104 protein-coding genes, 3 tRNA genes and 3 pseudogenes (1 of these 110 running past the window's edge) are annotated in these 115343 nt (G+C 65.2%); 42 read left to right on the top strand and 68 right to left on the bottom strand.

Annotated elements, in window-relative coordinates; all coding sequences use genetic code 11:
- From ATJ78_RS00005 to ATJ78_RS00020, 4 genes and pseudogenes are all read left to right on the top strand, one after another.
- Positions 1 to 563 (top strand): annotated as a pseudogene (locus tag ATJ78_RS00005) (spermidine synthase); the annotation flags it as partial.
- Between the two features lie 146 nt (positions 564 to 709).
- Positions 710 to 1569: pseudogene (locus ATJ78_RS00010) on the top strand (PQQ-dependent sugar dehydrogenase).
- 146 nt (positions 1570 to 1715) lie between these two features.
- Positions 1716 to 2216 carry a tetratricopeptide repeat protein gene (locus ATJ78_RS00015; protein WP_245836141.1) on the top strand — a complete coding sequence of 167 codons (501 nt, stop codon included), beginning with the start codon at positions 1716 to 1718 and terminating at the stop codon, positions 2214 to 2216.
- Between the two features lie 61 nt (positions 2217 to 2277).
- Positions 2278 to 2769 carry a SprT-like domain-containing protein gene (locus ATJ78_RS00020; protein WP_098405744.1) on the top strand — a complete coding sequence of 164 codons (492 nt, stop codon included), beginning with the start codon at positions 2278 to 2280 and terminating at the stop codon, positions 2767 to 2769.
- A gap of 5 nt (positions 2770 to 2774) precedes the next feature.
- Here ATJ78_RS00020 and ATJ78_RS00025 read toward each other — a convergent pair whose 3' ends face one another.
- The 4 genes from ATJ78_RS00025 to chvE form a co-directional block, all read right to left on the bottom strand.
- Positions 2775 to 3995, bottom strand: a complete 1221-nt coding sequence (locus tag ATJ78_RS00025) for an ROK family protein (RefSeq protein ID WP_098405745.1) — start codon at positions 3993 to 3995, stop codon at positions 2775 to 2777.
- A gap of 48 nt (positions 3996 to 4043) precedes the next feature.
- Entirely contained in the window at positions 4044 to 5264 is a 1221-nt protein-coding gene (mmsB, locus tag ATJ78_RS00030; RefSeq protein WP_098405746.1) for a multiple monosaccharide ABC transporter permease, read from the bottom strand.
- Positions 5265 to 5268: 4 nt separating this feature from the next.
- Complete coding sequence (gene mmsA, locus ATJ78_RS00035; RefSeq protein ID WP_098405747.1) at positions 5269 to 6801, bottom strand: multiple monosaccharide ABC transporter ATP-binding protein; 1533 nt, start codon at positions 6799 to 6801, stop codon at positions 5269 to 5271.
- A 70-nt stretch (positions 6802 to 6871) separates the two neighbouring features.
- Complete coding sequence (gene chvE / locus ATJ78_RS00040) at positions 6872 to 7987, bottom strand: multiple monosaccharide ABC transporter substrate-binding protein (protein WP_098405748.1); 1116 nt, start codon at positions 7985 to 7987, stop codon at positions 6872 to 6874.
- 444 nt (positions 7988 to 8431) lie between these two features.
- On the opposite strand from chvE, the gene xylA reads away from it, so the two are divergent.
- The 6 genes from xylA to ATJ78_RS00070 all read left to right on the top strand — a co-directional run bounded on the left by xylA (position 8432) and on the right by ATJ78_RS00070 (position 15512).
- The gene (gene xylA / locus ATJ78_RS00045; protein WP_098409095.1) at positions 8432 to 9625 is read left to right on the top strand and encodes a xylose isomerase; all 1194 of its coding nucleotides are present in this window, start codon (positions 8432 to 8434) and stop codon (positions 9623 to 9625) included.
- An 88-nt stretch (positions 9626 to 9713) separates the two neighbouring features.
- Positions 9714 to 11108 (top strand): xylulokinase, encoded by a 1395-nt coding sequence (xylB, locus tag ATJ78_RS00050; RefSeq protein WP_098405749.1) that lies wholly within the window; start codon positions 9714 to 9716, stop codon positions 11106 to 11108.
- Positions 11109 to 11167: 59 nt separating this feature from the next.
- On the top strand, positions 11168 to 12205 hold the full coding sequence (locus ATJ78_RS00055; RefSeq protein WP_098405750.1) for a LacI family DNA-binding transcriptional regulator: 1038 nt from the start codon (positions 11168 to 11170) through the stop codon (positions 12203 to 12205).
- Between the two features lie 141 nt (positions 12206 to 12346).
- The gene (locus ATJ78_RS00060) at positions 12347 to 13624 is read left to right on the top strand and encodes an ABC transporter substrate-binding protein (RefSeq protein WP_098405751.1); all 1278 of its coding nucleotides are present in this window, start codon (positions 12347 to 12349) and stop codon (positions 13622 to 13624) included.
- Between the two features lie 68 nt (positions 13625 to 13692).
- Positions 13693 to 14583: a carbohydrate ABC transporter permease gene (locus tag ATJ78_RS00065; RefSeq protein ID WP_098405752.1), complete on the top strand. Its 891-nt coding sequence runs from the start codon at positions 13693 to 13695 to the stop codon at positions 14581 to 14583.
- Positions 14580 to 15512, top strand: a complete 933-nt coding sequence (locus ATJ78_RS00070) for a carbohydrate ABC transporter permease (protein ID WP_098405753.1) — start codon at positions 14580 to 14582, stop codon at positions 15510 to 15512. The genes ATJ78_RS00065 and ATJ78_RS00070 overlap by 4 nt, the downstream gene beginning before the upstream one ends.
- Before the next feature lie 72 nt (positions 15513 to 15584).
- Here ATJ78_RS00070 and ATJ78_RS00075 read toward each other — a convergent pair whose 3' ends face one another.
- The 5 genes from ATJ78_RS00075 to ATJ78_RS00095 all read right to left on the bottom strand — a co-directional run bounded on the left by ATJ78_RS00075 (position 15585) and on the right by ATJ78_RS00095 (position 20699).
- Positions 15585 to 16376, bottom strand: a complete 792-nt coding sequence (locus tag ATJ78_RS00075) for a carbohydrate ABC transporter permease (protein ID WP_245836359.1) — start codon at positions 16374 to 16376, stop codon at positions 15585 to 15587.
- A gap of 113 nt (positions 16377 to 16489) precedes the next feature.
- Positions 16490 to 17389: a carbohydrate ABC transporter permease gene (locus ATJ78_RS00080; protein ID WP_098409096.1), complete on the bottom strand. Its 900-nt coding sequence runs from the start codon at positions 17387 to 17389 to the stop codon at positions 16490 to 16492.
- Positions 17390 to 17502: 113 nt separating this feature from the next.
- Positions 17503 to 18915: an N-acetylglucosamine/diacetylchitobiose ABC transporter substrate-binding protein gene (ngcE, locus tag ATJ78_RS00085; protein WP_098405755.1), complete on the bottom strand. Its 1413-nt coding sequence runs from the start codon at positions 18913 to 18915 to the stop codon at positions 17503 to 17505.
- Between the two features lie 81 nt (positions 18916 to 18996).
- Positions 18997 to 19752 (bottom strand): sugar isomerase domain-containing protein, encoded by a 756-nt coding sequence (locus tag ATJ78_RS00090; RefSeq protein ID WP_098405756.1) that lies wholly within the window; start codon positions 19750 to 19752, stop codon positions 18997 to 18999.
- Positions 19749 to 20699, bottom strand: a complete 951-nt coding sequence (locus ATJ78_RS00095; RefSeq protein WP_098409097.1) for a MurR/RpiR family transcriptional regulator — start codon at positions 20697 to 20699, stop codon at positions 19749 to 19751. The genes ATJ78_RS00090 and ATJ78_RS00095 overlap by 4 nt, the downstream gene beginning before the upstream one ends.
- Positions 20700 to 20801: 102 nt before the next feature.
- Between ATJ78_RS00095 and ATJ78_RS00100 the strand changes: the two genes are divergently transcribed.
- The 6 genes from ATJ78_RS00100 (at position 20802) to ATJ78_RS00125 (ending at position 27208) form a co-directional block, all read left to right on the top strand.
- Positions 20802 to 21776 carry an N-acetylglucosamine kinase gene (locus ATJ78_RS00100; protein WP_098405757.1) on the top strand — a complete coding sequence of 325 codons (975 nt, stop codon included), beginning with the start codon at positions 20802 to 20804 and terminating at the stop codon, positions 21774 to 21776.
- 230 nt (positions 21777 to 22006) lie between these two features.
- Positions 22007 to 23029, top strand: coding sequence for a LacI family DNA-binding transcriptional regulator (locus tag ATJ78_RS00105; RefSeq protein ID WP_098405758.1), 1023 nt, complete (start codon positions 22007 to 22009; stop codon positions 23027 to 23029).
- A gap of 217 nt (positions 23030 to 23246) precedes the next feature.
- Positions 23247 to 24392: a Gfo/Idh/MocA family protein gene (locus ATJ78_RS00110; protein ID WP_098409098.1), complete on the top strand. Its 1146-nt coding sequence runs from the start codon at positions 23247 to 23249 to the stop codon at positions 24390 to 24392.
- Between the two features lie 7 nt (positions 24393 to 24399).
- Complete coding sequence (locus tag ATJ78_RS00115; RefSeq protein ID WP_098405759.1) at positions 24400 to 25560, top strand: dihydrodipicolinate synthase family protein; 1161 nt, start codon at positions 24400 to 24402, stop codon at positions 25558 to 25560.
- On the top strand, positions 25557 to 26444 hold the full coding sequence (locus ATJ78_RS00120; RefSeq protein ID WP_098405760.1) for a sugar phosphate isomerase/epimerase family protein: 888 nt from the start codon (positions 25557 to 25559) through the stop codon (positions 26442 to 26444). The genes ATJ78_RS00115 and ATJ78_RS00120 overlap by 4 nt, the downstream gene beginning before the upstream one ends.
- Positions 26441 to 27208: a sugar phosphate isomerase/epimerase family protein gene (locus ATJ78_RS00125; RefSeq protein ID WP_245836142.1), complete on the top strand. Its 768-nt coding sequence runs from the start codon at positions 26441 to 26443 to the stop codon at positions 27206 to 27208. Before ATJ78_RS00120 ends, ATJ78_RS00125 begins: the two co-directional genes overlap by 4 nt.
- Here ATJ78_RS00125 and metE read toward each other — a convergent pair.
- Positions 27205 to 29556, bottom strand: a complete 2352-nt coding sequence (gene metE, locus ATJ78_RS00130) for a 5-methyltetrahydropteroyltriglutamate--homocysteine S-methyltransferase (RefSeq protein WP_098405761.1) — start codon at positions 29554 to 29556, stop codon at positions 27205 to 27207. The two genes, ATJ78_RS00125 and metE, sit on opposite strands and share 4 nt — an antisense overlap.
- A 250-nt stretch (positions 29557 to 29806) precedes the next feature.
- Between metE and ATJ78_RS00135 the strand changes: the two genes are divergently transcribed.
- Positions 29807 to 31219 carry a L,D-transpeptidase family protein gene (locus ATJ78_RS00135; RefSeq protein ID WP_098405762.1) on the top strand — a complete coding sequence of 471 codons (1413 nt, stop codon included), beginning with the start codon at positions 29807 to 29809 and terminating at the stop codon, positions 31217 to 31219.
- A 10-nt stretch (positions 31220 to 31229) separates the two neighbouring features.
- Here the strand turns inward: ATJ78_RS00135 and ATJ78_RS00140 are convergent, their stop codons facing one another.
- The 7 genes from ATJ78_RS00140 to ATJ78_RS00170 all read right to left on the bottom strand — a co-directional run bounded on the left by ATJ78_RS00140 (position 31230) and on the right by ATJ78_RS00170 (position 39556).
- A complete protein-coding gene (locus ATJ78_RS00140; protein ID WP_211288399.1) occupies positions 31230 to 32216 on the bottom strand; it encodes a LacI family DNA-binding transcriptional regulator in 987 nt (328 codons plus the stop codon).
- 168 nt (positions 32217 to 32384) lie between these two features.
- Positions 32385 to 33416 (bottom strand): galactofuranose ABC transporter, permease protein YjfF, encoded by a 1032-nt coding sequence (gene yjfF / locus ATJ78_RS00145; RefSeq protein WP_098405764.1) that lies wholly within the window; start codon positions 33414 to 33416, stop codon positions 32385 to 32387.
- Positions 33413 to 34450: an ABC transporter permease gene (locus ATJ78_RS00150; RefSeq protein WP_245836143.1), complete on the bottom strand. Its 1038-nt coding sequence runs from the start codon at positions 34448 to 34450 to the stop codon at positions 33413 to 33415. Before ATJ78_RS00150 ends, yjfF begins: the two co-directional genes overlap by 4 nt.
- The gene (locus ATJ78_RS00155; RefSeq protein ID WP_098405765.1) at positions 34447 to 35988 is read right to left on the bottom strand and encodes a sugar ABC transporter ATP-binding protein; all 1542 of its coding nucleotides are present in this window, start codon (positions 35986 to 35988) and stop codon (positions 34447 to 34449) included. Before ATJ78_RS00155 ends, ATJ78_RS00150 begins: the two co-directional genes overlap by 4 nt.
- A 62-nt stretch (positions 35989 to 36050) precedes the next feature.
- A complete protein-coding gene (locus ATJ78_RS00160) occupies positions 36051 to 37034 on the bottom strand; it encodes an ABC transporter substrate-binding protein (RefSeq protein WP_098405766.1) in 984 nt (327 codons plus the stop codon).
- Between the two features lie 231 nt (positions 37035 to 37265).
- Entirely contained in the window at positions 37266 to 38543 is a 1278-nt protein-coding gene (locus ATJ78_RS00165) for a sugar ABC transporter ATP-binding protein (protein WP_098405767.1), read from the bottom strand.
- Positions 38543 to 39556 (bottom strand): LacI family DNA-binding transcriptional regulator, encoded by a 1014-nt coding sequence (locus ATJ78_RS00170; protein ID WP_098405768.1) that lies wholly within the window; start codon positions 39554 to 39556, stop codon positions 38543 to 38545. The genes ATJ78_RS00165 and ATJ78_RS00170 overlap by 1 nt, the downstream gene beginning before the upstream one ends.
- Positions 39557 to 39692: 136 nt before the next feature.
- On the opposite strand from ATJ78_RS00170, the gene ATJ78_RS00175 reads away from it, so the two are divergent.
- Positions 39693 to 40148: a MarR family winged helix-turn-helix transcriptional regulator gene (locus ATJ78_RS00175; RefSeq protein WP_169923342.1), complete on the top strand. Its 456-nt coding sequence runs from the start codon at positions 39693 to 39695 to the stop codon at positions 40146 to 40148.
- On the top strand, positions 40145 to 40777 hold the full coding sequence (locus ATJ78_RS00180; RefSeq protein WP_098405769.1) for a hypothetical protein: 633 nt from the start codon (positions 40145 to 40147) through the stop codon (positions 40775 to 40777). Before ATJ78_RS00175 ends, ATJ78_RS00180 begins: the two co-directional genes overlap by 4 nt.
- Here ATJ78_RS00180 and ATJ78_RS00185 read toward each other — a convergent pair.
- Positions 40753 to 42147: an MFS transporter gene (locus ATJ78_RS00185; protein WP_245836144.1), complete on the bottom strand. Its 1395-nt coding sequence runs from the start codon at positions 42145 to 42147 to the stop codon at positions 40753 to 40755. The two genes, ATJ78_RS00180 and ATJ78_RS00185, sit on opposite strands and share 25 nt — an antisense overlap.
- A 52-nt stretch (positions 42148 to 42199) precedes the next feature.
- Here ATJ78_RS00185 and soxR point away from each other — a divergent pair, with 52 nt between their 5' ends.
- Positions 42200 to 42682 (top strand): redox-sensitive transcriptional activator SoxR, encoded by a 483-nt coding sequence (soxR, locus tag ATJ78_RS00190; RefSeq protein ID WP_434061477.1) that lies wholly within the window; start codon positions 42200 to 42202, stop codon positions 42680 to 42682.
- A gap of 36 nt (positions 42683 to 42718) precedes the next feature.
- Here soxR and ATJ78_RS00195 read toward each other — a convergent pair whose 3' ends face one another.
- The 6 genes from ATJ78_RS00195 to ATJ78_RS00220 form a co-directional block, all read right to left on the bottom strand.
- On the bottom strand, positions 42719 to 43882 hold the full coding sequence (locus ATJ78_RS00195; protein ID WP_098409103.1) for a cystathionine gamma-synthase: 1164 nt from the start codon (positions 43880 to 43882) through the stop codon (positions 42719 to 42721).
- A 47-nt stretch (positions 43883 to 43929) separates the two neighbouring features.
- On the bottom strand, positions 43930 to 45294 hold the full coding sequence (locus ATJ78_RS00200) for a cystathionine beta-synthase (RefSeq protein ID WP_098409104.1): 1365 nt from the start codon (positions 45292 to 45294) through the stop codon (positions 43930 to 43932).
- 87 nt (positions 45295 to 45381) lie between these two features.
- Positions 45382 to 47250 carry an ABC transporter ATP-binding protein gene (locus ATJ78_RS00205; RefSeq protein ID WP_098405771.1) on the bottom strand — a complete coding sequence of 623 codons (1869 nt, stop codon included), beginning with the start codon at positions 47248 to 47250 and terminating at the stop codon, positions 45382 to 45384.
- A gap of 66 nt (positions 47251 to 47316) precedes the next feature.
- Complete coding sequence (locus ATJ78_RS00210) at positions 47317 to 48306, bottom strand: carbohydrate ABC transporter permease (protein ID WP_245836145.1); 990 nt, start codon at positions 48304 to 48306, stop codon at positions 47317 to 47319.
- Positions 48303 to 49274, bottom strand: coding sequence for a carbohydrate ABC transporter permease (locus tag ATJ78_RS00215; RefSeq protein ID WP_098405772.1), 972 nt, complete (start codon positions 49272 to 49274; stop codon positions 48303 to 48305). The genes ATJ78_RS00210 and ATJ78_RS00215 overlap by 4 nt, the downstream gene beginning before the upstream one ends.
- A gap of 76 nt (positions 49275 to 49350) precedes the next feature.
- Positions 49351 to 50700 (bottom strand): ABC transporter substrate-binding protein, encoded by a 1350-nt coding sequence (locus ATJ78_RS00220; protein WP_098405773.1) that lies wholly within the window; start codon positions 50698 to 50700, stop codon positions 49351 to 49353.
- 227 nt (positions 50701 to 50927) lie between these two features.
- Between ATJ78_RS00220 and ATJ78_RS00225 the strand changes: the two genes are divergently transcribed.
- Positions 50928 to 52001 (top strand): LacI family DNA-binding transcriptional regulator, encoded by a 1074-nt coding sequence (locus tag ATJ78_RS00225; RefSeq protein ID WP_245836146.1) that lies wholly within the window; start codon positions 50928 to 50930, stop codon positions 51999 to 52001.
- A 5-nt stretch (positions 52002 to 52006) separates the two neighbouring features.
- On the opposite strand, the gene ATJ78_RS00230 is transcribed toward ATJ78_RS00225, so the two are convergent.
- From ATJ78_RS00230 to rplJ, 4 genes are all read right to left on the bottom strand, one after another.
- The gene (locus tag ATJ78_RS00230) at positions 52007 to 53227 is read right to left on the bottom strand and encodes an MFS transporter (RefSeq protein WP_098409107.1); all 1221 of its coding nucleotides are present in this window, start codon (positions 53225 to 53227) and stop codon (positions 52007 to 52009) included.
- Between the two features lie 39 nt (positions 53228 to 53266).
- Positions 53267 to 53734: a MarR family winged helix-turn-helix transcriptional regulator gene (locus tag ATJ78_RS00235; protein WP_098409108.1), complete on the bottom strand. Its 468-nt coding sequence runs from the start codon at positions 53732 to 53734 to the stop codon at positions 53267 to 53269.
- 115 nt (positions 53735 to 53849) lie between these two features.
- Complete coding sequence (rplL, locus tag ATJ78_RS00240; RefSeq protein ID WP_098405774.1) at positions 53850 to 54245, bottom strand: 50S ribosomal protein L7/L12; 396 nt, start codon at positions 54243 to 54245, stop codon at positions 53850 to 53852.
- Between the two features lie 51 nt (positions 54246 to 54296).
- On the bottom strand, positions 54297 to 54812 hold the full coding sequence (gene rplJ / locus ATJ78_RS00245; RefSeq protein ID WP_098405775.1) for a 50S ribosomal protein L10: 516 nt from the start codon (positions 54810 to 54812) through the stop codon (positions 54297 to 54299).
- Between the two features lie 342 nt (positions 54813 to 55154).
- Here rplJ and ATJ78_RS15820 point away from each other — a divergent pair, with 342 nt between their 5' ends.
- From ATJ78_RS15820 to xdhC, 4 genes are all read left to right on the top strand, one after another.
- Positions 55155 to 55292 (top strand): hypothetical protein, encoded by a 138-nt coding sequence (locus tag ATJ78_RS15820; protein ID WP_156088579.1) that lies wholly within the window; start codon positions 55155 to 55157, stop codon positions 55290 to 55292.
- A 204-nt stretch (positions 55293 to 55496) separates the two neighbouring features.
- Positions 55497 to 56930, top strand: coding sequence for a xanthine dehydrogenase small subunit (locus tag ATJ78_RS00250; RefSeq protein ID WP_098405776.1), 1434 nt, complete (start codon positions 55497 to 55499; stop codon positions 56928 to 56930).
- Positions 56927 to 59320 carry a xanthine dehydrogenase molybdopterin binding subunit gene (gene xdhB / locus ATJ78_RS00255; protein WP_098405777.1) on the top strand — a complete coding sequence of 798 codons (2394 nt, stop codon included), beginning with the start codon at positions 56927 to 56929 and terminating at the stop codon, positions 59318 to 59320. The genes ATJ78_RS00250 and xdhB overlap by 4 nt, the downstream gene beginning before the upstream one ends.
- Positions 59320 to 60129 (top strand): xanthine dehydrogenase accessory protein XdhC, encoded by an 810-nt coding sequence (gene xdhC / locus ATJ78_RS00260; RefSeq protein ID WP_098405778.1) that lies wholly within the window; start codon positions 59320 to 59322, stop codon positions 60127 to 60129. The genes xdhB and xdhC overlap by 1 nt, the downstream gene beginning before the upstream one ends.
- A 25-nt stretch (positions 60130 to 60154) precedes the next feature.
- Here xdhC and ATJ78_RS15825 read toward each other — a convergent pair whose 3' ends face one another.
- From ATJ78_RS15825 to ATJ78_RS00275, 3 genes and pseudogenes are all read right to left on the bottom strand, one after another.
- Positions 60155 to 60313: a hypothetical protein gene (locus ATJ78_RS15825; protein ID WP_156088580.1), complete on the bottom strand. Its 159-nt coding sequence runs from the start codon at positions 60311 to 60313 to the stop codon at positions 60155 to 60157.
- Positions 60314 to 60770: 457 nt separating this feature from the next.
- Positions 60771 to 61880, bottom strand: a pseudogene (locus ATJ78_RS00270) (NCS2 family permease); the annotation flags it as partial.
- 10 nt (positions 61881 to 61890) lie between these two features.
- Positions 61891 to 62388, bottom strand: coding sequence for a nucleoside deaminase (locus ATJ78_RS00275; RefSeq protein ID WP_098405781.1), 498 nt, complete (start codon positions 62386 to 62388; stop codon positions 61891 to 61893).
- A 249-nt stretch (positions 62389 to 62637) separates the two neighbouring features.
- Between ATJ78_RS00275 and moaA the strand changes: the two genes are divergently transcribed.
- Positions 62638 to 63759, top strand: a complete 1122-nt coding sequence (gene moaA, locus ATJ78_RS00280; protein WP_098409109.1) for a GTP 3',8-cyclase MoaA — start codon at positions 62638 to 62640, stop codon at positions 63757 to 63759.
- Between the two features lie 17 nt (positions 63760 to 63776).
- Here moaA and ATJ78_RS00285 read toward each other — a convergent pair whose 3' ends face one another.
- The 3 genes from ATJ78_RS00285 to ATJ78_RS00295 all read right to left on the bottom strand — a co-directional run bounded on the left by ATJ78_RS00285 (position 63777) and on the right by ATJ78_RS00295 (position 67614).
- Positions 63777 to 65276: a nucleobase:cation symporter-2 family protein gene (locus ATJ78_RS00285; protein ID WP_098405782.1), complete on the bottom strand. Its 1500-nt coding sequence runs from the start codon at positions 65274 to 65276 to the stop codon at positions 63777 to 63779.
- Between the two features lie 126 nt (positions 65277 to 65402).
- Entirely contained in the window at positions 65403 to 66869 is a 1467-nt protein-coding gene (locus ATJ78_RS00290; protein WP_098405783.1) for a sensor histidine kinase, read from the bottom strand.
- Position 66870: 1 nt separating this feature from the next.
- Complete coding sequence (locus tag ATJ78_RS00295) at positions 66871 to 67614, bottom strand: response regulator transcription factor (RefSeq protein WP_098405784.1); 744 nt, start codon at positions 67612 to 67614, stop codon at positions 66871 to 66873.
- Positions 67615 to 67860: 246 nt separating this feature from the next.
- Between ATJ78_RS00295 and ATJ78_RS00300 the strand changes: the two genes are divergently transcribed.
- Complete coding sequence (locus tag ATJ78_RS00300) at positions 67861 to 69519, top strand: MDR family MFS transporter (protein WP_098405785.1); 1659 nt, start codon at positions 67861 to 67863, stop codon at positions 69517 to 69519.
- 10 nt (positions 69520 to 69529) lie between these two features.
- A complete protein-coding gene (locus ATJ78_RS16170) occupies positions 69530 to 70021 on the top strand; it encodes a MarR family winged helix-turn-helix transcriptional regulator (protein WP_281253349.1) in 492 nt (163 codons plus the stop codon).
- On the opposite strand, the gene ATJ78_RS15830 is transcribed toward ATJ78_RS16170, so the two are convergent.
- The 5 genes from ATJ78_RS15830 to ATJ78_RS00335 form a co-directional block, all read right to left on the bottom strand.
- Entirely contained in the window at positions 69972 to 70910 is a 939-nt protein-coding gene (locus ATJ78_RS15830; RefSeq protein ID WP_156088581.1) for a Pr6Pr family membrane protein, read from the bottom strand. The genes ATJ78_RS16170 and ATJ78_RS15830 overlap by 50 nt on opposite strands.
- Positions 70911 to 70976: 66 nt before the next feature.
- Complete coding sequence (locus ATJ78_RS00320; RefSeq protein ID WP_098405788.1) at positions 70977 to 71993, bottom strand: sugar phosphate isomerase/epimerase family protein; 1017 nt, start codon at positions 71991 to 71993, stop codon at positions 70977 to 70979.
- Between the two features lie 13 nt (positions 71994 to 72006).
- Positions 72007 to 73083 (bottom strand): Gfo/Idh/MocA family protein, encoded by a 1077-nt coding sequence (locus tag ATJ78_RS00325; RefSeq protein WP_098409111.1) that lies wholly within the window; start codon positions 73081 to 73083, stop codon positions 72007 to 72009.
- On the bottom strand, positions 73080 to 74177 hold the full coding sequence (locus ATJ78_RS00330; RefSeq protein WP_098405789.1) for a Gfo/Idh/MocA family protein: 1098 nt from the start codon (positions 74175 to 74177) through the stop codon (positions 73080 to 73082). The genes ATJ78_RS00325 and ATJ78_RS00330 overlap by 4 nt, the downstream gene beginning before the upstream one ends.
- Positions 74174 to 74926, bottom strand: a complete 753-nt coding sequence (locus tag ATJ78_RS00335) for a sugar phosphate isomerase/epimerase family protein (protein ID WP_245836147.1) — start codon at positions 74924 to 74926, stop codon at positions 74174 to 74176. Before ATJ78_RS00335 ends, ATJ78_RS00330 begins: the two co-directional genes overlap by 4 nt.
- A gap of 120 nt (positions 74927 to 75046) precedes the next feature.
- Between ATJ78_RS00335 and ATJ78_RS00340 the strand changes: the two genes are divergently transcribed.
- The 4 genes from ATJ78_RS00340 (at position 75047) to ATJ78_RS00355 (ending at position 79011) form a co-directional block, all read left to right on the top strand.
- Positions 75047 to 76231, top strand: coding sequence for an ROK family transcriptional regulator (locus ATJ78_RS00340; RefSeq protein ID WP_098405791.1), 1185 nt, complete (start codon positions 75047 to 75049; stop codon positions 76229 to 76231).
- 82 nt (positions 76232 to 76313) lie between these two features.
- Positions 76314 to 77336, top strand: a complete 1023-nt coding sequence (locus ATJ78_RS00345; protein WP_098405792.1) for a diaminopimelate dehydrogenase — start codon at positions 76314 to 76316, stop codon at positions 77334 to 77336.
- A 67-nt stretch (positions 77337 to 77403) separates the two neighbouring features.
- On the top strand, positions 77404 to 77994 hold the full coding sequence (locus ATJ78_RS00350) for a YqaJ viral recombinase family protein (protein ID WP_098405793.1): 591 nt from the start codon (positions 77404 to 77406) through the stop codon (positions 77992 to 77994).
- Positions 77995 to 78024: 30 nt separating this feature from the next.
- A complete protein-coding gene (locus tag ATJ78_RS00355) occupies positions 78025 to 79011 on the top strand; it encodes an NADP-dependent oxidoreductase (protein ID WP_245836148.1) in 987 nt (328 codons plus the stop codon).
- Here ATJ78_RS00355 and ATJ78_RS00360 read toward each other — a convergent pair.
- The 7 genes from ATJ78_RS00360 to ATJ78_RS00390 all read right to left on the bottom strand — a co-directional run bounded on the left by ATJ78_RS00360 (position 79008) and on the right by ATJ78_RS00390 (position 83289).
- Complete coding sequence (locus tag ATJ78_RS00360) at positions 79008 to 79541, bottom strand: GNAT family N-acetyltransferase (protein ID WP_211288400.1); 534 nt, start codon at positions 79539 to 79541, stop codon at positions 79008 to 79010. The two genes, ATJ78_RS00355 and ATJ78_RS00360, sit on opposite strands and share 4 nt — an antisense overlap.
- Before the next feature lie 95 nt (positions 79542 to 79636).
- Positions 79637 to 80326, bottom strand: a complete 690-nt coding sequence (gene rplA / locus ATJ78_RS00365) for a 50S ribosomal protein L1 (protein WP_098405794.1) — start codon at positions 80324 to 80326, stop codon at positions 79637 to 79639.
- A gap of 71 nt (positions 80327 to 80397) precedes the next feature.
- The gene (gene rplK / locus ATJ78_RS00370) at positions 80398 to 80826 is read right to left on the bottom strand and encodes a 50S ribosomal protein L11 (RefSeq protein WP_098405795.1); all 429 of its coding nucleotides are present in this window, start codon (positions 80824 to 80826) and stop codon (positions 80398 to 80400) included.
- A gap of 115 nt (positions 80827 to 80941) precedes the next feature.
- Entirely contained in the window at positions 80942 to 81808 is an 867-nt protein-coding gene (nusG, locus tag ATJ78_RS00375; RefSeq protein ID WP_098405796.1) for a transcription termination/antitermination protein NusG, read from the bottom strand.
- Positions 81809 to 81881: 73 nt separating this feature from the next.
- Positions 81882 to 82157 (bottom strand): preprotein translocase subunit SecE, encoded by a 276-nt coding sequence (gene secE, locus ATJ78_RS00380; RefSeq protein WP_098405797.1) that lies wholly within the window; start codon positions 82155 to 82157, stop codon positions 81882 to 81884.
- A 42-nt stretch (positions 82158 to 82199) separates the two neighbouring features.
- A tRNA-Trp gene (locus ATJ78_RS00385) sits at positions 82200 to 82272 on the bottom strand.
- Between the two features lie 108 nt (positions 82273 to 82380).
- Positions 82381 to 83289, bottom strand: coding sequence for a PhzF family phenazine biosynthesis protein (locus ATJ78_RS00390; RefSeq protein WP_098405798.1), 909 nt, complete (start codon positions 83287 to 83289; stop codon positions 82381 to 82383).
- A gap of 270 nt (positions 83290 to 83559) precedes the next feature.
- On the opposite strand from ATJ78_RS00390, the gene ATJ78_RS00395 reads away from it, so the two are divergent.
- The 3 genes from ATJ78_RS00395 to ATJ78_RS00405 all read left to right on the top strand — a co-directional run bounded on the left by ATJ78_RS00395 (position 83560) and on the right by ATJ78_RS00405 (position 86945).
- Positions 83560 to 85131 carry an HNH endonuclease signature motif containing protein gene (locus ATJ78_RS00395; protein ID WP_098405799.1) on the top strand — a complete coding sequence of 524 codons (1572 nt, stop codon included), beginning with the start codon at positions 83560 to 83562 and terminating at the stop codon, positions 85129 to 85131.
- Between the two features lie 270 nt (positions 85132 to 85401).
- Positions 85402 to 86019 (top strand): DJ-1/PfpI family protein, encoded by a 618-nt coding sequence (locus tag ATJ78_RS00400; RefSeq protein WP_098405800.1) that lies wholly within the window; start codon positions 85402 to 85404, stop codon positions 86017 to 86019.
- The gene (locus ATJ78_RS00405; protein WP_098405801.1) at positions 86016 to 86945 is read left to right on the top strand and encodes a CPBP family intramembrane glutamic endopeptidase; all 930 of its coding nucleotides are present in this window, start codon (positions 86016 to 86018) and stop codon (positions 86943 to 86945) included. Before ATJ78_RS00400 ends, ATJ78_RS00405 begins: the two co-directional genes overlap by 4 nt.
- Positions 86946 to 86955: 10 nt before the next feature.
- Here the strand turns inward: ATJ78_RS00405 and ATJ78_RS00410 are convergent, their stop codons facing one another.
- Positions 86956 to 87789 carry an ABC transporter ATP-binding protein gene (locus ATJ78_RS00410; RefSeq protein WP_098405802.1) on the bottom strand — a complete coding sequence of 278 codons (834 nt, stop codon included), beginning with the start codon at positions 87787 to 87789 and terminating at the stop codon, positions 86956 to 86958.
- A 587-nt stretch (positions 87790 to 88376) separates the two neighbouring features.
- On the opposite strand from ATJ78_RS00410, the gene ATJ78_RS00415 reads away from it, so the two are divergent.
- Both ATJ78_RS00415 and ATJ78_RS00420 read left to right on the top strand, forming a co-directional pair.
- Positions 88377 to 88817, top strand: a complete 441-nt coding sequence (locus ATJ78_RS00415) for a VOC family protein (protein ID WP_098405803.1) — start codon at positions 88377 to 88379, stop codon at positions 88815 to 88817.
- Positions 88818 to 88882: 65 nt separating this feature from the next.
- Positions 88883 to 90082, top strand: coding sequence for a pyridoxal phosphate-dependent aminotransferase (locus ATJ78_RS00420; protein ID WP_098405804.1), 1200 nt, complete (start codon positions 88883 to 88885; stop codon positions 90080 to 90082).
- Positions 90083 to 90174: 92 nt separating this feature from the next.
- Here ATJ78_RS00420 and ATJ78_RS00425 read toward each other — a convergent pair whose 3' ends face one another.
- From ATJ78_RS00425 to ATJ78_RS00460, 8 genes are all read right to left on the bottom strand, one after another.
- On the bottom strand, positions 90175 to 90438 hold the full coding sequence (locus tag ATJ78_RS00425) for a hypothetical protein (RefSeq protein WP_098405805.1): 264 nt from the start codon (positions 90436 to 90438) through the stop codon (positions 90175 to 90177).
- Between the two features lie 44 nt (positions 90439 to 90482).
- The gene (locus ATJ78_RS00430; protein WP_098405806.1) at positions 90483 to 91295 is read right to left on the bottom strand and encodes a hypothetical protein; all 813 of its coding nucleotides are present in this window, start codon (positions 91293 to 91295) and stop codon (positions 90483 to 90485) included.
- 6 nt (positions 91296 to 91301) lie between these two features.
- On the bottom strand, positions 91302 to 92447 hold the full coding sequence (locus ATJ78_RS00435) for a UDP-N-acetylmuramate dehydrogenase (protein WP_098405807.1): 1146 nt from the start codon (positions 92445 to 92447) through the stop codon (positions 91302 to 91304).
- Entirely contained in the window at positions 92444 to 92884 is a 441-nt protein-coding gene (locus tag ATJ78_RS00440) for a MaoC family dehydratase (protein WP_098405808.1), read from the bottom strand. Before ATJ78_RS00440 ends, ATJ78_RS00435 begins: the two co-directional genes overlap by 4 nt.
- Positions 92881 to 93327 carry an FAS1-like dehydratase domain-containing protein gene (locus ATJ78_RS00445; protein ID WP_098405809.1) on the bottom strand — a complete coding sequence of 149 codons (447 nt, stop codon included), beginning with the start codon at positions 93325 to 93327 and terminating at the stop codon, positions 92881 to 92883. Before ATJ78_RS00445 ends, ATJ78_RS00440 begins: the two co-directional genes overlap by 4 nt.
- A 67-nt stretch (positions 93328 to 93394) precedes the next feature.
- Complete coding sequence (locus ATJ78_RS00450; protein WP_098405810.1) at positions 93395 to 94303, bottom strand: DNA-3-methyladenine glycosylase family protein; 909 nt, start codon at positions 94301 to 94303, stop codon at positions 93395 to 93397.
- A gap of 2 nt (positions 94304 to 94305) precedes the next feature.
- The gene (locus tag ATJ78_RS00455) at positions 94306 to 94815 is read right to left on the bottom strand and encodes a methylated-DNA--[protein]-cysteine S-methyltransferase (RefSeq protein ID WP_098405811.1); all 510 of its coding nucleotides are present in this window, start codon (positions 94813 to 94815) and stop codon (positions 94306 to 94308) included.
- Between the two features lie 94 nt (positions 94816 to 94909).
- Positions 94910 to 95758: a sulfite exporter TauE/SafE family protein gene (locus ATJ78_RS00460; protein ID WP_342744768.1), complete on the bottom strand. Its 849-nt coding sequence runs from the start codon at positions 95756 to 95758 to the stop codon at positions 94910 to 94912.
- On the opposite strand from ATJ78_RS00460, the gene ATJ78_RS00465 reads away from it, so the two are divergent.
- Both ATJ78_RS00465 and ATJ78_RS00470 read left to right on the top strand, forming a co-directional pair.
- Complete coding sequence (locus ATJ78_RS00465; RefSeq protein WP_245836150.1) at positions 95757 to 96533, top strand: alpha/beta fold hydrolase; 777 nt, start codon at positions 95757 to 95759, stop codon at positions 96531 to 96533. The genes ATJ78_RS00460 and ATJ78_RS00465 overlap by 2 nt on opposite strands.
- Complete coding sequence (locus ATJ78_RS00470) at positions 96530 to 97291, top strand: SGNH/GDSL hydrolase family protein (protein ID WP_098405814.1); 762 nt, start codon at positions 96530 to 96532, stop codon at positions 97289 to 97291. The genes ATJ78_RS00465 and ATJ78_RS00470 overlap by 4 nt, the downstream gene beginning before the upstream one ends.
- Positions 97292 to 97410: 119 nt before the next feature.
- Here the strand turns inward: ATJ78_RS00470 and ATJ78_RS00475 are convergent, their stop codons facing one another.
- The 5 genes from ATJ78_RS00475 to ATJ78_RS00495 all read right to left on the bottom strand — a co-directional run bounded on the left by ATJ78_RS00475 (position 97411) and on the right by ATJ78_RS00495 (position 103806).
- Entirely contained in the window at positions 97411 to 100047 is a 2637-nt protein-coding gene (locus ATJ78_RS00475; protein ID WP_098405815.1) for a multicopper oxidase domain-containing protein, read from the bottom strand.
- Positions 100034 to 101152: a DUF8744 domain-containing protein gene (locus tag ATJ78_RS00480; protein ID WP_143741349.1), complete on the bottom strand. Its 1119-nt coding sequence runs from the start codon at positions 101150 to 101152 to the stop codon at positions 100034 to 100036. The genes ATJ78_RS00475 and ATJ78_RS00480 overlap by 14 nt, the downstream gene beginning before the upstream one ends.
- A 173-nt stretch (positions 101153 to 101325) precedes the next feature.
- Entirely contained in the window at positions 101326 to 101880 is a 555-nt protein-coding gene (locus ATJ78_RS00485) for a YceI family protein (protein WP_098405817.1), read from the bottom strand.
- Between the two features lie 78 nt (positions 101881 to 101958).
- Positions 101959 to 102699, bottom strand: coding sequence for an aminoglycoside 3'-phosphotransferase (locus ATJ78_RS00490; RefSeq protein WP_098409114.1), 741 nt, complete (start codon positions 102697 to 102699; stop codon positions 101959 to 101961).
- A 78-nt stretch (positions 102700 to 102777) separates the two neighbouring features.
- Positions 102778 to 103806 (bottom strand): YeiH family protein, encoded by a 1029-nt coding sequence (locus tag ATJ78_RS00495; RefSeq protein ID WP_098409115.1) that lies wholly within the window; start codon positions 103804 to 103806, stop codon positions 102778 to 102780.
- A gap of 70 nt (positions 103807 to 103876) precedes the next feature.
- On the opposite strand from ATJ78_RS00495, the gene ATJ78_RS00500 reads away from it, so the two are divergent.
- Positions 103877 to 104794, top strand: a complete 918-nt coding sequence (locus tag ATJ78_RS00500; protein ID WP_098409116.1) for a LysR family transcriptional regulator — start codon at positions 103877 to 103879, stop codon at positions 104792 to 104794.
- A 91-nt stretch (positions 104795 to 104885) separates the two neighbouring features.
- On the top strand, positions 104886 to 106259 hold the full coding sequence (locus ATJ78_RS00505; RefSeq protein ID WP_245836152.1) for a short-chain fatty acid transporter: 1374 nt from the start codon (positions 104886 to 104888) through the stop codon (positions 106257 to 106259).
- A 72-nt stretch (positions 106260 to 106331) separates the two neighbouring features.
- On the opposite strand, the gene ATJ78_RS00510 is transcribed toward ATJ78_RS00505, so the two are convergent.
- From ATJ78_RS00510 to ATJ78_RS00540, 7 genes are all read right to left on the bottom strand, one after another.
- Positions 106332 to 106405, bottom strand: a tRNA-Met gene (locus ATJ78_RS00510).
- Positions 106406 to 106429: 24 nt separating this feature from the next.
- Positions 106430 to 106501 (bottom strand) — tRNA-Thr (locus ATJ78_RS00515).
- 91 nt (positions 106502 to 106592) lie between these two features.
- Positions 106593 to 107387, bottom strand: coding sequence for a hypothetical protein (locus tag ATJ78_RS00520; RefSeq protein WP_098405819.1), 795 nt, complete (start codon positions 107385 to 107387; stop codon positions 106593 to 106595).
- A gap of 2 nt (positions 107388 to 107389) precedes the next feature.
- A complete protein-coding gene (locus tag ATJ78_RS00525) occupies positions 107390 to 109225 on the bottom strand; it encodes a glycoside hydrolase family 13 protein (RefSeq protein ID WP_098405820.1) in 1836 nt (611 codons plus the stop codon).
- A 15-nt stretch (positions 109226 to 109240) separates the two neighbouring features.
- Positions 109241 to 110176 carry a sugar ABC transporter permease gene (locus tag ATJ78_RS00530; protein ID WP_098405821.1) on the bottom strand — a complete coding sequence of 312 codons (936 nt, stop codon included), beginning with the start codon at positions 110174 to 110176 and terminating at the stop codon, positions 109241 to 109243.
- Position 110177: 1 nt separating this feature from the next.
- A complete protein-coding gene (locus ATJ78_RS00535) occupies positions 110178 to 111788 on the bottom strand; it encodes an ABC transporter permease subunit (protein ID WP_098405822.1) in 1611 nt (536 codons plus the stop codon).
- 63 nt (positions 111789 to 111851) lie between these two features.
- Positions 111852 to 113087 carry a sugar ABC transporter substrate-binding protein gene (locus ATJ78_RS00540; RefSeq protein ID WP_098405823.1) on the bottom strand — a complete coding sequence of 412 codons (1236 nt, stop codon included), beginning with the start codon at positions 113085 to 113087 and terminating at the stop codon, positions 111852 to 111854.
- A gap of 216 nt (positions 113088 to 113303) precedes the next feature.
- Between ATJ78_RS00540 and ATJ78_RS00545 the strand changes: the two genes are divergently transcribed.
- Positions 113304 to 115022 carry a glycoside hydrolase family 13 protein gene (locus tag ATJ78_RS00545; protein WP_098405824.1) on the top strand — a complete coding sequence of 573 codons (1719 nt, stop codon included), beginning with the start codon at positions 113304 to 113306 and terminating at the stop codon, positions 115020 to 115022.
- A gap of 103 nt (positions 115023 to 115125) precedes the next feature.
- Here the strand turns inward: ATJ78_RS00545 and ATJ78_RS00550 are convergent, their stop codons facing one another.
- Positions 115126 to 115343, bottom strand: partial view of a peptidoglycan DD-metalloendopeptidase family protein gene (locus tag ATJ78_RS00550; protein ID WP_098405825.1) — the end only. The gene runs 1351 nt beyond the window's last position; the window shows 218 of its 1569 coding nt (coding positions 1352–1569); the start codon falls outside the window, past its right edge — the gene reads right to left on this strand; it ends in the stop codon at positions 115126 to 115128.

Raw genomic sequence — 115343 nt, forward strand, 5'->3', positions numbered from 1 at the left:
GTGATCGAGCTCGAGCGCGACCTCGTGGATTTGTGCGCGAGCACCTGCCGTGGCCCAAGCGCGCCCAGATTCGCGTGCGATACGGCGACGCCCGCGAGGTGCTCGGCCGCCTTCCGGCCGGTCTGCACGGCACTGTCGACCTCGTGATCAGCGACATCTTCAATGGCGCGCAGACCCCTGCCCACGTGACCAGCACCGAGTTCTACGCGATGGTCTCTGCGCTGCTCTCGCCCGACGGAATGCTCGCCGTCAACGTCGCCGACGGGCCGGGTCTTGCGTTCGCCCGCGGTCAGGCCGCAACGCTGAGCGAGGTGTTCGGCGAGGTGGCTGCCCTCGCCGACACGCAGATTCTCAAGGGACGTCGCTTCGGCAACGTCGTGCTCGTCGCCTCGCGGTCGATGCTGCCGCTCGACATGGTGCCTCGACTTCTTGCGGGAGGACCGTATCCGGCAAAGCTCGTCGCGGGCCGCGAACTGCGGGACTTCATGGCAGGCGCTCGCCCGGTGTCTGACGCCGAGGCGACGCCGTCTCCTGAGCCGTCGCGCACCGTGTTCGGACTGTGACCATGCCATCGAGAGCATATTCCCAGCGGATGCTGTCGAGCGCAGCGCTTCTGGCAGCATCCGCTCTGCTTCTTACGGCGTGCACGAGCACAGAAGTGCCGACCGATCCTCGCGCTTCCGCGTCCGCCGACAGCGGCGCGCCAGGAATGCCGAGTGGGGAATACGACGTTCTCGCAACGAACCTCGACGCACCCTGGTCGGTGGTCCCTCTCGACGGCGGCGCTCTTCTCTCGCTGCGCGATGCCGCGCAGATCGTGCATCTCGCCGCGGGCGGCGCCCTCAACGTCGTCGCGACGGTCGACCAGGCAGCGCCCGGAGGTGAGGGCGGCCTGCTCGGCCTCGCACTGCACGACGACGATGGCGACGCGTGGCTGTACGCATATGTCACGACCGCGAGCGACAATCGCATTCTGCGCTACCCGGTGACCGGGCTGCCCGATGATCCGCAACTCGGAGCCAGCACAGTCGTTCTCACCGGCATCCCGAAAGCCTCCATTCACAACGGCGGTCGCCTCGCATTCGGGCCCGATGGCATGCTGTACGCCACGACGGGAGACGCGACCGGGGCGAGATCGCGCAAGACATCGACTCGCTCGCGGGCAAGATCCTGCGCATGACCCCCGACGGGAGCGTGCCAGACGACAATCCGATCGACGGTTCGCTCGTGTACTCGCTCGGGCACCGCAACCCGCAGGGACTGGCGTGGACCGATGACGGAACGCTGTGGGCCAGCGAGTTCGGCCAGAACACGTGGGACGAGCTGAACATCATCGAACCGGGAGCGAACTACGGCTGGCCTACCGTCGATACGAACGACGAAAGATCCGGTGCTGCAGTGGTCGACGGCCGAAGCGAGCCCGAGCGGTCTCGCGGCGATCGGCGACACGCTGTACATGGCGGGGCTGGGTGGCGAACGCCTGTGGGTGATGACCGAAGTTCTTCGTCGGCGAGTTCGGTCGCGTGCGCGACGCCGTGGCGACAGCATCCGGATCTCTCTGGCTGCTGACGAACAACACCGACGGCCGGGGAAATCCGGGCGCCGATGACGACAAGCTGATCGAGGTGCGCATCAATGCGAGCCGATCGGGTTAGCCTCGAAGTCGACAGCGGCCGTTTCGGGGCACAAAGGGGGAGAGCACTCTGAGCATCATTTTGGGCTATGACGCCGCGAGCCTTCGCGAGAAGGTAGACCTGAAGGCCGTCGGCGAGCGCCTCGACGAGCTCGGCAACATGCGCAGTCTTGAGGCTCTGTGCGAGAAAGCGTGGCTGCTGAAGGTCGCCGGCCAGCTCGACGATGCCCTCGATGCCGCGAACGCCGCCGTGCGACTCGCGAGGTTCACGGGCAACCGCCGCGACCTCATGAGACCGCGGATGCTGCGCGCGCAGGTTCTGCAGTTTCGCGCTGAGTTCGAGCCCGCCCTTCATGAGCTGAACTCCCTCATCGAAGAGGCGCACACGCACGAGTGGATGCTGTACGAGGCGTTCGCTCTGCAGCACAGGGGCAAGGTGTACTTCGATCAGAAGGAGTACGAGCTCGCACTCGAGGACTTCCGCACCGCGGTTCAGCTGCGGAGGGACGCCGGGGCGTCTGAGGAGCAGATCGAGTCATCGCTCATTGCGATTCGGGCTGCGGAGTCGCACCTTTCGCTGTAGCCGGAGCGTTGCGCGGCGCGATCGAGCGCGCAATGTCGGTGACGTGCCATACCGTTAAGCCATGGCAGATCTTGGTCGAGTCAGAGTATGGGCTGACGCGCTCATCTCTCTGCATCTCGACGCGTCGTGGAGCTTCGCGTTCGACAATGCGAAGAAGCGTGCCGGGCTGTGCAATTTCACCGCGAAGCGCATCTCGGTCTCGCGATATCTCGCGTCGCGGTACGACGACGACGAGATCCATCAAGTGCTTCTGCACGAGGTCGCGCACGCGCTTGCCGGTCCGAAAGCCGGGCACGGCCCCTCGTGGAAGCGCATCGCCAGAGACATCGGGTACGTCGGGCAGCGACTGCACCGCGGTCAGATCGCGGATGAGCTCGCACCGTGGGTCGGCGAATGTCCGCGCGGCCACCGCCTGTATCGCTACCGGGCTCCCACCAGGCGCGCCTCGTGCGGCGAGTGCTCTCGCCGGTTCGACCCGGCATTCGAGATCGTCTGGACGAAGCGTGTCATTTCGCCCGATGCGCGGCGCAAGGCGGCCCTCAGCGCCTCGTGACGCGGTCAGTCTCGCCGGAACGCGAGCGGGTCGGCGAGCAGCGGGGCGAACGCGAGCTCGGCGGCGCCGATCATGACGCGCCGCGATCGAAGCCGGGCGCGCGCGAGCACGACGGATCGCGAGTGCGCCGACATGGAGCGGAGCGTGAGCTCACCGCCCAGACGCTCGTCTGACACCGTCAGCAGCGCACCGAGATAGCCGCCGAGAACGACGACCTCGGGGTCGAAGATGTTCACGAGGTTCGAGAGCGCGATGGAGAGAAACCCGAGTTGGCGCCGCACCTCTTCGAGCACGGCCTGGTCCCGGGTCACTCCCAGTTCGATGTCGAGCTCGTGCTCGTCTGCGCGCGTCAGCCCGAGCAGCCGCAGCAGGCTCTCGAGATTGACCTCGGTCTCAAGGCATCCCGTGCGGCCGCAGTGGCAGCGTGTGCCGTTGCTGTTGACCATGACGTGCCCGAGCTCGCCGGCGAACCCGGACGTTCCGCGCAGCGGCTGACCGTCGATGATCACTCCGCCGCCGATGCCCGACGCACTGCCGTCGACGAAGACGAGATCTTTGGCCCCCTTCGCCGCGCCGAACAGGTTCTCGGCGATCGCACCGACCGTCGCGTCGTTGGCGATGAAGACGGGAAGCTGAAACGCCTGCGCCATGGGGGTCGCAAGGTCGACGTCTTTCCAGCGCAGCTGAGGGGCGTTGACGATCCGCCCGCTCGCCGCGCTCACGAGCCCTGGCACGGCCACGCCGACGCCGACAAGGTCGTACGACTGCTCGATCTCGCCCCGCATGCCTTCGACGATGGAATGCGCCGCACGCACAGCCTCGGCGGGGCTGGGAATGCGTGAGCTGTCGAAGCGCACGCTTCTGATGATCTCTCCGCCGAGGCCGATGAGCCCGATCGCGACGCTGTTGTGCTCGGGGTTGACGGTGATCGCCGAGAGGCGCGGCTCTGGGTGCACGCGAAGACTCGGCCGGCCGATCTGGCCGACAACGGTCTCGGGCTCACCCTCATAGGCGAGTCCCGCCTCCACGAGCTCGGCGACCAGCACAGCGATCGTCGAGCGGTTGAGACCTGTTTGCCGTGTGAGCTCTGCCCGACTGCACCCGCCGTTGCGGTGCAGAATCTGCATGAGCATCGACAGGTTGAACCGGCGAAGCTGATCGTTGCTGGTTCGGGAACCAGAAGAGGGAGCAGCGCGATCCGGCACGACGGCCTCGCGATGGGTCATCGCGCTGCTCCCCTCTGATCCACTTTTTGCGTTCAAGCCCCTTCGAGACTATCCGGCGCTGCCGCGCTTCTTGTTGAAGATATCGAAGGCGACCGCAAGCAGAAGCACAAGTCCCTTGATGGCCATCTGCCACGCAGCATCCACCGAGAGAATCGACAGTCCCATGTTGAGCACGCCCATGACGAGCGCACCGATCACGGCACCGACGACCGTTCCGACGCCGCCTGTGACGGCCGCACCGCCGATGAACACGGCAGCGATGGCGTCGAGCTCGTAGTTCGTACCGGCCGAGGCGACCGCTCCGCCGGCTCGCGCCGTCGAGACGACTCCGGCGAGACCGGCGAGAAGACCCATGTTCGTGAGGATGAAGAAGTCGATCCACTTGGTCTTCACACCACTCATCATCGCCGCGAAGCGGTTGCCGCCAATCGCGTACACGTGGCGCCCGAACACCGTGTTGCGCAGCAGGAAGGTGTACGCCAAGATCAGCACCGCGAGAATGATGAGAATGTACGGCGTGCCCGCGTAATCGCTCAGCAGCCACGCGAGAGCGAGAATCGCCACCGACGCGATCCCCAGCTTGATCCAGAACGAGACGAGAGGCTCGCGAACCAGGTCGAGGCGGCGCTGCGCAGCGCGAGCACGCGCCTGCTGCAGCACCAGAAGGGCGACGGCGACGACGCCGAAGACGAGAGTGAGAACGTCACGCCCGCCGAGTTCGCCGAGCCAGCCCGGGAACCAGCCCGCGCCGATCGCGACGAAGCCCTCGGGAAGACCACTGATCGTTCCGCCGGTCAGCAGCACGAGCGTGAGACCGCGGAACAAGAGCATTCCCGCGAGCGTCACGATGAACGCCGGAATCCCCACGAACGCGACCCAGAATCCTTGCCACGCGCCGACGAGCGCTCCGACGGCGATGGCGACGATCGCGGCGAGCCACCACGGCAGGCCCCACTGCTGAATCGCGATCGCCGAGATGGCTCCGACCATGGCGACTACCGAGCCGACAGACAGATCGATGTGCCCGCCGATGATCACGATGACCATGCCGACGGCGAGAATCAGCACGTAGGCGTTCTGCTGAATGAGGTTGTTGATGTTGCCGGGGAACAGCAGCCGGCCGTCGGTCAGAACCTGGAACAGCACGATGATGATCGCCAGTGCGGCGAGAATCCCGTACTGCCTCAGGTTGACCGAGATCGTCGGCCGCTTGCGCGGCTTCTTCTCCGGCGCCGGCGTCTTGGGCGCCGTCATTGTCGAGGTGCTCATGCCCTCAGTCCTTTCCCGCTGTCATGTACTCCATGAGCACTTCCTGCGTTGCATCGGCGCGAGCAACCTCGCCCGTGAGCCGTCCTTCGGATATTGCGTAGATTCGGTCGGCCAGCCCCAGCAGCTCGGGCAGCTCCGATGAGATGACGACGACGGCCTTTCCCTGCGCCGCCAGCTCATTGATGATTCCGTAGATCTCGTACTTCGCACCCACGTCGATGCCGCGCGTGGGCTCGTCGAGAAACAGCACGTCGGGCCCCGTGAAGATCCACTTGGAGAGCACGACCTTCTGCTGGTTTCCACCCGAGAGCTTTCCCGTGATCGCCGAGACCGACGGCGCCTTGATGTTCATCTTCTCTCGGTACGAATCCGCGACCTTGTGCTCGCGATTGCGGTCAACGACGCCCGCGCGCGAGAGTTTCGCCAGGGCTGCAGACGAGACGTTCTCCGAGATGTCCTTGATCAGGTTGAGGCCATAGCGTTTGCGGTCTTCTGTCGCGTACGCGATGCCGTGGCTGATCGCCTCTCCGACCGATCGCGCCTGGATCTCTGTGCCGTTCTTGTAGATGCGCCCCGAGATCCGCGTGCCGTATGAGTGCCCGAAGACGCTCATGGCCAGCTCGGTTCGCCCGGCGCCCATGAGGCCGGCAAAGCCCACGATCTCTCCGGCGCGCACCGAGAAGGATGCTCCGTCGACAACCTTTCGGCTCGTGTCGACGGGGTGATACACGGTCCAGTCCTCGACGCGCAGCACTTCGTCCCCGATATCGGGATCGCGCGGCGGGAAGAGGTTGTTGAGATCGCGACCGACCATGGAGCGGATGATGCGGTTCTCTGTCGCGTCGGGCTCCGACATCGAGAACGATTCGATCGTCTTGCCGTCTCTGATGATCGTGACGCTGTCGGCAATGCGCTTAATCTCTCTGAGCTTGTGCGAGATGATGATGCTCGTGATGCCCTGGTCGCGCAGCTGCTCGATCAGACCCAGCAGGTGCGCCGAGTCTTCGTCGTTGAGGGCCGCTGTCGGCTCGTCGAGAATCAGCAGCTTCACGTTCTTCGAGAGCGCCTTCGCGATCTCCACGAGCTGCTGCTTGCCCACTCCCAGCTCGAGCACGGGCGTTGAGGGGTTCTCGCGCAGGCCGACGCGGGCGAGCAGCTTTGCCGCCTCGGCATTCGTCGAGTTCCAGTCGATGACGCCGCGCGTCTGCTGCTCGTTTCCGAGAAAGATATTCTCGGCGATGGAGAGGTAGGGGCTGAGGGCAAGCTCCTGGTGAATGATGACGATGCCGTCGCGCTCGCTGTCGTTGATGGAGCGGTAGCCGACGTCGTGGCCGTCGAACTGGATGCTGCCCGTGTACGTTCCGGCGGGGTACACACCGCTCAGCACCTTCATGAGCGTCGACTTTCCTGCGCCGTTCTCGCCGCAGATGCCGTGGACCTCGCCGCGGTGAACGTCGAGCGAGACGCCGTCGAGCGCCTTCACCTGACCGAACGAGATGGCGATGTCCGACATCGTCAGAATGCTTGATGACTGCATAGGGACTTCTTTCCGTGTCAAGGGAGAGGGAACGGATGCGGCCGGTGCGCGTGCACCGGCCGCATCACGATCACAGTCCGACGTCAGAGGCGTCGATGAAGCCCGAGTCGATCAGCTTCTCCTGGACATTCTCCTTCGTCACGACCTGCGGCTCGAGCAGGTACGAGGGAACGACCTTCTTTCCGTTGTCGTAGGTCTCGGTGTCGTTGACCTCGACCTCGTCGCCGGCGATGATCGCCATGATCATGTCGCGCACGGTGTCGCCGAGCTGGCGCGTGTCCTTCCAGACGGTCATGGACTGCTCGTCGTCGAGGATCGCCTTGACGTTTGCCTTGTCAGCATCCTGTCCCGTGATCAGCGGATAGTCCTCGCCCGGGGTGTAACCGGCGGACTTGAGCGATGCCTCGATGCCGATCGCGAGGCTGTCGTTCGGCGACAGCACGACGTCGACCTTCTCGTCGCCCGTGTAGAACGATGTCAGGCGGTTGTCCATCTCGGCCTGCGCCTTGTCAGACGCCCAGCCCTGGATGCCGATGGAGGCCCAGTCGTCGTTCGACTTCGGTGCCTTGCCGCTCGGAACCTCGAGCTGACCGTTCTCGACGTAGGGAAGAAGAACGTCCCATGCGCCCGAGAAGAAGAACTTCGCGTTGTTGTCGTCGGGGCTGCCCGCGAACGGCTCGAGGTTGAACGGGCCCTCGCCGTCGGCGAGACCCAGCTGCTCCTCGATGAACTCGCCCTGCAGCTGGCCCACGCGGTAGTTGTCGAACGTCGCGTAGTAGTCGACGTCTTCTGTGCCGTTGATCAGCCGGTCATACGAGATCACGACGGCGTCCTGCGTCTTCTTGGCCTCGCTCAGAACGGGAGAGAGAACTTCTCCGTCGATGGGAGCGACGACGAGAATCTTCGCGCCTCCGGCGATCTGGTTCTGAATCTGGCTGATCTGCTTGTTCGTCTTGTTGTCTGCGTACTGCAGGTCGACGGTGCAGCCTTCGTCCTTGAGGAGCTTCTCGAGGTGCTCGCCGTCGTTGATCCAGCGCTCGAGCGAACGCGTGGGCATCGAGATGCCGACGTTGCAGTCGACGGCGCCGCCTTCGGTCGAGCCTTCGGCCTCAGACGAGCATGCGGCGAGACCCGCAGCCATGAGTCCGACGGCCCCGAGGGCGAGGACCTTCTTGGTGATGGACATGTGTTGATTTCCTCTCTGAAATGCGATCACGTCGTCAGCCGCGCACGGGAGCAATTCGCGGTGCCTCTGCTCGCTTTCGATCCGTTGTTGCGGGGTCTGCATCGAACGCGGCTTTGTTGACGGAGAAAACATAGCCGAGATTCTTCGCTTTGTCTACGCCGCCAACAAAGAGAATCCGGTGCAGCTTCGGCGGATTGCAGGGTCAAACTCGCTCGAGAAGCGCAATCTGGCGTGAAAAACCTTTTGTTGCGTTACGCACCAAAGGCGCGTGCGTGATCTTCGAAACTGCACGGGTGAGCGACGGCGGCCCGACGTCGGCCGTGGGTGGGGGCGGACGCCGGACGGTCCTGCTTCGCAGCGGGGCTTTTGCGAACAGCATCCGTGCTCTAATATGTTGTGTAGATCGACAAATCATCGATGGTGCTGACACAGACGGAGTTTTTCATGAGCCTCACCCCCACACGCGACGACAAGTTCTCGTTCGGACTCTGGACGATCGGATACAACGGAACCGACCCCTTCGGCGGCCCGACCCGCGCTCCCCTCGACGTTGTTCACGGCGTCGAGAAGCTCAGCGAGCTGGGTGCGTACGGGCTCACCTTCCACGACGATGACCTCTTCGCCTTCGGGTCGACCGACGCCGAGCGCCAGACGCAGATCGACCGCCTCAAGCAGGCCCTCGCCGACACCGGAATCGTCGTTCCAATGGTCACGACGAACCTGTTCTCGGCTCCCGTCTTCAAAGATGGCGGCTTCACCTCAAACGATCGCGCCGTGCGCCGCTTCGCCCTGCGCAAAGTGCTGCGCAACATTGACCTCGCTGCCGAACTGGGCGCGAAGACGTTCGTCATGTGGGGCGGCCGCGAGGGCGCAGAGTACGACACCGCGAAAGACGTTCAGGCCGCCCTCGAGCGCTACCGCGAGGCCGTCAACCTGCTCGGTCAGTACGTGACCGACAAGGGGTACGACATCCGCTTCGCCATCGAGCCCAAGCCGAACGAGCCCCGCGGTGACATTCTGCTGCCGACGCTCGGCCACGCACTCGCATTCATCGAGACGCTTGAGCGCCCAGAGCTCGTCGGCATCAACCCCGAGGTCGGCCACGAGCAGATGGCGGGCCTCAACATGACAGCGGGCATCGCGCAGGCGCTGTACCAGGGCAAGCTGTTCCACATCGACCTCAACGGCCAGCGCGGCATCAAGTACGACCAGGACCTCGTGTTCGGCCACGGCGACCTGCAGAACGCGTTCTCGCTCGTCGACCTGCTCGAGAACGGCGGCCCGAACGGTGGCCCCGCGTACGACGGGCCGCGCCACTTCGACTACAAGCCGAGCCGCACAGAAGACGAGTCGGGCGTGTGGGAATCGGCCGCCGCGAACATGCGCACGTACCTGCTGCTCAAGGAGCGCGCTGCAGCGTTCCGCGCCGATCCCGAGGTGCAGGAGGCGCTGAAGGCCGCACGCGTCGACGAACTGTCGACGCCGACGCTGGGCGACGGCGAGAGCTACGACGCCCTGCTCGCGGACCGCACGTCGTTCGAGGACTTCAACGCCGACGCCTACTTCAACGGCAAGGGTTTCGGCTTCGTGAAACTGCAGCAGCTGATGGTCGAGCACCTCATGGGCGCCCGCGGCTAGCAGCATCCGATGTGTCGTGCGCGACCGTTCCCAGGCGAGCGAGCGGAGCGGTCGCGCGCGGCATCCACTTGTCACGAGAGGCACACACATGGCGCTGGTCGCGGGAGTCGATTCGTCGACGCAGAGTTGCAAGATCGTCATTCGGGATGCTGCGACGGGCGCCGTCGTGCGCCGGGGTCGCGCCTCGCACCCCGAGGGAACAGAAGTCGCACCCGCCGCGTGGTGGACGGCGCTGCGCGAGGCCATCGCCGACGGCGGCGGACTCGCGGATGTGTCGGCGATCTCGGTCGCCGGTCAGCAGCACGGAATGGTCGCGCTCGACGCCGAGGGAAACGTGATTCGCGATGCGCTGCTGTGGAACGACACGCGCAGCGCCGACGCCGCTCGCGACCTCATCGCCGAGGTCGGTGCCGAGGAATACGCGCGTCGGGTCGGCGTCGTTCCCGTCGCCTCGTTCACCGCGTCGAAGCTGCGCTGGCTGCGCGATGCCGAGCCGGAGAACGCACGTCGTGTTGCCGCGGTCGCGCTGCCGCACGACTGGCTGACGTGGCGGCTGCGCGGATACGGTCCCGCCGGAGACTCCCCCCTCGGCCCCGATCTCAGTCAGCTGACAACGGATCGCTCCGATGCCTCGGGAACCGCGTACTGGTCAGCCGAGCGCGGTGAATACGACACGGAGCTCTTCGAGCTCGCTCTCGGCCACAGCGCTGTTCTGCCCCGCGTCCTCGCCCCCGGAGAGACGGCGGGCACGACTCCCGAGGGCGTCGTCGTGGGAGCGGGCGCCGGCGACAACGCCGGCGCCGCGCTTGGCCTGGGCGCGGTATCGGGAGACGTCATTGTCTCGATCGGCACCTCGGGGACCGTCTTCGCGGTCACCGACACACCGGCGCGCGATGCCTCCGGCACCGTCGCAGGTTTCGCGTCCGCGGACGGCGCGTACCTTCCGCTCATCGCAACCCTCAACGCCGCGCGGATTCTCGACGCGGTCGCGCGGCTGCTCGACGTCGACCACGCCGCGCTCGGCGAACTCGCACTCGACGCCGAACCTGGCGCGAACGGGCTCGTGCTCCAGCCCTACTTCGAAGGCGAGCGCACGCCCAACCTGCCGAATGCCACGGCGACGCTCTTCGGCATGACGCTGAGTTCGGCCACCCGCCCGAACCTCGCTCGCGCCGCCGTCGAAGGTCTCCTCTGCGGACTCGCCGACGGCCTCGATGCAGTGCGCAGCCAAGGCGTCGACTCCGGCCGCATCCTCATGGTCGGCGGCGCTGCGCAGAACCCCGCCGTGCAGCAGATCGCCGCGCAGGTCTTCGATGTCCCCGTCGTCGTGCCCGAACCAGGCGAGTACGTCGCCGACGGGGCTGCCGCGCAGGCGGCATGGGCTCTTGCGGGCGAGCGCCCCTCGTGGCCTGTCTCGATCAGCGCGACGCCCGCTCCCGACCACCGCGGCGTGATCAGAAAGCAGTACGCCGAACGCGCCTGATTCACGACCCCGCATCGTGGCTTGGTAACGTTTCCTCACGCACTGTTCCGAGGAGAGCGATGGCGCCCGACACGCACAGGGGTCGCAGTGGCCCGACACACCCGACGATGAAGCACGTCGCCGCGCTTGCCGGGGTCGGGCTCTCCACCGTGTCCCGCGTCGTCAACGGCGACCCCCATGTCAGCGCCGCGAAAAGCGCTGCCGTGCACCGGGCGATCGACGAGCTGGGCTACCGCCGCAACGAGTCAGCCAGGCAGTTCCGCACGGGGGCCACCGAGACCGTCGGTCTTGTGATCGAAGACGTGACGGACCCGTTCTTCTCGCAGCTCACGCAGTCCGTCGAAGATGTCGCGCGGGATCGCGGCTCAATGCTCCTTGTCGCTTCTTACCGGCGCGAGAACGACCGCGCACGCCAGATCGTCAACTCTCTCAGCGCGCGTCGCCTCGAGGGCATCGTCGTCACCCCATCGGAACGCGGTGACGTGAGCTACTACGCCACGGCTCTCGACTCCGGGCTGCAGATGGTTTTCGTCGATCGTCCTGCCCCCGGCGACATTGCGGATGCTGTCATCAGCGACAACCGCGCGAGCAGCCGTGACGGTGTCGCGCACTTGATCGCGCAAGGGCATCGTCGAATCGCGTGTCTCACCGACCGGGCGCACCTGTACACCGTCGTCGAGCGCCTCGGCGGCTACCGCGAAGCCCTCACGGCCGCCGGAATCACGTACGATCCCGCGCTCGTGCACTCCTCCGTGCCCGAAGACGGACAGCATCGTGTCGCGCTCGCACGGATGCTGGATTCGGGCGATCCACCCACGGCCATCTTCACGTGCAACAACCGCGCGACCCTCAGTGTGCTCGGCGCTCTCAGGCATCGCCCCGAGACGCCGGCGCTTCTGGGCTTCGACGACTTCGAGCTCGCCGAATCGCTCACCCCGGGGCTCTCGGTGATCGCCCAGGACCCGTTCGCCATGGGGCGCATCGCAACCGAGCAGCTGTTCCAGCGCATCGACGGGTACCGGGGCCCTGCGCGCACGACGCTCCTGCCCGCGACGCTGCGCGCTCGCGGCTCGGCCGAGCGGGGCCCCGAGCACTGAGTTGCGCCGCCGCAAACAGTAGGGCCGACATCACGATTCAGTAATCACCTGCCCGCTCGACTTGCGTTTGGCAACGTTTTCAGATTTGAATATGAGAAACCGAAGAACTCGGCTTTGCACAGTTCCAATGGAGGAAGCACCATGCGCAAGAGGATGTCCATTCTGGCCGGCGCGCTCGCCGTCGGCCTCGCACTCACGGGGTGCTCGTCAGGAGGATCCGGAGGATCCGACCCAGACAACCCCGACCAGGTCGAGGTCTTCACCTGGTGGGCCTCCGGCTCAGAGAAAGCCGGACTCGACGCTCTCGTCGAAGAGTTCAACTCCCAGTACCCCGACATCGAGTTCATCAACGCAGCGGTCGCGGGCGGCGCCGGATCGAACGCCAAGGCCGCGCTCGCGTCACGCCTCGAGTCGGGCAACCCGCCCGACACGTTCCAAGCGCACGCCGGTGCCGAGCTGTCCGACTACATCGCCGCAGAGCAGATCCAGGACCTCAGTAATCTGTACGACGAGCTCGGCCTGAAAGACGTGTTCCCGGCAGATCTCATTGAGCGACTAACGGTCGACGGAAAGATCTACTCGGTTCCGAGCAACATCCACCGTGCCAACGTCACGTGGGTGAACACCGAGGTGCTCGAGAGCGCCGGAATCGACCCGATGAAGGCTCCGGAGTCGATCGATGCCTGGATCAGCGACCTCCAGAAGGTCAAGGACTCCGGCGTTGACGCTCCCCTGGCCATCGGCACCGAGTGGACGCAGATGCAGTTGCTCGAGAACGTGCTCATCGCAGACCTGGGCGCAGAGGGATACGCGGGCCTCTGGGACGGCTCGACGGCGTGGGACAGCGATGGCGTGAAGACGGCCGTCGACCACTACGACCAGCTCATGAACTTCGTCAACCAGGACTACGCGGGACTCGACTGGGATGCCGCATCGCAGATCGTCATCGACGGCAACGCTGCGTACAACGTCATGGGCGACTGGGCTGAAGCTGCTTTCACCCAGGCCGGGCAGACCTGGGGCACCGAGTACACGACGTGGCCGACGCCAGGCACCGACGGCGTCTTCGACTTCCTCGCCGACTCGTTCACGCTGCCCGTCGGCGCGCCGCACGAAGAAGCAGCAACGGACTGGCTGACCACCATCAGCTCGGCTGAGGGCCAGAAGGCGTTCAACACGGTGAAGGGCTCGATCCCCGCTCGCACCGACGCCGACCCGGCCGACTACGGCGAGTACCAGCAGAGCGCCATGGAGTCGTTCGCGAACGACACCATCGTGAGCTCGCTCGCACACGGTGCGGCAGCGCCGATCGCTTGGTCGAGCGACATCTCATCCGCCGTCGGCAAGTTCGGTTCTGACCGAGACAAGGATGCCCTGATCCAGGCGCTCGTCGCAGCGGCTGAATCAGCGCTGTCCTGAACAACCTGACCCACGAGGCCCGGCTGCGTCACCGCATCCGGGCCTCGTGACTGAGGAGAACAACAACCGTGCGCAAAGGCATACGCAACTGGGGACCGCCGCTTCTGCTGCTGGCCCCCAGCCTCGTCCTCGTCGCGATCTTCGTCTACGGGCTGATCATCGCGAACATCCAGGTGTCGATGACCGACCGCCATTCCCTCGCGGCGGAGGGCGCGTTCGTCGGTTTCGAGAACTACATCACGCTGCTCACCGAGGGCCGCTTCCTGCACTCGCTGCTGAATCTCGTGGTCTTCACTGTCGTCTTCATCGCCGGCACCATGATCTTCGGGTTCATCTGGGCCTGGCTTCTCGACAAGGGCGTCAAGGCCGAGGGCGTCTTCCGCTCGGTCTACCTCTTCCCCATGGCCGTCTCCTTCGTCGCATCCGGTGTCGTCTGGCGCTGGCTCCTCAACAGCGCCGAGGGTGACAGAGCGTCAGGGCTCAACAGGATGCTGCAGGCCGTCGGTCTCGACTTTCTGCAGAACTCGTGGTGGAACGAGCCGGTCTGGGGCATGGCCGCCATCGCCATGCCCGCGATCTGGCAGCTCTCCGGCTACATCATGGCCCTGTTCCTCGCCGGGTTCCGCGGCATCCCCGACGAGCTCCGGGAGGCAGCGCGCATGGACGGCGCGAGCGAATGGAAGCTGTATCGGCACGTGATCTTCCCGCAGCTGAGTCCCATCGCCCTCTCGGCGCTCATCATCGTGAGCCACATGTCGCTCAAGGTCTTCGACCTCATCATGGCCGTGACAAAGGCGATCTACCAGACCGAGGTCCCGGCGACCTACATGTGGATCGCGCTGACCTCGAACGACTACGCGAAGGCATCCGCGATCGCCACCGTGCTCCTTGTCATCGCGTCTCTGTTCATCATTCCGTACCTGATTCACACGATGCGTGAAGAGAAGAGGTCGTCATGAGCCAGGCAACCCAGACGGACCTCTCCAGCGGCGTCTCCACGCGAAAGATGGCTGGCGGCGCTCCGCAGCAGAAGGGCCCTCGGTTCGTTCTCGGCCGCACGGCCAAGTACGTGATCCTGATCGCCTTCGTCATCGTCGTGCTCATGCCGGTGTACGTGCTCCTGGTCACGAGCTTCAAGCCGCCCGCCGATGTCAATCCCGAGTCGTCCTGGGGCCTTCCGCTTCGCTGGCCGTGGGAGTCCGTCAACGGCGGGCCGACAGGGTTCGATAACTGGGTGACGGCGTGGGACGCCCTTGCTCCCGCGCTCGGCCGCACCTTCCTGCTCGCGATCCCTGCGGCTCTCATTGCGGCGATGCTCGGGTCCATGAACGGCTTCGTTCTGTCCCGCTGGCGTTTTCCCCACGCGAGCCTCGTGTTCACGCTGATCCTGTTCGGCATGTTCATTCCGTACCAGGCCGTGCTGACGCCGCTCGTCGAGATGAAGACAACGCTCGGCATGCCCAGCAACATCTTGACCCTTCTGATCGTGCACGTCATTTACGGTCTGCCGATCTGCACGCTCATCTTCCGCAACTACTACGAGGGCGTTCCGATCGAGCTCATGGAGGCCTCGAGAATGGATGGGGCGGGGATGCTGCGCAGCTATGCGTCGATCATCCTGCCGCTGTCGCTCCCGGGCTTCGTCGTCACGATCATCTGGCAGTTCACGAGTGCGTGGAACGACTACCTGTTCGCACTGTTCCTGACCGATGTTCAGGGCGGACCCGTGTCGCTCGCCCTGAACAACCTCGCGCAGGGAGCTCAGCTCGCCAACTACGGAGCCGCGATGGCGGGAGCGCTCATCGCATCGTTCCCGACGCTTGTCGTCTATATCATCCTCGGCAAGTACTTCATCGGCGGTCTCATGAGCGGCTCTGTGAAGAGCTGACGCACAAGCACATGCTGAGGGCCCCGCTTCCAACGAAGCGGGGCCCTCAGCGCGTCAGCGGCTCCAACGGACTTACTTCATGGTGCCCTGCGAGACAGATCCCTGCAGCTGACGCTGGAAGATCACGTACACGATCAGCACGGGCGTGATCGTGATGATGACAGCGGCAAAAAGCGCCCCGAAGTTGACGGCATACCCCGCGGATGATGCGAACGAGGCCATCCCCTGCGAGAGCACGTACTTGCTCTTGTCGGTGTTCAGCGCGATCGGCAGCAGGAACTGGTTCCAGAGCCCGAGGAAGTTGAAGATCGCGACCGAAGCCATTCCGGGCTTCGCCATCGGCAGCATCACCTGGAAGAACGTGCGCCATTCGCCCGCTCCATCGACGTACGCGGCCTCTTGAATCTCGTCTGGTAGCCCCTTGAAGAACGCGAACAGGAAGAACACCGTGAACGGCAGCGCGAAGGCCACGTAAGTCAGCGTCAATCCGGGAAGCGTGTTCAGCAGTCCCATGTTCCGCAGAATGAAGAACAGCGGAACGATCGCGAGGAAGATCGGGAAGGTGAGTCCGGCGAGCATCAGGTAGTAGATCGCCTTGCTGCCGGGGAAGGTGAATCGCGCGAGAACGTAGGCACACATGGCACCCAGAACCATGACGATGATCAGCGCAGAGCCAACGACGAGAACGGTGTTGAGGAACATGCCGCCGATGTCGTACTCGGTCCACGCAGAGACGTAGTTGTCGAAGTTCCACTCTGCGGGCAGGGAGAACGGCGACGCGAAGATCTCGCGCGTCGTCTTGAACGACGTCATGAGCGTCCACAGCATCGGCACCACGACGATGATCGACCAGAGAATGAGCATCGCGTGAGAGACAGTGCCGACCGTGCGGTCGCCTTTGCTCAATTTCGTCTTGCGCAGCGAACGAGCCAGATCCTCCGGCTTCACCGTCTGCTTTCGGGTCTCAGTGATGTGAGTCATCGACGGCCTCCGTCATCTTTGCCTCCGGCAAGCCGGTTCACGGTGAACACAATGGCGGCGAAGATCAGGGTGATGACCGCGAGGACGACACCCATCGAGCTCGCATAGCCGAACTTGCCCTGCGAGAACGCCATCTCGAACAGATACTGCGACATCACGAGCGTCGAGTTGGCCGGGCCGCCGTTCGGATTGAGGGCCGCCATGTACACGAAGGCGTCCAACGCCATGATGCCGACGTAGATGTACGCCGTCTGGATGTTGTCGCGGATCAGGGGAATCGTGATCGATATGGCCGTCCGGAAGCGACCTGCGCCATCAAGGCGCACGGCCTCGAAGATCTCGCCCGGAATGCCCTTGATCGACGCGATGAACAGCACCATGTAGAAGCCGACGAACCCCCAGATGATGACGAACACGGAGACCGCCATCGCCGTGCGCTCGTCGCCGAGCCAGGGGAACGACTCGAACATGTCGAGGCCGAACATCTGGAGGAACCCGTTGATGAGTCCTTCTGGTCCGAAAATCTGCGCCCACATGAGGCCGATGATGATTCCGGGAATCACATACGGAAAGAACGAGACGACGCGATAGAAGCTGGATCCTTGCAGTCCACGTGTCTGACCGTGACTCGGTCCACCAACCGTGATCAATGTCGCGAACAGCAGCGCCAGCGAGAGGGTGATCAAAGGGACGACGATGGCAAGGAAGATGTTGTTCCCCATCGCCGTGAGAAACTGACCGTCCTGGAAGAGCTTGATGTAGTTCTGCACTCCGATGAAATTCATCGTCTGCGAGAATCCGGACCAGTCGGTAAGGGAGTAATAGGCGGCCTGGACGAACGGCGAGATCACGAAGATGATGAAGATCGCGAGCGGGAGCCCGAGAAACACCACCATGAAGCTGACGTAGTCAAACGTGAGCTTGCGCCGGCGCCGCCGGGGGGCCTTTCCGCCCCCCGGCTTGCCCAGGGTCGCCGCTATGGCGCGCCCCGGATCGGCACCGGCCGCTGTCACTTGACTTCCACCTTGTCGATGGAGTCGTCGTTGCGAACTCTGTCGGTGATTTCTTGCAGCCCGGCCGTCAGATCAGCAACGCTCATCTTGCCGGCAAGGAACTGGTTCCACAGCGTCAGCTGGTCGGAGTTCATGCCGTAGAGGTCGACGAACTTCCAGTTGTAGATGTTCTCACCAGCGGCATCGAGCATGTCGGTCTGCGATACGAGCGCGGTCGAACCGAAGCCGTCCTCGGGAACGAGACCCTTGACGACGGTCGGTGCGAGCTTCGTCTTGGCGAAGTTCGTCGCCGCGTCCTTCGAGAGCATCACGCGCAGGAGCTCCTTGCCTCCGGCAACGTTGTTCGCCTGCGACGGCACGATGAACGGCTCGCCCGCCGTGGCGCGCACAGCCTCGGGCGGCATCTTCGCGTTCTCATCGAGAGCGGGGGTCGGGAAGCCCTTCATCTCGAAGCCTTCCTTGGTCTGGTCCTTCATCTCGTTCTCAATCCATGAGCCCGAGGGGTAGAGGATCGCCGCCTGGTCGTTGCTCCACTGCGCCTGAGCAGCGGTGAACTGCGTTCCGGCACCGCCCGGCTTCATGTAGCCGGCATCGATGATCTCCTTGAAGGCGGTGAAGACATCTTGAATCGCCTGCTTCGACCAGCATCCTTCCTCGAGGTTCTCGAGAGCGAGACGCACCTCGTCTCCACCCTGCTTGATCGCGGCTCCGATGGACATCGTCTGGTAGTACGTCGCAGCTTCCTTGCCCCAGCAGAACAGGTATTTGCCGTCTTCCTTCGCCTTCGCGCCGAGGTCCTTGAGATCGGCCCAGGTCGTGGGAACCTCCCAGCCCTTCTCTTCGAAGAGGCTCGCGGAGTACCAGACGCCGTAGATCGTCATGACGTAGTTGACGGCCGCGAACTTGTCGCCGAACGTTCCCGGGTCGAGCGCGCCCGCGTAGAGGGTGTCGCGGATCGTGTCGCCCTCGAGATTCTTCGCGTCGATGACGTCGGTGAGGTCCTCGATCTGATCCATGATCGTGCTGAAGCCGATCGAGTCCGCACCCGAGTTGTCGACAAGGTCCGGCGGGTTGCCGCCGACGAATCGCGGCTGCAGCTCCTGCGAGATCTTCGTCGACGCGGAGACCTTGGCCGTTACGCCGTCGTGCTGCTTCTCGAGGATCTTCGCCGCGTACTCGACGTAGTCAGTACCGTAGCCGCCGTCGAAGATGACGGAGTCGATCTTCGAGTCCGTCGCCAGGCCAAACGGGTTGTCTGCGGTGACCTCGCCCTTGGGGCCACCGCCGCCACCGCCGCCACCGCCGGTGGCGCACGAGGCGAGAGTCGTGGAGAACGGAATCAGCACCGCTGCTGCAACCGCTCCACGCAGGATGTTCCTGCGATTCACAGAGACGTTTTCGATGTTCATCGTGGTGTCTACCTTCCAATATGGGGGTGGTTAGGGATTGCGATGTGCCGAGTTCTCATGCTGTGACTCGGCCCTGCGCCGTCAGGCGCTGCGGCGGATCCGATCGCGATACAGATCCTCCAGTGCATGGTTGTGCTCGTCACCTCCAGGGATGTTCGCCGAGATATACATCGGAGGCACGTCCCCCGACTCAGAGAGCTTCTGCGCGACGCCGATCGTCAGCAGCTGGGCGATGAACGCGGCGGTGATCGACGAGATCGCTCCCGAGCTCACTCCGTGGCCGATCTCGAGTGTGGCGTCACCGTAGGGCGCGAGATTGTCGATGACGACATCGGCGATCTCGCTCAGGCGCTTTCCGCTCGGGTGCTTCGGCTCGACGGCCGCGGTGTGCTGGAGGCTCGTGACCGCGATGACGGGGCGACCGAGCTCCTTCGCCTTCAGCGCGACGCCGACGATCGAGCCGTTCACGCCCGAGTTCGACGCGATGATGAAAACGTCGTTCGGCCCCGTGAGCGACACGTCGAAGAGCTCGTCGACGACGGACGACTCGCGTTCGAGGTTCGACCCAGCAAGTTCCTCGGGGCGTCGAGATCCGTAGAGGGCGACGTCGCGCAGCGCGATCTTGTTCGTCGGGATGAGTCCGCCAGCGCGGCCCGCGATCTCCATCGCAAACGCTTCGGAGTGGCCCGTGCCGAACGCCTGCACGACTCCGCCCGCGCGAATGGCGTCGACCATGAGCTCGATTGCCCGGTCGAGGCCGCCCGCCTCAGCATCCGCCGCCAGCTTCGTGAGCCGCGTCGTCGCCTGGGTCAGAAAATCGGTTGGTGTCACGGTCATTCGCTTGGCTCCTTGATGCGCAGGCTCGGTCGGTTCTTGGTCTGAGATGGGCGTTGCGGCCGCCGATGCCCCGACACGGCCATGGCGGATGCCGCGAGCCGCGTGGCGGTGTCGGCAAAGCTCTCCTGCGCGACGAGCAGGTAAATGAGGTCGAGCACCATGAGCTGCGAGTGCTTTGCCGAGAGGTCGTCGGGCTGCAGGTACGGGTCGGGAGCTGCTGTGCCGATCGTGACGTCAGCGACATTCGCGAGCGGCGACGAGTCCTCGTGCGTGATGGCAACGGTGAAGGCACCAGCGGATGCTGCCTGTGACAGCATCTGGATGGTCTCATCGGTCCGGCCGGAGTTCGAGATTCCGATCGCCACCGAGTTCTTCGATTGGAGGGCAGCACTCGTGAGGCCGCCGTGCACCTCCTGCCAGTAGTGCGCGCTCACCCCGATGCGGTACAGACGCGCCTGCAGCTCTTCGGCCATGATTCCGCTGCCGCCGATGCCGTAGATGTCGAGGTGACGGCACGTGGCGATCGCGCGTGCAATGCTCTGCACCTCGTCGAGGTCGACGAGGCCTGCCGTGGTCTCGAGGGCGCGAACGTGCTCGTTGAGGAGCGTGCGCACAACCTCGCGCGCCGTGTCTTCGGGGTGAAACTCGCGCCCGATGTCTGCCCGCCAGGACTCATGAGCGTCGCCGCGGCCGATGTCCGACGCGACGCCGACCCGAAACTGCGTGTACCCGGAATAGCCGATGACCTTGCAGAAGCGGGTAACGGTCGCCGCTGACGTGCCGGCTCGCTCGGCAAGCTCGGTGATCGACAGATCGATCGGCGCTGACGGCGTCTCGAGAAGAACCTCGGCGATCTTGACCATGGCGGCCGGCATGTCTGGCAGGCTTGCCTGCACGCGAGTCGAGACGGACATGCGTCCGTCGTCGCGTGAAACCTGTGACACCATTGCCGTCATGAAAAATCCGCTCGCCGTTGGGAGATTTGTATGAAAACTATTCTTATTGCGAGCTAAGGTCAACTCACAAGGTGTCACGAATGGGTAACGAACATGCTTCAGATCGGTCTTGATGCGGGCGGAACGTCGACGCGCGCCACCGTCGTCACCACGGACGGCGAGTGCGTGGGCTATGCGCGAAGCTCCGGAGGAAACCCCATCTCATCGGGGAAAATCGGCGCATCTTCCGCCATTCTCGACGCGATCGAGAGTGCGCTGACCCGCGCGAATGCCACACTCTCTGACGTCAGCGTGATCGTGGCGGCGATGGCCGGCGGAAGCGCTGACGATTCGCGCGACTGGCTGATCGAGCCGCTCGCCGACCGCGACTTCACCGGAACCGTCGCGTGGGAATCCGATCTTCTCGCAACATATTTTTCGGGCACATTTTCATCGTTCGGCTACGCGATCGTCTCAGGAACCGGCGCCGCGGTCATTCGAGTTGAAGACGGCCAGATCGCCCGCACGAGCGACGGTCTCGGCTGGCTTCTCGGCGATGCCGGAAGCGGGTTCTGGATCGGGCACAACGTCGCCCTCGCCGTCATGTCCGACATCGATGGGCGCGGCCCGTCGACGGCGCTGACGCCTCGCCTGCTCGAGGCACTGGGCATCAGCACGGAGGGCGCACGTGTGCAGGGGCGGTCGCCCGCGCTTCCGCGCCTGATCACAGCGCTGTACGACATGCGGCCCGTGCAGCTTGCCCAGTTCGCTCCCCTCGCCTTCAGCGAGCCAGAGGATGCGGTGTCCCGCGGCATCCTCGAGTCGGCCGGCTCTCTGCTCGCCCACTCGGTCGAAGCCGTGCATACAGAGAACGGCCCCCTCGTGATCGGAGGAAGCGTACTCGCGCAGACCGGACGTCTCGCCGAGACGTTTGCCGCGAGGCTCGCCGCGCAGGGAATCGAACCCGCCATCGTGCGCGTCGCCGACGGAGCCGTCGGCTCGGCCGTCCTCGCTCTGCGCGAGGCCGGCGTCGACATCACGGCCTCTGTGTTCCGCCGCGTGACCGACAGCGTGGCGCGCATGCGGTGAGGCCGCGCTCCGCGCGACTCTGACACAATGGAGGGACACGATCGAAAGGGTGTGCAATGACGATTGAACCTGTGCTGTGGGGAGTGCTCGGGCTGATCGGACTTGTCGGCGGAGTGCTCGGACTCGCCGCGAGCTGGGCTCTCGCGCGCGGCGACCGCCGCAACTAAGCAATACACTCGTCTGCATCACCGCGCGTCTTCGACGCGTGCGCCGAGGCGTGAGGAGCAGCCGTGGAACCGTCGTCGTCAGTCACGCTGCACGACGTTGCCGCTGAGGCCGGCGTCTCGCTCGCGACGGCGTCGCGCGTGCTCAACGGCAGCGTGCGCAAGGTCGCGGAGTCGTATCGTGAGCGCGTGATGGCTGCCGCCCAGCGCCTCGGCTATGCGCCGAACCTCTCGGCGCAGGCGATGGCGAAAGGTCGCGCGAACATCGTGGGGCTGCTCGTCGGCGACATCGCCGACCCCTACTTCTCGGCCATCACGGCCGGGGCGATGGCAGCCGCAGAGGAGGCAGGCCTCGTTGTGACCGTCGCGGTGACCGGCAGAGACGCCGACCGCGAGCTCACGACCGTTCGTGCCTTGAAAGGACAGCGCCCGCGTGCGATTCTGCTCGCCGGATCGCGGTTTGCTGACGCGACGCGCGACGACGAATTGTCTGCGGAGCTTGAAAATTTTCGCGCCGGGGGCGGCCGGGTCGTCTTCGTGAGCCAAAGCGGGCTCGGGTTCGACACCGTGCGCATTGGCAATGAAGAAGCAGCGACGGCACTGGGCGAGCGGTTGGCTGAGCTTGGCTACCGGCGCGTTGCCATCATCGCAGGGCCGCACCGTCTCATCACCTCGACGGATCGGGCGCGCGGCTTCACGCGCGGGTTCGGTCGCGGCGGCGGTGACGTCGTCACCACGGTCCGGGGAGACTTCACGCGAGACGGCGGCTTCGCTGCGGGCGAGAAGCTCGCAGCATCCGGTCTCTCAGACGTGGACTTGATCTTCGCCACGAGCGACATCATGGCCGTCGGAGCAATGTCAGCACTGCGTCGCGCCGGCATCATTCCTGGCGAGCATGTGGGCGTCGCCGGCTTCGACGACATCTCAACCGCGCGAGACGTGACTCCGCCGCTGACGACCGTCGCCATTCCCCTCGAGGAGATCGGCAGAAGCGCCGTGACGCAAGCGCTTCTCGACGAACCGGGCGACTCCCCCGCCCCCGTGACCGGCACGGTGCTCATTCGAGAGAGCACTCCCGCGCGCACATAGCGCGCTGCGTGCAGAACCGTGCGGGCCGCGACGCCGGTCAAGCCCGCTTCCGGGCTGAAGTGAGTTGCAGGAACTGGCTGCGATTCTCCCCGGCAAATGGCCGCCACTTTCTGCAACTCGCTTTCGGGGACCGTCGGCCTCGATTGCCGCGGGAACGATTCTGCTCTACACTCTGGGTAAACGCTTTCCCATATTCTCGGAACAGAAAGAGCTCCACGTGTCAGAGATCGGCATCATCATGAACGGCGCCTCAGGGCGCATGGGCTACCGCCAGCACCTGCTGCGCTCGATTCTCGCGATTCGCGAGCAGGGCGGAGTGATGCTGTCTGACGGGTCGCGCGTGCAGGTGAAGCCCTTACTCGTCGGCCGGAGCGAGGCGAAGCTCGCGGAGATCGCCCGCCGGCACGACATTGCCGACTACACGACAGATCTCGAAGCCGCGCTCGCCGACGACCGGTGGCAGATCTACGCGGACTTCCTCGTGACGAAAGCACGCGTGCCGGCGCTGAAGAAGGCGATCGTCGCGGGCAAGGCGATCTACACCGAGAAGCCGACGGCGGAATCGTTTGAGGACGCTCTCGAGCTGGCACGCCTGGCAAAGGACGCCGGTGTCAAGAACGGCGTGGTGCACGACAAGCTCTACCTTCCCGGCCTGCGCAAGCTCAAGCGGCACATCGACTCGGGGTTCTTCGGTCGCATTCTCTCGGTGCGCGGCGAGTTCGGCTACTGGGTCTTCGAGGGTGACTGGCAGCCCGCCCAGCGTCCGAGCTGGAACTATCGTTCAGAAGACGGCGGCGGCATCATCGTCGACATGTTTCCGCACTGGAACTACGTGCTCGAGAACCTCTTCGGCGGCGTGAAATCGGTGTACGCGCACGCGACGACCGAGATTCCCGAGCGCGTCGACGAGAACGGCGAGCGCTACACGGCCACCGCGGATGACGCCGCCTATGCGGTGTTCGAGCTCGAGGGCGGCGTGACGGCCCAGCTCAACTCGAGCTGGACGACGCGCGTCAACCGCGACGAGCTCGTCGAGTTTCAGGTCGACGGCACCCACGGCAGCGCCGTCGTCGGGCTGTTCGGGTGCAAGATTCAGCCGCGCAACGCCACCCCGAAACCCGTATGGAACCCCGACATCCCCGACGCACACGACTACGACGACGACTGGATCGAGGTTCCCGACAACGACGTGTTCGAGAACGGCTTCAAAGTGCAGTGGGAGGAGTTTCTGCGCCACGTGCTCGAAGACGCGCCGAACCACTTCGACTTTCTCTCGGGCGCGCGCGGCGTGCTGCTCGCCGAAGAAGGCCTCAAGAGCTCGGCAACGGGAGCGCGCATCGATCTTCCCGATGTGAGGCTGTGAGACGACGATGACCGACTTCACCCTTCTCGACGCGGCGGGCACTGTCACCACCGCGCCCGTCAACCCCGCGCCCGGCTACAGCAAGCCGAGCAGCGCGCTCTCGGCGCGCACCGCCTTTGCGGCATCCCATGTCATTCCCCACGCGTGGGCAGACAACACGCCGGGCCAGCCAGCAGAGATCGACTGGGATACCACCCTCGCCTTTCGGCACCACGTGTGGTCGTGGGGGCTCGGAGTCGCCGACGCCATGGACACGGCCCAGCGCAATATGGGGCTGGATGCTGCCGCGACGCGTGAGCTCATCAGACGCAGCGCCGCAGAAGCAGAGACGGTCGGCGGCGCTCTCGTCGTCGGCGTCAACACCGATCACGTTGACGACGCCGTGATCTCGATCGAGCAGATCATCGACGCCTACACGGAGCAGCTGCACACCGCTGAGGATGCCGGCGCGGGCGTCGTGCTCATGTGCAGCCGACACTTGGCACGCGCCGCTTCGTCTGCCGCCGACTACGAGCGCGTCTACAGCGCGGTGCTCGAGGCCGCGTCGACGCCCGTCGTGCTGCACTGGCTCGGCGAAGCGTTCGACCCCGAACTGCGCGGCTACTTCGGGGCGTCCGACTGGCGCACGGCATCCGATACGGTGGTGCGCATCATCGAAGCGAGCGGCGGACGCGTGAGCGGCATCAAGATGAGCCTTCTCAATGCGGAGTCCGAGATCTCCGTGCGGCGCCGGCTCCACGAGGGATGCACCATGTTCACGGGCGACGACTTCAACTACGTCGGCCTCATCGCCGGCGACGAGCAGGGGCACTCCGACGCGCTACTCGGTGCGTTCGCGGCCGTTGCGCCGTCAGCATCCGCCGCGATTCAGGCGCTGGATGCTGGAGACGCAGCGCGCTTCCACAGCATCCTCGAGCCGACTGAGGCGCTCTCGCGGCAGATCTTCGCCACTCCAACGTTCTACTACAAGACGGGCGTCGCGTTCCTGTCGTGGCTCAACGGCCACCAGCCGGCGTTCTCGATGGTGGGCGGCCTGCAGTCGGCGCGCAGCCTGCCACACCTCTCCGAGATCGTGCGCCTCGCCAACGCATCGGGCGCGCTCGAGCGTCCGGAACTCGCCGCCGCCCGCTGGAACGGGCTTCTCGCGCTGAACGGAGTCACCGCATGACGCACCCACGGCTGTCGCTCAACCAGGCGACGATCAAGTACGCCGACCTTGCGACGGCGCTGAACGTCACCCGCGATGCCGGTTACACGAGCATCGGAACCTGGCGTGAGCCCGTGCAGGAGGTCGGCCTTGCTCGCGCCATCGAGCTCGTGAAGGCATCGGAGCTGCGCGTCTCGAGCCACTGCCGCGGCGGGTTCTTCACGGTGCCCGAGGGCGGTGTGCGCCGCGCCTCGATCGACGACAACCGCGTCGCGATCGACGAGACCGCCGCGCTGGCCGCTGCGGGGGCGCCGGGGTCCCGGGCCGCGCTCGTTCTGGTTGCGGGCGGACTTCCCGACGGCTCCCGCGATCTCGCCGGGGCACGCGAGCGCGTGGGCGATGCTCTCGCCGAGCTCGTCGAGCATGCGACAGCATCCGGTGTTCAGCTCGCGATCGAACCGCTGCATCCCATGTACGCGTCTGACCGGGCCGTCGTCTCGACGCTCGGCCAGGCTCTCGACATCGCCGAACGCTTTCCGGCCGACGCTGTCGGCGTCGTCGTCGACACGTTCCACGTGTGGTGGGATCCGCAGCTGCTTTCGCAGGTTGCGCGCGCGGGTGCGAGCGGGCGCATCGCCAACTACCAGGTGTGCGATTGGGCGACGCCGCTTCCCGCCGATGTGCTGCTCGCCCGGCATTATCCGGGCGACGGCGTCATCGACTTCGCCAGCATCACGCGCGCGGTCAACGACGCGGGCTACGCGGGCGACATCGAGGTGGAGATCTTCAATCAGGTGGTCTGGGACACGGATGCTGCTGAGGCAGCCGCGCGCACGGCAACGGCGTTCGACGCAGCTGTGGCACCATATCTGACCGGGCAGCTCCACGACCTGGAGGTTTCGTGACAGCACACATTCGCGCCGGGCTGTGCTCGGTGACGTTCCGCGCGATGAGCACCGACGAGGTCATCGCCGCCGCCCGTGACGCGGAGCTCGAGTCGATCGAGTGGGGAACGGGAGAGGGCGAGCACCTCGTTCCCGGCGACCGCGAGGCCGCGCGACGCCTCGGCGAGCGCACTCGCGCGGCAGGACTCGCCGTGGCGTCTCTTGGCGGGTACTACCGATGCGGCGACGACGAGAGCATCGCTCCGCTTCTCGACTCGGCTGTCGCGGCCGGAGCTTCGCGTGTGCGGGTTTGGGCGGGGTCGGTCGGCTCCGCTGAGGCCGACGAGCACGAGCGCCACCGCATCGCGAGCCGGCTTCGGGATGCTGTCGGGCAGGCAGCCGCGCAGGGCATCGAGCTTGCGCTGGAGTACCACGGCCGAACGCTCACCGACACCGCTGCATCGACCCTCTCCCTTCTTGAGAGCGTCGGCATGCCGCAGCTGTCGTCGTATTGGCAGCCGACGCAGGGCGCCACCGACGATGCCGCGCTGGCCGAGCTCGACGCGATTGCTCCGCACGTGTCGACGCTTCACGTATTCTCGTGGTGGCCCATGGCCGAGCGGCTTCGGCTCTCTGAGCGCGACGATCTCTGGCAGCGGGTGTTCGCGCGAGCGGCATCCTTCCCCCGCATCACCGACGCGCTGCTCGAGTTCTTCCCGAACGATGACCCGGCGCTACTGCCCGCAGAGGCTGCGACGCTGCGTTCCTGGCTCGACGCCGCTTAGCGCGTTGTGGCTTCTGCCCGGTCGGCGAGCCGTGCCCGCACGCGCTGCGCGGCCTCGACGAGGTTGCCGAGCGCGGGCGTTGCCTCGGCGTACGTGCGCGCCGAGAGACCGCAGTCGGGGCTCACCCACAGCCGGTCTGCGCCAACGACCTCGAGCGCCGCGGCCAGGCGCTCCTCGATCTCGGTGACCGCGGGAATGCGGGGCGAGCGTACGTCGTAGACACCGGGCGAGACGTCACGCTCTGCTCTGCCGGCGGCGCGGAGACCCTCGATGCCTTGTGTGCCGGCTCGCCCCGCTTCAAAGCCCGTGACGTCGGCGTCGAGGCGCGCAATGGCAGCGGCAACGGCACCGGGATCCGACGTGCACACGTGCGCGTGCACCTGTGTCTGCGGCCTGGCCCCCGCTGTCGCCAAGACGAAGGCCCGCACGGCCCAGTCGCTGCCGAGGTCGGACGAGCCGCTCGCGAGTCGTTCCGCGAGCGCGGGCTCGTCGACCTGCACAATCTGCAGTCCGGCTCGCTCGAGGTCGGCGATCTCGTCGCGCAGCACGAGGGCAATCTGCTCGGCCGTGTCGGCGAGCGGTTGATCGTCGCGCACGAACGACAGCGACAGCAGCGTCGCCGGGCCCGTCAGCATCCCCTTCAACGGCTTGCGCGTGAGGCTCTGCGCGTATCGTGTCCAGGCCACCGTGATGGGGCGAAGGCGCGACACGTCGCCCCACAGTATGGCCGGCCGCACGCAGTCGCCTGCGGTCGTCTGCACCCAGCCGTTGCGCGTGAGCTCGAATCCTTCGAGGTTCTCGGTGAAGAACGTCACCATATCGGCACGTTCCGCCTCACCGTGCACGAGCACGTCGAGGCCCAGATGCTCCTGAACGGCGATGATGTCGGCGATCGCCTGCTTCATCGCCGACACGTATTTCTCTGCGCTGTCGATGCCGCTCGAGTACCGCGCCCGCGCCGCGCGAATCTCGTCGGTCTGCGGAAAGGCCCCGATCGTCGACGTGGGCAGCGGCGGCAGCCCGAGTGTCGTGCGCTGCACATCGCGTCGCTCGGTGTATGGCACTCTCGTGCGCGTCTCGGCGGTGACGGTCGCGACACGCTCACGCACGGCGGCGTCTCTGACTCCGGGGGCAGATGTGCGGTCACCGAGGGCGGCGGATGCTGCGCGCAGCTCGCTCGCGACAGCCGCAGATCCGAGGGCGAGGCCCCGCGCCACGACCGCGACCTGCTCGACCTTCTGATCGGCGAACGCGAGCCAGCGGGCGACGCGCGCATCGAGCTCTGGCTCGTTGGCCACATCGTGCGGAACGTGAATGAGGCTCGACGAGGTCGACACGGCGACCGAGCGCGTGAGCCGCCGGACGTCGGCGGCCACCTCGAGCGCTCTCGCGAGATCGCCGCGCCAGACATTGCCCCCATCGATGACGCCGGCGACGATGGTCTTCTCGGCCACGCGGGCGCGCGTGAGGTTGTCGAGCCGGCTCGGCAGCTCGCCGCTCACGAGGTCGACCCCGATCGCCTCGACGCGCGTCGGCGCAAGCGCGGCGAGCGCGTCGCCGATAGAGCCGTACGCTGTCGCGACAAAGAGGTGCGGCCTGCCGGCGGCTGCCCCGAGCGCGGTGTAGGCGGACTGTGCGGCGGCGAGAGTGCGCTCTGACACCCCCTCGCCGACGAGAGCCGGCTCGTCGAGCTGCACCCACTCGGCTCCGGCGTGCCGCAGCTTCGCCAGCAGCTCTGCGTATACGGGAACCACGTCGGCAAGCCTCGAAAGCGGGTTGAAGCCCACGGGCGCGCCCGCGTCGGCCGTGCTCAGCCTCAGCAGCGTGACGGGCCCGACGATCACGGGTCGTGTCGTGTAGCCTGCGGCACGCGATTCGCTGAGATCGCGCACGAACTGCTGGGCGTTGAGCATGAATCGCGTCGTAGGCCCGATTTCCGGCACAAAGTGGCGATACAGCGAACCGAACCACGCCGCCGTGTTGAGAGGCGGAGCGTTCTCGGTGCCACGGGCAAGCATGAGGGATGCTGTCGACGCATCGCCGCCTGGATCGATCGCCTCGCCGAAGCGCCGCGGAATCGCGCCGACCGCGACCGCCGCATCGACAACATGATCGACGAGCGAGAACGACTCGGGGATCGACGAGTCGGCAGGCTGCAGTCCGAGCTGCACGAGACGCTCGCGTGCGGCGGAGCGGATGGCGTCTGCTTCAGCGCGAAGCTCAGCGACGCTGAGCCGACCCTGAGCGTGCGCTGTGAGCGCTGCAGTGAGTTCGCGTCGGCGCCCGAGACGGGGATAGCCCAGTACCATCCCCGCCGGAAAGGCGTGTGAGCGTGATCCTCCCTGCATGGTGTGAAACTACTTCAGAACCGAATCCGACCGTCGCCATGTGTCGCAATGTTTCTGCGACCTCGCCTCGCCTTGGCGAAGAATCCTTGATTCAGGCGCCGTGGCGACAGGCAGCGGATCGCGCTTCTTTGCAGACAACGCTGTGATTGTTCTCACTTCGTGATACGGAATACCCAGGCACTGCGCTGCGCTCACTTACCATAGAGGGGCACTTGCGCGCGCATGCGGCGCGCCATTTGGGGGATAGAACATGACAGCTTCGGCAGGAAAGGGCACCACTGCCCTGTCGATCGACGACTCGAAGAAGTCCAGACGCAAGCGCCGGGGGCTGCGCTTGGGACTCGGCATCGGAATTCCGGGCGGACTCATCGTCGCTGCCGCAGCTGCAAGCTCAGTGCTGCTCATCGCCCCGGGAGTGAGCGCCGCTGGCGCGACGGTCGGCTGGCACACCGCCGACTTCGCCGCCGAGGCCGTCTCAGAGCAGCTCGCCGCGAGCGAGATCACGATCACCAGCGAGTCCGGCAGCGTCACGCTCACGGGTGCCGAGCTCGGGCTCAGCGTCGACGCGGCATCCGTCGCCTCCTCCGCGCACGACTCGCGCCCCCTGTGGAACGTCACGACCTGGAACTCCGGCCCCGTCCCCGTGACCATCTCCGTTGACGACGACGCCGCACTCGACGCGCTGCGCGACGCCGCTCCCGACGTCTACACGATTCCCGAGAATGCTTCGCTCACATACGATGCCAAGGCCGTTGCATACACGGTCGTCGATGCTGTTCCGGGCGTCGGCCTTGACTTCGACGCGTTTGCCGCAGACCTCTCGCGCGTGCTCAGCACAGGCACGGACGACGACATCACGGTGACGGCCACCTTCAACGAGGTTCAGCCCCCCATCACGACGGCAATCGCGACGACCGAAGCAGAGTCGCTCAACACCATGCTCGCGACGGCAGGGTTCTACGTCGACGACACGAAGGTCGTCGGAGTCAAGCCAGCGACCGTCGCCTCGTGGCTCACGGTCGAGAACATCGACGACGCCGTGCACGTGTACGCCGACGCAAGCGCGATCGAGCCCGTCGTGGCGACGCTTCCCGAGAAGGTGAATCGCGAGGCCGTCGACGAGAAGATCGTGACGAATTCGGCCGGTACGCACTTGCGCACGATTCAGGAGGGCAAAGACGGCTGGAAGCTCGACGGCACAGACGGCATCGCCGCTGCCTACGCCGAGCAGCTCGCGTCGGGCAACGGAAAGTACCAGCTCGAGGTGACCACAGACCCCGCAGAGTCCATTGAGCTCTTCCGCACGGTCGAGGTCGACAAGAGCGCGGGCAAGGTCATCATGTACGAGAACGACAAGGTCGTCGCCACGTACGCTGTCGCGATCGGCAAGCCGTCAACGCCGACAGACGAGGGCCACTTCACGGTGTACGGACAGCTTACGCAGCAGGACATGGGCTGTGTTCCCGGGTACGACTACTGCACCAAGGACGTGCCGTGGGTCACGTACTTCAATGGCGACCAGGGATTCCACGGAACCTACTGGCACAACAACTTCGGAGCGGGCGCCATGATGAGCCATGGCTGCGTCAACATGACGATCGCCGCAGCCAAGCACATGTACTACTTTGCCCAGACGGGAACCGAGGTCTGGGTTCACGCCTGATCGCGCGCCGCTACTCTGAACGCGAGCGCGTCGACTCACGCTCGATCACGCTCGGCGTGATCGCCGTGCGCGGCAGTTCGGCGTCGTCGTCGAGCTGAGCAAGCACTGTGGCCATGACGTCGCGCCCCAGCCTGACGAAATCCTGCCGGACCGTCGTGAGCGGGGGCGAGAAGTGCGCGGCCTCGGGAATGTCGTCGAATCCGACGATCGACACATCGCCCGGCACCGAGAGACCACCGTCACGCAAGCTGTGAATGACCCCGAGCGCCATCTGGTCGTTCGCCACGAAAACCGCCGTCGCCGGTGAGGTGCGCAGCGACTGCCCGTGCAGGTAGCCACTCGCCGGCGACCAGTCCCCCGTAAGCACAGGGGTGGCCACGAGGCCGCGCGCCGACAGCTCGTCGCGCCACCCGCGCACTCGCTCGCGCGCCTCAAGGGACTGCTCAGGACCGGAGACGTGACGAATGTCGACGTGTCCGAGTTCTGCGAGGTGCGCAACGGCGGCGCGCGCTCCCGCGTAATGGTCGATCGCGACGGATGCTGCGGAGCCTTCCTCGTGCGGCGCGACGACGATGAGTGGCACACCCAGTTCTTCGTGGGCGAGCGATGCGACGTCTTTCGCAGTCGAGGCGATGAGCACGATCGCCTCGACGTTCTGCCGAAGCAGCAGTTCCGCTGCGGAGCGCAGCGCCGCGGCATCCGCCTCGAGCATGCTGGCGATGCTCACCGCGTAGCGTGCCTCGCGCGCGGCCTCGTTGAAGTAGAGCAGCGTGCTCGACGGCCCGTAGTCGGGTCCGCCCGTTTGAATGAGGCCGATCGTGCGCGAACGCCGCGTGACGAGGGCCCGTGCCGCTTGCGACGGCGTGTAGCGCAGTTGCGCGATGGCCTTCTCGACGCGCTCGCGCGTTGACGGACGAACATTCGGCAGATCGTTGAGCACGCGCGACACGGTCTGGTGCGACACTCCCGCGAGCCGGGCGACGTCGAAGATGGTCACGGCGCGCGCCTTGCCTTCGTCCGCGACTACCACCTGTCTCTCGTCCCCTCGTCGGTGAAGCTGCTGCGTGTGCTCGGGCGGGCCAGGTTCGGGCACGCATGCTCAGAATATCGCGGGGCGCGACAGCATCCGGGTCTCGCCCGTGCTCTGCGCGACTCGATCACCCGGTTATCCACGCCGCAGCGTCAGGATCTTCTGCAGCACGATGAAGATGAGCAGCAGCGCGCCGATGAAGATCTTGGTCCACCACGAGGTGAGCGAGCCGTCGAAGGTGATGAGCGTCTGAATGGTTCCCAGCACGAGCACGCCCAGCACGGAGCCGAGCACCGAGCCGTAGCCTCCGGTCAGGAGGGTTCCGCCGATGACGACGGCGGCGATCGCGTCGAGCTCGGTGCCCACCGCCGTCAGCGCATAGCCCGAGAGCGTGTAGAACGTGTAGAGCACGCCGGCGAGCCCCGAGCAGAACCCGGAGATCGCGTACACGATCACCTTCGTGCGTGCCACGGGAAGGCCCATGAGCCTGCTCGATGCCTCGGAGCCGCCGATCGCGTAGACGGTGCGCCCGAACCGGGTGTAGCGCAGCACGACGAGGGCGACGATCACGATGGCAACGGCGACGATCACGCTCGGAGTGACGCTCAGACCGAGAAAGCGCAGGCGCGTCTGACCGAGCACCGTGAAGAATGGAGCATCGATCGAGATCGACTTGGCGCTGATCACGTAGCAGAGACCCCGCGCAAGAAACATGGCCGCGAGCGTCGCGATGAACGGCTGAATGTCGAAGTAGTGCACCATCACGCCGACCAGCAGCCCGAGCACGGTCGTCGAGACCAGAATCAGCGGAATGACGACTCCCGCGGGCGCTCCCGATTGGGCGAGCGAAGCGGCCATCATGGTGGCCAGCGCCAGCACGGCGCCGACCGAGAGGTCGATTCCCGCGGTCAAGATCACGAACGTCATGCCGACCGCGAGCACAACGAGGTGCGCGTTGTCGATGAGCAGGTTCACGACGATCTGCGGGTTGCTGAATCCGCGGTACTGCGACATGCCATAGGCGAACATGCCCACGAGCAGCAGGGCCGTGACGATGATCGGTCCGTACTTGGGGTTGGCGAAGGCATCCCGGATGCTGCGAAGCGCACTGCTTGGACGCGTGGCGTTCACGGGTGCGGACTCGCTTCTTCTGCGTGTGAGAGTCATGACGACGCGACCTCCGTGCTCAGTGCCCGGCGTCGTCGCCAGGCGTTCAGATACTCGGCCGTCTTCGGTGACTGCAGCAGGCAGACGGCGGCGACGACGGCCGCTTTGAAGACCATCGTCACGATCGGCGGAATGCCCACCGTGTACACGGTCGTGACGAGAGTTTGAATGACGAGGGCGCCGACGACCGTGCCCCACAACGAGTAGCGGCCACCCATGAGCGATGTTCCGCCGATCACGACGGCGAGAATGGCATCGAGCTCGATGAAGAGCCCGGTGTTGTTGGCGTCAGCGGCCGTCTGGCTGCTCGTCAGAATGAGCCCAGCGACGCACGCGCACAGGGCGCTGAAGACGTACACGAGAATGAGCAGTCCTCTCGCCCGGATTCCCGCCATACGGCTGGCTCGCGGGTTGATTCCCGTCGACTCGATGAACAGTCCCAGTGCCGTCCTGCGCGTGAGCAGACCCGCGAATGCGACGGTGACAGCTGCCGCGACCACGGCGAAGGGAACCCCGAAGATCACGCCAGAGCCGAGAAACCCGAAGGACTCGCTCGATACCGTGATGATCTGCCCCTTGGTGATGAGCATCGCGATGCCGCGCCCCGCCGTCATGAGAATGAGCGTGGCCACGATGGGCTGAATGCCGATCACCGCGACGAGCGCACCGTTCCAGACGCCGAGCACGCACGACACAGCGATCGCTGTGACGATCGCGACGATCGTCGTCCCGACGCTGTCGGGATTCGGCGATCCAAGGATGATCGCCGCAGCGACCGCGCCCGCAATCGCGCACACCGATCCGACCGAGAGGTCGATGCCCTGCGTCGCGATGACGAGCGTCATGCCGATCGCGATCATGAGCGTCGGCGATCCGTTGCGCAGAATGTCGATGACGCTGCCATACAGGGCGCCTTCGCGAATCTGAATCGTGAAGAATCCGGGAAACGCGATGACGTCGATCACCAGCAGGGCGACCAGCATCGCCAGGGGCCAGAACAGTGTCGACGATGTGATGCGCTTGAGCAGGGTCACGATGCGTCCTCCAGGTCTCGTCCGTCGGCGATGACGGCGAGCACGTCATCTGTCGTGAGGTTGTCGTTGTCGAGAACGGCGACGAGACGCCGGTCGCGCATGACGGCGACGCGATGGCTTAATCGCAGAACCTCGTCGAGTTCTGCGGAGATGTAGATCACTCCCATGCCGTTCTCTGCCAGGTTCACGACGAGCTTCTGGATCTCTGCCTTCGCGCCGACGTCGATTCCTCGCGTGGGCTCGTCGAGCACGAGAAGGCGAGGCGCGATGGCGAGCCACCGTGCGAGCAGCACCTTCTGCTGGTTTCCGCCCGAAAGCGTGCGCACGAGAGCATCCGGATTCGCCGGCCTGATGCCGAGGGCGCTGATATAGCTCTCGACGAGCTCGGCACGACGCTTTGCCGAGATCGGCCGAAACCACCCGCGGTCGGCCTGAAGGGCCAGAACGATGTTGTCCCGGATGCTGAGATCGCCGAGGATGCCTTCGGCGCGCCGGTCTTCGCTCGCGTACACGACGCGGTCGGCGAGCGCCCGGCGCGGTGTTCGAAACTTCACGGTCTTACCGGCGAACGTGATGGTTCCAGTGTCGGGACGGTCGATCCCCGTGAGAAGGCGCGCGAGCTCGGTGCGTCCCGAACCGAGCAGACCGGCGAAGCCGACCACCTCGCCTTCGAGCACACTGATGTCGGCGGGCTGAACAGCGCCGCGTCTGCCCAGGTTCTTGGCGTCGATGATCGCGGCGACGTCAGCGTTCTGCGACTCGTCGGCGTCGTCCGACGAGCGCTGGTCAATGGCATCGAGAACCGTGATCTCCTTACCGATCATCTTCTGCACGAGATCGATGCGCAGCAGCTCATCTGTGCGGTACTCCCCCTCGAACCGGCCGTTGCGCAGCACGGTGAGCCTGTCGGAGATCTCATAGACCTGATCGAGGAAGTGCGAGACGAAGAGGATCGCGACGCCGTCGTCTTTGAGCGCGCGAATGATGCGGAAGAGCTCTTTCACCTCGTCGTTGTCGAGGCTTGAGGTCGGCTCGTCGAGGATCAGCACGCGTGCATTGATGCTGGTTGCCCGCGCGATCGCGACGAGCTGCTGCACGGCGAGCGAGTGCGAGCTCAACAGCGAACCCGGGTCAATGCTGATTCCCATGCGCGCGAGCACGTCGGCGGCCTGCGAGCGGAGTGCCGACCAGTCGATGCGTCCGGCCTTGCGAGGCTCGCGGCCGAGAACGATGTTCTCGGCGACCGTCAGGTTGGGAAGCAGGTTCACCTCTTGGTAGACCGTTGAGATGCCGGCATCCTGAGCCGCGGCCGTCGACGCGAAGCTGACGGCGCGCCCCTCAAGAAGCGTCGTTCCCGAATCGGGACGATACACCCCGGTGAGTGCCTTGATGAGTGTCGACTTTCCTGCGCCGTTCTCGCCCATGAGCGAGTGCACTTCACCTGGGAACATGCGAAAGCTCACCGAATCCAGCGCTTTGACACCGGGGAAGCTGATGGAGATGTCAGACATCTCGACGATGGGTTCCACTGTGGACATCGGGTTCTCTCCCTCTGGAGTCACAGCGTGCCGGGCCCCGTGCGGGACCCGGCACAGCGTGATCAGTACTGGCGGTCGGGAAGGACTTCCTTGGCTTCTTCCTGGGTGAATGTCGTCTCTTCTGTGACGACCCGCTTTTCAACCTCTTCGCCGGCGACGACCTTCTTCACGAGGTCGACGAGCTGGTCTCCCAGCAGAGGGTTGCACTCGACGATGAAGTTGATCTTGCCTTCGGCAAGGGCTGTCATGCCGTCCTTCACGGCGTCAACGGTGATGATCTTGATGTCCTCGCCCGGGGTGAGGCCCGCCTCTTCGATGGCTTCGATCGCGCCGAGACCCATGTCGTCGTTGTGCGAGTAGATCACGTCGACGTCGGGGTTCGACTTGAGCAGCGCCTCGGTCACCTGCTTGCCTCCGGCGCGCGTGAAGTCACCGGTCTGCGATGCGACGATCTCGAACTTGGAGTCGTCTTTGATCACCTCGGCGAAACCCTCGGCTCGGTCGATCGCCGGAGCGGCGCCGGTCGTGCCCTCGAGCTGGATGATCTTCACGGGATCATCGGAGTCGGCGTATTCTTCCACGAGCCAGTTTCCGGCTTTCTTCCCCTCTTCGACGAAGTCGCTGCCGAGGAACGTCATGTACAGCGATTCGTCCTCGGAATCGACGGCGCGGTCGGTCAGGATCACGGGGATTCCGGCGTCTTTCGCTTCTTGAAGCACGGCATCCCAGCCTGACTCGACAACGGGTGAGAACGCGATGACATCGACGCCCTGCGAGATGTACGAACGGATCGCCTTGATCTGGTTCTCCTGCTTCTGCTGCGCGTCAGAGAACTTCAGCTCGATTCCCGCGTCCTCGAATGCCCGCTTGACGTCTTTGGTGTTCGCCGTTCGCCATCCGCTCTCGGCACCGACCTGGGCGAAGCCGACGATGATGTCCTCCGGCGCCTTGTCCCCGCCGCTCCCTCCGGATGCTGCCGCGGAGCATCCCGTCAAAGCGAGCAGCACTGCGCCAGCGGCCGCGAGCCCGGTCACAAACTTCTTCACACTAAACCTCCTTGTTCAGCTGGCCATCGTGGCCGCGTTGGCACCTATTCGTGGTCGTCGGTGCTTGCCAGAATGTTAGCGCTCACAATCGCGACAGAACAAGACGCGAACATTACGAATAGGTAACGGAGCGCGCCGGTAACGCGTCAAGCGGCAGCGGACTGCGGTGCGAAGATCGGTGGAATGTGAGCGCTCAAAATTCCGGATGCTGCAACGGCTCGCGGTCTCGCGCTAGAGAAGCAAGCCTTGCGCAATGCCCGCAGAAGTGACGTCGCTCCCGGTCAGAGCAGCGCGGATGCGCCCGTGCACGACGAGGAGCGCTTCGTCGGCGATCGCCGCGACATCGACCGCATCGCCCGACACCACGACGGCCTTGCCCGCGCTGGCGAGACGATCGATCATCGTGATCCTCTCGGCGCGCTCGTCAGGTCCGAGCCCGAGCAGAGGCTCAGCGATCAGCACGATGCGCGCAGGCCCGGTTACCAGGGCATCGAGCATGCCATCGAATTGGTCTCGCGACGGCGGCCGGCCGACGCCGACTGCCTGGAGGAGCGACGCCGTCGTGACCGGTCGGTACTCGCGCGCGGCATCGATCATGCCGGTGCGCGCAAGAGTTCGAAGCCGCTCGGCAGAGACCCGGCTGGGAACCCCGCCGACAAAGCCCACCTCGTAGGTCAGCGGATGCTCGGTCGTGAACACGACTCCGCGCTCGGCGCACGCGTCGCGCGTCAGCCCGCTGATGTCGGCGCCCGAGGCGAACACGCCACCCGCGGTGATCTCGCCGTACCCCCGGCCGCTCAGACTCGCGAGCAGCTCATGAGCGTGCGCCCCCGAGATCCCGATGACGGCGCCGGCGCGTGCGGTGAACGAGACGTCGTCGAACATCACACGATCGCGCTGGACGGGGTGCATGACGTGCAGTTGGCGCACCTCGAGAAGCACGTCGCCCGGCACGCGTGCGGGCGCGGCGGGCTGGGCAGCGGCGATGCCGAGCGCGGACGCTATGGCGACAGCATCCGTTGGGTCGAATGGCCCGGAAACCCTGCCCTCGTGGTTGACGAGCACGCTCTCGACACCGCGGTTCAGCTCGTCGAGCGTTGTGAGTGCGATGACGATGGGAATCCGCTCGGCGGCGAGGGACACGGCATGCTGCCAGCGCACGGTCTCGGACTCCGACAGCTCTTCGCCTGTATCGTCGATGAGCACGGCAGGTTCTCCGCGAAGACGAGCGACGGCAACGGCGCGAGCCAGCTGCACGCGACGGCAGTCAACGACGCTGTAGTCGCTCAGCGGAGAGCGCACGTCGTCCGTCCACCCGACCGCCGCGAGGTGCTCTGCTGCGCGAGACTCAAGCTCGCGCCGCCTGATGAACCCGAGGCGCGTCGGTTCGATTCCGAGCATGACGTTCTCGGCGACACTCTGATGAGGGCTCGGGGCACCTCCGGGCGCTATGCGGTGACCCTCGAGCGCCTCGGGTATTCCGCCGAGCACTGCCTGGAACTGCGTCATCAGAGCCCTGCCGTGGATTGCCGCACGATGAGCCGCGGCTCGATCGTATCGATGGGCATGCTTCCCGCCTCGCCGATGTCGTCAAGGAGCCGCGACACCGCTCGGCGACCGAGCTCGGTGAAGTCCTGGCGCACGGTCGTGAGCGGCGGCCAGAAGTGCCGCGCTTCGGGAATGTCGTCGAATCCGACGACGGAGAGATCGCGGGGAATGTCGAGTCCGCCTTCGCGCAGTGCGTGGAAGAGCCCGAGCGCCATCTGGTCGTTCCCCGAAAACACGGCGGTGATGCCTCGGTCAGCCAGCAACCGCTGCCCGACGCTGTAGCCGAAGTCCGACGACCAGTCGCCGACGATCGGCTCGTCTGCGACAAGACCGTGATCGGCCATCTCGTCGAGAAACCCGCGCGTGCGCGCTCGCGCTTCGATCCAGTCCTGCGGCCCGGCAAGGTGCGCGATGCGGCGATGGCCGCGCTCGATGAGGTGTCTCGTCGCCTGCCGCGCCCCCGCCACCTGGTCGACGGCGATCACATGCTGGTCTGAGTCGTCTCGCTGATGCACGGCGACGAAAGGCACGTCGAGCTGCAGCAGGTGAACGGCGTTGAGAACGCGCACCTGAGGGGCGACGATGACGATGCCGTCGACGGCCTGGTTCAAGAGATGGTCGAGACCCGCCCGAATCGACGTGTCGTCAGCGCCCGCGAGATTGACGGTGCTCGCGGAAAAGCCACGATCCTTCGCGGCGTTCTCAATACCCTCGATCATCGTCGCGGGTCCGTACTCCGAGCGGTGCGACGCGAGCACGCCGATCGTGTGCGATCTGCTCGTCACGAGGGCGCGCGCCGCGCGATTGGGGCGGTAGTTCAGCGTCGCCATCGCCTCGAGAACGCGCCGCTTGGTCTCGTCGCGCAGACTCGGATGGTCGTTGATGACGCGCGAGACGGTCTGATGGCTGACTCCTGCTGCCTTGGCGACGTCTCGCATGTTCGTCGCACGCCGCCGCGCGTCGCCCGCTGCCATACGCCTCCTCGTGACCGTCGCTGCGAATCAAACCTATGATGCCGGATGCCGATGTGACAACGTCACATCGGCACAGCGCCGCGAGAGCATCCTGTCGCATTAGTGAACCATGTTCACTATGAGGTAAGGTATCGATATGATCAGCACTCCGCCAACCGCGATTCTCGACCAGGTTCTCGCTCTCGTGACCCTGTTCAGCAGCGACATGGAGCGCAGTGATCGAGAGCTGGGCCTGTCTCCGTCACGCACACACCTGCTCTGGCTGCTGCAGCTCAACGGCCCGCAGACGCAGAGACAGCTCGCCGAGAGCATGACCGTGTCGCCGCGCAACATCACCGGGCTCGTCGACGCGCTCGTCGAGACCGGCTTCGTCACGCGCGAGCCGCACCCCGACGACCGCCGCGCTGTGCTGGTCACCCTGACGACGCACGGCCACGACACCATGACCCGCATGCAGGCAGACCATGAGCAGCTCGCCGACGACCTGCTGCGCGACCTCTCCCCCGACCGCCGCGAGCGCTTCTCTGCCGACGTCGCCACGGTCACGGCAACGCTCGCCCAACTCATCGCCCAACACGAGGCCTCACAATGACGCACCTCCTGCACAACACCTGGCGCGGCATCCGTTTCGCAGTGCTCTATGAATTGCGCATCTACCAGAGCCTGTTCTTCTGGCTCATCCGCAGGCAGCCGACACGCACGCCGACCAGCATCCCCTTCGCCTATGTCGCCTCAGTGATGCCTGCACTGATCGGATTCATCGTCGCTTCGGCGATCGAAGTGCCCGTCGCACATCTGCTGCTGACTCCGTGGCCGCCCGTGCAGATCGGATTTCTCATCGTCGGCATCTGGGGGCTCGTGTGGATGTTCGGGCTCGGCGCCGCCATGACTGTCTACCCGCATACGCTCGACGACGCCGGCATCCACATCAGAAACGGGTTCAACGCGCGCGTCGATGTTCCCTGGAGCGCTGTCGAGTCCGTCACCCTCGAGCAGCGTTCATACGAGAAGAGCCGGCACGTTCAGGTGCACGAGCATGCCGACACGAGGGCACTCTGCCTGACCCACGCGAGCCAGACGACCGTCACCATCACACTGCGTGAGCCCACCGACATCGGTGTCGCCCGGCGGACGGAGCGTGTCACGCACCTGCGCCTGCACGCCGACGAGCCCCGCGACCTCGTCAGGTCGGCTCGTCAGTGGACGTCACGCGTGAGCTGACCCGAGGGGGCAGATGCTGCGACGCGAGGCGCCGCACCGGACGCCGCCGCGGCGAGCAGCACCGTGAGCGCGAAGACCGCAGCAAACGCCCCCTGGCCTGAGCCGATTGACGCGAAGACGATCCCCGTGACCGCGAGCGCGAGCGAGCCGCCGAGGGAGTCGGCGATCGACAGCGCGGAGCTGTTGAACCCCTGCTCGCGCTCGGTCGAGTACTCGAGCATCATGATCGACGTGCGCGGGTACACCAGCCCCATGCCCGCACCGGCCACGCCCCAGCCGACGATGAGCACGACAGGGGAGAGGTGCAGCGCAGCCGTCAGGCACGCGGATGCCGTCGATGCGACGACGAGCAGCGCGCCGACGCGCACGAACACGACGCTCGCGACGCGGTGCCCCAGCCGCCCCTGCACGGCAGACGCGCCCGACCAGCTCAGTGCCGCGAGCGTGAGCGCGAGCCCAGCGATGCTCGGACTGAAGTGGTACTCGCGCGTCAGCAGGTACGGAACATACACCTCGGCGCCGATGAACGCCGCCGACACGAGTCCGCGCAGGGCGATCACCGCGGGAAGCCCTCGCGAGCTGCGCAGCACACCGCGCGGCATCAGACGAGAGGCGGCGGCCAGCGCGACAACGCCGAAGGCGACGGCGAGCAGCCAGCCGCCTCCGGGCGCCCTGCCGAGCAGGCTCAGCCCGAGAACGCCGAGCGCGGCAACAGCCGCAAACATCACCCGCGCGCCGGGAAACGGCACGGCGTCTGCGGTCGGGCGCTCGAGCGAGCGCAACGCGGGAACGATCATGGCGAGCGCAATGGCGACGAGCGCGACGACGCCGAGACAGACCCAGTGCCAGCTGAGGGTCTCGGCAACGAGGCCGGCGATGAACGGCCCGACGATCGACGGCACGACCCAGGCCGCAGCGAACGCGGCGAAGACCTTGGGATGCAGGTCGCCCGGAAACACGCGGGCGACAACGACGTACAGCGCAACCGTGAGGCCGCCGCCCCCGAAGCCCTGCAGCAGCCGGCCTGCAACGAAGATCTCCATCGTTTCGGCGAGTCCGGCGACCAGCAGCCCGACGACGAACGCCGCGACCGCTGTGTAGAGCGGCGGCACCGGCCCGCGCCTGTCGGCCCAGGTCCCCGCCGCGACCATGCCTCCGATGCCCGTCGCGAGCGGACCTGCGAATGCGAGCGCATAGAGCGCTTCGCCGTCGAGGTCTGCGCTCACGACGGGCATGACGGTTGTGACCGCGAGGGATTCGAACGCCGAGAAGAAGACGAGCGCGACCGTTCCCGTCGTCACCCAGCGATATCTTCTTTTCAGGATCCCGGTCGCTTCGCGACTCTCGGCGCTGATTCCCTCGTCTGACACAACCACAAACCTAGAACCTCAACTATGGTTGAGGTCAAGAGGGTGAGGGAGGATGCTGCGTATGCCGCAGATTCCGGGAGGAAAACACCACGATCTGACGATCGGCGAGCTGTCGAAGCGCAGCGGCGTCACAGCATCCGCTCTGCATTTCTACGAACGCAACGGGCTCATCACCGCCGAGCGCACGAGCGGAAATCAGCGCCGCTATCGGCGAGATACGCTGCGGCGCGTGGCGTTCATTCGCACGTCGCAGCGCGTGGGCATGTCGCTCGCCGATATCAGGGCCGCGCTCGACTCGCTGCCCGACGGCAGAACCCCGACGAAGCGCGATTGGGCACGCTTGTCTGCCGGGTGGCGACGGCAGCTCGACGACCGCATCGCCGCGCTGCAGCATCTGCGCAACGACCTCGACGGCTGTATCGGCTGCGGCTGCCTGAGCCTCAAGAACTGCGCACTGCAGAACCCCGACGACGCCCTTGGAGAGGCGGGCGCCGGTCCCCGGCGGTGGCCGGACGTCGCTCCCCCGCCCGCGTAACTGCCGCGTCGCAGCAGTTTGCGGCAACGGCTCCCGTCAGCGCTTCTTGGCCGTACGCGACAGCGCTGCGTCGACGTCGGCCAACAGGTCGTCGACGTCTTCGATGCCCACCGAGAGCCGCACAACGTTCTCGGGAACGGCGAGCGCCGTGCCCTTCACGGAGGCGTGCGTCATCTCGCTCGGGTAGTTGACGAGCGACTCGACGCCGCCCAGCGATTCTGCGAGCGTAAAGACCGTGAGCCGCTCGGCGAAGCGCCGCGCCGCCTTCTCGCCACCGGTGAGAGCGACCGAGAGCATCCCGCCGAATCTCGACATCTGCGACGCGGCAAGCGCGTGCCCCGGGTGGGACTCGAGCCCGGGGTAGTACACGCGCTCGACGCCCGCGCGACCCTCGAGAAACTCCGCGATCTTCTGCGCGTTCGCCGAATGCCGCTCCATGCGCACGTCGAGCGTCTTGATGCTGCGCGACGTGAGGTACGCGTCGAACGGACCAGACACGGCGCCCGCGGCGAACTGCATGAAGCGCACCTTCTCGTGCAGCTCGTCATCGTTGAGCACGAGGGCTCCGCCGATCACGTCGGAGTGGCCGCCCAGGTACTTTGTCGTCGAGTGCACGACAACGTCGGCGCCAAGCGCGAGCGGCTGCTGCAGAGCGGGCGTGGCAAACGTGTTGTCCACAACGACGACGAGTCCGGCCGCGTGCCCCACCTCGGCGAGTTCCGCGATGTCGGTGATCTTCATCAGCGGGTTCGACGGCGTCTCAACCCACAGCACCTTCGTCTCGTCGCGCAGAGCGCCCTGCACGTCGCGCAGGTTGCCGAGGTCCACCACCGTGTGGGCGACGCCCCAGGCCTCGAAGATCTTCGCAAGCAGACGATATGTGCCGCCGTACACGTCGTTGCCGATCACGACGTGGTCGCCGGGCCGCAGCACGCCTCGCAGCAGAGCATCTTCTGCGGCGAGGCCCGACGAGAACGAGATCGCGTGCGAGGCGCCCTCGAGTGCCGCGAGCTGCTGCTCAAGCGCCGTGCGCGTCGGGTTTCCCGCGCGCCCGTACTCGTACCCGTTGCGCAGACCGCCGATGCCGTCTTGCATGTGCGTGGACGTGACGTGGATCGGCGGAATCACCGCTCCGGTCGACTGGTCGGGCGTCTGGCCGGCGTGAACGGCGCGCGTGGAGAAACCTGAAGACTGAGACATTGCTTCCTTTCGTGACGCTGCGTCGCGCGGCAGCATCGGTCGATCGTTCAGCGAGTGGCGTGGGTGAGAAGGTCGGTGCGGGTGAGCACGGCCACGGGGTTGCCGTCGCGCGCGACGAGAAGAACATCGGATGCCGCGAGGCGCTCGCGCGCTGTCGCGACGGACTCGCGGTAGCCGACGAGCGGCAGCGGGTCGCCGAGAGCGGCCGTGACGGCGTCATTCGGCGCGACCTCGCCCGACGCGAGTTTCTCCACCAGCATCCGCTCGCTCACGGCGCCGGCGACCTCGCCCATGACGACGGGCGGTTCCGCCGCGAGCACGGGCAGCCCGGGTACGCCCTGCGTGCGCAGCGTAGTGATCGCGTCACCCACGGTGTCTGTCGCGCGCACGTGCGCAAGCAGATTGCGATCGACGACGTCGAGCACGTCGGCGACCGACGCCTCGTCCTGCCCCGCGCCGTCGATGAACCCGTGGCTGCTCATCCAGCCATCGTTGAAGATCTTGCCGAGGTAGCCGCGGCCGCCATCGGGAAGAAGCACGACGACGACAGCATCCTCTGGCAGGTCCTTCGCGGCCTTGAGCGCCGTCACGACGGCCATTCCGCTCGAGCCGCCCACGAGCAGTCCCTCTTCGCGAGCGAGCCGCCGCGTCATGTCGAACGACTCGGCGTCGGACACGGCGATGACCTCGTCGACAACGCTCGGGTCGTATGCGCCCGGCCAGAAGTCCTCGCCCACTCCCTCGACGAGGTAGGGCCGACCGGAGCCGCCCGAGTACACCGAGCCCACCGGGTCAGAGCCGACGATGCGCACCGAGCCGTTCGAAACCTCGCGCAGGTACCTCCCGGTGCCCGTGATGGTGCCGCCGGTTCCGACGCCCGCGACAAAGTGCGTGATGCTCCCCTCGGTGTCGCGCCAGATCTCGGGTCCCGTCGTTTCGTAGTGGCTGCGCGGACCGTTCTGATTGAAGTACTGATTGGGCTTGAACGCGCCGGGAATCTCGCGGGCGAGACGATCCGACACCGAGTAGTACGACTCGGGGTCGTCTGGCGCGACTGATGTGGGCGTGACGACGATCTCTGCGCCGTAAGCCGTGAGCACGTTGCGCTTGTCTTCACCTACCTTGTCGGGAAGAACGAAGATGCACCGATAGCCCCGCTGCTGCGCGATGAGCGCAAGCCCGACGCCGGTGTTTCCCGATGTCGGCTCGACGATCGTTCCGCCCGGCTTCAGATCGCCCGCCTCTTCTGCAGCGTCGATGATGCGCTCGGCGATGCGGTCTTTCGAGGAGCCTCCCGGGTTGAGGTACTCGAGCTTCACGAGCACGTTCGCCGCGATACCGGCGGTCACGTGGTTGAGCTTGACGAGCGGCGTATCGCCGATCAGATCGGTGATGGAGGAGGCGTACTTCACGTGGGTGTCCGTTCCGTCGTCGGTCGCTTCTGGCGTCACGTCGAGCCTAATACGGCGGCGCTCGACGGCGGCCGAGTATGACGGATGCTACGGCGCGCTGTGGCCGCTCGTCTGCTCGCGGTACATGCGGGCATACACGCCGCCCGCAGCGAGCAGCTGCTCATGGGTTCCCTGCTCCACAATGGTGCCCCCATCGACAACAAGGATGCGGTCAGCGCCGACGATCGTCGACAGACGATGAGCGATGGCGATCGTCGTGCGCCCCTGTGACGCCGTGTCGAGCGCACGCTGCACGACGCGCTCCGAGAGGGAGTCGAGGGCGCTCGTCGCCTCATCGAGCAGCATCACGGCGGGGTCTTTGAGCAGGACGCGCGCGATGGCGAGGCGCTGCTTCTCGCCACCAGACAATCGGTAGCCGCGCTCCCCCACGGTCGTCTCATAACCCTCGGGGAACGCCGCAATCGTGTCGTGGATGTTCGCGGCTCGCGCGGCGACTTCGATCTCAGCATCCGTCGCCTCCGGCTTGGCGTAGCGCAGGTTCTCGGCAATCGTCGCGTGAAAGAGATACGTCTCTTGACTGACGATGCCGATGTTGTCGATCACAGAGCCCTGCGTCAGCGCGCGCACGTCGCTTCCCGCGAATTCCACGGTGCCGCCCGTCGCGTCGTAGAGGCGTGCCGTCAGATACGAGATCGTCGTCTTGCCCGCGCCAGAGGGGCCGACGAATGCGGCGAACTCGCCCGGATCGATGGTGAATGACACGTCGTCGAGCGTGGGGCGCGACTCCTCTGCAGCATCCGGGTATCGAAAGCTGACGTGCTCGAAGCGCACGCGACCGAGCGGACCGGGCGCCTCGGCGACGTCGATCGCCCGGGGACTCTCGGTGATCGCCGGCTTCAGGTCGAGGTACTCGAAGATGCGCGCAAACAGCGCCCCAGAGGTCTGCAGGTCGAGGGCGACGCGCATGAGGCTCGTGAGCGGAAACAGCAAGCGCGACTGCACCGTCGTGAACGCAACGATCGCACCGGCCGTGATATCTCCGAGACGTCCGGTGATGAGCAGTCCGGCGCAGAGGTAGACGACGGCGGGAATCGACGACATGAAGATGTTCACGAGCGCGAAGAACCCCTGCCCGCTCATCGCCTGTCGCACCTGCAGACCGATTTGCGTGCGGTTGGCGTCGCTGTAGCGCTCGATCTCTGCCTGCTGGCGATTGAAGCTCTTCGACAGCAGCATCCCCGAGACGCTCAGAGTCTCTTGCGTGATCGCCGACATGTCCGAGAGCGACTCCTGCGCCTGGCCCGCGATGCGTGCGCGAACCTGTCCGACGCGGCGCTGCACGATCACGAGAAGGGGCATGAGCACGATCGCGACGACCGTGAGCTGCCAGCTGATCAGCACCATCGCGACGAATGCGGCGATGACGTTCACCGTGTTGCCGAGCACGCTCGACACCGTGTTCGTCAGCGCGTTGGCGACACCGCCGACGTCGTTCTGTAGCCGCGATTGAATCACGCCCGTCTTCGTGCGGGTGAAGAAGCTGAGTTCCATGGCCTGCAGCCGTTGAAACAGCTGTACGCGCAGGGCGCCCATGACGCTGTTTCCCACGGTTGCTGTGAGATACGCCTGCCAGACGCCGAGCGCGGCCAAGACCACGTAGAGCCCGACCATCGCCCCGACGATCACGCCCAGCGCCTCGAGGTTGGGCGGTCCTTCAGGCGGAAAAAGCCCGACGTCGAAGGCGCTCTCGACCAGTAGGGGCGGAATCACCGAGATGGCAGCCGTGACCAGCACGACGGCCACCGTGAACGAGATCGCGATCTTGTGCGGCCGAAAGAGCGCGAGGACGCGCCGGAACAGGTGAGGAATGCGCGGGGCGCTGGCGTTCTGCTTCTTGAGCGCCTCGGCATCGGCGCGAGCGGCACCGCCGACCGATCGACCGCCGCGCATGCTCATACCCTCACCTTATGCAGGTGAGGGTATGAGCATGGGTGCGCGTGCGACGCTGTCGGCGAACGCCCGTCAGCCCTTCGTCGAACCCGCGAGCAGACCTCGCACGAAGTACCGCTGCAGGCTGAAGAACACGATGAGCGGCACAATCAGCGAGACGAATGCGGATGCTGTGAGTCGCTGCCAGTCCTGGCCGCGTGTTCCGGTCAGCTCCGCCAGCCTCTGCGTGAGCGGTGCGACGTCTTGTGTTCCGCCCGAGAAGATCAGGGCGACGAGCAGGTCGTTCCATACCCAGAGGAACTGGAAGATCGCCACAGACGCGAGAGCCGGCATCGCAAGCGGAATCACGATCCTGAAGAAGATCTGCGCGTGGTTCGCACCATCAACGCGCGCAGCTTCGATCACGTCGCTCGGGATCTCCGAGATGAAGTTGTGCAGCAAGAAGATCACGAGCGGCAGCCCGAAAATGGTGTGCGCAACCCAGATCGACAAGTAGCTCTGCTCGGGGATCATCGGAATGATGTCGTGGATCACTCCCTGAATCGGCTTGAGCAGCTGAACGGTCAGCTGCAGCAGAGGAAGCAGCGCCATCTGCAGCGGAACGATCTGCAGCGCGAACACGAAGATGAACAGCCAGTTCGACCCTCGAAAGCGAATCCACGCAAACACGTATGCTGCCATGGCCCCGAGAATGATCGGAAAGATCGTGCCGGGGATCGCGATGGCGAGCGAGTTGGCGAAGTACGCGCCCAGCTGCGGAGACGAGGCGGATGCTGAGAGCAGCACCTCCTGGTAGTTCTCGAGTGTGAAGCCGGGGTTCTGAAAGATCGTCCACCAGCCGGTGGACTGCAGCAACTCCGGCGGGCGGAACGATGAGACGAACAGTCCGAATGTGGGAATCGTCCAGACGACCGCGATGATCAACGCGACGACAGAGGCGGTACGCGAGGTCAGCCGGCGCTTCACGCGCTTGCTCGACCCTTGATCGAACCGCTCTTTGCGTGCCTTCTTTCCGCCATCCGCCGTCGTCACGACCGCGGTGCTCATGGGTGTCTCGCTCATCGGATCTCCCTCTGCTGCCTGAGCACTCTGACGTTGTAGACAACGATCGGGAGCACCATGACGAACAGAACGAGCGCGAGCGCCGATCCGCGCCCCGGCTCGTTCGCACGGAATGCCTGCGTATACATCTCGTTCGCGATGACGCTCGAGCCGAAGTTGCCCGCCGTCATGGTGCGCACGATGTCGAACACCTTGAGGGTCGCGATCGTAATGGTCGTCACGACGACGACAAGCGAGCCTCGGATGCCGGGAAGCGTGACGTTCCGAAAACGCTGCCACGCGTTTGTTCCGTCGAGTTCTGCAGCCTCGAGCTGATCGGCGGGAATCGCCTTGATCGCGGCCGAGAGCACGACCATGGCGAACCCGGTCTGGATCCAGATCATCACGATGATGAGGAGGAACGTATTGATCGGGCTCGACTGCAGCCATTGAACGGGCTCTCCGCCGAACCACACGACGATCTGGTTGAGAAGTCCGATCTGGTCACGATCGCCCGCGCGGTAGTCGTAGACGAACTTCCAGATGACGCTCGCTCCGACGAATGAGATCGCCATGGGCATGAAGACGAGGGCCTTGTAGATCTTTTCACCGCGGGATTTGTCGATAAACACCGCGTACGCGAGACCGACGATCGTCGAGACGGTCGGCACGAGGATGACCCAGAGAACGGTGTTGAGCAGAGTCTGGAGGATCGTGGGCTGGGTGAACATCCAGACGAAGTTCTCGATGCCGTTCCATTCTCCGTTGCGATCGGTGAACGACAGCAGCGTCGTACGGATCGCAGGGTAGATGAGGCCGAGCGTAAGCAGAATCATCGCGGGAGCAAGGAAGCCGAGGATCTGCCAGATGTTCCGGCCGCGCCTCGGAGCTCTGCCGAGCAGAAGAAGGAGCACCCCGATTACTGCCGCAAAGATCGCCAGGCCGCCGACCAGCTGAATGATCTTTCCGATGAGATCAGCAGTCGTCATGGTGTGACGCCTTTCGTTGAAGGGAGGAGATGCGAGGTGGGGCCGACGCGGCGGCCCCACCTGCGTTCATCGAACGTCAGCTGCTAGGCCAGCTGGACTCGATGGTGTCGGCAACGTCTTGCGAGCTCTTGCCGTTGAGCCACTCGATGATGCCCGTCCAGAACGACGAAGCGCCGACGGCGCTCGGCATGAGGTCAGAGCCATCGAAGCGGAACACGGTGTCAGGGTTCTGCAGAATCTCGACGCTGTCCTTCAAAATGTCGCTTCCCGCGTTCTCCGGGTCGAGCCCCGAGTTCGCGCTGATCACACCGCCGAGCGAGACACGCTTGTTTGCCCAGGTGTCGCTCGAGAGGTATGCGCGCACAGCTTCGACCGCGTCGCTCTCCGTGAACGCGACGACAAGCTCCCCACCGCCGGTGACGGCCTGTCCGGCGTCGGCGGACACCGGAGGCATGAGGAACGCATACACGTCGCCATCGGGTGCGACGGTCGTACCCTCAGGCCAGAAGCCCTCATAGAACGATGCCTGGTGGTGCAGCGAGCACTCTCCGTCGAGAATCGGCAGACCAGCATCGCCGAACGCGGTCGAGATGATCGTCGAAACGTCGCCGAGGCCGCCGTTCACCATGTCAGGGTTCTTGAGGTACTCTGCGGCCGAGTCGAACGCCTTCACGATCGCGGGGTCGTTGAACGGGATCTCGTGAGCGACCCACTGGTCGTACACGTCAGGTCCGGCCTGGCGAAGCACGAAGTCCTCGATCCAGTCGGTTCCGGGCCAGCCACTCGCCTCACCCGACTCCATGCCCGCGCACCACGGCTTGTGGTCGCCCTCGGCGGCGATGGTCTCGCTCAGCTCCATGAGCTCGTCGAGCGTCTTCGGAATCTCGTAGCCCTTTTCCTCGAACTCGCTCGGCGAGTACCAGATGTATCCCTTGACGCTCGCCATGAGGGGGGCAGCGTAGAACTCGCCGTCATACGTGCCGTACGTCTTCCAGTCCTCAGACCAGAACTCGTCGACGTGGTCTTCGACAGCCTGCGATGCCGGCTTGAGGTAACCGCCCTCGGCAAGGGTGTTGAACAGTCCCGGCTGCGGCACGATGCCGATGTCCGGCGCATTCCCGGCCTTCGCCTGAACCGCGATCTGCGTCTCGAACTCCTGCGAGCCCTGGTAGTTGACCTCAATTCCGGTGCAGGCGGCGAAGTCCTGCCACGTCTGGGTCATGAGGTCGGCCTCGGTGTCGACGATCGTGCCGGCGATCGACACCGATTCGTTCTCGAATGTTCCGTACTCCTCGTACGGCGAACAGTCGATATCTTCCTTGTCTTGTGCCGCAATGTCTCCGGTGCACCCTGTGAGCGCCAAGCCGGCGACGCCGGCGAATGCTAATGGGATGAGAATGCGCCTGCCGCGCTGTGTAAACCTCATCGTTGTCCTCCTCGTCGAGTGATGCAGGGCGGGTAGTTTCCCGAGAAACCGTCAGGAACCGGTTCCAGTTGCCAACCTACTTGTCGACCAGCAGTCGCACAAGAGACGAAGATCACAAATGGATATCCCCTCTTGCCCGCCGTCGGACCGAATGGAAGCGCTCTCACGCTCTTGCGAGTCGTTGGAACCGGTTCCACATCTCTCGAAACTGCGGTACTGTCACCTCAGTGCGAGCCGCGCGTGTGTTGATCGCGGCATCCACCAACCAGATGTCCGCCGCCGATGGAGTCCTCATGAGCGCTCTCGCCGATGTCGCAAAGCTCGCGGGCGTCTCGAAGTCGACGGCGAGCAGAGCGCTGTCGGGCGGCGGATATGTTTCCGAGGCGACCCGACGTAAAGTGAGCAGTGCTGCCGAGAAGCTCGGCTACGTCGCCTCACCCAACGCAGCAAGCCTCGTCACGGGCCGCACCAAGACGGTCGGCGTCATGATCCCCTTCATCTCACGCTGGTTCTTCGGCGAAGTGCTCGAGGGCATCGAATCTCAGTTGAGAGCGCACGGCTATGACATGACGCTCTACAACGTGCATCCCAGCGAGCGCAGCGACGACGTCTTCGACTACTTTCTCGCACGAAAGCGATTTGACGGAGTCATCGCCGTCGCTGTCGAACCCGTCGACTCTGATATCGCGCACTTGCGCGGGCTCGGACGACCTGTCGTCGGAATTGGCGGCCATGTTCCCGGCATCGCCTCGGTCGCCATCGACGACGTTGCCGTCGCGCGCCTCGCCACGGAGCATCTGATCGGGCTCGGCCATACATCCATCGTGCACCTCGGCGGAGACTCCGGTCCACGCTCGGACTTCTCGGTGCCACGGAAACGCCGCCAGGGCTACGAACAGGCCATGCAAGCCGCCGGCCTGCCGACTGGTCGCGTACTCGACGCGGATATGAGCATTCCAGACGGATACGAAGCTGCTGTCGAAGTGCTCACCGACGCGAGAGATCGGCCGACGGCGATCTTCGCGGCGTGCGACGAGCTCGCGATCGGTGCCATCATCGCCGCTCGCCGACTCGGAATCGACGTGCCCGGACAGTTGAGTGTGATCGGAATCGACGGCCACGAGTGCGCGCCGATGTTCTCGCTCACGACGTTCGAACAGTCACCGCACGAGCAGGGGATGCAGATCGTGAACACTCTGCTTGACGCGGTCGACCGCGGCGTGGAGCCGGACGAGGGTGTCGTCTACCACCCGACCCGACTCAAGGTGCGCAACTCCACGAGCGCTCTTCGCAGCAGCTGAGGCGTTTAGGAGGCGTCTCCCGCGGCAATCGCCGCCGCTTCGTCAAGCTCGCTCTCGATCGACGTGTTCACGCGGCGCAACACGCGGTGCCCGATGAGCACGACGAGGAACGAGATCAGCGCGGCTCCCGCAGCAGCGAAGTACGGAACCGGCGCTCCGAAGGAATCGGCGAGCATTGTCGCAGCCGTCGGTGCGATAGCGCCTCCGACAAAACGCACGCCCGAGTAGGCAGATGACGCGACCGACCGGGGAAGGTCAGTCGCCTCCATGACGGACTCTGTCAACACGGTGTTGAGCACGCCGAGCACGAGGCCGCCGAACACGATGCACGCAATCAGCCCTGGAACGCTCTCAATGACGAGTCCCGCCGCGATCAAGGTGAGTGTCAGCAGAGCGAGCGCCCAGCGCAGCACGGTCGTGCGGTGCATGCGCGCCGTGAGAAGCGGAGCGAGAAAGACGCTTGTGATCGCAAGCCCGACTCCCCAGCCGAAGAAGGTGAGCCCGAGTCCCATTGCGGGCAGGCCGAGGGGAAACGGCGAGTACGCGAGAAGCACGAAGAAAGCCATGTTGTAGAAGAGCGCAGCGACGGCGAGCAGGCCGAGTGCAGGTCGCCGCAGCGCCGTGAACGGCGCAGAGAGGGCGACAGGCTCCACGCGCGCGTTCGCGCTCGAGTCGGTCTTCAGCAGCGTGACGATTGCGATGAAGCCGACGGCCATGAGTGCGGCGGTCCCGAAGAAGGGGCCGCGCCAGCTGATGTGGCCGAGAAGACCGCCCAGCAGAGGGCCCACGGCGATGCCAAGGCCGAGTGCCGCCTCATACAGGATGATCGCCGCACCGGAACCGCCCGTGGCAGCACCGACGATCGTGGCGAGCGCGGTTGAGATGAACAGGGCGTTTCCGAGCCCCCACCCCGCGCGGAAGCCGATGACGGCTTCGACGTTGTTCGACAGCGCGGCGAAGAGCGCGAAAGCGACGATGAGCACGAGGCCGAACATCAGTGTCCGCTTCGCGCCGATCCGGCTCGACAGCCAGCTCGTGAAGAACATGGCGACGCCCGTCACGGCAAGGTAGCTCGTGAACAGCATCTCCGTCTCTGTCGGCGTCGCGTGGAGGTCAGCAGCGATGCTCGGAAGGATCGGATCGACAAGACCGATCCCCATGAACGCGATGACCGCGGCGAAGGCCACGGCCCATACAGATTTGGGCTGCGTGAGAAAACTGCGCATTCCGCCGTCAGAGGATGCTGTCACGGGAAGAGAATCTCCTTATTGTTGTCGTACGTTGCCTTCGACCGATGTGCGCTCGTTCACGATCTCGAGCGTGCGTTCGATGACGCGCACGTCGTCGTCGCTCAGCCCCTCGAAGTACGGGGCAAGCGAACGAGCGAGTGCCGTTCGCCACTCGGCGAGCGCGTCTGTACCGCTCTCGGTCACCTCGAGCAGCTGCGCACGCGCATCGTCGGGATCGGTGATGCGTGTGACCCACCCCAATTCGACGAGATGCTGCACGATCTTCGTCATCGTCGGCTGAGTAACCCGCGACTGGCGAGCGAGCTCCCCCAGCCGGGTCGGTCCCAGTGCCTGGAGTGCCGCGACCGTGCGCCAGACGGCCGGGTTCTGCGGATCGACGAGCGCTTGCGCGGCGAGCCGAGTCAACCGGTGCGCCGACGCGACGAGTTCGCCGATGAGCGTCTCCGCTTCGCAACCCTCCGTGGGACGAGGATCATCGGTCATGCTTCCCATTATATACATAGCCTATCTATATAGCAACGTGTCGGATACGGCAGAAGGCCCTGCTCCGCTGGAGCAGGGCCTTCTGACCTCACGATATTCCCGTGGCGGGACGTGATTACTTGAGCGTGACAGTTGCGCCGGCCTCTTCGAGAGCAGCCTTCGCCTTGTCAGCGGTCTCCTTGTTGGCACCCTCGAGAACGGGCTTGGGTGCACCGTCGACGAGGCCCTTGGCGTCGCCGAGGCCGAGCGAGGTGAGCTCGCGGACGACCTTGATGACCTGGATCTTCTTGTCGCCAGCACCCTCGAGGATGACGTCGAACTCGGTCTGCTCTTCAGCAGCCTCCTCGGCGGCACCAGCACCACCGGCAGCCGGAGCGCCAGCGGCGACGGCGACCGGAGCGGCAGCGGTGACCTCGAAGGTCTCCTCGAAGACCTTGACGAACTCGTTGAGCTCGATGAGCGAGAGCTCCTTGAAGGCCTCGATGAGCTCCTCAGTTGACAGCTTTGCCATTGTTTTCTCCTTGTTGAATCGTTTACTCACCGCTTGTGAAAGGCACGAGCCTTACGCAGCGGACTCCTGCTTTTCACGCAGCGCGTCGACCGTGCGAACGGCCTTCGACAGCGGTGCGTTGAACAGATATGCGGCTCCGAACAGCGAGGCCTTGAAGGCGCCGGCGAGCTTGGCCAGCATGACTTCGCGGGACTCGAGGTCGGCGAGCTTGCCTACCTCTTCGGCGGTCAGCGGGTTACCGTCGAAGTAACCACCCTTGATCACCAGGAGAGGGTTTGCCTTGGCGAAGGCGCGCAGACCCTTGGCGACGGAGACAGGGTCACCGTGCACGAAGGCGATTGCCGACGGTCCGGTCAGGTCGTCCTTGAGCGACGACATGCCCGCGTTGTCCGCAGCGATCTTGGTCAGCGTGTTCTTCACCACGGCGTAGGTTGCGTCCGCACTGATGGACTTGCGCAGCTCCTTGAGCTGTCCCACAGTGAGGCCGCGGTACTCGGTCAGCAGAACGGCGGTCGAGTTCTGGAACTTGTCCGTGAGCTCGGCAACCGCGGCTTCCTTGTTCGCCATGGCCACTCCTTATGTATGCGTTCGCGCGTCGCGGAGGCGACGCGCCCCTCATACCGTGGCGGCCCGCTCATGAAAAAAGCTCCGGCACAGGAGGCGCGGAGCTGGTGCAGAGATGATCTGCGTAAACTTCGATTCCACCTGCGCGGGCCGTTCTCGAGAAGAGAACCTTCGTGCGTGCACACTTCTGCGCACCACAGACCAACGGTCTTCGGTACGAGCAAGCCTACGTGACGGTGACGGCAAAGACAAATCACGGCCGGCACTCCTTGACCGCGCAGCATCCTTCTCGTAATCTTTTCGTATAGAGAGAGTTCGTTTTCATATCACGAAATGGAGGAGCGAATGCCGACACTCGACGATGAGGCGACAAACGCGACCGACAGCCCCGACAACAACGGCGCTCCGCCGTGGAACGAGATCGACCCGGACTTCTTCATCCCGGAGGGGTCCCAGCGCGGGTGGTTCAGCATCCGCCGATAGCGACGTGAAACGCAGCTCGACCAATAATCCGAGATACGGAAAAGCGATTCCAAAACAACTGGATTCCCGTCGCATGGCGCGGTAGAATTCACGACACGCTGCTCACCGCAGCGCAGGGCGGCGTCAGCAGGCGCGTATTCCCAAGTATGAAGAGGTACGAGGGTTCGGGGTGAACGCGGCCTCTCACGACATGGAGCGTGACACATGGATGTGACCGTCAATGGAGAACGCCGGGCTCTCGCTGGTCTTCGAGCGCATGAGAATGCCCTGGACTGGCTTCGATCCAACCGGCTGACCGGAAGCAAAGAAGGCTGCGCCGAAGGCGAGTGCGGCGCGTGCGCCGTCATGGTCGCCCAGCCCGATGGGAACGGCGGCAGCACCTGGACGAGCGTCAACTCGTGCCTGATCCCCGCGGCGTCACTCGACGGGCAGGAGATCGTGACGTCTGAGGGACTCGCGACGGACGGCGACCTGCACCCGGTTCAAGAGAAGCTCGCGGAGGCCGGGGGCTCTCAATGCGGCTATTGCACGCCCGGTTTCGCGTGCAGCATGGCCGCCGAGTACTACCGTGCCGACCGCACTCCGTGCGAGCACCCGGCAGACGGCGAGCACGGCGCGAACGGCTTCGACCTGCACGCGCTGAGTGGCAACCTGTGCCGCTGCACCGGCTATCGCCCGATTCGGGATGCGGCGTACGGGCTCGGCTCTCCGGACGCCGACGATGCACTTGCGGCGCGACGCGCCACCCCAGCGCCCGAGCCCGCCGCGACGGACTACGTCGCAGAAGACGGTCGCTTCGTGCGACCGACGGGACTCACCGATGCTCTCGCACTTCTCGCTCAGGAGCCGAATGCCGTGGTCGTCTCGGGCTCGACGGATTGGGGCGTCGACGTCAACATCAAGGGAACGCGCGTTCCGCTTGTTGTCGCGATCGACAGGCTGCCAGAGCTTCGCACGCTCACCATGGACGATGTCGCCGTCGAGATCGGTGCCGCCGTGACGCTCTCGGAGGCCGAGCGCTACCTCGGAGGGCGGGTTCCGCTGCTCGAGCAGGTGTTCCCGCAGTTCGCCTCTCGGCTGATCCGCAATCGCGCGACCATCGGAGGCAACGTCGGCACCGGCTCCCCCATCGGAGACATGCCTCCCGCCCTTCTCGCACTCGACGCGAGTGTCGTGCTGGCGTCGGCCCGCGGCGAGCGCGAGGTGCCCCTCGCCGAGTACTTCACGGGCTACCGGCAGACCGTGCGCGACGACGGGGAGCTCATCCGCGCCATTCGCATTCCGCTGCCCCTCGCCCGCGAGACGGCGTTCCACAAGATCGCCAAGCGTCGTTTCGACGACATCTCGAGCGTCGCTGTCGCGTTCGCCGTCGATGTCGACAACGGCGTCATCGCGCGGGCACGCATCGGGCTTGGCGGTGTGGCCGCCACGCCGATCCGCGGACTGAAGACCGAAGCGCTCCTCGAGGGCCGGCCGTGGACGGCCGAGACGGCTCGGGATGCTGCAGCATCCCTTGCGAGCGAGGGAACGCCCATGAGCGACCACCGCGCGAGCAGCGAGTACCGCAGCATCATGCTCTCGCAAGCGGTGCTGAAGTTCTTTGCCCAGACTGCGGAACGCGAGGAGGTGGGAGCATGAGCGCCCTGTCGGAACGTCCAGAGAACCCGGTCGTCGGAGTCCGGGAGCCGCACGAGAGCGCCGTCGGCCACGTCACGGGAGCCGCGCTCTACACTGACGACATCGCCGTGCGCGGTGATGCGCTCACCGCATGGCCTGTACAGGCGCCGCACGCTCACGCGCTCGTGACGGACATGCGCGTCGAGAGGGCACTCGCGGTGCCCGGCGTCGTTCGCGTCCTGACCGCGGACGACGTGCCCGGCATCAACGATGCGGGGGTCAAGGGTGACGAGCCTCTCTTTCCCACCGAGGTCATGTACTACGGCCATGCCGTGTGCTGGGTGCTCGGCGAGACGCCGGAGGCCGCGCGGCTGGGAGCTGCCGCCGTCGAGGTGGACTATGAACCACTCCCCTCTCTCGTCACGATTCGGGAGGCAATCGAGGCAGAGTCCTTTCAGGGACCGCAGCGACTCACGAAGCGCGGCGATGCCGATGCTGCCCTCGCAACAGCGCCTCGCGTCTTCGAGGGCGTTACCGAGTTTCCGGGGCAGGAGCACTTCTACCTTGAGACGATGGCGTCGCTCGCGTACTACGACGAGGGCGGCACTCTCTACGTGCAGGCTGGCACGCAGCATCCGTCTGAAACGCAAGAGATCGTCGCGCACGTTCTCGGCCTGACGAACAACGAAGTCGCGGTTCAGTGCATTCGCATGGGCGGAGGATTCGGCGGCAAGGAGATGCAGCCGCACGGCCTCGCCGCGATTGCCGCAATCGGCACATCGCTCACGGGCCGCCCTGTGCGACTGCGGCTCAACCGCACGCAAGACATCACCATCACCGGAAAGCGCCACGGGTTCCACGTGAGCTGGAAGGCCGGCTTCTCTGACGAGGGAAAGATCCTCGCGCTCAAGGCCACGCTCACGGCAGACGGCGGCTGGAGCCTCGACCTCTCGGAGGCGGTGCTCGGCCGCGCGCTGTGTCACCTCGACAACGCGTACTGGATTCCCGACATGGAGGCGCTCGGGCGCATCTCGAAGACGAACAAGACGTCGCAGACGGCATTCCGCGGCTTCGGCGGCCCTCAGGGCGTCTTCGTCATCGAGGACATCATGGGGCGCTGCGCGCCGGAGCTCGGCATCGACCCGGCCGAGCTGCGTCGCCGCAACTTCTACGTCGCCGGGCAGACAACGCCGTACGGGCAGCCCGTGCGTCACCCTGAGCGCATGCACGAGATCTGGGACCAGGTCATCGGGACGTCAGGCTTCGCCGAGCGCAGCGCCGACATCGCCGCGTTCAACACCGCGCACGAGAATGCCAAGCGCGCCCTCGCGATCACACCGATCAAGTTCGGCATCTCGTTCAACGTTGCGGCGTTCAACCAGGCCGGCGCGCTCGTGCTCGTGTACAAAGACGGCTCGGTGCTCATCAATCACGGCGGAACCGAGATGGGCCAGGGCCTGCACACGAAGATGATTCAGGTTGCGGCAACGGCTCTCGGCGTGCCGCGCTCTGCCGTGCGGCTTGCTCCGACGCGAACAGACAAGGTGCCCAACACCTCGGCGACGGCCGCGAGCACGGGAGCCGACCTCAACGGCGGTGCCGTGAAGAACGCGTGCGAGCAGATCCGCGAGCGCATGGCGGGAGTCGCGGCGACAATGCTGCGCGCCAACCCCAGCGATGTGCGATTCTCGCACGGGACCGTCACGGCACTCGGCCAGCACGCGACACTCACGTTCGACGAGGTGGCGCAAGAAGCCTACCTGCAGCGCGTTCAGCTGTCAGCATCCGGGTATTACCGCACTGAGGGGCTGCACTGGGACGCCGAAGCGTGGTTCGGCTCGCCGTTCAAGTACTTCGCGTACGGTGCCGCGGCGACGGAGGTCGAGGTCGATGGATTCACCGGTGCGTACCGCATCCGTCGCGTCGACATCGTTCACGACGTCGGCGACTCGCTCTCCCCGATCATCGACATCGGGCAGGTCGAGGGCGGCTTCGTGCAGGGAATGGGCTGGCTCACACTCGAGGATCTGCGCTGGGACGCCTCAGACGGCCCCAACCGCGGTCGGCTGCTGACGCAGGCGGCGAGCACATACAAGCTGCCGAGCTTCTCGGAGATGCCCGAGGAATTCAACGTGTCGCTCTACGAGCGCGCGCACGAAGACGGCGTCGTCTACGGTTCCAAAGCCGTCGGCGAACCGCCCCTCATGCTCGCGTTCAGCGCGCGGGAGGCGCTGCGGCAGGCCGCTGCCGCCTTCGGTCCAGCGGACACACCGTGCGATCTCGCCTCCCCGGCGACGCCCGAGAACGTGTTCTGGGCGCTGCAGCGTGCTGCGTTGCAGAACACCGACGTGCATGTCGACGCCCCGACCGCAGACGCTGCCGCCGCCGAACCGAGTCTCGCGAGGTCCTGATGGACTGGCTCAGGGTCGCGCAGACCCTGCGCGACCGCCGCGAGGGTCACGTTATCGTGACGCTCGCGACGGTTCGCGGTCATTCCCCGCGCGACGGGGGCGCCAAGATGGTCGTGTCGCGCGGCGAGTCGTGGGGCACGATCGGCGGGGGCAATCTCGAGGCCACCGCGATCGATCGCGCTCGTGCGATGTTGGAATCGGATGCAGCAGTCCCCGAGCTCATGACGCTCAACCTGAGCGACAAAGCTCCCGCCGAGTACGGCGTTCAATGTTGCGGAGGCGAGGTCACCATGCTGCTCGAACCCATGCGCGCTGGACAGTCGATCGCGATCTTCGGCATGGGCCACGTCGGCTATGAGCTTGCGCGCATTTTGTCACGCCACGACGTGAGTCTCGCGCTCGTCGACTCTCGAGAGGATGCTGTCGCGGCAGAGCGTCTCGCGGTGCTCGACGACGGCCCAGCGTCGATCACTGCACACCATGCCGTTGTTCCCGAGTCGGTTCTGCGCACGGTGCCCGAGAACACGCATGTGCTGATCATGACGCACGATCATGCGGAGGATCTGGCGCTGTGCGATCTCGCGCTCCGCACACCGGGCATCGCCTCGATCGGATTGATCGGCTCGAGCGCCAAGTGGGCGCGCTTTCGCATGAAGCTCGCCGAGGCAGGCCACTCAGCCGACGAGATCGCGCGCATTCAGACGCCGATCGGCATCGACAGCATCCGAGCAAAAGAACCGGCTGCGATCGCCGTGAGCGTCGCAGCCGGTCTTCTCAGTGACGTTAGTGCCTACCCGCCGAGCAGGTAGCGACCCTGGGTGGCCGAGTGCCTCGTCACGGAAGTGACTCGGCCACTGTTTCGACATCGCTCTTGGCTGTGCCGACGACGGCCCATGCACCGGACTGGCGCACGATCGAGGTGCCGATCGGCACGACGGTAAGCTGCTGATCGCGAATGGGTTCGTCGGCGGCGAGCTTTACGATGTACACCATCCGGTCGTCGCTCGCCGCACACGTCCTCAACTCGACGACAGCCTCGCTGGATGGCACCGTGTCGACGCATCGATAGTCGAGAGATTCAGCTGCTGACCCGAGCCGATCAGCGATCTCCGGGTCCGTGGCGAAACTGCAGCCGACTACGGCGAGGAGCACGAACGCGCACGACACGCCGACGGATCCCACTCGCCTCTGAGGTCTGAATGAGGTCATGAGAATTCGGGCGAAGCTGAGAGGTGGAACGAAAAATCTGTCTCTGCTGATGCTGCTGAAACGGCTCGGATGTCCCCTTTCCCACGTACCGCGTAGTTAAGATCCGATCGCCGGTGCTCGAATTCGGTATCAGAATACAGCCCATCGCCTATCCGCTTAAGACCGGCTTCAGACGCTGCGTCTCCCAATAAGCCGTCCACGTTATCCGGAACCAGAACGTATTGGCGGTTTACGCGCACTTCCCCGTGCGCGCGCCCTCGCCGACGCCCGCCGCCGAATCGACGAACACGGTGTTCGATGAGCCCGAAACCATGCCGCCGGCGATCGCACCCGTGCCCTCGACGATGAATGCCGCGCGAAGACGCGGGAACGTGCCGTCCTTGTGCGCGAGGCCCGCTTGCTTGGCGAGGCCGCTCATTGCGCCCATCGCGTCGAAGAAGTTCGTGAACACGAGGGTGAACACGAGCATCGTGGCCGCGAGAGCGCCGATGCGGCCGAATGAGCCGAAGAGGTCGAAGTTGCCGACGAGCGAGAAGTCCGGAATCGACACGATCTGGCTCGGCAGGGCCGGAACGTTGAGATGCCATCCGCCCTCGGCGCCCGGCTGGATGGTGAAGATCGCCTGAGCGATGATCGCCAGCACAGTGGAGACGATCATGCCGATGAGGATGCCGCCGGGGACCTTTCGGGCAACAAGGATGCCGATGAGCAGCAGCGCAATCACGAAGATCGCGGTGGGCACCGTCGTGAGGCTTCCGCCCTCGCCGAGCTGCACGGGGACGCCGTTTCCCGCCGTGACGAACCCCGAGTCGATGAACCCGATGAAGGCGATGAACAGGCCGATGCCGACCGTGATCGCCGCCTTGAGCTCTTTCGGGATGGCATGGAAGATCGCCGTTCGTGCTCCCGTGGCTCCGAGGATGACGATCACAATGCCGTTGAGAATGACCAGGCCCATAGCCTCCGGCCACGTCACGTCGTGGATGACGGAGACGGCGAGGAACGAATTGATCCCGAGACCTGCTGCGAGGCCGAACGGAAGATTTGCGACGACGCCGAAGAGCAGGGTGATCACCCCAGCCGTGAGACCCGTGACGGCCCCGACCTGAGCGGCGGGAAGCCACCCGCCCGCGACATCGGTTGCCGCCGCGTCAGCCGACTGCCCGCCCAGAATCAGGGGGTTGAGAATGACGATGTAGGCCATCGTGACGAACGTGACGATTCCGCCGCGCACCTCGCGGGCAAGAGTCGAACCGCGCTCGGTGATCTGAAAGAAGCGGTCGAGCGGCGAGCGCGGCGTCGGGTTCGAACCGTCGCCGTGTGCACGGGTCGTTGATCGTGTCTGAGTCATGTGCTTCTCCTCAGTACTCGATGCGCGACGTCGTATTGCCCCACTCGATGAAGGGCGCGGTCCTGATCGCGTCTTCGAGCGCGATCACCGAGACGGGGAGCATGCCCTGTCGCACGGAGGGGTCGTCGAAGAAGCGGTAGAACGTGGCGTCGTCGAATCCGGCTGCCGCCGCATCGTCGCGATTCGCCGCAAAGACAATGCGATCGAGACGTGCCCAGAGCGCCGAGGCCAGGCACATGGGGCACGGCTCGCAGCTCGTGTACAGCACAGCTCCGCTGAGGTCGAATGTTCCCGTTCCGGTGCAGGCCGCTCTGATCGCCGATACCTCGGCGTGCGCTGTCGGATCGAGATTCGCTGTCACGCGATTGACGCCCTCGAACTCCTGGCCGTCAGCCGTGACGACGAGGGCGCCGAAAGGCCCGCCCTGCGTGCGAACATTCTCAGTGGCAATGTCGATGGCGCGAGCGAGGTACTTCTCGTCGGCGCGCGTCGTGGTTTGAACGGTCATCGTCGTCCGTCACCTTCCTGATAGGGAAACCGGACGACGCGGGTGTGAAAATGGCTCAACATCGACCGGAACAGTGAATTGTGTTGAATCGCATTTGTCACGGTAATCATCATCGACGAGCGTGCTGCGGTCGCGATCGAATCTAGCAGGAACACAAGCCCCCTGTCGATACTTTTGAAAGTTTATTTTTGAATAGTGGAATTAAGAATGATCCGCGGTGTTACTGTGGGAGCCACACCGGAGGTGACCGTGACGAAGAGGACCGTGCCTGACGAGGCGCGATCTGGCGCGCGTTCCACGCCCGTGTCTCTGCCGATGCCGGCGCTTCGGGCGCCAGCATCCGGACCTCAATTCGAGGTTGACCGGCGCGGCCGTCACCTTCGCGATCTGCGCATTTCGGTGACCGACCGCTGCAACTTCCGCTGCGTGTACTGCATGCCGAAAGAGATCTTTGGCCGGGACTACGCGTTTCTCGAGCGAGACGAGCTACTCACGTTCGAGGAGATCGCGCGCCTCGCGCGCGCGGCTGCGCGCGGAGGAGTGCAGAAGATCCGCCTCACGGGTGGCGAGCCGCTGCTGCGACGAGGAATCGAGACGCTCATTGCGATGCTCGCCGAGATCAGGACACCGCAGGGCGCACCGCTCGATATCGCGCTCACGACGAACGGATCGGCACTCGCCGTCAAAGCAGAGGCCCTGAAGGCTGCTGGCCTCGACCGCGTGACGGTGTCGATCGACTCCCTTGACGAGCAGACGTTCCAGAGCATGAACGATGTGGCGTTTCCACTCGCGCGCGTTCTCGACGGCCTTGAGGCTGCGCATCAGGCCGGCCTCGGTCCGATCAAGGTGAACATGGTCGTGAAGAAGGGCCTCAACGACCACGACATCGTGCCGATGGCCCGGTACTTCAAGAACACGCCGTATGTGCTGCGCTTCATCGAGTACATGGACGTCGGCTCGACAAACGGGTGGAGGCTCGACGACGTCGTGACCGCCGATGAGATCATCACGCGCATCTCCGCTGAGATGCCTCTCGAACCGCTTGACCCCAGCGCCTCAGGGGAGACGGCATCACGATGGGGATACCGCGACGGCATCGGTGAGATCGGCGTGATCGCATCGGTGACGAAGGCGTTCTGCTCGACGTGCACGCGGGCGCGCATCTCGACGGAGGGGCAGCTTTTCACGTGCCTGTTCGCGGACGCCGGCTACGACCTCAGGGCGCTTCTGCGTGCGCACTGCACCGATGACGAGCTCGACGGAGCATTGCGGGGCATCTGGTCGAACCGTGCCGACAACTACTCGGAGCAGCGTTCAAACCTGACCCCCGGCACTCGGCGCAAGATCGAGATGTCGTACATCGGCGGTTGAGTGCCCAGCGGGTCGCGCTAGGAGCGTTCATCCTCGTCATCGAGCGCCCTCACCGTCTGCACTTCGATGCCCTGCGTGTCGAGCAGGCGGCCATCGACAACATGATCACCGTCTTCGAGCGCCTCAAGCAACTCTTCGGGCACGCGACGAGCAGGCGCGGACGCAAAGACACTCCCCTCGCTCGTCGATCTCCGGCCGATGTGATTGAACACGACGTTGAGCAGCACAGCCATCACGGTCGCCGACGAGATTCCCGACTGGAAGATCACCTGGAACCAGCTCGGGAAATCCGCGTAGATTCCGGGCTGCACGAGCGGAAGCATGCCGAATGACAGCGAGATGCCCACGATGATCAGATTGAGGTTGTTCTTGTAGTCGACCTTCGACAACGTGTTGATGCCGCTCGCGGCGACCGTGCCGAAGAGGGCGATACCGACACCGCCGAGCACGGGCGTGGGAATCGCGGCGACGACGCGGCCGAGCACGGGCAGCACGCCGAGCACCACGAGCACGATGCCGCCGGCAGCCACGACGAAGCGGCTCGACACCTTCGTGATCGCCACAAGCCCGACATTCTGCGCGAACGCGCTCTGCGTAAACGAGTTGAACACAGGCGAGACGGCGCTCGAGATCATATCGGCGCGCAGCCCGGCAGCAATCCGCTTCTGGCTCACCTTCGTCTTGACGACCTCGCCGACCGCGAGGATGTCGGCTGTCGTCTCGGTGAAGGTGACGAGGATCACGATGAGCATGGAGATGATCGCCGCGATGTCGAACGTCGGAAGTCCGAAGGCGAACGGCGTCGGCACGGCGAAGATCGGCCCCGTGAGCACGTCAGAGAAATCGGCCATGCCGAGCAGAGCGGCGATGACGGTTGACAGCGCCAGAGAGAGAAGAATGGACAGCCGAGAGATTGCGGGAGGCCCGAACTTGGACAGAAGCACGATGAGGGCTAGCGACAGCGCCGCAAGTCCGATGTTGGGCAGGGAACCGTAGTCACTCGCCGTCGCGTCGGCTCCCATCGCCCATCCACCGGCGACGGGAAGAAGCGAGAGGCCGATAGCCGTGATGACGACGCCGGTGACGACCGGAGGGAAGAACCTGACGATCATTGCGAAGAACGGCGCAAGAACGAGGCCGATGACAGACGAGGCGATCACTGCGCCGAAGACTCGCGGGAGCCCTCCCCCGCCGTCGAGGATCGCCATCATCGTCGCGACACCCGAGAATGACACCCCCTGCACGAGCGGAAGCTGCGACCCGAAGAACGGCAGACCGATGGTCTGCAGGATCGTGGCGAGACCGCCGATGAACAGGCAACAGGTGATGAGCAGACCGACCTCTGCCGTCGAGAGACCAGCGGCTTGCCCGATCACGAGGGGCGGCGCGATGATTCCGCCGTACATCGTCAGTACATGCTGAACACCATAGGCGAGCGTCGGCCACGCCTTCAGACGCTGGTCTTCGGGCCTTCGAGGAGCGTCTGTCGTCGCCGTGCGTGAACGAGACCGGCTCATAACGCTGACTCCCTTGTCCGCGATTGTCCAAACATTTTCATTTAGCGAAATTAGTTTTTCATTATCTGATGTCGAGTGAATCAGCGTCCTCGCACCCTGTCAAGTGCGTTATCCGCCACCACCCTGTCATACGGCAGAAGACGGCATGAGCGGCAGCGTGATCCGGAAGACCGTGTGCCCCGGCTCGCTCGTGACGCTCGACTCGCCGCCGTGCGCCGTCACGACGCCTTGAACGATAGCGAGCCCGAGGCCCGTGCTGCCTGTCGAGCGTGCTCGCGACGAATCGCCGCGGACGAAGCGCTCGAAGACCGCGTCAACCATGTCGGGGTCGATTCCGGGGCCGTCATCGGAGATCGTGATCTCGGCGACGCTCGTGCCATCGTGCTCGTGGACGGCGAGCGCCGTCTCCACGACTGTTCCAGCGGGCGTGTGCACGCGCGCGTTCGACAGCAGATTCATGACCACTTGAAACAGCCGACCGTGGTCACCGCTGACCATGACCGGATGCTCCGGAGCATCCACGAGCCATTCATGATCACCCGCTGCTGCACGCGCGTCGGACACGGCGTCGTGAACGAGTTCCGTAACGTCGACGGGCGCGTCGTCGAGCTGCCGCCCCTCGTCAAGTCGCGCGAGCAGAAGTAGGTCTTCGACGATGTCGGTCATGCGCCGGGATTCCGATTCGATGCGGCCGATCGCGTACGCGGCGTCGTCGGGAATGGCTTCGCCGCTCATGCGGGTCAGTTCGGCATACCCGCGGATGGATGCGAGCGGCGTGCGCAGTTCGTGACTGGCGTCGGAGACGAAGCGACGCACCTTGTCTTCGCTGCGCTGACGCGCCTGCAGCGCGTTCGACACGTGTTCGAGCATGCGGTTGATCGCCAGACCGACGCGACCGACCTCCGTCTGCGTGTCGGTGTCGTCGTCGGGAACCCGAACGGCGAGCGCGACATCTCCGCGGTCGAGCGTCATTGTCGACACGGTCGTCGCGGCGGCCGTGACGCGCTCCAGCGGCCGAAGAGTCAGGCGCACGAGGCCGTATGCCCCCACCCCCGAAAGCACGAGCGCGCCCAGTGCGACGATCGCCACAACGAGCACAAGCTCAGAGATCGTCGCCTCGATCTCGTACAGGGGGAGACCGACGATGATGTCGATCCTGTGGTTGAGCGGCACCGCCACCACACGGTAATTGCCGAGACTCGAGCCGAGATAGACGCTCTCCGGGCGCTGCCCGACGTCTTCGCTCTGCAATTGCTCCAACTGCGTGCTGCTCAGAAGCGGACTGTCGAGCTTCTGGTCGAGATACGCGCCGATGACGACCGACCCGTCGATGCGGACAGCACCGAGCGTTCCAATCGACTGGCCTTGCGAGCCGATGAAGTCCGGACTCGAATCGGACTCTGGCGTCGAAGGGCCCACTGCAGCGGCCGAACGAGAGGCTGCCTCGACAAGCTGCCTGTCGATGCGGTTCAGCAGGATCGACTGCAGGCTGAAGACGCTGACGAGCCCGATCACCAGGGCGGACAGCGAGATGAACGCGACAGTTGCCAAGACAAGGCTGCGGCGAAGCGGCCGCTGCTTGTGACGTCCCACGTCACACGGCCTTCAGCATGTAACCCGCTCCTCGCACCGTGTGGATCATCGGCTCGCGCCCCGCGTCGATCTTCTTGCGAAGATACGAGATGTACAGCTCGACGACACTCGCCTTGCCATCGAATTCATAGCTCCACACTCGGTCGAGAATCTGCGGTTTGCTCAGAACGCGCCTCGGATTGCGCATGAGATACCGCAGTAGTTCGAACTCCGTCGCGGTCAGCTCGATGGGCTCACCGCCGCGCGTCACCTCGTAGCTGTCTTCGTCGATCACGAGGTCACCGACCGTAATGATCGAGTCCGACGCTAGTGAGGATTGTGCTGTTCGCCTGATGAGTCCGCGCAGGCGCGCAACGACTTCTTCGAGGCTGAACGGCTTCGTGACGTAGTCATCACCGCCGGCCGTGAGACCGGCGATTCGGTCGTCGAGAGCATCCTTCGCCGTCAGAAAGAGCACGGGAACATCGTCTCCGTCAGCGCGCAGCCTGTGCAGCACGGACATTCCGTCGAGATCGGGAAGCATGATGTCGAGAACGACAACGTCGGGCCGGAACTCGCGTGCGCGTGCCAGCGCTTCGTGCCCGGTCGCCGCTGTCTGAACGTCCCAGCCCTCGTAACGCAGGGCCATCTTGATCAGATCTGTGAGACTCGCCTCATCGTCGACGGCGAGCACGCGAATCGGAGTGCCATCCGCGCGCGTCAGCTTTGTCGTCACCGGGTCTGCAGCTGCGGGATACATGCTCATGCCTCCAGTATCCGCGTTCACCTATGAGACGTCTATGAACGAGCATCATGCGCGCCGAACGTGTGCGCGAGAGCAACGGGGAACGCTCCTGGGAGTTCGCCGCGAGTACAGCATCCGACCCGAAAAATAGTTGAACAAGGTCAACCATCTGACGTATTGTTGACGAATACAACGATCTAGCCCCTGGAGCATTACCGCGTGACAACCTCTTCGACCTCCGTCTCCCCTGCCTCACCGCCCGCCAAGATGACGCACCGTGAGGTGCTGCAGGCGCTCTCCGGCCTGCTGACCGGCATGTTCGTGTCGATCCTTGCCGGAACCGTCGTGAGCAGCTCGCTTCCGATCATCATCGCGGACCTCGGCGGGAGCCAGGCATCGTTCACGTGGGTCGTGACCGCGACGCTTCTGGCCACGACGGTGTCGACGCCCATCTGGGGAAAGCTCGCGGACATTCTCAACCGCAAGCTGCTCATTCAGATCGCGCTCGTGATCTTCGTGTCGGCATCTGCCGCCGCGGGGTTCTCGCAGGACCCGGGGACGCTCATCACCTTCCGCGTCTTCCAGGGACTCGGCGCCGGCGGTCTCACGTCGCTCAGCCAAATCATCATGGCCGACATTCTGAGCCCTCGTGAACGCGGAAAGTACATGGGCCTGTTCGGCGCCGTCATGGGAGTCGGAACCGTCGGCGGTCCGCTCGTCGGCGGATTTCTGACCGACGGCATCGACTGGCGCTGGAACTTCTTCGTCGGCGTTCCGTTCGCGATCGTCGCGCTCATTCTGCTGCAGAAGACTCTCCACCTGCCGCGCCGCCCGCACACGCGCGTCAGCATCGACTACCTCGGAACCGTGCTTTTGGCGGCGGGCGTCTCTCTGCTGCTCATCTGGGTGAGTCTCGCCGGCACCGAGTTCGACTGGTGGAGCACCGAAACCGTCCTTATGGTCGGCGGATCTCTCGTGATCATCGCCGCCTTCATGATCGTGGAGTTCAAGGCGAAGAACCCGATCATTCCCCTGACGCTGTTCAAGAACCGCACATTCACTCTCGCCGTCGTCGGCAGCATTTCGGTCGGTGTGGCGATGTTCGGCACGTCGGTGTTCCTCAGCCAGTACATGCAGCTCGCTCGCGGGGCCAGCGCGACGGAGTCGGGTCTCATGACGATTCCCATGATCGGTGGGATGCTGGTCTCGTCGACCATCATCGGCGCGGTCATCACGCGAACCGGAATCTGGAAGCGGTACATGGTCACGGGGTCGATCATGCTAACGGTCGGCATGTTCCTCATGAGCACGATTCGCTATGACACCAACTTCGCGCTCGTCTCCGCGTACATGGTGCTGCTCGGCGCCGGCGTCGGAATGGTGATGCAGAACATGGTGCTCGTCGTGCAGAACGCCGTCGACCCGGCGGAACTCGGTGTCGCGAGCTCGGGGGTCGCCTTCTTCCGCAGCCTCGGCGGGACCGTGGGCATCTCGGCACTCGGTGCCGTGCTCGGCTCTCAGGCCACAGACCTCCTCGCTGAGCGCAAGGATGACCTGATGGCCGCGATCGCAAAGCTCGGAGAGAAGGGAGCGGCCGTTGCGGAGCAGCTCTCCGGAGGCCAGCTTCCCGCCATGAAGGAGCTGCCCGAGAGTGTTCGTGTCATCATCGAGTCCGTCTACGGTCAGGCCGTCGCCGATATCTTCCTCGTGGCGGCTCCGCTTGCGCTCGTGACGATCATTGCCGTCGCGTTCCTGCCGAACCTCTCACTGAGCGACAAGACCAACCATGAGCGCCTCGCCGAGACGCCCGCCGACCAAGCGGGTGTGGAAGTCGCGCAGCTCGCCGAGGCGAGTGTTGCCGCAGAGCCGCGAACGTCACCGATCGGCGTCGTTCACGATCGGCGCGACGACGGGCTCGATCGCTAGGATGTTGGCCATGGCCGACGAGCACAGTGCCCGCCTCGCTGATCACGACACCGCGATCAGCGAGGTCGAGCAGGAGTTCGCCGCAATGTATACCCAAGTGCGCCACGTGCTCACGAGGCGAGCCGCCGCCGTGCATCCGGAGCTCACGGTGTTCGGCTACAAGCTGCTGCGCGAGCTGAGCGCAGACGAAGACCAGCAGCAGGGCGTGCTCGCCGACCGTCTGTTTGCTGACAAGGGAGCGATCAGCCGCATCGTGCGCCAGCTTGAAGGCCTCGGTCTGGTGACACGTGTGCCTGACCCGTCCGATCGGCGCGCTCAGCTCGTGCGCCTGACCGACACGGCACGCGAGAGCCTCGATTCAGTGCTGGCCGACAACCGTTCGGTGCTGCGCTCACGGCTGTCACTGTGGGAGATCGATGACATCCACCGTCTGCGCGACCTTCTCAGCAAAGTCAACGAGACGGTGACCGAGCGGGAACAGGTGCACCGCGACGAGCGTTGACCCTGCTATGGACATTGTGTTGTACACGTCGGCGTTCTGCGCTCCGTGTGCGGCCGCGCGGAGGGCCGTGGCCGATGTTGAGCGGCTCGTGCCCGGAATCACCTCGGCCGAACGGGACGTCGTCGCCAACGAGGCGCAGGCCGAGGCCGACAGCATCCGTTCGACGCCGACTCTGCTGCTGCGCTCGCCCAGCGGGCGCGAGGTGTTCCGTGCCGAGGGCGCGCCTCGCACTGATCAGCTGCTGACGGCCGTGGCGCTGTACCGCGACGAACCATGATGGCCGCGGGCGGCTGACTGCGACAGCCAGAACGGCGCAGGCGCAGATAATGCCCACCGCAACAAGCACGTAGCCGACGACCGCAGCCAGTCCTCCGGCGTTTCTCGGATCGAGGAAGTCGTACGGGTACCAGCCCACAAGCTCGCCGCGCACCATGGTGTAGCCGAGCCAGACGCTCGGAACGGCGAGAACCGTGAGGATGCTGCGCCAGCGCACCGTTCGCCGGTGCGGACTCACCGCCCACCAGACCGCCATCGAGAGCGGACCGGCGACGTGCAACACCTCGTTGGCCCAGCTGTCCGGTGCCGTCGAGACGGGCCGCAGCGAGATGTTGTACACGGCGAAGGTCGTCATCGTGTACGCGATCGATGCGACCACGAGCTGGCCGTACCACTCCGGGTCCTCCTCCGCGCGCACCGCAATGACCGCCCCGACACCGAGTGTGGCTGCCGCGACAACGTTCGAGAGCGTCGTGAAGTAACTCACATAATCGATGAGGTTCTCGAGCACGCTCACCTCAAGCAGACCCGCCGTGCGCACGAGTTCGTACCCGAGCGCTAAAACGATGGGGAGCGCAATCGCGGCGCGGACGGCACCTTCGCGCGTACGCATGCGCCAATGCTATGCGGCTGGGCTCATACGCGAAAGTCCCCGTCGAGGGGGTCTTTTGCGCCTGGCTTACTGATTGCTGAACGCGGCATCGAACGACGCCTCTGGCTGCTTCCACAGCAGAGAGCGAATGTAGCCGACGGCCTCCTTCGCTCCGTGCAGGCGATCCATTCCAGCATCCTCCCACTCGATCGAGATGGGGCCGCTGTAGCCGATCGCGTTCAGCGCCCGAAATGCATCTTCCCACGGCACGTCGCCGTGACCGGTCGAGACGAAGTCCCATCCGCGGCGCGGATCGCCCCAGGGAAGGTGCGATCCGAGCACGCCGGCGCGCCCCTGAGCAGGCCGCATGCGCGTGTCCTTGCAATCGACGTGGTAGATGCGGTCGCGAAACTCCCAGATGAAGCCGACCGGGTCGATCTGCTGCCACATCATGTGGCTCGGGTCCCAGTTGAACCCGAATGCCTCGCGGTGGTCGATCGCCTCGAGAGTGCGAACGCTCGTCCAGTAGTCGTACGCGATCTCTGACGGGTGCACCTCGTGAGCGAAGCGCACGCCCTCGGCATCGAACACATCGAGAATGGGGTTCCAGCGATTCGCGAAGTCCTCGTATCCCTCGTCGACGACGGATGCTGGAACAGGAGGGAACTGCGCCACGTACGGCCAGATCTTCGACCCGGTGAACCCGACGACAACATCGACGCCGAGCTTGCGAGCAACGCGTGCTGAGCGCTTCATGTCTTCGGCGGCGCGCTGCCTCACGCCCTCGGGGTCTCCGTCGCCCCACGTGGACGGACGCACGATCGCCTTGTGGCGAAAATCGATCGGGTCGTCGCACACGGCCTGACCCGTGAGGTGGTTCGAGATCGCGAACACGCGCAGCCCGTAGCGGTCGAGAATCTCGAGCCGGCTCTTCAGGTAGGCATCGTCGGCGTCGGCTCGCTCAAGGTCGAGGTGGTCGCCCGACGCGGCGATCTCGAGGCCATCGTAGCCCCATGAGCTCGCCAGCCGCGCCACCTCCTCGAACGGAAGATCTGCCCACTGCCCCGTGAACAAGGTGACCGGGTGCGTCGATTCGTGTGTCATTGTCTCTCTCCTTTTACAGCCCGGGTACGTCGACCCACGCGCCCATCTCGGCGGCGTCCATGACCGCGTCCGTGAGCTGCACGGCGCGCAGTCCATCAGCAAAGCGGGGCAGCCCGTCGGGAGCTGCACCGCCGACCGCCGCATACGTGTCTGCGACGAATGCGTTGAAGGCGTCCTGGTAGCCCTGCGGGTGGCCTGCGGGAACCGTGCAGAGCCGCGCAGCATCCGGAGCAAGCTGGTCGGCGTCACGCGGAACGGCAAGGCTTCCCGCCCGCCGCCCGACCCACAGCGTCTCGGGATGCTCTTGCTCGAAGCCGATGCTCTCGGAGCTGCCCGCGATCTCGATGGTCAGGGCGTTCTTGCGGCCCGGAGCCGTCTGGGAGACGAGAAGCGTGCCGATGGCGCCGCCCGTGGTCTCGAGCACGACGGCCGCGGCATCTTCCGTCGTGATGTCGCTGTGCTGCGCGCGATCACCGAAGAACGTGCGTGCTGTCGAGGCCACCCGCGCCACGCGGTCGCCCGTGACGAACTCGATCAGGTCGATGAGGTGCGAGCCGATGTCGGCGAACGCCCGAGAACGGCCGCCCGCTGCGGCATCCACCCGCCAGTTGTCGTCTGTCGACTCGAGCATCCAGTCCTGCAGGTACGAGCCGCGAATGGTCAGCACACGCCCCGCCTCTCCCGAGGCGATGCGGGCACGCGCGTGCCGCACGAGCGGATGAAAGCGATAGACGAATGGCACGGTGGCCGTCAGACCGGATGCTGCCTGCACAAGACGATCCGCGTCGGCGACGGTCGTCGCAAGCGGCTTCTCACAGACGACAGGCAGACCCGCTTCGAGTACGGCGAGCGCTTGGGGCGCGTGCAGCGCGTTCGGCGTGCAGACGTGCACGACGTCCACGCTGTCGAGGAGATCGTCGAGCGAGTCGAAGCCGCGAGCAATTCCCAGCTCACCCGCGACCTGCTGCGAGCGCGCGGGAGACGAGGCGACGATCCCGACCAGCTCAGCACCTGCCGCGCGCGCGGCACGCGAATGAACGGCGGCCATGAAACCGCCGCCGACGACTCCGACGCGGAGCGCAGCGCTCATCGGGAGATCACCGCCTGACGCGGGTCCCACCCTTCGGGAAGCGCCGGCTGCACCTCGACAGTGCTCTCAACCGATACGGGAACGCCCGATTCTGCTGCCTCGATGGTCGAGACCATGATGTCGAGAACGTGAAATGCCTGCTCTCCCGATGCGCGCTCTGGACGGTTCTCGCGAATCGCCTGCGCGAGCTCGGCCACGCCCGTGCCTCGCGACGTTGTCGCTCCACTCGAGGCGACGGTCTCGACCTCGTCGGTTCCCCTGTGCACGATCAAGTCGCCCTCGAACGTGTTCGGATCGGGAACGACAAGCGTTCCGTCGACGCCCGCCACTTCGAATTGCGTGCGACCGAGCTTCGAATCAAAGCTGAAGATGCTCTGCGCGGTCTGCCCGCTCTCGAACTCGTACATGGCGGCGACGTGCGTCGGAACGGTGACGTCGAAGCTCTCTCCCGCGCGCGGTCCAGAGCCGATAATCCGCGTGGCGCGCGACTTTGATGCTGTCGCGGTGACCCGCTTGACCGGCCCGAACAGCTGAACGAGCGTCGTGAGGTAGTACGGGCCGATGTCGAACAGGGGCCCTGCACCCTCCTGGAACAGAAAGTCGGGGTTCGGGTGCCATGACTCGGGACCAGGGCTCTGCATGAGCGTAAGTGCGGTGAGGGGTGCGCCGATTTCGCCCGACTCGATCATGCGCCTTGCTGACTGAATTCCCGCGCCGAGGATGGTGTCTGGCGCTGTCGCCACACGCTTTCCGGCCGCGTGTGCGGCGTCCAGCAGCATCCTGCCCGATTCTCGATCGAGTGCGAACGGCTTCTCGCTCCACACGTGCTTGCCCGCCGCAATCGCCTGAAGGGCAACGTCGACGTGCACAGCCGGAATCGTGAGGTTGACGACGATCTCGATGTCATCGTCGGCGAGAAGCTCGTCGACGGTGCCGGATGCCGCGATGCCGAACTTCTGCGCCTGAGCGGCTGCACGCTCGGTATCGAGGTCAGCGATGAACCGCACATCGAGATCGGGGAACGTCGTGAGGTTCTCGAGGTACTGCGTGCTGATCACGCCGGCGCCGATGACGCCGACTCCGACCCGGCTCACGCGTCGGCTCCCGTCTCGAGCGAGCGCAGATAGTCGAGGCTCTCGACGACGGCGTCAAAGCGGTCAGTGCGCGAGTCGTCGAGTTCGATGACGCGCAGCGCGTTCGGTGCTGCGGCGAGAATCGCGGGAATATCGAGCGAACCCTGCCCGACGGGAACCTGGTCTTTGGCCTCGGCCGTCGCGGGGCCGTCCTTGACGTGGATCGCGACGACGCGATCGCCCAGCGTGGCGAGCAGATTAACCGGGTCGGCGCCGCCGACGGCCACCCAGTACGTGTCGACCTCGAGAACGACAGCGGGGTCGAGAAGCCCGGCAAAGTACTCGAGTGCGGTGACGCCGTCGATCGTGTTCTCGATCTCGTGGGCGTGGTTGTGGTAGCCGACTGTGATGCCGTGCTGAGCTGCCACGGTCGCGGCCTCGTTGAGCCGGCGAGCCGTGTCGGCCACGTCTTCGGCGGTCGTCCACTTCTCGGGCGCGACGAACGGGTCGATGACGGTGGAGATGCCAATGGATGCTGCGGCGCGCGCCACCTCCTCAATGCTGCCGTCCGCGATGAAGCCCTGGTGCGTTGTCGGGGCGGCGAGGCCGTTGTCTGTGAGGCCAGCGGCGAGCTCGGGGAACGTCGTGAACGCGAACGGCTCGACGCGATCGAAGCCGGCGTCGGCGAGCCGACGGAGTGTGCCCGGGAGATCCTGAGCGGTTGCCTCTCTCACGGTGTAGAGCTGCACTGATGTTGCGGACGAAGTCACGTTTCTCCTCAATGAGCGGTGGCGGTCATGCCTGTCGTTCTATTCAATTCGCACTTCTAACAACTGTCAAGCAGAAGTTATACGTCGATTGCCAATAGAGACGTATGGTTTACTCAAAACATGGTCAATGTCACGGGACGCGCGTCGACGCGAGCCACTTCGACGGGCGACCTGCTGCAGATTCTGCGTGACCGCGTTCCACGCACGAAGGCCGAGATCGCCGCGCTCACGGGGCTCTCTCGATCGACCGTCGCCACGCGCGTCGACGCGCTTCTCGCGCTCGGCCTCGTCGCCCCCGCCGGGGAAGCCGCCTCGTCGGGAGGGCGACCGCCCTCGCGCATCGCTTTCGCTCCCGCGTCCCGTGTCGTCATCGGCATCGACATCGGCGCAACGCACGGCGTCGTCGCAATCGCCGACCTTGCCGGCAGCATCCTCGCCGAACGCTCTGCGCAGCTCAGGATCGCCGACGGACCCGAGACGGTGCTCGACTGGGCGACAACAGAGGCGCTCAGCCTGCTGAAGCACACGGGCCACCGCGAAACAGACCTTCTCGGCATCGGCGTTGGGCTTCCCGGTCCCGTCGAGCATTCAACGGGACTGCCCGTGAACCCGCCGATCATGCCCGGCTGGGACCGGTTCGACGTTCCCGCATACATTCGGCGCAGCATCCGTGTCGACGTGCTCGTCGACAACGACGTGAACATTCTCGCCCTCGGCGAGCACGCGATGTCGTGGCCCGACTCCGACGAGCTCATCTTCGTGAAAGTGTCGACGGGAGTCGGCGCGGGCATCATCATGGGTGGCGAGCTCCAACGCGGAGCTCGAGGGTCTGCGGGCGATCTTGGGCACGTGCGCCTTCCCGTCTCTGACAGCGCGTCCTCGCCCGACCTTGAGGACATCGCCGGCGGCCCGGCGATCGCGGCGCGCATTGGCGGGTCGACGAGCGCAGACGTCGTTGCGGCCGTTCGCGCCGGACGTCCCGAGGCCTTCGAGGCGGTGCGTCAGGCGGGCCGAGACGTCGGCGAGGTTCTCTCGGGCGTCGTCAATCTGCTCAATCCCTCCGTCGTCGTGGTCGGCGGCAGCATCGCGCGCGCGGGTGAGCACCTGATCGCGGGCGTGCGCGAGGTCGTATACAGGCGGTCGATCCCGCTTGCCACGCAGGATCTCTCCATCGTCACCTCCCGCGGCGGTGAGTCTGCGGGGGCTCTCGGTGCCGCCATCATGGTCATCAACTCTGCCCTTGCGCCCGAGAACGTCGATGCGCTGCTCCGCGCGTCAACTCCCGTGCCGCACGAGGGCCGCTGAGCTATCGCCGTCACGGCACGACGCCGCGCTGCGCTCTGCCGTACGCTGAAGTGACCAGCAACAGCACCGACTTCGGAGAAGAGTGAACACAACGCCCGGCGCCGCATCGCCCGCCTCTGCATCAACGCCGATTCGCGTCGGAATCGTCGGATACGGCAATCTCGGCCGCGGCGTCGAAGCCGCAATCGCGAAGAACGCCGACATGAGCCTCGCCGGAATCTTCACGAGAAGACCGAGCGCGAGCATTACGCCGATCGACCCGTCAGCATCCGTCTTCACCATCGACGCGCTCACCGAGCACGAAAACGACATCGATGTGCTGATTCTCTGCGGCGGCTCGAAAACAGATCTTCCGGTGCAGGGCCCAGAGCTCGCGGCGCGGTTCAACACCGTCGACAGCTTCGACACGCACGCGCGCATTCCCGAATACTTCGAGACGGTGGATGCTGCCGCTCGACGCGCGCAGACGACGGCACTGATCTCGACGGGCTGGGACCCCGGCATGTTCTCACTGAACCGCTTGTTCGGCGAGGCCCTGCTGCCCGACGGCGACACGTACACGTTCTGGGGGCGCGGGCTCAGCCAGGGTCACTCAGACGCGGTGCGACGCGTCGACGGGGTCGCGGATGCTGTGCAGTACACGCTGCCCTCGCAGAAGGCGGTCGACGCCGTGCGCAGCGGCACGCGGCCCGTGCTGACGACGCGTCAGAAGCACACGCGCGAGTGCTTCGTGGTGCTCGAGGAGGGCGCAGACGCCGACGCCGTGCGCGAGGCTATCGTGGCGATGCCGCACTACTTCGCCGACTACGACACGACAGTCACCTTCATCACGGCAGATGAGCTGGCACGCGACCACTCCGCGATGCCGCACGGGGGTTTCGTCTTGCGCAGCGGCCTCACGGGTCAGGATCACGCGCAGATCATCGAGTACAGCCTTGCGCTCGAGAGCAATCCCGAGTTCACGGCAAGCGTTCTGGTTGCCTACGCGCGGGCCGTGCACCGGTTGAGCCAGCAGAACCAGCACGGCGCATTTACTGTTCTCGACGTTCCGCCGGGACTGCTCTCCCCCAAATCACCGGCCCAGCTGCGCGCAGAGCTGCTGTAGCGGCGACGAAAGCGCGACGCGCGGCAGGGTGTCAGCAGCATCCGCCGGGTGGGGAGAGAATAGACACGTGCACTCCCGTCTCACCAGCCGCATCATCGCTGATTCAAGCGATCGCGTCGGCTGGCTCCGGGCGCGTTCTCGAGGCATCACGGCTACAGATGTCGCGAAGCTCTCGACGCCGCACTCCATTCAGGTGGCCGCGACCGCGAAGCTGCACGGCACCGGTTTCACGGGCAATGTCTACACCGAGCACGGACGGCGACGCGAGCCCGAGATCGCCGCGTGGGTTGCAGCGACTCACGGCATCGAACCGTCGTCCGCGCTGTTCCGTGCCGAGGTCGAGCACCGGCATCTCGCCACTCCGGACGGCGTCGCCGCGACACCCGACGAACGTGTCGTTCTCGCCGAGATCAAGACGACGACGAAACCGTGGCGCTCGATTCCTCGCCACTACCTTCGCCAGGTGTGGTGGCAGCAGTACGTACTGGGCGCCGAGCGCACGCTCGTGGTCTGGGAACAGCATGACAATTTTGTTCCCGTCGGCGATGAGCCACTGTGCCAGTGGGTCGACCGTGACGAAGCGCAGATCACCCGGCTCATCTCTCTCGCCAACCAGCTCATCGACGAATTGCATCACCGCACCTCCCGCTCCGCGTGACATGCGCGTCGCCTGTGGCAGACTGCGGGTATGACCGAGAGCGCACCCGTCCCCGAGTCCATGACCGCGATCGTCATCGATGAGCCGGGTCCGGCAACGGCCCTCCACGTGGCGACTGTTCCCGTCCCGCCCACCTACATCGGTGAGGTCCTCGTGAACGTTGCGGCGGCAAGCGTCAATCCCATCGACACGAAGATCCGCTCGGGTGTGAGCCCGACGTCGAAGGCGCTCGACTATCCCGCCGTTCTGGGTCACGACTTCAGCGGAACCATTGCGCGGGCGCCCTACGAGGCGCATCCGCTCAGCGACGGCACCGAGGTGTACGGCATGACGCGTCTTCCCCGGTATTCGGGCAGCCACGCCGAGTATGTCTCCGCGCCCACGCTGTGCGTCGCTCCCAAGCCGCAGACGCTCTCCCACGTTGAGGCTGCCTCTGTTCCGCTCGCGGCTCTCACGGCATGGGGCGCTGTCGTCGACGTCGCGCGCGCCCACCACGGACAGCGCATCCTCATCCACGCAGGCGCGGGAGGTGTCGGCCAGTTCGCCGTGCAGTTCGCGCGTTTCTTCGGCGCAGAAGTCATCTCGACAGCATCCGAAGACAATCTCGAATTCGTGCGCTCGCTCGGGGCGTCCACCGTCATCGACTACAGGGCAACGCGCTTCGACGACGAGCTCTCCGACGTCGACGTCGTCATCGATCTCATCGGCAACGTCTCGGACGACACCGGTTCGCGCTCGCTGCGGGTGCTGCGCAATGGCGGCCTCTACGTCAACGTTCCGACCGGCTCGTTCCCCACCATGGCAGACGAAGCGGATTCCGCGGGAGTCCGCGCAACGCGGTTCACGCTCACGCCCAGCGGGGAGGTGCTCGCGAAGATCACGCGGCTGATCGATCAGGGAGAGGTGCGCGTGCACATCGACAAGACGTTTGACCTTGCGGATGCTGCTGACGCGCACGCCGCCGTCGAGACCGGACACACGCGGGGCAAGGTCGTGCTCACGCTCGCCACGTCCTAGTCCCGCAGCACGCTCTGCATCACGAAATCGTCGCACCACCGGGCACCGACTTTGAATCGCCGTGTGCCGACGACGGTGAAGCCCGACTTCTCATAGAAGCGCACGGCTCGCGCATTGAGCTGATTCACTCCGAGCCAAACACCGCGTGCGCCGTGCCCGACGGCTGTTTCGAGAGTTGCGCGCATGAGCGTGCCCGCCTGGCCGGAGCCGTGCGATCTCGAGCGCACGTACACTTTATTGAGCTCGACGGCCGGTCGCGCTGTCACGGCTTCGTCGACGAGTGGATCGCTCGGAGGCGCATCGATCAGCAGCGTGTAGCCGGCGATCATCCCGGCGTCCTCGACCACAAGCAGCATTCGAGTGGGATCGCTCAGATGGGCTTCGAACCGCGCCGGCGAGAGGTTGTCACGGCAGAACGCTTCGATGTCGGTCTGCGCCATGTCCGGTGGGCACGCGAGCCCGAACGTCTCGACAGCGAGGGTCGAGATGTTCTCTGCGTCATTGAGCGTTGCCCGCCGAACAGCCGTCACGGTCGCTAGCCTACCGGCGATCGGTGCAATGGACCACGATGCATGCAGAGACCCCCTACCGCTGAGCAGCAGGGGGTCTCTTCGCGTCAGGTGAATCAGATCACGTTGACGTCAAGCGGGATGCCGGGGCCGAACGTTGTCGACACGGCACCCTTCTGAATGTAGCGGCCCTTCGAGCTTGTCGGCTTGAGGCGCACGACCTCTTCGAGAGCGGTGTTGATGTTGTCGCTCAGCTGCTCGGCCGTGAAGCTGGCCTTGCCGATGACGAAGTGAACGTTGGCGTGCTTGTCGACGCGGAAGGCGATCTTTCCGCCCTTGATGTCGCTCACGGCCTTCGCGACGTCAGGGGTCACGGTTCCGGTCTTGGGGTTCGGCATGAGGCCGCGAGGACCGAGTACCTTACCGAGACGACCGACCTTGCCCATGAGCTCCGGCGTCGATACGGCGACGTCGAAATCGGTGTAGCCGTCGGCAACCTTCTGAATGAGCTCGTCGCCGCCGACCTCGTCTGCGCCTGCCTCGATGGCCGCCTCAGCGGCAGCACCGGTTGCGAAGACGATGACGCGGGCGGTCTTGCCCGTACCGTGAGGAAGAATGACGGTACCGCGAACCATCTGGTCCGCCTTACGCGGGTCGACGCTGAGCTTCAGTGCGACCTCGACCGTCGAGTTGAACTTCGACGAACCGGTCTCCTTTGCGAGGGCGACAGCCTCGTTCGGGGTGTAGTGCTTTCCAGCCTCGATCTTCTCGGCTGCGGCCCTGTAGGCCTTTGACTTCTGTGCCATGTTTTTCTCCTGTTGAGAATGTGGTCATCTGCGCCTGGCCGGCGCTGCCACTGATGTCTGGGGAACGAGTGTTACTCGACGGTGATGCCCATGGAACGAGCGGTGCCGGCGACGATCTTCTTCGCGGCGTCGATGTCGTTCGCGTTGAGGTCCGCCATCTTCTGCTCGGCGATCTCTTTCACCTGGTCCTGGGTCAGCTTGCCGACCTTGGTGGTGTGGGGAACTCCGGAGCCCTTCTTGACTCCCGCAGCCTTCTTGATGAGCTCGGCTGCCGGCGGGGTCTTGAGAATGAACGTGAACGAGCGGTCCTCGTAGACGGTGATCTCGACCGGCACGACGTTTCCGCGCTGCGACTCCGTCGCTGCGTTGTACGCCTTGCAGAACTCCATGATGTTGACGCCGTGCTGACCCAGCGCCGGACCGATCGGCGGGGCGGGGTTGGCGGCGCCGGCGTTGATCTGAAGCTTGATCAGACCAGTAACCTTCTTCTTCGGTGCCATGTTTCTTCCTTCTTCTGGTTATCGAACTCCGCCGGACGTGGCGGATGCTCTCCCGACGGCCCTGGCCGGGCCGCGGTAATCCGGTCGGGTGCCGCAAAGCTCCCCGACCGAGGTTCTAAAGCTTGGTGACCTGGTCGAAGCTGAGCTCGACCGGAGTCTCGCGCTCGAAGAGCGAGACGAGCACGGTGAGCTTGCCGCTCTCGGGCTTGATTTCGCTGATCGTGCCGGGCAGACCCGCGAACGAGCCTTCCTTGATGGTGATGGTCTCGCCGACCTCGAAATCGACCTCTGCGGGAATCGGGCGGGCCTGTGCTTTCGCGCCACCCGAGCTTGTCGACTTTGCCGGAGCGGTCTCCTTGACCTCGACGAGGCTCTTGAGCATGTTGAATGCCTCTTCGAAGCGCAACGGCACCGGGTTATGCGCGTTGCCGACGAAGCCGGTGACGCCTGGCGTGTGGCGCACGACGGACCAGCTGTCTTCATTGAGGTCCATGCGCACGAGCACGTAACCCGGAACGCGCACGCGAGTCACCATCTTGCGCTGGCCGTTCTTGATCTCCACCACGTCTTCCATGGGGACCTCGACCTGGTAGATGTAGTCCTCGACTTCGAGCGTTCCCTTGCGCTGCTCGATGTTCGCCTTCACACGGCGCTCGAACCCGGCATACGAGTGGATGACGTACCACTTACCCGGCATCATGCGAAGTTCCGTGCGGAACGCCTGGTACGGGTCGACCTCGGCCTCTTCGGTTTCGTCGGCGGCCTCGGCGTCCGAGTCCTCCGACGTCTGTCCGAGAGCGTCGAGCGCAGCATCGAGGGAGCCCTCGACGTCGCCGTCTTCGACGTGCAGCGCGCGGTTCTCGGCGGGCTCGACGGCCTGCTCGTTTCCGGCGAGGACGTTGCCCTCTTGGGCTTCGTCGACCTCTGACGACTGCTCAGCCGCGGTTGCCCAGTCGACGTCGTCTCGGTTTCTCTCTGACACTGAATTCATTCCATTTCTTGTCGTGCGGCGGTCCCGCAACGGTGTGGCACGGGCGCCGTATGAGGTGACTCGATCAGACCCCGGGGCTTCCGAAGGTCAGGATGACGAGCCAGCTGAAGAGTTGGTCGAGTCCGAACACGAGAGCCATCATGACGATCACGAAGACCAGCACGACGGCGGTGTAGCTCCAGAGCTCCTTCTTCGTCGGAGTGACGACCTTCTTGAGCTCATTGATGACCTGCTTCAGGAACAAAATGATCCCGGCAAAGGGTCCACGCTTTTCAGCGCGGTCCTTCTTCGCTGCAGCGACGACATCCTCGCTGGGTGTGTCGATTACTTTTCGGGCCAACGTGTTACACCTTTCGTGTGCCGATGTTCACGCATCGACGCGCAGGGCGGACAGGACTCGAACCTGCAACCTGCGGTTTTGGAGACCGCTGCTCTACCAATTGAGCCACCGCCCTATGAGTGGGGTTGCACCTACTCTAGGGGTGAAATCTGCACAGCACCACTGAACCTCGTGCACCCAGGTGGATGCTGAAATAGGCACAGAAAAGCTTGGCAGACTTCAACTACCTCGCATAAGTGTACGCGACGACGCAGGCATCTCCAAGCTGAGCGATGTGCATCCGGCAGGCGGCTCTCAGTTCCCCGAGATGAACGTTTCCGCTGATGATTGTCGAACTGGATCCGCCGACCCAGATGCCGGTGTCGTCTGATGTGATCGAGACGCGACCAGAACGCCCGATGGCGGCCCCCTGACGAGCGGTGTATGCCGGGGGCAGAATTCCCTCGCGCGTGAGCCAAACGGCGAATCCCGCGTTGAGGCTCCCGGTGACGGGATCCTCGTCGATGCCGAAACCCGGGGCGAAGGCGCGAACTTCGACGTCGCCCGACCCATCGGAGTGACGACCGAGGACTCCTACCTTCAGAGCATCCATGCGCGCGAAGTCGGGCTGGAGCGCCAAGACCATTTCAGCGTCGTCGAGCATGATGCCAAGCCATCCCGGTCCGTTGTCGATCCATTCCGCGCGACGCACCTGCTCAACGTCGATGCCGAGCGCCGCTGCAGCCGTGTTCAGCGTCGACGAATCGATCGGGCCTGAGCGCACGAGTTCGGGCGCGCGAAAGGCGAGCCCCGTCGGCTCGCGCCGCAGGGTGACGAGCCCGACCACGCAGTCCTGCACGAGCACGTCGCCGTCAGGCACTCCCCCTGCCTCGATCCACGCGTGCGCGCTGCCCAGCGTGGGATGCCCGGCGAACGGAAGCTCGCGTGTGGGCGTGAAGATGCGCACCCTGTAATGTGCTCGGTCGTCGCGCGGGGCAAGCAGAAAGGCCGTCTCCGACAGATTGGTCCAGCGGGCGAAGGCCGCCATGTCGGCATCCGTCCACGCGTCGGCGTCATGCACGACGGCGAGAGGATTGCCAGTGAATGGACCGTTCGAAAAGACATCGACCTGTGAGAATGCGAACTTCGGCATCTCCCCATTCTGCGGGCCAGTATCCCAGAGCCTCGCGAGACAGCCCGATCACGGCACGAGCGTTTCGATTTCTCGCCGCTCCGCATCCTCCGCCACCGACGACACTCTGGCGAACCGGTGGTGAGAATCCGGGCGAGCGCCGCGCTGCACTTCTTTCCGCACGCGCCACTCTCTGTCCACAACCAGCCGACTCTCGCAGTTGTCCACAATGGTGTCGTGACCGGGTCTTCTGGTGAGGTCAGTGTCGGTGGTCGCTGGAAGACTGTTGGCATGGAAAACACGGCAGCAGCACCCGGGTTCGAGTCCGAGATGGGGTCGGATGCTGTCGCTGTGCGTGCCGCGGAGAATGCACTCGCCGCAGCTGCTGAACTCACCGACATCGACCCCGCCGCCCTCTCATCTGATTCCCTTCTGGAGTTCACGGGTCTGCTGGGCAATATCTGCCGTCTGGTCGAGGGTCGTCAGGTCGGCAACGTCGGCGATATTGCTCGGCGTTCGGACACGGATGCCGGGTTTGATGGTCTTGCTGCTCGTCATGGGGCGTCGTCTGCGGCAGCCTTGTTTGAGAAGATCACCGGGGCGAAGAACTCGACCGCGTACCGATATACGAGACTCGCCACTCATACGACACCAAGAGTCTCCGACACCGGGCTGCCCCTTGCTCCGGTGTTCGCGCAGACCGCTCAAGCGCTTGCGGAAGGCACGATCGGTCTGGATGCTGCCGAAGCGATCACCGCGACACTCGCACCCGTGCTGCCGCGTGCGGTGCCGGAGCAGATGGACAGGGCCGAAGCGACCTTGCTGGGCAACGCGACCGGCGCGAACGGGGAGGCACCCGTGTCAGCGGATAACCTCCGTCAGCAGGCGAGAGCGTTCTGCGCCGTTCTCGACCCCGACGGTGTCGAACCGTCCGCGGAGGAACTGCATGAGGCGCGGAAGCTGGTGTTTCGGCATCAAGACGACGGGACCCTGAAGATCACGGGCACCCTGTCCCCGGAACAGGCGGCACAGGTGACACCCGTGTTTGACGCCTACATGTCCAAGAGAACGTCGCCGACGTTTATGCAGGCTGAAGAGCTTGCTGACAACGAGGAAGCGCCGGAGGAGCGGTCGAAACCGCAAGAACGCGCCGACGTGTTCACGGCGATCATCGGCGGCACCGGGAAACAGAAGACCGCACCCAAACTCCACGGCCGAGGCCCGACCGTGCTCGTCACCGTGGATGAACGCAACCTCGACAGCGGAACCGGGGCAGCGTGGTCACCAGGGACACCGGCACCGTTGCCGATGAGCTACGTGAAGCAAATGCAATGCGACGGCGACACCCGGCAGGTCGCGATCAACAGTGATGGCGAAGTGCTCAATCTCGGGACCGCCGAGAGGTTTTTCAGCACGCAGCAGCGTCTAGCGTTGATCGCCAGGGACGCACCCACCTGTGTTGCACCCGACTGTCACATCCCCGCCTGGCTGTGCGAAGCCCACCACATTCAGAGGTGGGAGACCGGCGGCAGAACAGACCTGTCCAACGGCATCCTCGTCTGTTGGTTTCACCACAGACTGCTCGAACGCGGAGAATGGGCCATCACCCGCGACAACAACGGCCGACCACGCGTGGTCCCGCCCGGCTGGTATGTCAACCGGAGATACCTGGGACAACGCAGAGCGCCCGGAGACGGTACGACTGCGGCAGAACCACGCACGAGTGCGGCCGGACCACAGACGAGTGCGCCCCGGCGCGGGACCAACGCGACGAGACCGAGGACGAGTGCGCCCGAAGGCACAACCAACAGTGAAAACGGCGGTCCACTCGACGATGCACGAGATACCGGGCCGCGTTCCTGACAACGCGGCGGCCCCGAGACACGATACGCACGAGTGACACCACTCGAAGCGCTGCTCGGAGTGCCCAGGCCCCATGAATTTGAGGTCCGCCGTGCGACGACACTCGATTTATGGGGCGGCAGCGGCGCAGGAGAAGGCGACAGCGCCACGGGAGCAGGCGACAGCGTCACAGGAGCAGGCGACAGCGTCACAGGAGCAGGCGACAGCGTCGCTGGAGCAGGCGACAGAGTCTCTTGAGCAGCCGACTCTGCCACGTGAAAAGATGAGGGCATGCGGTCACCACGTCACGTCGGAATCGTTCTCTTCGAAGACTTCGAGCTCCTAGACGCTTTCGGCCCCATCGAGCTACTCAGCCGACTGCCAGAGGAATTCACGATTTCACTCGTCGGCCCCACAGCAGCGCCAGTCCGCAGCCGACAAGGCACGCTCGTCGTCGCAGACACAAGCTATACCGACGCTCCAGCCCCCGATATCGTCCTCGTACCGGGCGGCCAGGGCACCCGCATTCTCGCCGCCGACCACGAATTTCTGTCATGGCTTTCCGACTGGGCACGTTCTGCGCAGATCGTCACATCAGTGTGCACGGGTTCAGCACTGCTGGCAGCATCCGGTCTCCTCGAGGGATACCGCGCAACGTCAAATAAGCGCGCATTCGAGTGGGCCGCGCAGCACGGAGACGACGTGAGCTGGCAGCCACAGGCACGCTGGGTCGTCGACCGCAACCGCTGGACATCATCGGGCGTCGCCGCAGGCATGGACATGACACACGCTTTGATTGCAGATCTCGTCGGCACGGATGCTGCCACAGAAGCCGCAGCGAGCATCGAATACGAGCCGCACACCGACCCCGACGTCGATCCCTTTGCCCCGCCGAGCGGAGCCGCATGACCGGCAGCACCCGGCGCCCCGCCCAGGCTCTCGGCGTCTATCTTGTTCTCGCATTCGGGATGTCGTGGCTCATCGCGCTGCCACTGTGGCTGAGCGGCGATGGCCTGCAGCATCCGGCATTCGGCACCATCGCCCTGTGCATGATGCTCACTCCCGCCATCGCGGCGCTCGTCACCGTGTTCGTCGTCGAATGCCCAGAGCACCCCGCCGAAAGGCTGGGACTCGTCCCGTTGCGACCGGCAGGACGCTTTCTCGCGTACCTGGGCCTCGGGCTCGCGGTTCCGGTCACGCTCGTCTTCGGCGCGTTCGTCGCGGGCAGCCTGCTCGGCGTCTACCCCGCGGACTTCACTCGCTTCTCCGGGTTCCGCGAGATGCTGATGGCGCAAACGGGCGGCCGGCTGCCACTGCCGGTCGGCGTGCTCGTGGCACTGCAATTCGTGAACGTCGTCCTCGGCAGCATCCTGAACCTGCTTCCCGCACTGGGTGAAGAACTCGGCTGGCGCGGCTGGCTCCTGCCGCACCTGCAGCGGTTCGGAACTGTTCCCGCGTTGCTCGTCAGCGGAATCATCTGGGGGCTCTGGCACGCCCCCCTGCTGCTGCTCGGCTACAACTACCCGACGGCACCCGGCTGGCTCAGCGTGCTGATGATGATCGGAATGTGCACGCTCGTCGGCTCGGTGTTCGCGTGGCTGCGCATTCGTTCGCGCTCAGTGTGGCCCGCGGCACTTGCGCACGCCGCCTTGAACGCGTCCGTCGGCCTCTCGATGGTGTACGTGCAGTCAGGGTCGACGTTCGACACCGTGCACGCGACGATCCTCGGGTGGTCGGGCTGGATACTCCCTGCCGTGCTCCTGGCCCTGCTCATCGTGACGAAGCAGTTCGCATGGCCACCCAAAGCTCCCGTTCGCAGGCGAAACTTCTTCTAAGCCGCGCCCGTCACTCCCATGTGCCGTCGCCCGCTTGAATGTCGCTCGGCGTCTCGGGAACGGCGTCAAGCGGAACGACCATCGGCTTTCCCGTCACCGGATCGTCAACGCACACGGCACGCAGCCCGAAGACCTCGTGCACGAGCTCTGCCGAGACGATGTCGGCCGGCGCGCCCTGCGCGATAATGCGGCCGTCGCGCATGGCGATGACGTGATCGGCATAGCGGAACGCCATATTGAGGTCGTGCAACACGGCGACGAGCGTGTAGCTTCCGTGCGCGTGGAGGGACCGACAGAGATTGAGAACGTCGATCTGGTGGGCAATGTCGAGAAAGGTCGTCGGCTCGTCGAGCAGCAGAAGCGGAGTCTGCTGTGCCAGCACGAGCGCGAGCCAGACACGCTGTCGCTGACCACCCGAGAGTTCGTCGACCTGCGCATCGGCGAGGTGCAGCACGTTCGTCGACTCCATCGCGTCATGCACCGCGGCTTCATCGGCTTCTGACCACTGCCGCAGGAGACTCTGATGCGGAAAGCGTCCACGCGAGACCAGCTCGAAGACCGTGATGCCGTCGGGCGCGACCGATGACTGCGGCAGCAGTCCAAGGCGTCGCGCCACCTCTTTCGACCCGTACTCCGTTATTGCGCGTCCGTCGAGAATGACCTGACCGGCCGTGGGTGACAGCAACCGCGACAGCGCGCGCAGAAGCGTCGACTTTCCGCACGCATTGGGCCCGATGATGGCGGTGAACGAACCCGGAGGAATCGAGACGTCGAGGTCAGCGGAGATGACACGCCCGTCGTATCCGAGCGTCAGCCCGCGCCCCGCAAGCGTCTCCTGCGTCACGACGTCCCTTCACTCTCGGTTCCCATGCGCGGTATGCCGCATGCGCACGCAAATTTAGCACAGCCTTACCTCACGAATTGTGAGCGCAAGCGAAGCATTGGGCAATTTCTCACGCGATCGAATCTCGACGGGAGATTCTCGCCCACTCGACCGATCGGGCTCAGAAAATTTACGCATTTTCGCAATATGACAAGGTCGACCTTTCTTTTCTGACTCAGTGGGGTTCCGCCTCGCCCGCGGAGGCGCACAGTAGTAAGTACCCCGCAACACAACCGCGAAGGAGGACATCATGACAAGCACACGTATCGTGCGCGACACCGATCAGACGCCCGCGGCTGTGGAACTTGCGGCGGCATGGAGCGAAGACCCGTTCTGCCACCTCACTGTTCCGATGGACTGATCCATCAGCAGTCGCACGGCATACCCGCCACTGCGAAGATCGCGTAGAACGCAATCGAAACGAATGGATGCTGCGGCCCACTGCGGGCCGCAGCATCCACTTCTTGATCTCTGCCTCTTGACACCCGTCACGGTCTTTGCCAGCTTCGACGTCACACTCATGATGGTCTGAGCAAAGGAGCAGGATCATGTCGCCCTCGGAAGACGATGCCGCAAGCATCTTCGTCAACATCACCACGAGCGACCTCGAGCGATCGAAGACGTTCTACACGGCGCTCGGCTGGAGCATCAACCCGAACTTCTCCGATGAGAACGCAGCGTGCGTCGTCGTGAGCGACACCATCTATTTCATGGTTCTCACGAAAGAGTACTTCGCGACGTTCACAGACAAAGACATTCCCGATCCGCGCACGACCGCTCAGGTGCTGATCGCGATCAGCCGACCCAGCAGAGAGGCCGTCGACGGCATTGTGGATGCCGGGCTCGCTGCAGGCGGAAGCGAGCCTCGCGAGGCCCAGGACCTCGGGTTCATGTACAGCAGGGACCTCGACGATCCCGACGGCAACACTTTCGAGTTTCTGCACATGGATCCGGCCGCAGCCGAGGGAGGTCCCGACGCCGTCGCGTAGCGCCGACTCAAGGTCGCTCTCGCTCGCCCCTGGGGTGCGCGCGGTCAACGCGCTACCCTCGTTGTGTGGCTACGACACCGAGACTCTCACAGAAGATCACCGCAATCGCGGAGTCGGCGACGCTAAAGGTCGACTCCAAGGCCAAGGCGCTCAAGGCGCAAGGCGCTCCCGTCATCAGCTTTGCCGCGGGTGAACCGGACTTCCCGACACCGGAGCACATCGTCGAGGCGGCCATTGCCGCAGCCAAGGATCCGGCAAACCACCGCTATACGCCGGGAAAGGGCCTGCCCGACCTGCGCGAGGCCGTGGCTCAGAAGACGCTGCGCGACTCGAAGGTCGAGGCGAGCCCAGACCAGATCATCATCACCAACGGCGGAAAACAGTCGGTATACGAGTCCTTTCAGGTGCTCCTGAACCCGGGCGACGAGGTCATCATTCCGACGCCCTACTGGACGACGTATCCCGAGGTGATCGGGCTCGCAGACGGCGTCGCCGTCGACGTCTTCGCCGATGCCGAGCAGGGGTACAAGGTCACCGTCGAGCAGCTGGAAGAGGTGCGCACCGAACGCACGAAGGTACTGCTATTCGTTTCGCCGTCGAACCCGACAGGTGCGGTCTACTCGCCCGACGAGACGCGGGCGATCGGCGAGTGGGCGCTTGAGCACGGCATCTGGATCATCACAGACGAGATCTACCAGAACCTCACGTACGACGGCGTCGAGGCGACATCGATCGTCGCGGCGGTGCCCGAGCTCGCCAACCAGACGCTGCTCGTCAACGGCGTCGCCAAGAGCTACGCGATGACCGGATGGCGCGTGGGCTGGACGGTTGGGCCGAAGGATGCCATCACGGCAATGACCAACCAGCAGTCGCACCTGTCGGGCAACGTCAACAACATCGCGCAGCGTGCCGCGATTGCCGCGATCACCGGCTCGCAGGAGCCCGTCGAGCAGATGCGACAGGCGTTCGACCGGCGTCGCCACGCCATCGTCGAGCAGCTGAACCTCGTGAACGGCTTCACGGTTCCGACGCCGCAGGGCGCATTCTACGTGTACGCCGACGTCTCGGGTGTGATCGGGCGCACCATCGACGGCGTGACGCCGACCAGCTCGCTCGAAGTTGCCGATCTGATGCTCGACAAGGCACAGGTCGCCGCGGTTCCCGGCGAGGCATTCGGACCGAGCGGGTACCTCCGCTTCAGCTACGCGCTCGGAGATGATGCCCTTCGCGAGGGGGCAGAGCGCCTGCAGAAGCTGTTCGCCTGAGCAGTGAGTGACGAGAAGGCCGGGTGCGACAGCATCCGGCCTTCTTTCGCTGGTGTGATCGTTCGTTGATCAGCGTTCGCCAAGCGCGTTCGTCAGAGCACGATCGCCAGAACAAGCCCGGCGATCACGATAGCGATCAGCGCGATGATCGCTACGACGATCCACGGTGAGAGGGAACGTGCGGGGCGCGAGGGCCTCTGCTCGGGCGACGCGCCGTAGGGCTGCGACGAGTTCGGAAGGTTGCGGATCACAGGACCTTGCCCGGTCCACGGCTCGTTGCGATGCTGCTGAGCGTTCTCGCGCTCGCGCTGCTCGGCAGCATCCGGAGTCTGCTGATTCGGCCTGTTGTCGCTCATGGGCTTCCTTCCGGGAGAGTCCGCTTTCAGCCTAACGCAGGACATCAGTTCAGGGTCATGGTGAACTGATCGACGATCTTCTGCGCGAACGCTTCGTCATCGAAGGACTCCGAGCCAAGGCACGAGAGCGTGATGCCGTACGACGAGTCCTGCCACATCATGCCGCGCGTGAGCTGCAGGAAGAAGCCGCCGGCGTAGTCGAGGCGTCGCCCCATGAACTCGATCGTGTTTCCGTCGGAAACAGGCATTTCGACGACGAAGTCGTCGCCGTGATCGTCGAGATCGGGAAACTGCGCGCGCAGGTTGGCCTCGCTGAGGTCGAGATCGCGGGCCGTGTAGTACCCGTCGTTCTTGTCGGGCTCTGGGTCACCGAAAATGTAGATCCACTTGGGATCGGCCGTGAGATTACACACGGGATCGTCGCTCAGCCAGTATTCGCCGAACTTGTCGGTCTCGCTGTACCAGTTGTCGGCGAGGTTCTTCTCGAACGTGACCTCTTGCTCGAAGTACGCGTAGCTCGACAGCGGGTAGACGCCGTCGACCGGTGCCGAGTAGGGCGGTGGGTCGTAGCTGGGAGGTTCCCCGAGTCCCGTGTCGGTCGGTTGCGGGGTCGGCGTCGCACCCCAGGGAGCGCTGGGCTCTGCCGTCGGAACGGGAGCAGCCTCGGGCCGTGCCGTCGGGAGCGTGCTCGCGACGAGGCTTGTCACCGCGACGATGGCGATCGCCGCGAACGCCGTAATGCCGACGCCGGCGACGATCCAGCCCCAGATGCGCCGACGCTTCGACGGCGGAACCGGAGCGTCGTCGTTGTCGGAGCCGTGAAGATCATCGGGAACGGGCGGCGGCGTGAAGCTCATGAGGCCTCAGAGTTCGATATCGATGAGAACAGGTTCTGGCTGCAGCGTGATGCCGAACTCTGACTGCACGCGCGCCTGCACGAAGCGTGCGAGTGCGGCGATGTCGTCGGCGCGGGCGTTGCCCTGGTTCGTGAGAGCGAGCGTGTGCTTCGACGAGATCGCGGCGCGCGACCCGGGAAGGTGGAAGCCGCGCGGAATGCTCGCGTGCTCGATCAGCCACGCAGCGCTGAGCTTGACCTCGCGCTGCAATGTCGCCTGGATCGGGGGCGGCGCGACGACGTCGCTCGATCCGTCGAGCGGGATCACGGTGACGGTCTCGTCGATATTGCCCTGCGGCCAACGCGGAGCGTCAGCGGGGAGCACACGCGATGCCTGCTCGGTCACGATCGGGTTGGTGAAGAATGAGCCGGCACTGTAGGTGTCGCGATCGGAGGGATCGAGAACCATGCCCTTCGAACGCCGCAGCCTCAGCACGGCGTCGCGCACGCGCGTGAGCTCGACCCGGTCGCCCAGCTCGACCTCGAGCGCCGACGCGAGCTGCGTGTAGGCGACGGGCCGGCCCATGCCGTCAGGAGCCTCGGTCAGCAGCAGGTCGACCGAGAGCACGACGGCGTCTCGTTCAGCATCCGCTCCCCCATGCCGTTTGAGTACCGACGTGCGGTAGCCGAGCCCGAGGGCGGATGCTGGTACGTGCGATCGCTCGCCCGTCTCGACGTCGAGAAGTTCGACGCCGAGCAGCACACTCGAGAGCTCTTGCCCGTAGGCGCCGATGTTCTGAATCGGTGCGGCGCCGACCGAGCCGGGAATGCCCGACAGCGCTTCGATGCCGGCGAGGCGATTCTCGACCGCGTACGCGACCAGGTCGTCCCACGTCTCGCCCGCCTGCACGCGCAGCACAACACCCTCGTCTGTGGCGATGCGCTCGATGCCCTGCGTGCGAATGAGCACGACGGCCCCGGCGATCTCGTCGTCTGTGGCAACGGTGTTGGAGCCTCCGCCGAGCACCATCCACGGCTCGTCGCTCTGCCACAGGTCGGTCAGCTGCGCGACGAGCTCGTCGGTGTCTTCGGCCACCAGCATCCGCTCGGGCGCTCCGCCGATGCCGAGCGTCGTGAGCTCGGCGAGCGGAGTCGGTTCGGCGAGCTCACTCACGCGAGTTCCACCACCACCTGCGCTTTGCCCAGCACGGTCGCGCCGTCAAACGAGACGGTCAGGTCAACGCGTGCGGTCTGCGCGTCGTTGTCGAGAGCGCCGATCTTCGCGACGATCGAGACGTCGGCGCCGTTCTGCGGGTCGACGACGATGGGGCGGGTGAACTTCACTTGGTAGTCGGTGATGCGTGCGGGATCGCCGGCCCAGTCGACGACGGGCTGCACAGCGGCGCCCATCGTCAGCATCCCGTGCGCAATCACTCCGGGAAGATCGACGGATGCTGCGACGTCGTCGCGGTAGTGGATGGGATTGAAGTCCCCCGATGCTCCTGCGTAGCGCACGAGCGAGTCGCGCGTGAACGTGACGCTTCGCTCGGCGACCACGTCGCCGACGGCGAGCTGCGAGAGGGCGGGAACCTGCGGCGTTGCGCTGCTCATTCGTCTCCTCGCACGACAAGGGTGGAGATCGCGGTCACGACGTGCTCTCCCGAGGCGTCGGTGATGACCGTATCGGCGGTGACCATGGCGTGGGCGCCGAGCGTCTTGACGCTCGACACCGTGAGCTGCGCCGTGAGCTCGTCGCCCGCGACGACGGCGCGCGTGTAGGTGAAACGCTGGTTGCCGTGCACGACACGGCTGAAGTCGATGCCGGCGTCTGGCTCGGCGAGCAGCTGAGCGAGGGCCTTCTCTTGCACGACGACGGGAAAGGTCGTCGGTGCAACCACGTCGCTGTGGCCTGCGGCGCGAGCAGCCTCGACATCGAGGTGGATCGTGTTCGTCGCGACCACGGCGCGCGCGAACTCGCGCACCTTCTCGCGACCGACGAGGTACGGCTCGGTCGGGGGCAGCGTGCGCCCCTGCAGTTCGGGATTCACTGACACGAGTGCAAGCCTACCGGGCGGCTCCTTGACGCGTGCCGAGAACAGGACAGAGTGCCGAGGACCGACGTCAGCGGACCGCGCAATACGCGTGCTCAGTCCAGAGGTGGAACGTCGCGTAGGCGCGAAGCGGATGCCACGGCTCACTGCGCCGCGTTGCCTCACGCGCGTCGGCTGCGCCCATCGCACGTCGCAGCACAAGGTCGCCCGCGGGGAACGCGTTGCGGTCTCCGATCGCACGCACCGCGAGGTAGTCGGCCGTCCACGGTCCAATGCCTGTGATGGCCAGAAGCCGGTGGCGGATGCTGTCGGCGTCGCCGTCAAGCGTGAGTCCCGCCGCGAGCTCGCCGACGACGGCGTGCAACGTTGCCGCTCGTGACCGCGTGAGCCCGATCGCGTCGCGGATTTCGAGCGGATCGAGCGCTGCGATCTCGGCCGCGTCGGGAAGATGCCGAAAGCCGGTCGCGGTGTCGAGCGCACCGAACGCGGCGACAAAGCGGCGCTGGAAGGTGCGCGCCGACGCGAGCGACACCTGCTGCCCGAGAACGGCGAAGCAGGCGGCCTCGAGATCGTCGATGTGCCCGAAGATGCGCAGGCCTGGGCGTTTGCCAATGAGGGGCCCGATGACCGGGTCGGTGCCGAACTGCTCCGTCGCAGTCGCGGGATCGGCGTCTAGATCCAGCCAGCGCCGCACGCGCCGCGCGAGTTCTGCATCGATCGGCAGGGAGCTGGTGAGCGTGACGCGGTCGTCGCCGAACGTGACGCGGATCGTACCGCGGAGACCGTTGTGGCGGATGCCGCGTGTGATGACAGCATCCGGAGGCTCTGCGGTGCGATCTTGGATGGTGTCCGGCGCAGCGAGGGGCGACTCCGGAGCATCGATGCCCGGCACGGCGTGCGTGCGCTGCGCAGCGAGCAGCGCGTCGACGTCATACGGCGGCGCAAACGGCAGGTCGAGCGTGTGCGGCAGTGAGTGCATCGTCAGAAGAGCCAGTCTGCCGCTGGCGCGCCGTCACGCTCGAGCGAGAGCAAGAACCGTTTGCGCTCGAGGCCTCCCGCATACCCGGTGAGCGAGCCGTCTGCGCCGATCACGCGGTGGCACGGAACGACGATCGACAGCGGATTGCGCCCGTTAGCCGTGCCGACGGCGCGCGACAGCCGGGGATCGCCGAGGTCGGCCGCAAGTTCGCCATAGCTGCGCGTCTGCCCGTACGGAATGTCGCGAAGCAGCATCCATACCTTCTTCTCAAAGTCGGTGCCCACCGGGTCGAGATCGAGATCGAACACCGTCCGCTCACCGGCGAAGTACTCGTCGAGCTGACGCGCCGCGCCCGCGAGAACGGCGCCGTCGCGCACCCCGAGCCCCTCGGCATGGTCGTGTCGCGGGGACGCCATCCACACGGCGGTGAGACGCACATGCCCGGATGCTGTCTCGCCGACGAGCGTCAGCGGCCCGATGGGCGAGTCGACGACGCTGTGCACGGTTGTCATAGTGCCTCCAGTTTCTCGCGGACCACCGACAGCGCTCGGGTAGCGGCGGCTCATGTCTTACTGTGCAGACGCGCGCGGTCGCGAAAACGTGAGATCAGCGCGAGCGAATGGCGCGCACCGAAAGCTGCACCGCGATCGCGGCGAGGAACACGGCGAACAGGATGTTGGCGAGCACGGGGTCGATTGCCCCCGCGACGATGGCGCCGAGCGCTGTCGTCAGGCACGCGCACAGGCCGATCGTGATGGCCGCGGGGAGGTCGACGTTGCGGCGGCGGACGTTGCCGATCGTTCCCGAGATCGCCGTCGGGATCATGATCGCGAGCGATGTTCCCTTGGCGACGAGGTCGCTCGCGCCGAACACGAGAATAAGCATCGGAACGATGACCGCTCCCCCGCCGATGCCGAGAATCCCCGAAAGAATCCCGACGACGAGGCCGAGCGCGATGAGCCCGACGATCGAGAAGCCGTTGAGGTGAATCTCGGCGTCGCGCGAGGGAATCACGAAGAACATCGACACGATCACCGCGATGAGAAAGGCGATGAAGGCCCACTGCACGGCCTTCTTCGGCAGCTTGTGCAGAAGATGGCTGCCGAGCTGCGCGCCGGCGATCGACCCGACGCAGAGTACGAGGCCGGCGAGCCACACGACGTCGCCGTGCAGCGCGTACGACACCACGCCCGCGATGGAGGTCGGCACGATCGCGGCAAGCGAGGTTCCCGCCGCGCGCTTCTGGTCGAACCCGGCGAGGCCGATGAGCAGCGGCACGACGATGATGCCTCCGCCGACCCCGAAGAGTCCCGACATGAATCCCGCCACGAGCCCGATGACGACGAACGACACCCAGTCGATGCGTCGCCTCATGCCTGTGCCCCTTTCGCGCTCGAACCTCACACAGACTATCGGTAGCGCAAAGCGCCTCATGGCATGGTCGAATAGAAGCATGCTTCCGTCAGCGCCAGACCCCCGCTTCGTCCGTTCCGGCGATGTGCAGCTCGCGACCTACGAGATCGGCGAGCCCGACGCGCCGCCCGTCATGCTCGTGCACGGCTTCGCCTCGAGCGCCGAGGCGAACTGGGTGCTCACCGGGTGGACGCGCGAGCTTACGCGCTCGGGGTTTCGGGTCATCGCCCTCGACAACCGGGCGCACGGCCGCAGCGACAAACCGCACGACCGTGCCGCGTACAGCATGCCGACAATGCGCGACGACGTGTTTCGCGTCATGGATGCCTACCGGATCACGTCGGCGCCGTGGGTCGGCTACTCCATGGGCGCGCGCGTGACGTGGTACTCGGCGCTCACCGAGAACGAGCGTGTCAGCCGCGCGGTTCTCGGCGGCATCCCCAAGGCCGATCCCTTCGCCCGGCTCGACGTCAAACAGGCTCGGGACTACACGCACATGGGTTTGCCCATCACGGATGCTGTCACGCGCACCTACATCGAGATGGCAGCAGAGCAGCGTGACAACGACCTCTTCGCGCTCGTCGCCCTCGTCGAGGGACTTCGCGGCGATCCGCATGCCGCGATCGACGAGGCTCCGCCGCAGCCCCTGCTGATCGCGGCGGGCAGCGATGACGCGATCGCTGCCGAAGCGCGCACGCTCGCCGACGAGGCGCCGAACGCCCGCTTCGTCGGCCTGCCGGGACGCACACACTTCAATGCGCCGACCTCGGGTCTCTTCCGCCGCGAGGCGATTGCGTTTCTGAAGGAGGGCGCGTGATCCGCAGCTACGTCGCGGTTGGCGACAGCTTCACCGAGGGGGTGGGCGATGACCGGCCCGACGGCAGTGTGCGCGGATGGGCCGACTTCGTCGCTATCGGGCTGCAGGCAGCATCCGCCGACCCCATCGGCTACGCGAACCTCGCGATCCGGGGGCGCAAGCTCGGCCCGATCGTCGACGAGCAGCTTGAGCCCGCGCTTGCACTCGGCGCCGACATGCTCACGTTCAACGGCGGCGGCAACGACATCATGCGGCCGCGCGTCAAGATCGACTGGGTCGTGGAGCGCACGATGGACGTCGTCGACCGCACCCTTGCCACCGATACGCGACCGGTCATTCTCGCGGGCGCGAATCCGTCGCGGCACCTGCCCCTCGGGCGGCTGATCCGCAGTCGCGGCGACGAGCTTGCCGAGGCGGTCGCCGACGCGCTCGGCGGAACAGGCGTGCTGTTCGTCGACAACTGGCACGACGAGCAGCTTGAGGCTGCGCGCTATTGGTCGGCCGACAAGCTGCATCTCAATGCACTCGGGCACGCTCGCGTTGCGGCGAACGTGCTCGAGGCGCTCGGCATCGCGGTTCCGCACGAGTGGGGCGTCGAGACGGTGGCGGATGCTGGTGAGAGCGAGCGCCGCACGTTCATGTACTACCGCGAGTACGTTCTTCCCTGGATCGGACGTCGCCTCACGCGACGCTCGTCTGGCGACGGGCGCGTCGCCAAGCGCCCGACGCTGCTTCCGGTGAGTACCGCCAGTGAGTAGGTGTCGCCTCAGCACTCTGCGCCCAACGTGCACAATTTCGGAATTCCCTCGCGTGTCACCGATGTGAGAGCGCTCTCCCTCGGCGTGTCGCAGCAGATTTCCGAATTTGTGCGCGGGAGTCAGGTCGTGACGTGGACCGCTCCGGTCGCGCCCTTCTCAGCATCCGACATGTAGTGCGACACAAACGGATACGTTCCCGGATCGGGGAATGCGAGCTCGACGAAGCCGCCCTGCGCCGGCGCGAGATCGAGCGCCTGGGCGCCGCCGACACCCGTTGAGCCGCCGTCTTTCAGCGTGTAGTCGCCCTCCTTCCAGACGGTGTGAAACTGTCCACCGATCACGTGGAACGACGACGCAATGTTCGGCCCGGCGTCGAGCACCCAGAAGCGCACCGTGTCACCGGCGGCCGCCTCGAGCGGAACGTCCCGGTACTGGTTGGCATAGCCATTGAAGGCGACGATGTCGGGGAGCTGCGTGGCAACAGCATCCGGGTCCACCGTGCCGCCGGCGTCGCCGAGGTAGAACTCCGACTGAACCAGCACGAACTCGTGGTCGACGGGCGCCAGGTCGGGCGGATCGATGATCACGGCACCGAACATGCCGTTCGCGATGTGGCTGGACATCGGCATCGTGGCGCAGTGGTACATCCAGATGCCTGCGCGCGTCGCCGTGAACGAGTACTCGAGGCTCTCCCCCGGCATGATCGTGCGCATCGGCTCGTCGGGCGCGAGCGTTCCGGCGTGAAAGTCGATGGAGTGCCCCATCGTGCCGTTGTTCACGAGCGTCACGTCGAAGACGTCGCCGACCGAGCCGCGCAGCACGGGGCCCGGCGCTGCGCCGTCGAACATCCAGAGCGTCTGCGTGACGCCGGGAGCCACCTCGACGTCTCTCTCGGTGACCGGCAGCGTGATCTCGTGCACATCGCCCTCGGGTGCGGGGTCGAGCGCGGCGTCGTAGGGTACGAAGCCTGCGTCGGGCGACAGATGAAAGTCGAGGTCAGCAGCGGCGGCCTCACCAGCATCCGCCATGTCACCGTGGTCATGCGCGGCGATCTCGTCGGATTCACCGAGAGCGCCCACGGCTACCACGCTGAGTTCCATGCCCATGGCGCGGTGCCCCGTCACCGAGCACCACCCGGCCATGTCGTCGGAGATCACGCCGACGTCGATGGTCTCGCTCTCCCCCGGCGCGAGGCGTTGCGAGGCCACGCCGTTGGCGAACGTGAGGTCGTGAACATCGGTTCCGGTGTTCGTGAACTCGACAACCAGACGGTCTCCGGCGGGCACCTCGAGCACGTCGGGAACAAAGCGCATTCCATCGACCGTGACCTCGAGCGTCGTCGTCTCGCCCGTCGCCGCTACCTCCGAACCGCCCGTCGTGTTGATTCCCGCGGCAGCCGGGTCGACGGCGATGCCCCCGGCGACGGCGAGAAGAACAACGGATGCTGCCGTGACGAGCTGGCCGCTCACGGCACGGCGCGGCTTCGCCTGCTCCGGCTTCGTGCCGATGCGCAGCTGTGCCCCTGGAGCGTGCGTTGCGGGCGCGGGCTCGGCCTTTCGCTCACGCAGCCCCACGACGACCGCGCGCACCGCGAGCACGAGGAACGCGATGAATACGGCGAACACGACAAGGCTCAGCAGCACCTTCACGACGCTCGGCACCGGCAGCAGATACGTGGCGATTCCGGCGTTGATCGTCGCGACGCGAAACACAGCACCGCGATCAAGCTCGGCCTCGGAGCGCTTGCGGGCGTTCGGCCGCCCCATGATCACGGGCAGAAGGTAGCTGAGGGCTCCGAGCACGATCTGCACGGCGAAGCCGGCGATGAACGGCTGCACGATCCACGCGAGCCTGTCGACAGCGATGGCCCATGTCAGGGCGCTGCCGATGCCCGCCGCGAGAAACACCGCGCACACCGCGAGCCAGCACAGTGCCGCCCCGATCGAAAGGCCCGCGTAGCTGAGCCGCGCGGCATCCGCCATCTGTCTGGTCCCCTCGAACAGCACAAGGGCAAGGGCGACGAGCCACACCGCAGCGCCCACCGCGACGAGCGGGAGCGCATCGGCCGTCGCGCCCGCGAGAACGAGCACAATGCCGAGAATGGATGCTGTCAGCACGAGCGGCGAACGGCTGCCGTCTGCGGGGCGCATTCGGGCGTGCAGCACCGTGGGCCAGAAGAGGATCACCGTGCCGAGCACGGTCGTTCCCACCCAGCCGAGCAGGTTGACGGTGACGTGCGCGACGAAGAGGCGGGCGCGAAGCGGGTCGTCTGCCGGCACTTGCGACATCCAGAAGCCGAGGCCGACGCCCACGATAAGCCACACCGCTGAGACGGCATAGAACCGCACGAGCGGCCCGAAACGCGACGTGAGCGCGCCGCGAAGCTGCAGCGTCATGGTGATCGCGTGCATGACGGCGGCTGCGGCAACAAGCACAGCCCCGGCGAGAATGAGCGGCATCGTACTGGTGAGAACGCCTGCAACGACGAGCGCGGCTCCGGCGGTGTGCAGACCGAGTCGGATGCCGAGGCTCGCTCGGCCGCCCGGAGCCTGTCTGCGGGTCAGGGTGTCGGCGAAGTGCTGACTCCAGATGAGAATGGCCGTGCTGACGGCGCCGAGCATCGTCACGTGCACCATGAGCCAGGTGCTGTGCGGCAGAAACCGGTGCGCCGTGACCGCGGCAATGGCTCCCAGCATCCAGAGCCCGAGTAGCGAGTTCGTGATGATGTACCAGGTGCGACGCTCAAGGCTGCGCATGAGGTTCTCCCTTCACGCGGGTCGTCCTGCTCGCGGACACGGCTGACGCCGCCGCGCACAGCAGAAACAGCACGATTGCCGCGACGTTTGCGATGCCGCCGACCTGCACAACGGTGCCTGCTCCCCGCACGTCACCGATCGCACGCACGATGAGCGACAGCTGCAGAAGCGCGACGGGAACGTAGAACCACGGGCGGTACGGCAGCGGCGTTCGCAGAACGGCGGGAAGAATGACCGAGGCATGGGCCATGATCATCGACATCACGAAGCCCAGCAGAACCGCGTGCGTGACAAGGTCGTATGCGGCAGCATCCGGCTCCCCGCCCGCAAGCAGGACGGCGCTCGCGGCCGCGAGCCACGCGTAGCCGCTCAGCAGGCACACCGCCATGTAGCGCGCGGCGCCGGTCGACGCGATCGTCACGCGCGCGACATCGACAACGAGAAGCCACACGACGAGCACGAGCAGCACGGCACCGAGAACGGCGTGAGCGGTTCCCGGCCAGATCACCGTTGCCAGTGCAGAGGCGGAGACGCCGATTGCGAGGGCGAGCCCGGCGTTCTCGCCCCGAGCTGTGAGCCCGCCCGCGCGCCCCAACTCGATGCGCTCGCCCACGATCGTGAGCACGAGAAAGACCGCGGCAACGAGACTCACGCTCGCGAAGGGCACTCCGGCGGACCAGAGCCCCGCCGCAAGGAGCCCGCAGGTTGCGGCGAGCGCCTGTACGCTCGTTGCCACGGCGGGCTGCCGCTGCCAGATGAGCCGGTAGATGACGAGCATGAGGGCAAGTCCGAGCACGATCGCTGTTCGCCCGACGGCGGCGGGAATCGGCGTGATGAGGCTCAGAGCGCCGAGACTGAGCAGAAGCGGAGCCGCGTACGCCCAGGTGCGACGGATCGCGACGGCGCGTTCGAGAACGACGAGCGATCCGACGAAGCCGAACAGCATGGCGGGCGCGTGCGCGTCCTGAAGTGCTTCAGCATCCATCTCGAACACGCCCATGCGCGCAAGCCCGGCTGCCATGCCGACGAGAAGTGCGACACCGGCCGGTGCGGCGAAGGCAAGACGAGCAACGCGCACGCCACCCCCGCCTGCTGGGGCGTGCACGCTGTGAGGGGAACGCGCTGCTTTCGGCACGGTTCCAGCCTACCGCTCATGTTCTACAACTTGTAGAAGTTGTCGCTCATCGACGGCTCCGGCAGGCGACGCGACAGGCTTGTTAACGTTCGACGGGGCCGCGGCTCACGCCGCGACCCCGAGCTGACATGCTGGACGATGGACTACTGCTGAAGAGCGAACTGCAGGTCGAGCGTGATCGCGACCTTGTCGCCGAGGGTCATGCCGCCGGCTTCGATCGCCGCGTTCCAGTTGACGCCGTAGTCGAGTCGGTTGATGGTCGTCGACGCGGTGAGCCCCGCCTTGGTCTGCCCCTGCGCGTCGATGACGCCGCCGAACTCACCGGTCAGCGTGACGGGCTTGGTGACGCCGCGGAGGGTTAGCTCGCCCTCGATCGTGAAGTCGTCGCCATCGTTCGAGATCTTCGTCGAGCGGAAAGTCATGGTCGGAAACTCGTCGACCTTGAAGAAGTCGCTCGTGCGCAGGTGGTTGTCGCGGTCTGCCTGTCCGGTGTTGACGCTGGAAACGTCGATCGTCGCCTCAACGGTGCTGTCGGCCGGGTTCTCAGCGGTTACGACGGTGGCGTCGACGACGTCGAAGGTTCCGCGAACCTTGCTGATCATGAGGTGCTTGAGCGAGAACTCCAGTTTGGAGTGCATCGGGTCAAGCGTCCAGGTGCCGGCAATGTACTGGGGGTGAACGAGTGTGTTTTCAGTCATGTATCTATGCAACTGCATGTACTTTCGAACTATTCCTTGCCGCGACAACTTTTTTTGAGATTTTTCTCGCGCCCGAATTCAGGTCGCATTCCAGAGGTCGCGATAGTACGCCAGACGCTCACGATCGGGCTCGACGCCATACGCCTCGATAAGCGCGTCCTCCCACCCGGGGCCGTAGTTCCACTCGGTGCTCATCGATGCGACGGCGATATCAGCCCAGCGGTCAGCGACGCCGAGTGCGCCGAAATCCACGTGCCCGCTGCATCGCCCCACATCGTCGATAAGCGTGTTCGGGCAGCAGGCGTCGCCGTGGCAGACGACCAGCTTGTCGGCATCCGGTGCCTCTTTCAGGGGTTCAGGCAGATGGATGCCGCGGCCCGCCGCGTTCGCGAAGCGCGACTCGACTCCCCAGTCGAACGGGCACACGTCGACCGGAAGTGCGTCATGCAGGGAGCGAAGGCCCCGCCCGATCGCTGCGACTGCAACTGCCGGATCGGCGATCCATCGTGGCGCGACTGCGCTCTGGCCCGACAGCGCCTCGGTGACGAGCCATTCGTGGCGAGCATCCTGCCCCTGCTCGATGACGCGCGGTACCGGAATGTAGCGCGCCGCCCACGTCAGCCTCTCGGCCTCTGCGGCCATGGACGTCTCGGCATCGTGGGGACCCCACTTGATGTACCGGGCTTTGTCACCCGCTGCCGGCTCGGCACGAAACGTGAGTCCGCCGATCTGGTTGCGCCACACCGGAGTGAGTCGATCGTCTCCCGCGAGCTCTCGTACCACGGCGGGCACGGTGGTCGGTGCTGTCGGTATCGACACGGGCGGCTCCTTGCTCGATTCGTCCACGATCTTACGGTGGCCGACTCGGTGCGCCCCGGTGCCACGGTTCCGGTACGCTCAGGCAACGAGCATGACGCCGGCGAGAGCAATGCCCGAGACGACGAGAGTGCTGCACGCGGCGAGCGCGAAGGGCCTTGGTCCGACCGTGACGAGAGAGCGGATCTTGACGCCAGCGCCGAGCGCGAACATCGCCGCTGCGAGGAGCGCATTCTGAACGACGGATGCTGCGTCGACGATGGGAGCGGGAACGATGCCGAACGATCGCAGCGCGACCATCGCGATGAAGCCGACGACGAACAGCGGCATGATCGGAGAGCGCTTGCCCCCGGACCCGGCGCTCTGCCGGCGGCGCACGGCGCTGACCACCGCCATCACGGGAGCGAGCATGAGTACACGCGCGAGCTTGACGACGACGGCGACACCGAGTGCACCGCCCCCGATAATTCCACCCGCCGCGACAACCTGAGCAACCTCGTGAATCGAACCGCCCGCCCAGAGACCAGCACTGTGAGCCGTGAGACCGAGGGCGCCCGCCGCGAGCGGAACGAGTGGGATCATGAGGGTTCCGAAGAGCACAACAAGCGCGATCGCTGTCACGACCTCCTCGTCGTCGTCCGGCTCGACGACGCCGTCGACTGCTGCAACCGCCGCTGCCCCGCAGATCGAGAAGCCGCACGCGATCAGCAGCCTCTGCGTGAAGCTGATGCCCATCAGCTTGCCGATCAGCATCGTGGCAGCGATTCCTCCGACGACGATCGCGATCACGAGCAGCACGACGCCGAATCCGAGGCCGAGAACATCCCCGACCACCAGCTGAAGGCCGAGCAGCACGACGCCGACCCGCAGAAGCTTCTTCGCTGCGAACGCGAGTCCCGCGTCGAACATCGTTGAGAGGGGAACAAGGTTGCGCAGCATGACGCCGAGCACGATCGCGATCAGCAGCGCACTCACCGCCGGAATCAGACGGTTCACCGCGAGGGCGACACCGACGGCGACGGCGCAGAGCGCCAGTCCCGGCAGAAGGCCGCGAATCGGGCGACGCAGAGCAGGTGACGGAGTGATTCTCTCGGACGCAGGAGTAGACATGCTGTCAAGAATGCCGACGCGCACACTGCAACGGAATGCCGGGTTTTCACCCACGTCATATCATTTCGATATGGCACAACTTCCCGATCTGGCGGCACTGGCGCTCCTCTGCGCTGTCGCTGAGCACGGCAGTCTCAGCAGAGCAGCGGCGAGCATCGGCATGGTGCAGCCCAATGCCACGCGCACCCTTCGCCAGCTGGAGTCAGAGCTGGGCTTCAGACTCGTCGATCGCGGCCCGCGCGGTTCTACGCTGACGCACGATGGCGCGATCGTCGCCGACTGGGCCTCCGACGTCGTGGCTGCCGCGCGCGACTTACGATCTGCGGCCGAAGCCCTGCGCGATTCGCAGCAGTCGCACGTGCGTGTTGCCGCGAGCAAGACGGTCGCCGAGGCATTCCTGCCGCGCTGGCTCGCCGTGCTGAGAGCAGAGCGCCCTCAGGTGGCGCTTCACCTGACGGCTCAGAATTCGCATGAGGTGCAGGATGCTGTGGAGGCAGGAGACGCCGATGTGGGCTTTGTCGAGTCGCCCGGCGTTCGCCGCGGGCTGCGTCACGCAGAGGTCGCCCGCGACCGTCTGGTGGTCGTCGTTTCTCCGCAGCATCCCTGGGCTCGACGCCGTCGGCCGGTGACGGATGCTGAGCTTGCGCGCACGTCACTCGTCGTTCGCGAGCCGGGCTCTGGTACGCGCACCACCTTCGAGTCGGCACTTGCGCACCTCGACTCTGTCGCTCCGACACTCGAGCTCGACAGCAATGCAGCCGTGCGCATCAGCGTCGCCTCTGGCGCCGGGCCCGCCGTGCTGAGCGAGCTTGCCGTGGCTGATGCCGTACGCTCAGGCGAGCTCGTGACCGTTCCCACGGAGCGCGAATTCGCTCGTCGCATGAGGGCGATCTGGCTTCCGGGCACCGTTCACGATGCGGCGGAGCTTCTGGTCAGCATCGCGCTGCGCGCTCGCACGACGCGCGTCGAGGGCTCGCACACGCGCTGACGGCGGCACGCCGCCGCGATGACGTCGGCCGTCGCTGTCGCTCGATAAGGTCGCAGGTATTGAGTCCACAGACTGAACAAAGGAGTTCTGCATGTCGACGCCATCCGCGCCGAACAAGACCTCATCCCGCCGAAGCGTTATGCGCCCGATCAACCGCTTTCTGGAGCGCTGGATTCCCTCGGCACTCACCTTCGCGATCGTCCTGACCATCATCGTCGCCATCCTGGCGATGACGCTCACGCAGACGAGCCCCGTCGACGTGGTCACGGGGTGGGGCGACGGCCTTGCAGGTCTGCTCGCATTCATCACGCAGATGTGTCTCATCCTGCTGCTCGGCTACATGCTCGCCAACACACGACCCGTGCGCAAGCTGCTCGGGTGGCTGGCGAGCGTGCCTACGGGACCTGGAACGGCGTACGTGTTCGTCTTCGTCGTCGGAGCGATCGCGAGTCTCATCACGTGGGGTCTCGGGCTCATCGTGGGCACGCTTCTCGCCAGGGAGATCGCCGTCAAGGCGCGTAAGCGCGGCTACAGAGTGCACTTCCCCCTGCTGGTCGCCGCCGGATACTCCGGCTTCGTCGTGTGGCACATGGGCTACTCCGGCTCGGGTCCGCTCACGGCGGCGACGCCCGACTCATTCCTCGCCCCGGCGCTCGATGACGAGATCATTCCCGTGTCGCAGACCATCTTCTCGTCGTGGAACATGCTCGCCGCCCTCGCGGTGATCGTCGTGGTCGCCGTATTGTTCTTCCTCATTCGCCCTAAGAGCGGTGACCCGATCTACGAGCTGCCTGAGACGGTCGGGTCTGAAGAGCGCGACGAAGCCGACGAGGCCGTCGTGACCCCGGCCGATCGCATCGATGCATCCCGCATTCTGACGCTGATTCTGGGGCTCGCGCTCGTTGCCTACTTGATCGTGCACTTCGTGCAGGGCGGCACTCTCACGCTCGACATCGTGAACTGGTCGTTCCTCGCGCTGATCCTGCTGCTGGTGAAGAATCCGTTCGAGCTGATTCACCTCACAAAGAAGGCGGCGTCGAATGTGGGCGAGATTCTGCTGCAGTTCCCGCTCTATGCCGGCATCCTCGGCATCATGTCATCGTCGGGTCTGATCACGCTGTTCTCAGACGCGTTCGTGTCGATCTCGACGCCGACCACGTTCGGCGTGCTCGCGCTGCTCTCGGCGGGCATCGTCAACTTCTTCGTGCCGTCGGGCGGTGGCCAGTTCGCGGTGCAGGGCCCCATCATGATCGACGCGGCTCATCAGCTCGGCGTGGACCCCTCGATCGCGATCATGGCGGTGGCGTACGGCGACCAATGGACGAACATGATTCAGCCCTTCTGGGCGCTGCCTGTGCTGGCGATCGCCGGCCTGAAGATGCGCGACATCCTGGGGTACACGTTCGTCACGCTGCTCGGCTCTGGTGTCGTGATGGCGGCGGTGCTGCTGATCGTCAGTCTCTGAGACGGACCGCAGCCGCTGCGATCGGCCAAACGACAGAACCCCCGGTCGCAATGACCGGGGGTTCTCTGTGCGTAGCAGGAGCGGGACTCGAACCCGCGACCTCACGATTATGAGTCGTGCGCTCTCACCAACTGAGCTACCCTGCCGCACGACGCTCCGAAGAACGTACGAGCCCCGAGTCAGGATTGAACTGACGACCCCTTCCTTACCATGGAAGTGCTCTACCACTGAGCTATCGGGGCGACACCTTTTCGCGAAAGGCAACCGCTAAAGAATATCAAACCTTTGAGCGGTTCGTGAACACGGCGCCTCCACATCAGCACCGTCGTCGTCTCACCAACCAAGACGTTCGGCGACAGCGTCCGCTGCGTCACTCGGGAAGCCCTCCCAGCCGGGCTCGAGCACTTCCCGTGCCACGTCGAAGAGGCCATGCGCAGCAGACTCAACATCCTGTGCGAGGGCGGTATCTATCCGCGCAGCGAGCTCGGGGTAACCGCGTTCAAATCGACGAAGCGGATCGATCTTGTCGCGGGAGCTCGGGAGCTGCGAGGGAATTCGGGCGCGCACCACTCGGGCCAGCAGCTCGACAGCCCAGCCCCGCACGAAGTTCGAACCATTGAGAACCTCCCCGCGACGTGCGCGACCAACTCCAATCAGAAGCTTCACCAGAACGAGCCGCATGTCGTTCGCCGCGCGTTCCTCAGAAGGTGCAGCGAGCCCGTCGCTGGCGTTCGCGCGATCCCGAGCTCCCGCGATGATCCGTGCAACGATGCCATCACTGTCATAAACGATCAGAGCGTCATCGGCCAGCGCGCCGGTGAGTTCGTCGGCTGTTGCCGCCGCGAACTCAAGAATATGACCGTCTGAATACACGACAACGAACCCGATATCGCCTTCACGCCCGAGCAGCACGCTGTTCTCGAATCGCGGCAGCCAGCTCATATCGCGGCGCACGTCGCGCTCGCGGCCCGGTTCAAGGAGCACGAAGAAGTCGTGATCAGACCATTCGTCGCGACGAGTCGCATCTGCCGCTGAGCCGAGAAGCACCAATCCGATTACACCGTCTGTCTCACGGCACGCCTGCTCCAGCTCGTCGCTCAGGCGAGAGAATTCCTCAACGTTCCGCACGCTCAGGCTCCTGCCGTCTGCCACACCGAGAAGTCAGGGCCAGTGCCCGAAATGCGGATGCTGTCGCCCTCTGTGCTCAGCACCAACCCGCCGAACAACTGCTCGACAGCATCCGGTGCCGGAATGACCTCGGCAGGCAAATCGATGCCAACGTCAGCGCGCGCTGCCACGATCAGCAGGCTCTCGTCACCGTCTTCGCGCACGTACGCGAGCGCGTCATCACTCACGTGCACCCAGCGCATTCCTCCGCCGTTGAGAGCTGAATGCTTGCGGCGCAGGGCAATCAGCTCCGAGTACAGGTCGATGGTGCCAGATGCTGCATCCGCAGCGTGCCACGGTATCGGTGTGCGCGAATGTTCGCCGTCGATGCCCGTGAGCCCGAACTCGTCACCCGCCCACACGACGGGAATGCCGGGCAGCGTCACGGACATGCCCACGGCGACCGGCAGAGTGTCCGGCAGCGCGCGCGTGCGGAAGCGAGGCGTGTCGTGCGTGTCGAGGGCGTTCATGGTGCCCAGACGGATGCTCCAGGGAAAGCCCGCACTGAATTGCCTGTGGGCAGCATAGAACTGCCACCCGTCGTACCACGGAATCGTCTGCATGGCCATGCCGAGCCCTCCGCCGGCATCGGCGAGCGGCTCGGAGAGCCAGCCCCACAGTGGCCGGGTGAAGTTGGCGTAGGTCATGGCGCCGTGCCAGGCGTCGCCCTGGAAGTCGCTCGATGCATCGTTCGTCGACTCGGCAAGGAGGATCGTGTCGGGATTGACGTCGATCATGGTACGCCGGATCGTCTGTCGCACCTCGGCGTTGAGGTCGTCATCGCCCAGGCGCCCCGTCATGTTCGCGACGTCGATGCGCCAGCCGTCGAGTGAGTACGGCGGCTTCAGCCACCGTGCCACGACCGAGTTCTCGCCCTCGATGAAGCGCTGACGCAGCTCGCGGGAGTTCCAGTTGAACTTCGGCAAGCTGGGCACGCCTAGCCACGACTCGTAGCCGTCGTGTTCGGCATCGCGCCAGTAGTAGAAGTCCGCCTCGGCGGCATCTGGGTTGCGATGCGCCGCCCTGAACCACTCGTGCGCATCACCGGAATGGTTTGTCGTGAGATCACCGATGATCTTCATGCCTCGCGCGTGCACTGCCTCGACGAGGCGAATGAGCGCCTCGTCGCCGCCGAGCAGCGGGTCGACGACATCGAACGTCGTCGCATCGTATCGATGGTTCGACCGGGCGGGGAACACGGGAGTGAGGTAGATCATCGTCACGCCGAGGCGCTCCAGGTGGTCGAGTTTGCCCACGATTCCGTCGAGATCGCCGCCGTATAGCTGCGTCGACCGGGCGGGAGGGTCAAGCCGCACCTCGTCGGTCCATTGCGCCGCCACCGCCCACTCGGGCGCAGGTCGCGATGCCGCAGCATCCGATGCCGCGAATCGATCGGGGAAGATCTGGTACAGCACGCTCGACGCCGCCCACGCGGGCGCATCGCTGCCGGCCACGAGCCGGAAGTCCTCGCTGTCGAGGGTCTCGGTGGTGAAGACGCCGCGAGCGTTGACCCAGATGTCGCTGCCGTCGGCAAGGCGCAGCAGCCAGCGGTAGCCGTGCACCCGGTTCGCCACCGTGATCTCGGCCTGCCACCAGTCCCAGCCCGACGTCGATCCCGCCCGCTCGGCGACGGAGAACACGGGTTCTCGATCGGGATTCGAGCGGACGCGCACGCCGTGCAGCTCGCCCAGCGCCTGCGGAACGCGCAGTCTCACGCGCACCGTCTCACCGAGTTGCGGATGCTGCGTCGAGACGTAGAGCGGCGAACCATCGTGATGCGGCTCGAGTGCGGTGTCCATACGCGCCTCCACGGGTTACTTGACCGAGCCGGCGACGAGCCCGCCGACGATGTACTTCTGCAGGTAGAGGAACAGCGCCATCACCGGGAGGGCGGCAAGCACTGCCCCCGCGGCGAAGACGCTCCAGTTGCTCGTGAACTCCTGTGAGACGAACTGGTAGAGCCCGACAGCGAGAGTCTGCTTCTCAGGCGACACGAGCACGACGCTCGCGATGACGAAATCGTTGGTGGTGGCGATGAACGACAGCAGCCCGACGACCGCGAGAATCGGCGAGACGAGCGGCAGGATGATCGTGAAGAACACGCGCACGTGACTGGCCCCGTCGATCTTCGCTGCTTCGTCGAGGGCTGTGGGCACCGTGTTGAAGAATCCGTACATGAGGTACGTGTTCACGCCGAGCGCACCGCCGAGATAGACCAAGATGAGGGCGATCTGGTTGTCGATGCCCAGCACCGGAAAGATCTCCCCGATCGTGTTCAGCAGCAGGAAGATCGCGACGACGGCGAGAAGCTGCGGGAAGATCTGCACCACCAGCAGCGAGACGAGTCCGAACCTGCGGCCCTTGAAGCGCATCCGGCTGAACGCGTAGGCGGCGAGCGCGCCCAGGAAGATCGTGCCGGCCGAGGCGGTCAAACCGATGAACAGCGTGTTCCCGAACCATGCGGCATACGGCTGCTGCGGCGATGTGAACAGCGTCACATAGCTGTCTAAGCCGATCTTCGCGAAGAGGCCGTTCGAACTCAGCAGCGTCCCGTTCGGGTTGAGAGATGCAGAGAGCACATAGAGCAGGGGGAACACGGCGTAGATGATCACGATGACGCCGACGAGATGCCGCCATCCGGTTGCGCGGAACCAGCGGCTGAAGCCGACGGGACGCTTGGCCGGGCGAGCGGCCTTGCTCGTGGGGATCGACTGTCGGGTCTCGGGCGATGCGTTCTGTGTGCGAGTCATGTCAGTTCAGATCCTCCAGCGACTTCGTCTGCTTGAAACTGATGATCGCGACCAGCGAGACGACCACGAAGATGATGAGCGAGAACGCGCTCGCCAGACCGTAGTCGCTCGTCGCTCCGTCGAACGCCACCTTGTAGACCATCGAGATGAGGATGTCCGTGGCGCCGACGTTGATGCCGGCCCCGGCGTCGCGGGGACCGCCTTGGGTGAGCATGTAGATCAGATTGAAGTTGTTGAAGTTGAAGGCGAAAGCCGAGATCAGCAGCGGCGCAATCGACACCAGAAGGAGCGGAAGCTTGATCAGGCGGAAGACGGCGAAGGGTTTCGCGCCGTCGACCGTTGCCGCCTCGGTGAGCTCGTCCGGAATCGACTGCAGTGCACCCGTACACACGAGGAACATGTAGGGGAAGCCGAGCCAGAGATTGACCCATACGATGCTGAACTTCGCCAACCATTCGTTGGTCAGCCAGGGGATGGCGGCTCCGCCGAAGAGCACGTCGTTGACGAAGCCGAAGTCGCGGTTCAACAGCCCTGCCCAGACGAGCGCGCCGAGGAACCCGGGGAAGGCGTAGGGCAGGATCATCACGACCCGGTAGAGCTTGCGTCCCTTCATACGCATGTCATTGAAGACGATGGCGAGAAAGAGTCCGAGCGCGAAGGTGGTGAGGACGCTCAGGAGCGCAAAGACGAATGTCCAGATGGTGACGCTGAGGAGCGGGCCGCGGATGCTCTGCTCGGTGAACGCCTTGGTGAAGTTCTCGAGGCCGACGTTGATGCTCCAGCCCGGCATGAGCTGTTCGCCGCTCTCGGAGGTGAAGGCGCCGACGCCGGTGTCCGAGTAGACGGTTCCCGTCTTGGTGTCCGTCATCGTTCCGGCAGCTTCGTCGTACTCGAGCGTCGAGATGTACAGGTAGGCCTTTGACCCGTCCGGAGTTCGAAGCGCCCCGTCGTTCGGGTCATCGGAGATCTGCACCGTCATCGCCGCGATCTCTTTCTGGTGTTCGAGAACATCGGCGAAGTCGAGGCTCGTGTACCCCGTGAGCCCCACCGCGACGCCGCCCGACATCTCGGCGCCACTGACCGTGCTCAGCGGTGTGGAGTCATCGCCGACGCTGACAGTCCCGTCGGGCGCTGTGACCAGAAAGCTGTAGTTGCCGAGCTGCTCGAGCACCGTCAGGTCATACGCCGGCGAGTCGGGCACGCGCTCCTGCGCCGACTGCACGAGCGCCATGACGGCATCCTCTTTCGTGCTGTTGTGCCCCGTGCCGTAGTTGGTGAAAGCGATGTAGCCGGTGTAACCAATGACGAACACCTGGAAGATCAACAGAAAGATGAGACCGGGTGTGAGGTACTTGGCGGGCAGCCAGCCGCGCTTGAAGTACACGAGGTTGACGACGGCAGCGATGACGAGCACGACGGCGAACACGATCCACTGCCCGTGCGTCATCGCGACGAACAGCGCGAACAGAGAGATCGCGTCGACCACCGCGATGAGGGCGATCTTGATGATGATCGGGAGAATGCCGCCCGAAGCGTGTTCTGCGATCTGCCGCGCTCGGCGGCGCTGACGCAGTTCGCGCGCGCTGCGGGTCTGTGGTGTCTGGGTGCTCATGATTCCCTGGGCTCGTCGGGTGGGCGATGCCGGCCGGGCACCTGCCCGGCCGGCATCGGGGAATTATTCGCCGTCGATGGCGCTCTGGATCTCGTCGGCCATCGCCGTCCACAGCTCGGCAGGGTCGCCCTTGCCGTTGATGATGTCAGCCTCGGTCACGCCCCAGTACTGCCACACCGCACCCATCTCTGGGATGTTCGGCATCGGAACGCCATTGGCACCGACCTCGCCGAAGGCTGCAGTGATCGGGTCGGCACTGGCCTCCTCGAATGCAGCGGTCAGAGCAGGAGCACGGTTACCGACCTTGTACAGCTCGAGCTGCACGTCTTTCGTGCCGATGTAGTTGGTGAGGAGTTCCGTCGCCGCAAGCACGTTCTTGCTCTTGGCCGAGATGTAGAAGCCCTGCACGCCGACGAACGGCTGAGCGGCCTCGCTGCCCGGTGCCGGGATCGGGTCGACGGCGAGGTCGATACCCGCCTCTTCGGCAGCGCTCACGTTCCAGGGGCCGGTGATGAGGAAGGGCGAGTCTCCGCTCACGAACTTCTCTTTGGCGATGTCACCGTCGACTGTCGTCGGGAGCAGCCCGGCCGCACCTTGCTCGGCGAGCCAGTTCGCAAACTCGATGCCGCCGTCATTGCCGATCTGCAAGTCGTCAGAGTTGTAGCTTCCGTCTTCATTCGTTCCGAACACCGGGGCGCCGAACGAAGTCTGGAACGGATACAGGTGGTATGGGTCGCTCTCTTCGCCGACTTGCACGAGGAACGGGAACTCGGTTCCCGCATCAGTGCCCATCTGCACCATGTCGTCGTAACTCGTCGGTGCCTCGGGGGCGAGCTCCGTGTTGCGCAGCAGAGCGATGTTCTCGATCGAGTAAGGGACGCCGTAGGTCTGGCCGTCGTAGCTCATCGCCGTGATGGCGACATCCTGGAAGTCACTCGCCGTGTCACCGAGCTCGATGGGCTGCACGACGCCGTTTGTCACGAAGTCGCCGAGCCAGTCGTGCGCTCCGATCGTGATGTCCGGGCCCTTTCCGGTCGGAACCTGCTGAACGAACTGCTCCTGGATCTTGCCGAAGTCTTTCTGGACGAGCTTCACGTTGATTCCCGACTCGTCTTCGAACGCCGCTGCGACGTCCTTCAGCACGGGTGCGCGGTCGGCATCGACCCACACGGTCAACGTCGTGGAGCCTTCCTTTTCACTCGCGTCGTCGCTGCCTCCGGACGAACATCCGGTCAGCGCGAGCGCTGCCACCGCGGTCATCGCGCCAAGGGCGAGAATCGGGTTCTTCTTCACCGTCATTGGTGTGCCTTTCGATTGCTGTGTGCCTGTGCGGCTCGGGGTGCTCTTCGTGCATGAGGCGTCTCACACACATTGTGTAAGCGTTTCCACTTTTACACGAGACACCTACAAAACACAAGCCCGATGGTCGGAGTATCGCCTTGATTACGGCGAGTGGCCCTCAACTCAGAAAGTAAGCGTTTCCATAAATCGCAAATGCTCCCGTACAGTAGTCGCATGACTCATGCCACCGCCCCTTCCCCCGATGCGCCCCTCGAAGCCTCGGCGACCATCGACGGCGCCGAGTGGTGGCGCTCTGCCGTGATCTATCAGATCTACCCGCGCTCGTTCGCCGACGCGAACGGCGACGGAATGGGAGATCTCGCGGGCATCACGTCACGGCTCGACGCACTCAAGCAGCTCGGCATCGATGCCATCTGGCTCTCTCCGTTCTTCGCGTCCCCTCAGAAAGATGCCGGATACGACGTCTCCGATTACTGCGCCGTCGACCCGCTCTTCGGAACTCTCGAGGACTTCGACACCATGGCGGATGCCGCCCACGCACGCGGCATCCGCGTGATTGTCGACCTGGTTCCCAATAACTCCTCCGATCAGCACGAGTGGTTTCAGGAGGCGCTGGCGGCAGCACCAGGCTCTCCCGAACGCGCACGCTACATCTTTCGCGATGGCCGGGGCGAACACGGTGAGGAGGCTCCGAACAACTGGGACTCCGTCTTCGGCGGGCCCGCGTGGACCCGCACGGCAAACGCAGACGGCTCCCCGGACCAGTGGTATCTGCACCTGTTCGATTCAAGCCAGCCCGACTTCGACTGGAGCAACGCCGACGTTCGTCGCATGTTCCGAGACGTGCTGCGCTTCTGGCTCGACCGCGGTGTCGACGGGTTCCGGGTCGATGTCGCGCACGGACTCGTGAAAGCCGACGGGCTCCCCGATTTCACGCCGCCGGTGGGAGCGGGGAGCATGGGCGGCCAGGCTGCTGATGAGGAGCCGGTCACCGCACCCTACTGGGGGCAGGAGGGCGTTCACGAGATCTACCGCGAGTGGAACCAGGTGCTCGCCGAATACGACGGCCAGCGTGTGCTTTGCGCCGAGGCGTGGGTCGACCCGCTCGAGAAGATGGCCTTGTGGGTGCGCTCAGACGAAATGCAGCAGGCGTTCAACTTCCCGTACCTCGAGACTCCGTGGAACGGGCCGGCCCTGCGCACGATCATCGACAAGTCGCTTGCCGCGTTCAGCTCGGTCGGCGCGCCGAGCACCTGGGTCCTCTCGAACCACGACGTCGTGCGCCACGCATCACGACTCGCCCTCACCGCTGAGAACCCTCAGGGGCACGGAATCGGCCCGGAGACCGGCGATCGGCCGGACCGTGAGCTGGGGCTGCGTCGCGCGCGAGCAGCATCCGCTCTCATGCTCGCTCTCCCCGGCGGGGCGTACATCTACCAGGGCGAAGAGCTCGGTCTGCCTGAGGCCATCGACCTTCCCGACGAAGCACGTCAAGACCCGACGTGGTTCCGCACGAGCGGTGAACGCTACGGTCGAGACGGCTGCCGGGTCCCGATCCCCTGGGAGGCCGACGCACCCGCGTACGGCTTCAGCGAGACGGGGGCATCGTGGCTTCCGCAGCCCGAGGACTGGGGACCCTACGCCCGCGCGAGCCAGCGCGGCGACGCCGATTCGACCCTTGAGCTGTACAGCCGCGCGCTCTGGCTGCGCAGCACGCATCAGCTCGGACTCGGCGCCATCGAGTGGCACGACGCTGGCGACGACAGCATCCTCTGGTTCTCGAATGGCCCGATCACGGTCGTCGCGAACACGGGGGTGACGGATGCTGTCGTGCCGACGCCGCTGCGCGATGCGACGCGCATTCTCGCGAGCTCGCCCCATGACGAAGGCGCACTGCCCGCAGACACGACGGCGTGGTTTCTGACCCCGTAGGAACGACGGCGGGACGCCGCGGTGTGCGATCACCCGCGGCGTCTCGGCATGTCCGCCACCGCTCTCAGCAAAAATCCCGGCAACTGTGCCGGGATGTGGGTGCCTAGTTGGTGTTCTCGTAGAGCCAGGCGAGCGGGTCGACGTGCTTGGTTCCGCCGATGAGGATCTCGAAGTGCAGGTGCGGACCCGTGGAGATTCCCGTGTTGCCGGTCTTGCCGATAATCTGCCCGACCGAGACGTGGTCTCCGACCTGCACCGTGCGGGACCCGGGAACCATGTGCCCGTACAGGCTGTGGATCATCTGGCCGTCGATGACGTGCT

Source organism: Paramicrobacterium agarici (assembly GCF_002563955.1).
GTDB lineage: Bacteria > Actinomycetota > Actinomycetes > Actinomycetales > Microbacteriaceae > Paramicrobacterium > Paramicrobacterium agarici.

Coding starts and splice junctions, on each gene's coding strand:
- ATJ78_RS00545 (WP_098405824.1), top strand. CDS start 113,304: ATGACTCATGCCACCGCCCCTTCCCCCGATGCGCCCCTCGAAGCCTCG.
- ATJ78_RS00500 (WP_098409116.1), top strand. CDS start 103,877: ATGGCACAACTTCCCGATCTGGCGGCACTGGCGCTCCTCTGCGCTGTC.
- ATJ78_RS00170 (WP_098405768.1), bottom strand. CDS start 39,556: ATGGCAGCGGGCGACGCGCGGCGGCGTGCGACGAACATGCGAGACGTC.
- rplJ (WP_098405775.1), bottom strand. CDS start 54,812: ATGGCGAACAAGGAAGCCGCGGTTGCCGAGCTCACGGACAAGTTCCAG.
- ATJ78_RS00530 (WP_098405821.1), bottom strand. CDS start 110,176: ATGACTCGCACACAGAACGCATCGCCCGAGACCCGACAGTCGATCCCC.
- ATJ78_RS00440 (WP_098405808.1), bottom strand. CDS start 92,884: ATGAGCAGCGCAACGCCGCAGGTTCCCGCCCTCTCGCAGCTCGCCGTC.
- xdhC (WP_098405778.1), top strand. CDS start 59,320: ATGGACTGGCTCAGGGTCGCGCAGACCCTGCGCGACCGCCGCGAGGGT.
- ATJ78_RS00485 (WP_098405817.1), bottom strand. CDS start 101,880: ATGACTGAAAACACACTCGTTCACCCCCAGTACATTGCCGGCACCTGG.
- ATJ78_RS00025 (WP_098405745.1), bottom strand. CDS start 3,995: ATGACCCATCGCGAGGCCGTCGTGCCGGATCGCGCTGCTCCCTCTTCT.
- xylB (WP_098405749.1), top strand. CDS start 9,714: ATGGCGCTGGTCGCGGGAGTCGATTCGTCGACGCAGAGTTGCAAGATC.
- ATJ78_RS00320 (WP_098405788.1), bottom strand. CDS start 71,993: ATGACACACGAATCGACGCACCCGGTCACCTTGTTCACGGGGCAGTGG.
- ATJ78_RS00215 (WP_098405772.1), bottom strand. CDS start 49,274: ATGACGACTGCTGATCTCATCGGAAAGATCATTCAGCTGGTCGGCGGC.
- ATJ78_RS00205 (WP_098405771.1), bottom strand. CDS start 47,250: ATGAGCATGCGCGGCGGTCGATCGGTCGGCGGTGCCGCTCGCGCCGAT.
- yjfF (WP_098405764.1), bottom strand. CDS start 33,416: ATGACTCTCACACGCAGAAGAAGCGAGTCCGCACCCGTGAACGCCACG.
- chvE (WP_098405748.1), bottom strand. CDS start 7,987: ATGTCCATCACCAAGAAGGTCCTCGCCCTCGGGGCCGTCGGACTCATG.
- ATJ78_RS00055 (WP_098405750.1), top strand. CDS start 11,168: ATGGCGCCCGACACGCACAGGGGTCGCAGTGGCCCGACACACCCGACG.
- ATJ78_RS00495 (WP_098409115.1), bottom strand. CDS start 103,806: ATGTCTACTCCTGCGTCCGAGAGAATCACTCCGTCACCTGCTCTGCGT.
- mmsA (WP_098405747.1), bottom strand. CDS start 6,801: ATGCAGTCATCAAGCATTCTGACGATGTCGGACATCGCCATCTCGTTC.
- ATJ78_RS00075 (WP_245836359.1), bottom strand. CDS start 16,376: ATGCTCATTCTCTGGTCGATCATCGTCGTGGTGCCGATGCTGTGGACG.
- xdhB (WP_098405777.1), top strand. CDS start 56,927: ATGAGCGCCCTGTCGGAACGTCCAGAGAACCCGGTCGTCGGAGTCCGG.
- ATJ78_RS00390 (WP_098405798.1), bottom strand. CDS start 83,289: ATGCCGAAGTTCGCATTCTCACAGGTCGATGTCTTTTCGAACGGTCCA.
- ATJ78_RS00415 (WP_098405803.1), top strand. CDS start 88,377: ATGTCGCCCTCGGAAGACGATGCCGCAAGCATCTTCGTCAACATCACC.
- ATJ78_RS00340 (WP_098405791.1), top strand. CDS start 75,047: ATGGTCAATGTCACGGGACGCGCGTCGACGCGAGCCACTTCGACGGGC.
- ATJ78_RS00155 (WP_098405765.1), bottom strand. CDS start 35,988: ATGTCCACAGTGGAACCCATCGTCGAGATGTCTGACATCTCCATCAGC.
- ATJ78_RS00450 (WP_098405810.1), bottom strand. CDS start 94,303: ATGCACTCACTGCCGCACACGCTCGACCTGCCGTTTGCGCCGCCGTAT.
- ATJ78_RS00070 (WP_098405753.1), top strand. CDS start 14,580: ATGAGCCAGGCAACCCAGACGGACCTCTCCAGCGGCGTCTCCACGCGA.
- ATJ78_RS00285 (WP_098405782.1), bottom strand. CDS start 65,276: ATGAGCCGGTCTCGTTCACGCACGGCGACGACAGACGCTCCTCGAAGG.
- ATJ78_RS00195 (WP_098409103.1), bottom strand. CDS start 43,882: ATGTCTCAGTCTTCAGGTTTCTCCACGCGCGCCGTTCACGCCGGCCAG.
- ATJ78_RS00060 (WP_098405751.1), top strand. CDS start 12,347: ATGCGCAAGAGGATGTCCATTCTGGCCGGCGCGCTCGCCGTCGGCCTC.
- xylA (WP_098409095.1), top strand. CDS start 8,432: ATGAGCCTCACCCCCACACGCGACGACAAGTTCTCGTTCGGACTCTGG.
- ATJ78_RS00540 (WP_098405823.1), bottom strand. CDS start 113,087: ATGACGGTGAAGAAGAACCCGATTCTCGCCCTTGGCGCGATGACCGCG.
- ATJ78_RS00295 (WP_098405784.1), bottom strand. CDS start 67,614: ATGAGCATGTATCCCGCAGCTGCAGACCCGGTGACGACAAAGCTGACG.
- ATJ78_RS00175 (WP_169923342.1), top strand. CDS start 39,693: ATGATCAGCACTCCGCCAACCGCGATTCTCGACCAGGTTCTCGCTCTC.
- ATJ78_RS00400 (WP_098405800.1), top strand. CDS start 85,402: ATGCGGTCACCACGTCACGTCGGAATCGTTCTCTTCGAAGACTTCGAG.
- metE (WP_098405761.1), bottom strand. CDS start 29,556: ATGCAGGGAGGATCACGCTCACACGCCTTTCCGGCGGGGATGGTACTG.
- ATJ78_RS00115 (WP_098405759.1), top strand. CDS start 24,400: ATGACCGACTTCACCCTTCTCGACGCGGCGGGCACTGTCACCACCGCG.
- ATJ78_RS00430 (WP_098405806.1), bottom strand. CDS start 91,295: ATGAGCTTCACGCCGCCGCCCGTTCCCGATGATCTTCACGGCTCCGAC.
- ATJ78_RS00455 (WP_098405811.1), bottom strand. CDS start 94,815: ATGACAACCGTGCACAGCGTCGTCGACTCGCCCATCGGGCCGCTGACG.
- ngcE (WP_098405755.1), bottom strand. CDS start 18,915: ATGAACATCGAAAACGTCTCTGTGAATCGCAGGAACATCCTGCGTGGA.
- ATJ78_RS00235 (WP_098409108.1), bottom strand. CDS start 53,734: ATGACCGATGATCCTCGTCCCACGGAGGGTTGCGAAGCGGAGACGCTC.
- ATJ78_RS00535 (WP_098405822.1), bottom strand. CDS start 111,788: ATGAGCACCCAGACACCACAGACCCGCAGCGCGCGCGAACTGCGTCAG.
- ATJ78_RS00120 (WP_098405760.1), top strand. CDS start 25,557: ATGACGCACCCACGGCTGTCGCTCAACCAGGCGACGATCAAGTACGCC.
- rplL (WP_098405774.1), bottom strand. CDS start 54,245: ATGGCAAAGCTGTCAACTGAGGAGCTCATCGAGGCCTTCAAGGAGCTC.
- rplK (WP_098405795.1), bottom strand. CDS start 80,826: ATGGCACCGAAGAAGAAGGTTACTGGTCTGATCAAGCTTCAGATCAAC.
- ATJ78_RS00325 (WP_098409111.1), bottom strand. CDS start 73,083: ATGAGCGCTGCGCTCCGCGTCGGAGTCGTCGGCGGCGGTTTCATGGCC.
- ATJ78_RS00425 (WP_098405805.1), bottom strand. CDS start 90,438: ATGAGCGACAACAGGCCGAATCAGCAGACTCCGGATGCTGCCGAGCAG.
- ATJ78_RS00405 (WP_098405801.1), top strand. CDS start 86,016: ATGACCGGCAGCACCCGGCGCCCCGCCCAGGCTCTCGGCGTCTATCTT.
- ATJ78_RS00475 (WP_098405815.1), bottom strand. CDS start 100,047: ATGCGCAGCCTTGAGCGTCGCACCTGGTACATCATCACGAACTCGCTA.
- ATJ78_RS16170 (WP_281253349.1), top strand. CDS start 69,530: ATGGCCGACGAGCACAGTGCCCGCCTCGCTGATCACGACACCGCGATC.
- ATJ78_RS00165 (WP_098405767.1), bottom strand. CDS start 38,543: ATGACGCAGTTCCAGGCAGTGCTCGGCGGAATACCCGAGGCGCTCGAG.
- ATJ78_RS00275 (WP_098405781.1), bottom strand. CDS start 62,388: ATGACCGTTCAAACCACGACGCGCGCCGACGAGAAGTACCTCGCTCGC.
- ATJ78_RS15830 (WP_156088581.1), bottom strand. CDS start 70,910: ATGCGTACGCGCGAAGGTGCCGTCCGCGCCGCGATTGCGCTCCCCATC.
- ATJ78_RS00395 (WP_098405799.1), top strand. CDS start 83,560: ATGGAAAACACGGCAGCAGCACCCGGGTTCGAGTCCGAGATGGGGTCG.
- mmsB (WP_098405746.1), bottom strand. CDS start 5,264: ATGAGCACCTCGACAATGACGGCGCCCAAGACGCCGGCGCCGGAGAAG.
- ATJ78_RS00525 (WP_098405820.1), bottom strand. CDS start 109,225: ATGGACACCGCACTCGAGCCGCATCACGATGGTTCGCCGCTCTACGTC.
- ATJ78_RS00505 (WP_245836152.1), top strand. CDS start 104,886: ATGTCGACGCCATCCGCGCCGAACAAGACCTCATCCCGCCGAAGCGTT.
- ATJ78_RS15825 (WP_156088580.1), bottom strand. CDS start 60,313: ATGGTGTACATCGTAAAGCTCGCCGCCGACGAACCCATTCGCGATCAG.
- ATJ78_RS15820 (WP_156088579.1), top strand. CDS start 55,155: ATGCCGACACTCGACGATGAGGCGACAAACGCGACCGACAGCCCCGAC.
- ATJ78_RS00020 (WP_098405744.1), top strand. CDS start 2,278: ATGGCAGATCTTGGTCGAGTCAGAGTATGGGCTGACGCGCTCATCTCT.
- ATJ78_RS00220 (WP_098405773.1), bottom strand. CDS start 50,700: ATGAGGTTTACACAGCGCGGCAGGCGCATTCTCATCCCATTAGCATTC.
- ATJ78_RS00100 (WP_098405757.1), top strand. CDS start 20,802: ATGCTTCAGATCGGTCTTGATGCGGGCGGAACGTCGACGCGCGCCACC.
- ATJ78_RS00230 (WP_098409107.1), bottom strand. CDS start 53,227: ATGCGCAGTTTTCTCACGCAGCCCAAATCTGTATGGGCCGTGGCCTTC.
- ATJ78_RS00180 (WP_098405769.1), top strand. CDS start 40,145: ATGACGCACCTCCTGCACAACACCTGGCGCGGCATCCGTTTCGCAGTG.
- ATJ78_RS00095 (WP_098409097.1), bottom strand. CDS start 20,699: ATGGTGTCACAGGTTTCACGCGACGACGGACGCATGTCCGTCTCGACT.
- rplA (WP_098405794.1), bottom strand. CDS start 80,326: ATGGCACAGAAGTCAAAGGCCTACAGGGCCGCAGCCGAGAAGATCGAG.
- ATJ78_RS00210 (WP_245836145.1), bottom strand. CDS start 48,306: ATGAGCGAGACACCCATGAGCACCGCGGTCGTGACGACGGCGGATGGC.
- ATJ78_RS00080 (WP_098409096.1), bottom strand. CDS start 17,389: ATGGTGGTGTTTCTCGGGCTCCCGCTCGCGATCTTCATCATCTTCGTG.
- ATJ78_RS00460 (WP_342744768.1), bottom strand. CDS start 95,758: ATGCTTCTATTCGACCATGCCATGAGGCGCTTTGCGCTACCGATAGTC.
- ATJ78_RS00465 (WP_245836150.1), top strand. CDS start 95,757: ATGCTTCCGTCAGCGCCAGACCCCCGCTTCGTCCGTTCCGGCGATGTG.
- ATJ78_RS00250 (WP_098405776.1), top strand. CDS start 55,497: ATGGATGTGACCGTCAATGGAGAACGCCGGGCTCTCGCTGGTCTTCGA.
- ATJ78_RS00355 (WP_245836148.1), top strand. CDS start 78,025: ATGACCGAGAGCGCACCCGTCCCCGAGTCCATGACCGCGATCGTCATC.
- ATJ78_RS00300 (WP_098405785.1), top strand. CDS start 67,861: ATGACGCACCGTGAGGTGCTGCAGGCGCTCTCCGGCCTGCTGACCGGC.
- ATJ78_RS00090 (WP_098405756.1), bottom strand. CDS start 19,752: ATGACCGTGACACCAACCGATTTTCTGACCCAGGCGACGACGCGGCTC.
- ATJ78_RS00135 (WP_098405762.1), top strand. CDS start 29,807: ATGACAGCTTCGGCAGGAAAGGGCACCACTGCCCTGTCGATCGACGAC.
- soxR (WP_434061477.1), top strand. CDS start 42,200: ATGCTGCGTATGCCGCAGATTCCGGGAGGAAAACACCACGATCTGACG.